This window comes from Streptomyces sp. NPDC085900 (assembly GCF_044540925.1).
Taxonomy (GTDB): Bacteria; Actinomycetota; Actinomycetes; order Streptomycetales; family Streptomycetaceae; genus Streptomyces; species Streptomyces gilvifuscus.
In genome coordinates this window covers 735,126-844,784 of sequence record NZ_JBITSP010000001.1, presented here as the reverse complement: position 1 = coordinate 844,784, position 109,659 = coordinate 735,126, and the positions used below count along the sequence as shown (strand labels likewise).

General features: G+C 71.5%; 107 protein-coding genes, 1 tRNA gene, 4 pseudogenes and 1 riboswitch (2 of these 113 running past the window's edge). Of the genes and pseudogenes, 59 read left to right on the top strand and 53 right to left on the bottom strand.

Going from position 1 to position 109,659, the window contains the following annotated elements; genetic code table 11:
• Both ACIGDI_RS03785 and ACIGDI_RS03780 read left to right on the top strand, forming a co-directional pair.
• Nucleotides 1-624, top strand: the 3' portion of a protein-coding gene (locus ACIGDI_RS03785) for an ABC transporter permease (RefSeq protein ID WP_399890487.1). The gene continues 93 nt to the left of window position 1, outside the view; 624 of the gene's 717 nt are visible here — the last part of the coding sequence; its start codon lies off the left edge, out of view; the stop codon is at nt 622-624.
• Between the two features lie 13 nt (nt 625-637).
• Nucleotides 638-1,909 carry a sensor histidine kinase gene (locus ACIGDI_RS03780; RefSeq protein WP_399889979.1) on the top strand — a complete coding sequence of 424 codons (1,272 nt, stop codon included), beginning with the start codon at nt 638-640 and terminating at the stop codon, nt 1,907-1,909.
• On the opposite strand, the gene ACIGDI_RS03775 is transcribed toward ACIGDI_RS03780, so the two are convergent.
• Complete coding sequence (locus ACIGDI_RS03775) at nt 1,887-3,428, bottom strand: alpha-L-arabinofuranosidase B (RefSeq protein WP_399889976.1); 1,542 nt, start codon at nt 3,426-3,428, stop codon at nt 1,887-1,889. The two genes, ACIGDI_RS03780 and ACIGDI_RS03775, sit on opposite strands and share 23 nt — an antisense overlap.
• A gap of 250 nt (nt 3,429-3,678) precedes the next feature.
• Here ACIGDI_RS03775 and ACIGDI_RS03770 point away from each other — a divergent pair, with 250 nt between their 5' ends.
• The gene (locus ACIGDI_RS03770; RefSeq protein WP_399890485.1) at nt 3,679-4,311 is read left to right on the top strand and encodes a response regulator; all 633 of its coding nucleotides are present in this window, start codon (nt 3,679-3,681) and stop codon (nt 4,309-4,311) included.
• 7 nt (nt 4,312-4,318) lie between these two features.
• Here the strand turns inward: ACIGDI_RS03770 and ACIGDI_RS03765 are convergent, their stop codons facing one another.
• The 4 genes and pseudogenes from ACIGDI_RS03765 to ACIGDI_RS03750 all read right to left on the bottom strand — a co-directional run bounded on the left by ACIGDI_RS03765 (nt 4,319) and on the right by ACIGDI_RS03750 (nt 8,478).
• Nucleotides 4,319-5,116: a hypothetical protein gene (locus tag ACIGDI_RS03765; protein WP_399889973.1), complete on the bottom strand. Its 798-nt coding sequence runs from the start codon at nt 5,114-5,116 to the stop codon at nt 4,319-4,321.
• Between the two features lie 29 nt (nt 5,117-5,145).
• Nucleotides 5,146-5,683, bottom strand: a pseudogene (locus tag ACIGDI_RS03760) (SigE family RNA polymerase sigma factor).
• 51 nt (nt 5,684-5,734) lie between these two features.
• Complete coding sequence (locus ACIGDI_RS03755; protein WP_399889970.1) at nt 5,735-7,186, bottom strand: MFS transporter; 1,452 nt, start codon at nt 7,184-7,186, stop codon at nt 5,735-5,737.
• Nucleotides 7,187-7,290: 104 nt separating this feature from the next.
• On the bottom strand, nt 7,291-8,478 hold the full coding sequence (locus tag ACIGDI_RS03750; RefSeq protein WP_399889967.1) for a lipid-transfer protein: 1,188 nt from the start codon (nt 8,476-8,478) through the stop codon (nt 7,291-7,293).
• 159 nt (nt 8,479-8,637) lie between these two features.
• Here ACIGDI_RS03750 and ACIGDI_RS03745 point away from each other — a divergent pair, with 159 nt between their 5' ends.
• The 5 genes from ACIGDI_RS03745 (at nt 8,638) to ACIGDI_RS03725 (ending at nt 14,181) form a co-directional block, all read left to right on the top strand.
• Entirely contained in the window at nt 8,638-10,371 is a 1,734-nt protein-coding gene (locus tag ACIGDI_RS03745; protein WP_399889964.1) for an MFS transporter, read from the top strand.
• 163 nt (nt 10,372-10,534) lie between these two features.
• Nucleotides 10,535-11,185 carry a class I SAM-dependent methyltransferase gene (locus ACIGDI_RS03740; protein ID WP_399889961.1) on the top strand — a complete coding sequence of 217 codons (651 nt, stop codon included), beginning with the start codon at nt 10,535-10,537 and terminating at the stop codon, nt 11,183-11,185.
• Nucleotides 11,186-11,207: 22 nt separating this feature from the next.
• Nucleotides 11,208-12,194 (top strand): N-acetylmuramoyl-L-alanine amidase, encoded by a 987-nt coding sequence (locus ACIGDI_RS03735; protein WP_399889958.1) that lies wholly within the window; start codon nt 11,208-11,210, stop codon nt 12,192-12,194.
• Nucleotides 12,195-12,277: 83 nt separating this feature from the next.
• Nucleotides 12,278-13,051, top strand: a complete 774-nt coding sequence (locus ACIGDI_RS03730) for a hypothetical protein (RefSeq protein ID WP_399889955.1) — start codon at nt 12,278-12,280, stop codon at nt 13,049-13,051.
• A 119-nt stretch (nt 13,052-13,170) separates the two neighbouring features.
• Nucleotides 13,171-14,181, top strand: coding sequence for an LLM class F420-dependent oxidoreductase (locus tag ACIGDI_RS03725; protein WP_399889952.1), 1,011 nt, complete (start codon nt 13,171-13,173; stop codon nt 14,179-14,181).
• 2 nt (nt 14,182-14,183) lie between these two features.
• Here the strand turns inward: ACIGDI_RS03725 and ACIGDI_RS03720 are convergent, their stop codons facing one another.
• The gene (locus ACIGDI_RS03720; RefSeq protein ID WP_399889949.1) at nt 14,184-14,597 is read right to left on the bottom strand and encodes a VOC family protein; all 414 of its coding nucleotides are present in this window, start codon (nt 14,595-14,597) and stop codon (nt 14,184-14,186) included.
• Nucleotides 14,598-14,643: 46 nt separating this feature from the next.
• On the opposite strand from ACIGDI_RS03720, the gene ACIGDI_RS03715 reads away from it, so the two are divergent.
• The gene (locus ACIGDI_RS03715; RefSeq protein WP_058925604.1) at nt 14,644-14,931 is read left to right on the top strand and encodes a hypothetical protein; all 288 of its coding nucleotides are present in this window, start codon (nt 14,644-14,646) and stop codon (nt 14,929-14,931) included.
• Between the two features lie 55 nt (nt 14,932-14,986).
• Here the strand turns inward: ACIGDI_RS03715 and ACIGDI_RS03710 are convergent, their stop codons facing one another.
• The 3 genes from ACIGDI_RS03710 to ACIGDI_RS03700 are packed head-to-tail and all read right to left on the bottom strand — an operon-like array spanning nt 14,987 to nt 18,182.
• Entirely contained in the window at nt 14,987-16,057 is a 1,071-nt protein-coding gene (locus ACIGDI_RS03710) for a prenyltransferase/squalene oxidase repeat-containing protein (RefSeq protein ID WP_399889946.1), read from the bottom strand.
• Nucleotides 16,054-16,788: a class I SAM-dependent methyltransferase gene (locus tag ACIGDI_RS03705; protein WP_399889943.1), complete on the bottom strand. Its 735-nt coding sequence runs from the start codon at nt 16,786-16,788 to the stop codon at nt 16,054-16,056. Before ACIGDI_RS03705 ends, ACIGDI_RS03710 begins: the two co-directional genes overlap by 4 nt.
• Entirely contained in the window at nt 16,782-18,182 is a 1,401-nt protein-coding gene (locus ACIGDI_RS03700; RefSeq protein WP_384820349.1) for a glycosyltransferase family 4 protein, read from the bottom strand. Before ACIGDI_RS03700 ends, ACIGDI_RS03705 begins: the two co-directional genes overlap by 7 nt.
• Before the next feature lie 210 nt (nt 18,183-18,392).
• On the opposite strand from ACIGDI_RS03700, the gene ACIGDI_RS03695 reads away from it, so the two are divergent.
• Both ACIGDI_RS03695 and ACIGDI_RS03690 read left to right on the top strand, forming a co-directional pair.
• A complete protein-coding gene (locus tag ACIGDI_RS03695; RefSeq protein ID WP_399889940.1) occupies nt 18,393-19,022 on the top strand; it encodes a TetR family transcriptional regulator in 630 nt (209 codons plus the stop codon).
• Nucleotides 19,023-19,161: 139 nt separating this feature from the next.
• Nucleotides 19,162-19,584 (top strand): hypothetical protein, encoded by a 423-nt coding sequence (locus tag ACIGDI_RS03690; RefSeq protein ID WP_399889937.1) that lies wholly within the window; start codon nt 19,162-19,164, stop codon nt 19,582-19,584.
• Here ACIGDI_RS03690 and ACIGDI_RS03685 read toward each other — a convergent pair.
• Nucleotides 19,563-20,318: a helix-turn-helix domain-containing protein gene (locus ACIGDI_RS03685; protein ID WP_399889934.1), complete on the bottom strand. Its 756-nt coding sequence runs from the start codon at nt 20,316-20,318 to the stop codon at nt 19,563-19,565. The genes ACIGDI_RS03690 and ACIGDI_RS03685 overlap by 22 nt on opposite strands.
• 86 nt (nt 20,319-20,404) lie before the next feature.
• Here ACIGDI_RS03685 and ACIGDI_RS03680 point away from each other — a divergent pair, with 86 nt between their 5' ends.
• Complete coding sequence (locus tag ACIGDI_RS03680; RefSeq protein WP_399889931.1) at nt 20,405-21,370, top strand: LLM class flavin-dependent oxidoreductase; 966 nt, start codon at nt 20,405-20,407, stop codon at nt 21,368-21,370.
• Nucleotides 21,371-21,409: 39 nt separating this feature from the next.
• On the opposite strand, the gene ACIGDI_RS03675 is transcribed toward ACIGDI_RS03680, so the two are convergent.
• The 4 genes and pseudogenes from ACIGDI_RS03675 to ACIGDI_RS03660 all read right to left on the bottom strand — a co-directional run.
• Nucleotides 21,410-22,273 (bottom strand): tetratricopeptide repeat protein, encoded by an 864-nt coding sequence (locus ACIGDI_RS03675; RefSeq protein WP_399889928.1) that lies wholly within the window; start codon nt 22,271-22,273, stop codon nt 21,410-21,412.
• A gap of 52 nt (nt 22,274-22,325) precedes the next feature.
• Nucleotides 22,326-22,559 (bottom strand): ferredoxin, encoded by a 234-nt coding sequence (locus ACIGDI_RS03670; protein ID WP_200698584.1) that lies wholly within the window; start codon nt 22,557-22,559, stop codon nt 22,326-22,328.
• Nucleotides 22,560-22,565: 6 nt separating this feature from the next.
• Entirely contained in the window at nt 22,566-24,023 is a 1,458-nt protein-coding gene (locus ACIGDI_RS03665; RefSeq protein WP_399889925.1) for an aldehyde dehydrogenase, read from the bottom strand.
• Nucleotides 24,024-24,277: 254 nt separating this feature from the next.
• Nucleotides 24,278-24,471: pseudogene (locus ACIGDI_RS03660) on the bottom strand (site-specific integrase); the annotation flags it as partial.
• A gap of 23 nt (nt 24,472-24,494) precedes the next feature.
• Between ACIGDI_RS03660 and ACIGDI_RS03655 the strand changes: the two are divergent.
• From ACIGDI_RS03655 to ACIGDI_RS03605, 11 genes and pseudogenes are all read left to right on the top strand, one after another.
• Entirely contained in the window at nt 24,495-24,881 is a 387-nt protein-coding gene (locus ACIGDI_RS03655; RefSeq protein WP_399889922.1) for a hypothetical protein, read from the top strand.
• Between the two features lie 1,406 nt (nt 24,882-26,287).
• A complete protein-coding gene (locus ACIGDI_RS03650; RefSeq protein ID WP_399889919.1) occupies nt 26,288-27,325 on the top strand; it encodes an MBL fold metallo-hydrolase in 1,038 nt (345 codons plus the stop codon).
• Nucleotides 27,326-27,370: 45 nt separating this feature from the next.
• Nucleotides 27,371-27,802, top strand: a pseudogene (locus ACIGDI_RS03645) (nuclear transport factor 2 family protein); the annotation flags it as partial.
• A complete protein-coding gene (locus ACIGDI_RS03640; RefSeq protein ID WP_399890481.1) occupies nt 27,800-28,177 on the top strand; it encodes a RidA family protein in 378 nt (125 codons plus the stop codon). The pseudogene ACIGDI_RS03645 and the gene ACIGDI_RS03640, both read left to right, overlap by 3 nt.
• 85 nt (nt 28,178-28,262) lie before the next feature.
• Nucleotides 28,263-28,404, top strand: a riboswitch (cobalamin riboswitch).
• A 111-nt stretch (nt 28,405-28,515) separates the two neighbouring features.
• Nucleotides 28,516-29,742 (top strand): prenyltransferase/squalene oxidase repeat-containing protein, encoded by a 1,227-nt coding sequence (locus tag ACIGDI_RS03635; RefSeq protein WP_399889916.1) that lies wholly within the window; start codon nt 28,516-28,518, stop codon nt 29,740-29,742.
• Entirely contained in the window at nt 29,739-30,362 is a 624-nt protein-coding gene (locus ACIGDI_RS03630) for an SCO2322 family protein (protein WP_399889913.1), read from the top strand. The genes ACIGDI_RS03635 and ACIGDI_RS03630 overlap by 4 nt, the downstream gene beginning before the upstream one ends.
• Complete coding sequence (locus tag ACIGDI_RS03625) at nt 30,355-31,509, top strand: energy-coupling factor transporter transmembrane component T (protein ID WP_399889911.1); 1,155 nt, start codon at nt 30,355-30,357, stop codon at nt 31,507-31,509. Before ACIGDI_RS03630 ends, ACIGDI_RS03625 begins: the two co-directional genes overlap by 8 nt.
• Nucleotides 31,506-33,503, top strand: a complete 1,998-nt coding sequence (locus ACIGDI_RS03620) for an ATP-binding cassette domain-containing protein (protein ID WP_399889908.1) — start codon at nt 31,506-31,508, stop codon at nt 33,501-33,503. The genes ACIGDI_RS03625 and ACIGDI_RS03620 overlap by 4 nt, the downstream gene beginning before the upstream one ends.
• Nucleotides 33,500-34,339, top strand: a complete 840-nt coding sequence (locus ACIGDI_RS03615) for an ECF transporter S component (protein ID WP_399889905.1) — start codon at nt 33,500-33,502, stop codon at nt 34,337-34,339. Before ACIGDI_RS03620 ends, ACIGDI_RS03615 begins: the two co-directional genes overlap by 4 nt.
• Nucleotides 34,340-34,644: 305 nt before the next feature.
• Nucleotides 34,645-35,064, top strand: coding sequence for a transglycosylase SLT domain-containing protein (locus tag ACIGDI_RS03610; protein WP_142151664.1), 420 nt, complete (start codon nt 34,645-34,647; stop codon nt 35,062-35,064).
• 168 nt (nt 35,065-35,232) lie between these two features.
• The gene (locus ACIGDI_RS03605; RefSeq protein WP_200698575.1) at nt 35,233-35,694 is read left to right on the top strand and encodes an iron chaperone; all 462 of its coding nucleotides are present in this window, start codon (nt 35,233-35,235) and stop codon (nt 35,692-35,694) included.
• Here ACIGDI_RS03605 and ACIGDI_RS03600 read toward each other — a convergent pair.
• On the bottom strand, nt 35,663-36,997 hold the full coding sequence (locus ACIGDI_RS03600) for an alpha/beta hydrolase (protein WP_399889902.1): 1,335 nt from the start codon (nt 36,995-36,997) through the stop codon (nt 35,663-35,665). The genes ACIGDI_RS03605 and ACIGDI_RS03600 overlap by 32 nt on opposite strands.
• A 103-nt stretch (nt 36,998-37,100) precedes the next feature.
• On the opposite strand from ACIGDI_RS03600, the gene ACIGDI_RS03595 reads away from it, so the two are divergent.
• Nucleotides 37,101-37,778, top strand: coding sequence for a YoaK family protein (locus tag ACIGDI_RS03595; protein WP_399889899.1), 678 nt, complete (start codon nt 37,101-37,103; stop codon nt 37,776-37,778).
• A 19-nt stretch (nt 37,779-37,797) separates the two neighbouring features.
• Here ACIGDI_RS03595 and ACIGDI_RS03590 read toward each other — a convergent pair whose 3' ends face one another.
• A complete protein-coding gene (locus ACIGDI_RS03590) occupies nt 37,798-38,037 on the bottom strand; it encodes a hypothetical protein (protein ID WP_399889896.1) in 240 nt (79 codons plus the stop codon).
• 43 nt (nt 38,038-38,080) lie between these two features.
• Nucleotides 38,081-39,250, bottom strand: a complete 1,170-nt coding sequence (locus ACIGDI_RS03585; protein WP_390626090.1) for a steroid 3-ketoacyl-CoA thiolase — start codon at nt 39,248-39,250, stop codon at nt 38,081-38,083.
• Nucleotides 39,251-39,483: 233 nt separating this feature from the next.
• Here ACIGDI_RS03585 and ACIGDI_RS03580 point away from each other — a divergent pair, with 233 nt between their 5' ends.
• Nucleotides 39,484-40,719: a cytochrome P450 gene (locus ACIGDI_RS03580; RefSeq protein ID WP_399889892.1), complete on the top strand. Its 1,236-nt coding sequence runs from the start codon at nt 39,484-39,486 to the stop codon at nt 40,717-40,719.
• Between the two features lie 84 nt (nt 40,720-40,803).
• Here ACIGDI_RS03580 and ACIGDI_RS03575 read toward each other — a convergent pair whose 3' ends face one another.
• Nucleotides 40,804-42,858, bottom strand: coding sequence for a bifunctional glycosyltransferase 87/phosphatase PAP2 family protein (locus ACIGDI_RS03575; RefSeq protein ID WP_399889890.1), 2,055 nt, complete (start codon nt 42,856-42,858; stop codon nt 40,804-40,806).
• 342 nt (nt 42,859-43,200) lie between these two features.
• Between ACIGDI_RS03575 and proP the strand changes: the two genes are divergently transcribed.
• Both proP and ACIGDI_RS03565 read left to right on the top strand, forming a co-directional pair.
• Nucleotides 43,201-44,562 carry a glycine betaine/L-proline transporter ProP gene (gene proP / locus ACIGDI_RS03570; protein WP_399889887.1) on the top strand — a complete coding sequence of 454 codons (1,362 nt, stop codon included), beginning with the start codon at nt 43,201-43,203 and terminating at the stop codon, nt 44,560-44,562.
• 50 nt (nt 44,563-44,612) lie between these two features.
• Entirely contained in the window at nt 44,613-45,278 is a 666-nt protein-coding gene (locus tag ACIGDI_RS03565) for an O-methyltransferase (protein ID WP_399889884.1), read from the top strand.
• An 18-nt stretch (nt 45,279-45,296) separates the two neighbouring features.
• Here the strand turns inward: ACIGDI_RS03565 and ACIGDI_RS03560 are convergent, their stop codons facing one another.
• Nucleotides 45,297-45,689: a hypothetical protein gene (locus tag ACIGDI_RS03560; RefSeq protein WP_399889881.1), complete on the bottom strand. Its 393-nt coding sequence runs from the start codon at nt 45,687-45,689 to the stop codon at nt 45,297-45,299.
• Between the two features lie 80 nt (nt 45,690-45,769).
• Here ACIGDI_RS03560 and ACIGDI_RS03555 point away from each other — a divergent pair, with 80 nt between their 5' ends.
• Nucleotides 45,770-46,198, top strand: a complete 429-nt coding sequence (locus tag ACIGDI_RS03555) for a DUF1992 domain-containing protein (protein ID WP_399889878.1) — start codon at nt 45,770-45,772, stop codon at nt 46,196-46,198.
• 25 nt (nt 46,199-46,223) lie between these two features.
• Here ACIGDI_RS03555 and ACIGDI_RS03550 read toward each other — a convergent pair whose 3' ends face one another.
• Together ACIGDI_RS03550 and ACIGDI_RS03545 are read right to left on the bottom strand one after the other, a co-directional pair.
• Nucleotides 46,224-47,045, bottom strand: coding sequence for a hypothetical protein (locus tag ACIGDI_RS03550; protein ID WP_399889875.1), 822 nt, complete (start codon nt 47,043-47,045; stop codon nt 46,224-46,226).
• A 5-nt stretch (nt 47,046-47,050) separates the two neighbouring features.
• Nucleotides 47,051-47,749, bottom strand: coding sequence for a hypothetical protein (locus ACIGDI_RS03545; RefSeq protein WP_399889872.1), 699 nt, complete (start codon nt 47,747-47,749; stop codon nt 47,051-47,053).
• A gap of 171 nt (nt 47,750-47,920) precedes the next feature.
• On the opposite strand from ACIGDI_RS03545, the gene ACIGDI_RS03540 reads away from it, so the two are divergent.
• Together ACIGDI_RS03540 and ACIGDI_RS03535 are read left to right on the top strand one after the other, a co-directional pair.
• Entirely contained in the window at nt 47,921-48,547 is a 627-nt protein-coding gene (locus ACIGDI_RS03540; protein WP_399889870.1) for a dihydrofolate reductase family protein, read from the top strand.
• Nucleotides 48,548-48,557: 10 nt separating this feature from the next.
• Complete coding sequence (locus ACIGDI_RS03535; protein ID WP_399889867.1) at nt 48,558-49,085, top strand: GNAT family N-acetyltransferase; 528 nt, start codon at nt 48,558-48,560, stop codon at nt 49,083-49,085.
• A 73-nt stretch (nt 49,086-49,158) separates the two neighbouring features.
• Here the strand turns inward: ACIGDI_RS03535 and ACIGDI_RS03530 are convergent, their stop codons facing one another.
• A complete protein-coding gene (locus tag ACIGDI_RS03530) occupies nt 49,159-51,204 on the bottom strand; it encodes a DHA2 family efflux MFS transporter permease subunit (protein WP_399889864.1) in 2,046 nt (681 codons plus the stop codon).
• Nucleotides 51,205-51,383: 179 nt separating this feature from the next.
• On the opposite strand from ACIGDI_RS03530, the gene ACIGDI_RS03525 reads away from it, so the two are divergent.
• Nucleotides 51,384-52,331, top strand: a complete 948-nt coding sequence (locus ACIGDI_RS03525; protein WP_399889861.1) for a peptidoglycan-binding domain-containing protein — start codon at nt 51,384-51,386, stop codon at nt 52,329-52,331.
• 221 nt (nt 52,332-52,552) lie between these two features.
• On the opposite strand, the gene ACIGDI_RS03520 is transcribed toward ACIGDI_RS03525, so the two are convergent.
• Both ACIGDI_RS03520 and ACIGDI_RS03515 read right to left on the bottom strand, forming a co-directional pair.
• On the bottom strand, nt 52,553-53,221 hold the full coding sequence (locus ACIGDI_RS03520) for an HAD-IA family hydrolase (protein ID WP_399889858.1): 669 nt from the start codon (nt 53,219-53,221) through the stop codon (nt 52,553-52,555).
• A gap of 170 nt (nt 53,222-53,391) precedes the next feature.
• On the bottom strand, nt 53,392-53,973 hold the full coding sequence (locus ACIGDI_RS03515; RefSeq protein WP_399889855.1) for a TMEM165/GDT1 family protein: 582 nt from the start codon (nt 53,971-53,973) through the stop codon (nt 53,392-53,394).
• A gap of 390 nt (nt 53,974-54,363) precedes the next feature.
• Here ACIGDI_RS03515 and ACIGDI_RS03510 point away from each other — a divergent pair, with 390 nt between their 5' ends.
• From ACIGDI_RS03510 to ACIGDI_RS03495, 4 genes are all read left to right on the top strand, one after another.
• Nucleotides 54,364-55,008, top strand: coding sequence for an HNH endonuclease family protein (locus ACIGDI_RS03510; RefSeq protein WP_399889852.1), 645 nt, complete (start codon nt 54,364-54,366; stop codon nt 55,006-55,008).
• Nucleotides 55,009-55,093: 85 nt separating this feature from the next.
• Nucleotides 55,094-56,722, top strand: a complete 1,629-nt coding sequence (locus ACIGDI_RS03505; RefSeq protein WP_399889849.1) for an alkaline phosphatase D family protein — start codon at nt 55,094-55,096, stop codon at nt 56,720-56,722.
• Nucleotides 56,723-56,963: 241 nt separating this feature from the next.
• The gene (locus tag ACIGDI_RS03500) at nt 56,964-57,416 is read left to right on the top strand and encodes a DoxX family protein (protein ID WP_399889846.1); all 453 of its coding nucleotides are present in this window, start codon (nt 56,964-56,966) and stop codon (nt 57,414-57,416) included.
• A gap of 175 nt (nt 57,417-57,591) precedes the next feature.
• A complete protein-coding gene (locus ACIGDI_RS03495; protein WP_399889843.1) occupies nt 57,592-58,212 on the top strand; it encodes a DedA family protein in 621 nt (206 codons plus the stop codon).
• 13 nt (nt 58,213-58,225) lie between these two features.
• Here ACIGDI_RS03495 and ACIGDI_RS03490 read toward each other — a convergent pair whose 3' ends face one another.
• Entirely contained in the window at nt 58,226-58,453 is a 228-nt protein-coding gene (locus tag ACIGDI_RS03490; RefSeq protein WP_399889840.1) for a DUF2277 domain-containing protein, read from the bottom strand.
• Nucleotides 58,454-58,547: 94 nt separating this feature from the next.
• Here ACIGDI_RS03490 and ACIGDI_RS03485 point away from each other — a divergent pair, with 94 nt between their 5' ends.
• On the top strand, nt 58,548-59,450 hold the full coding sequence (locus ACIGDI_RS03485; protein ID WP_399889838.1) for a ketopantoate reductase family protein: 903 nt from the start codon (nt 58,548-58,550) through the stop codon (nt 59,448-59,450).
• A 10-nt stretch (nt 59,451-59,460) separates the two neighbouring features.
• On the opposite strand, the gene ACIGDI_RS03480 is transcribed toward ACIGDI_RS03485, so the two are convergent.
• Nucleotides 59,461-59,934: a carboxymuconolactone decarboxylase family protein gene (locus ACIGDI_RS03480; RefSeq protein ID WP_399889835.1), complete on the bottom strand. Its 474-nt coding sequence runs from the start codon at nt 59,932-59,934 to the stop codon at nt 59,461-59,463.
• Nucleotides 59,935-60,019: 85 nt separating this feature from the next.
• Complete coding sequence (locus ACIGDI_RS03475) at nt 60,020-60,934, bottom strand: aminoglycoside phosphotransferase family protein (RefSeq protein ID WP_399889832.1); 915 nt, start codon at nt 60,932-60,934, stop codon at nt 60,020-60,022.
• 126 nt (nt 60,935-61,060) lie between these two features.
• Between ACIGDI_RS03475 and ACIGDI_RS03470 the strand changes: the two genes are divergently transcribed.
• On the top strand, nt 61,061-61,387 hold the full coding sequence (locus ACIGDI_RS03470; RefSeq protein ID WP_399889830.1) for a hypothetical protein: 327 nt from the start codon (nt 61,061-61,063) through the stop codon (nt 61,385-61,387).
• A gap of 42 nt (nt 61,388-61,429) precedes the next feature.
• Here the strand turns inward: ACIGDI_RS03470 and ACIGDI_RS03465 are convergent.
• Nucleotides 61,430-61,501: transfer RNA gene (locus ACIGDI_RS03465), tRNA-Val, on the bottom strand.
• A 176-nt stretch (nt 61,502-61,677) separates the two neighbouring features.
• Between ACIGDI_RS03465 and ACIGDI_RS03460 the strand changes: the two genes are divergently transcribed.
• On the top strand, nt 61,678-62,448 hold the full coding sequence (locus ACIGDI_RS03460) for a DUF4097 family beta strand repeat-containing protein (protein ID WP_399889827.1): 771 nt from the start codon (nt 61,678-61,680) through the stop codon (nt 62,446-62,448).
• Nucleotides 62,449-62,529: 81 nt separating this feature from the next.
• Nucleotides 62,530-63,909: a hypothetical protein gene (locus ACIGDI_RS03455; RefSeq protein ID WP_399889825.1), complete on the top strand. Its 1,380-nt coding sequence runs from the start codon at nt 62,530-62,532 to the stop codon at nt 63,907-63,909.
• A gap of 25 nt (nt 63,910-63,934) precedes the next feature.
• Here ACIGDI_RS03455 and ACIGDI_RS03450 read toward each other — a convergent pair whose 3' ends face one another.
• Genes ACIGDI_RS03450 through ACIGDI_RS03440 form a run of 3 tightly spaced genes read right to left on the bottom strand, consistent with a single transcriptional unit; the run spans nt 63,935 to nt 68,546 of the window.
• Entirely contained in the window at nt 63,935-65,095 is a 1,161-nt protein-coding gene (locus tag ACIGDI_RS03450) for an amidase domain-containing protein (protein WP_399889822.1), read from the bottom strand.
• Nucleotides 65,096-65,153: 58 nt separating this feature from the next.
• Nucleotides 65,154-66,446, bottom strand: a complete 1,293-nt coding sequence (locus ACIGDI_RS03445; RefSeq protein ID WP_399889820.1) for a hypothetical protein — start codon at nt 66,444-66,446, stop codon at nt 65,154-65,156.
• Between the two features lie 48 nt (nt 66,447-66,494).
• A complete protein-coding gene (locus tag ACIGDI_RS03440) occupies nt 66,495-68,546 on the bottom strand; it encodes a transglycosylase domain-containing protein (RefSeq protein ID WP_399889817.1) in 2,052 nt (683 codons plus the stop codon).
• A 140-nt stretch (nt 68,547-68,686) separates the two neighbouring features.
• Between ACIGDI_RS03440 and ACIGDI_RS03435 the strand changes: the two genes are divergently transcribed.
• Nucleotides 68,687-68,902: a zinc ribbon domain-containing protein gene (locus ACIGDI_RS03435; protein WP_399889814.1), complete on the top strand. Its 216-nt coding sequence runs from the start codon at nt 68,687-68,689 to the stop codon at nt 68,900-68,902.
• Nucleotides 68,903-68,944: 42 nt separating this feature from the next.
• On the opposite strand, the gene ACIGDI_RS03430 is transcribed toward ACIGDI_RS03435, so the two are convergent.
• The 3 genes from ACIGDI_RS03430 to ACIGDI_RS03420 are packed head-to-tail and all read right to left on the bottom strand — an operon-like array spanning nt 68,945 to nt 73,496.
• The gene (locus tag ACIGDI_RS03430; RefSeq protein ID WP_399889811.1) at nt 68,945-69,760 is read right to left on the bottom strand and encodes an HAD family hydrolase; all 816 of its coding nucleotides are present in this window, start codon (nt 69,758-69,760) and stop codon (nt 68,945-68,947) included.
• Complete coding sequence (locus ACIGDI_RS03425; protein WP_399889808.1) at nt 69,760-72,303, bottom strand: phosphoribosyltransferase; 2,544 nt, start codon at nt 72,301-72,303, stop codon at nt 69,760-69,762. The genes ACIGDI_RS03430 and ACIGDI_RS03425 overlap by 1 nt, the downstream gene beginning before the upstream one ends.
• Nucleotides 72,304-72,323: 20 nt before the next feature.
• The gene (locus ACIGDI_RS03420) at nt 72,324-73,496 is read right to left on the bottom strand and encodes an HpcH/HpaI aldolase/citrate lyase family protein (protein WP_399889805.1); all 1,173 of its coding nucleotides are present in this window, start codon (nt 73,494-73,496) and stop codon (nt 72,324-72,326) included.
• 210 nt (nt 73,497-73,706) lie between these two features.
• Here ACIGDI_RS03420 and ACIGDI_RS03415 point away from each other — a divergent pair, with 210 nt between their 5' ends.
• Nucleotides 73,707-74,513 (top strand): TerD family protein, encoded by an 807-nt coding sequence (locus tag ACIGDI_RS03415; protein ID WP_399889802.1) that lies wholly within the window; start codon nt 73,707-73,709, stop codon nt 74,511-74,513.
• A 20-nt stretch (nt 74,514-74,533) separates the two neighbouring features.
• Here ACIGDI_RS03415 and ACIGDI_RS03410 read toward each other — a convergent pair whose 3' ends face one another.
• The 6 genes from ACIGDI_RS03410 to ACIGDI_RS03385 form a co-directional block, all read right to left on the bottom strand.
• Nucleotides 74,534-75,271 carry a Tellurium resistance gene (locus tag ACIGDI_RS03410; protein ID WP_399889799.1) on the bottom strand — a complete coding sequence of 246 codons (738 nt, stop codon included), beginning with the start codon at nt 75,269-75,271 and terminating at the stop codon, nt 74,534-74,536.
• A 115-nt stretch (nt 75,272-75,386) separates the two neighbouring features.
• Nucleotides 75,387-76,535 carry a DUF475 domain-containing protein gene (locus tag ACIGDI_RS03405; protein WP_399889796.1) on the bottom strand — a complete coding sequence of 383 codons (1,149 nt, stop codon included), beginning with the start codon at nt 76,533-76,535 and terminating at the stop codon, nt 75,387-75,389.
• Between the two features lie 127 nt (nt 76,536-76,662).
• Nucleotides 76,663-77,238, bottom strand: a complete 576-nt coding sequence (locus ACIGDI_RS03400; protein WP_351584462.1) for a TerD family protein — start codon at nt 77,236-77,238, stop codon at nt 76,663-76,665.
• Between the two features lie 121 nt (nt 77,239-77,359).
• Complete coding sequence (locus tag ACIGDI_RS03395) at nt 77,360-77,935, bottom strand: TerD family protein (RefSeq protein ID WP_200704551.1); 576 nt, start codon at nt 77,933-77,935, stop codon at nt 77,360-77,362.
• Nucleotides 77,936-78,048: 113 nt separating this feature from the next.
• The gene (locus ACIGDI_RS03390; RefSeq protein WP_200704550.1) at nt 78,049-78,507 is read right to left on the bottom strand and encodes a peroxiredoxin; all 459 of its coding nucleotides are present in this window, start codon (nt 78,505-78,507) and stop codon (nt 78,049-78,051) included.
• A gap of 117 nt (nt 78,508-78,624) precedes the next feature.
• Nucleotides 78,625-79,056, bottom strand: coding sequence for a DUF3052 domain-containing protein (locus ACIGDI_RS03385; protein ID WP_058925542.1), 432 nt, complete (start codon nt 79,054-79,056; stop codon nt 78,625-78,627).
• Between the two features lie 371 nt (nt 79,057-79,427).
• On the opposite strand from ACIGDI_RS03385, the gene aceE reads away from it, so the two are divergent.
• Nucleotides 79,428-82,175 (top strand): pyruvate dehydrogenase (acetyl-transferring), homodimeric type, encoded by a 2,748-nt coding sequence (gene aceE, locus ACIGDI_RS03380; protein ID WP_399889791.1) that lies wholly within the window; start codon nt 79,428-79,430, stop codon nt 82,173-82,175.
• A 76-nt stretch (nt 82,176-82,251) separates the two neighbouring features.
• Nucleotides 82,252-82,989, top strand: a complete 738-nt coding sequence (locus ACIGDI_RS03375) for an ion channel (protein ID WP_399889788.1) — start codon at nt 82,252-82,254, stop codon at nt 82,987-82,989.
• Nucleotides 82,990-83,054: 65 nt separating this feature from the next.
• On the opposite strand, the pseudogene ACIGDI_RS03370 reads toward ACIGDI_RS03375, so the two are convergent.
• From ACIGDI_RS03370 to ACIGDI_RS03360, 3 genes and pseudogenes are all read right to left on the bottom strand, one after another.
• Nucleotides 83,055-83,371: pseudogene (locus ACIGDI_RS03370) on the bottom strand (small hydrophobic protein).
• 33 nt (nt 83,372-83,404) lie between these two features.
• Nucleotides 83,405-83,713: a small hydrophobic protein gene (locus ACIGDI_RS03365; RefSeq protein WP_399890479.1), complete on the bottom strand. Its 309-nt coding sequence runs from the start codon at nt 83,711-83,713 to the stop codon at nt 83,405-83,407.
• A gap of 250 nt (nt 83,714-83,963) precedes the next feature.
• Nucleotides 83,964-85,583 carry an MFS transporter gene (locus ACIGDI_RS03360; RefSeq protein WP_390626062.1) on the bottom strand — a complete coding sequence of 540 codons (1,620 nt, stop codon included), beginning with the start codon at nt 85,581-85,583 and terminating at the stop codon, nt 83,964-83,966.
• Nucleotides 85,584-85,649: 66 nt separating this feature from the next.
• Here ACIGDI_RS03360 and ACIGDI_RS03355 point away from each other — a divergent pair, with 66 nt between their 5' ends.
• From ACIGDI_RS03355 to ACIGDI_RS03345, 3 genes are all read left to right on the top strand, one after another.
• Entirely contained in the window at nt 85,650-86,276 is a 627-nt protein-coding gene (locus tag ACIGDI_RS03355; protein WP_399889785.1) for a TetR family transcriptional regulator, read from the top strand.
• Between the two features lie 91 nt (nt 86,277-86,367).
• On the top strand, nt 86,368-87,585 hold the full coding sequence (locus ACIGDI_RS03350; protein ID WP_399889782.1) for an alpha/beta hydrolase: 1,218 nt from the start codon (nt 86,368-86,370) through the stop codon (nt 87,583-87,585).
• 58 nt (nt 87,586-87,643) lie between these two features.
• Complete coding sequence (locus ACIGDI_RS03345) at nt 87,644-88,501, top strand: DUF4429 domain-containing protein (protein ID WP_399889779.1); 858 nt, start codon at nt 87,644-87,646, stop codon at nt 88,499-88,501.
• Between the two features lies 1 nt (nt 88,502).
• Here ACIGDI_RS03345 and ACIGDI_RS03340 read toward each other — a convergent pair whose 3' ends face one another.
• Entirely contained in the window at nt 88,503-89,519 is a 1,017-nt protein-coding gene (locus ACIGDI_RS03340; RefSeq protein ID WP_399889776.1) for an aldo/keto reductase, read from the bottom strand.
• A complete protein-coding gene (locus ACIGDI_RS03335; protein WP_200704542.1) occupies nt 89,516-89,986 on the bottom strand; it encodes a MerR family transcriptional regulator in 471 nt (156 codons plus the stop codon). Before ACIGDI_RS03335 ends, ACIGDI_RS03340 begins: the two co-directional genes overlap by 4 nt.
• Before the next feature lie 96 nt (nt 89,987-90,082).
• Between ACIGDI_RS03335 and ACIGDI_RS03330 the strand changes: the two genes are divergently transcribed.
• Nucleotides 90,083-90,553 carry a GNAT family N-acetyltransferase gene (locus ACIGDI_RS03330; protein ID WP_399889773.1) on the top strand — a complete coding sequence of 157 codons (471 nt, stop codon included), beginning with the start codon at nt 90,083-90,085 and terminating at the stop codon, nt 90,551-90,553.
• 19 nt (nt 90,554-90,572) lie between these two features.
• The gene (locus ACIGDI_RS03325) at nt 90,573-91,400 is read left to right on the top strand and encodes a serine hydrolase domain-containing protein (RefSeq protein WP_399889771.1); all 828 of its coding nucleotides are present in this window, start codon (nt 90,573-90,575) and stop codon (nt 91,398-91,400) included.
• Here the strand turns inward: ACIGDI_RS03325 and ACIGDI_RS03320 are convergent.
• Nucleotides 91,397-92,053 carry a pirin family protein gene (locus tag ACIGDI_RS03320; RefSeq protein WP_399890476.1) on the bottom strand — a complete coding sequence of 219 codons (657 nt, stop codon included), beginning with the start codon at nt 92,051-92,053 and terminating at the stop codon, nt 91,397-91,399. The two genes, ACIGDI_RS03325 and ACIGDI_RS03320, sit on opposite strands and share 4 nt — an antisense overlap.
• A gap of 96 nt (nt 92,054-92,149) precedes the next feature.
• On the opposite strand from ACIGDI_RS03320, the gene ACIGDI_RS03315 reads away from it, so the two are divergent.
• From ACIGDI_RS03315 to fabF, 5 genes are all read left to right on the top strand, one after another.
• Nucleotides 92,150-93,355, top strand: coding sequence for a PucR family transcriptional regulator (locus ACIGDI_RS03315; RefSeq protein WP_399889768.1), 1,206 nt, complete (start codon nt 92,150-92,152; stop codon nt 93,353-93,355).
• 89 nt (nt 93,356-93,444) lie between these two features.
• On the top strand, nt 93,445-94,362 hold the full coding sequence (locus ACIGDI_RS03310) for an ACP S-malonyltransferase (protein ID WP_200704538.1): 918 nt from the start codon (nt 93,445-93,447) through the stop codon (nt 94,360-94,362).
• 22 nt (nt 94,363-94,384) lie between these two features.
• Nucleotides 94,385-95,386, top strand: a complete 1,002-nt coding sequence (locus ACIGDI_RS03305) for a ketoacyl-ACP synthase III (RefSeq protein ID WP_272173808.1) — start codon at nt 94,385-94,387, stop codon at nt 95,384-95,386.
• A gap of 106 nt (nt 95,387-95,492) precedes the next feature.
• The gene (locus tag ACIGDI_RS03300) at nt 95,493-95,741 is read left to right on the top strand and encodes an acyl carrier protein (protein ID WP_015660680.1); all 249 of its coding nucleotides are present in this window, start codon (nt 95,493-95,495) and stop codon (nt 95,739-95,741) included.
• Nucleotides 95,742-95,824: 83 nt separating this feature from the next.
• Nucleotides 95,825-97,096, top strand: a complete 1,272-nt coding sequence (gene fabF / locus ACIGDI_RS03295; protein ID WP_399889763.1) for a beta-ketoacyl-ACP synthase II — start codon at nt 95,825-95,827, stop codon at nt 97,094-97,096.
• A 97-nt stretch (nt 97,097-97,193) separates the two neighbouring features.
• On the opposite strand, the gene ACIGDI_RS03290 is transcribed toward fabF, so the two are convergent.
• Nucleotides 97,194-97,688: a DUF3145 domain-containing protein gene (locus tag ACIGDI_RS03290; protein ID WP_142151720.1), complete on the bottom strand. Its 495-nt coding sequence runs from the start codon at nt 97,686-97,688 to the stop codon at nt 97,194-97,196.
• Between the two features lie 260 nt (nt 97,689-97,948).
• Between ACIGDI_RS03290 and ACIGDI_RS03285 the strand changes: the two genes are divergently transcribed.
• Together ACIGDI_RS03285 and ACIGDI_RS03280 are read left to right on the top strand one after the other, a co-directional pair.
• Nucleotides 97,949-98,824, top strand: a complete 876-nt coding sequence (locus tag ACIGDI_RS03285; RefSeq protein WP_399889760.1) for an SGNH/GDSL hydrolase family protein — start codon at nt 97,949-97,951, stop codon at nt 98,822-98,824.
• Nucleotides 98,825-98,850: 26 nt separating this feature from the next.
• Nucleotides 98,851-99,822, top strand: a complete 972-nt coding sequence (locus ACIGDI_RS03280) for an aldose epimerase family protein (protein ID WP_399889757.1) — start codon at nt 98,851-98,853, stop codon at nt 99,820-99,822.
• 78 nt (nt 99,823-99,900) lie between these two features.
• Here ACIGDI_RS03280 and ACIGDI_RS03275 read toward each other — a convergent pair whose 3' ends face one another.
• Complete coding sequence (locus ACIGDI_RS03275; protein ID WP_399889754.1) at nt 99,901-102,342, bottom strand: glycoside hydrolase family 3 protein; 2,442 nt, start codon at nt 102,340-102,342, stop codon at nt 99,901-99,903.
• Between the two features lie 105 nt (nt 102,343-102,447).
• Here ACIGDI_RS03275 and ACIGDI_RS03270 point away from each other — a divergent pair, with 105 nt between their 5' ends.
• Nucleotides 102,448-103,026: a TetR/AcrR family transcriptional regulator gene (locus ACIGDI_RS03270; protein ID WP_399889751.1), complete on the top strand. Its 579-nt coding sequence runs from the start codon at nt 102,448-102,450 to the stop codon at nt 103,024-103,026.
• Between the two features lie 9 nt (nt 103,027-103,035).
• Here the strand turns inward: ACIGDI_RS03270 and ACIGDI_RS03265 are convergent, their stop codons facing one another.
• Together ACIGDI_RS03265 and ACIGDI_RS03260 are read right to left on the bottom strand one after the other, a co-directional pair.
• A complete protein-coding gene (locus ACIGDI_RS03265) occupies nt 103,036-103,368 on the bottom strand; it encodes a YrdB family protein (RefSeq protein WP_399889748.1) in 333 nt (110 codons plus the stop codon).
• An 11-nt stretch (nt 103,369-103,379) separates the two neighbouring features.
• Nucleotides 103,380-103,769: a RidA family protein gene (locus ACIGDI_RS03260; protein WP_399889745.1), complete on the bottom strand. Its 390-nt coding sequence runs from the start codon at nt 103,767-103,769 to the stop codon at nt 103,380-103,382.
• A gap of 49 nt (nt 103,770-103,818) precedes the next feature.
• Between ACIGDI_RS03260 and ACIGDI_RS03255 the strand changes: the two genes are divergently transcribed.
• Both ACIGDI_RS03255 and ACIGDI_RS03250 read left to right on the top strand, forming a co-directional pair.
• Complete coding sequence (locus ACIGDI_RS03255) at nt 103,819-104,763, top strand: LysR family transcriptional regulator (RefSeq protein ID WP_399889742.1); 945 nt, start codon at nt 103,819-103,821, stop codon at nt 104,761-104,763.
• 95 nt (nt 104,764-104,858) lie between these two features.
• Complete coding sequence (locus ACIGDI_RS03250; RefSeq protein WP_399889739.1) at nt 104,859-106,112, top strand: pyroglutamyl peptidase; 1,254 nt, start codon at nt 104,859-104,861, stop codon at nt 106,110-106,112.
• On the opposite strand, the gene ACIGDI_RS03245 is transcribed toward ACIGDI_RS03250, so the two are convergent.
• Together ACIGDI_RS03245 and ACIGDI_RS03240 are read right to left on the bottom strand one after the other, a co-directional pair.
• Nucleotides 106,102-106,899 (bottom strand): EI24 domain-containing protein, encoded by a 798-nt coding sequence (locus ACIGDI_RS03245; RefSeq protein WP_399889736.1) that lies wholly within the window; start codon nt 106,897-106,899, stop codon nt 106,102-106,104. The two genes, ACIGDI_RS03250 and ACIGDI_RS03245, sit on opposite strands and share 11 nt — an antisense overlap.
• Nucleotides 106,900-106,963: 64 nt before the next feature.
• The gene (locus tag ACIGDI_RS03240; protein WP_399889733.1) at nt 106,964-107,827 is read right to left on the bottom strand and encodes a hypothetical protein; all 864 of its coding nucleotides are present in this window, start codon (nt 107,825-107,827) and stop codon (nt 106,964-106,966) included.
• A 263-nt stretch (nt 107,828-108,090) separates the two neighbouring features.
• Here ACIGDI_RS03240 and ACIGDI_RS03235 point away from each other — a divergent pair, with 263 nt between their 5' ends.
• Nucleotides 108,091-109,242 (top strand): serine hydrolase domain-containing protein, encoded by a 1,152-nt coding sequence (locus ACIGDI_RS03235; protein WP_399889730.1) that lies wholly within the window; start codon nt 108,091-108,093, stop codon nt 109,240-109,242.
• A 74-nt stretch (nt 109,243-109,316) separates the two neighbouring features.
• On the opposite strand, the gene ACIGDI_RS03230 is transcribed toward ACIGDI_RS03235, so the two are convergent.
• A protein-coding gene (locus ACIGDI_RS03230; RefSeq protein ID WP_399889727.1) for an organic hydroperoxide resistance protein crosses the window boundary here: on the bottom strand, nt 109,317-109,659 show its 3' portion. Its footprint extends 77 nt past the window's final position; 343 of the gene's 420 nt are visible here — the last part of the coding sequence; its start codon lies off the right edge, out of view; its stop codon occupies nt 109,317-109,319.

Below are 109,659 nucleotides of genomic sequence, written 5' to 3'. Positions count from 1 at the left end.
CTGTTCACCAACCTCGGTGCGGACGACGGGGGTTACAAGACGGCCGCGATGGTCGGGATGGCGGGGTACGGGGCCGTCGGGTCCGCGCTCAACACCGGTGGCGGGGTCGCCGAGGACCGGGCGATCGGGTGGCTGCGGCAGTTGCGGGTGACGCCGATGACACCGCGGCAGGTCGTGGTCGGGCGGGCGCTGACCGGCTCGGTGACCGTGCTGCCGGCGATCGTGGCGGTGCTCGCGGCGGGCGGTCTGGTCAACGGGGTGCGGCTGGCGGCCTGGCAGTGGGGCGCGATCGCGCTGCTGCTGTGGCTGGGCTCGCTGCCGTTCACGCTGCTGGGGCTGGGCAACGGCTACCGGCTGACCGGACAGACCACCGGCGTGGCGAACATGGCCTGCAACCTGGGCCTGGCCGTCCTCGGCGGCCTGTGGTTCCCCGTCACCCTCTTCCCGGGCTGGCTGCGCGCCGTGTCGGCGTACACGCCCACCTACCGGTTCGCCGAGCTGGGCACGTCGGTCGCGGACGGACGCGCTCCGGCGCTCGGCGCGGTCTGTGTCCTGGGGGCTTGGCTGCTGGCGTTCGGTTCGTACGCTGTGCTGTCGTACCGGCGGTCCGGACGGACCGCCTGAACGGGGGACGAGGATGCACTGGACACGTGGGATCGCCTGTCAGCTGCGGCAGTGGCGGGCTGCCCGGGAGCGGTGGCGGGCGGACATGCGGGCCTTCAAGGCCGCGCAGAAGGAGGCGCGCCGCACCGGCGCCGAGGTGCCCGAGCACCCGGGCCCGCCGCCGACGGCCTTCTCCCTGCTGCCGTGGCTGCTGATGGGGCTGGGGGCGTTCTCCAACCTCTTTCAGGGCAAGACCCCCAACCCGTGGATCGGCGGTCTGGGGCTGCTCGCCTTCAACTCCCTCTACATCTTCGTGGCGACGCGCGCCTTCGTGAAGGAGAAGCGGCAGTCCGTCTCCACGCGGGTGGCGCTGGGCGTGATGGCCGCGATCACCTGCGGTCTGGCCGGGAGCTACGGCGACAACTGGCTGCTGTTCTTCCCCCTGCTCGGGCTGGCCACGGGCGCGGCCCTGCGGGGCGAGTACCTGCGCTGGTCCGGCACCGGTGTCGCCCTGCTCGCCGGGGTGGTCTCCACCGCGCGCGACGGCTGGAACGGGCTGAACATCGCCTACGCCACCTTCATCTCGACCATGGTGACGGCGGCGATCCTCTCCCTGTCCGAGGCCGTACGGGAACTGCGCGCCGCCCGTGAGCAACTCGCCCACCAGGCCGTCGAGAAGGAGCGGCTGCGCTTCTCGCGCGATCTGCACGACCTGCTCGGCCACACCATGTCGGTGATCGTGGTGAAGTCGGAGGCCGCCCGGCGGCTGGCCCCGCGGGACCTGGACGCGGCGCTGGCCCAGATCACCGACATCGAGTCCGTGGGCCGGCAGGCCCTCACCGAGATCCGGGAGGCCGTCACCGGCTACCGCGAGGGCAGCCTCGGCACCGAACTCGACCGCGCCCGCTCGGTGTTGTCGGCGGCCGACGTCGAACCGGTGGTGCGGCGTTCGGGCACGCCCCTCGCGCCGCAGACCGAGGTCCTGCTGGGCTGGGTGGTGCGGGAGGCCGTCACGAATGTCGTGCGGCACGCGGGCGCGACCCGCTGCGAGATCACCGTGGACGGCGCCGCCGAGCAGGTCCGCCTGACGGTCGCCGACAACGGCGGCGGCGAACCGGCCTTCCCCTCCTCCCCCGGCGTCGGCGGCACGGGCCTGAAGGGTCTGACCGAGCGCCTCGCGGCGGCGGGCGGCTCCCTGCGGGCCGGCCCGTCGCCGCGAGGCGGCTTCACGGTCACCGCCGAGCTTCCCCTGGAGCCCGGCGACACACCGGCCCCCGTGGCCGCTACGGCGCCCAGGGCGCGCTGACCACCCAGCTCACGTCGTCCGTCCAGGACGTGGCGCTGTCCCAGGTGTTGGAGCCTCCGTCACTCGCGATGTAGACGTTGTAGTCGTAGTGGCGGATGAACTTCGTCGGGTAGTTGTACGACGCGAACGACGTCCCCGTGCCGCTCTTGCCGGTCGTCGGACAGAACGTGGCGTCCTGTCTGAACTGTGTGGTGCCGGTCATCGGCTGCCGCAGCAGCTGGTAGTTGTAGTGGCGCAGGAAGTCGCCGGGGTAGTTGCGCGACTCGAAGGAGACGCAGGAGGCGTCGGCGAGGCCGCGGCGGACGATCCAGGTGGCGTCGTTCTTGTCCAGGGCCGAGCTGCTCGAGGTGATCGCGGAGACGACGGCCGTGTTGTTCTGGTGGCGGATGTAGTCGCCGGTGCAGCAGGACGTGGTCGCCTTCAGGGAGATCTCCGAGCCGGGGGTGAGCGTCCCGGTGGAGCCGGTGGCGCCGCCGTAGCCGACGGAGACGATGTTGGCCTGGACGGAGTTGTCGGCGGCGTCCGTCGGGATGCCGGAGGTCATGACGCCCTCGAAGAACGAGCCGATGGAGCCGTTGCTGTTGTCGCCGCCGGTGCCGAGGACGATGGCGCCCTCCTGGTGCATGGGCGAGTAGCCACTGGCATTGGTGGGCTCACTGCCGGAATAGGTCGTGGTCAGCCCGCCGGATTGGGCGTTGCCCCATTTCAGTGCGAAATGGTCCTGGCCGTTGTTCTTCAATAGCGCGGTCACGAACGGCAGCGCGCCCGTACCGGTGTTGGAGGAGTTCGTGCTGTAGCCGAGGTTGGACTGGAACAGCCCGTTCTCCAGGTCCGCCTGCACCCACGGGCCCTGGCCGTAGCAGGGCGAGAACCAGCACTCGGTGCCGAAGTTGATCGCGTCCATGTGGCCGTTGCCGGTGTCCTTGTTGTTCGTCTCGGCGTTGCCGTAGTCGAAGCAGCAGCTGCCGTTGACGTGGGTGCCGGACGTGACCATGTACATCCCCTCGGCGCCGCCGTCGGTGGCGACGCCCGAGGTGGAGTTGTCGCGGTAGCCCATGCCCGCCGAGATCTCCAGGCCGTAGACCTGGTGGCCGCCGACGGTCACCGGCAGGGCGTCCGCGGGCGCGCCGACGTCGGCCGCCCCGGCGCCTCCCGCGCCCTCCACGGTCAGGTCGTTGTGGCGCGAGGACTGGTCGTAGATCTTGGTGATGATGCAGGTGGTGCCGGCGCAGAAGGAGTCCTGGGCGGCCGCGTTGGCGTAGCCGCCGGCGGCCAGCAGCCCGATGTCCTTGGTGGCGCTGTCGGAGGCCCGCTGCACCTGGTAGAGGGAGCCGTTGTACGAGGAGTACAGCGCCCTGGCCAGGCTGTGCGCGGCGACACAGGGGGTGCCCGCGGCGGCGTAGATGTCGCAGGGCAGTGAACCGGCCGCCTGCGCCTGCGGAATGCCGACGGCGAGCGCCAGCACCGTGACGAGCGCCGAGAGCGCTGCCAGGGCCGCGGTTCTGAGTCTGGGGAACACGGTGGAGCCTCCTTCACTGTCCGGTATACCGAACGACGTTCGAAGCTAATTCCGGATTTCTGACACCGATCGAAATGCCGAACAATTGCGGGTGGGAGTACGGAGACAGGAATTGCAAAGGCGAACTCTCAATGCAGAGGCGATTGTTGGGCCACCGTCAGAAGCCGTCAAGCCTTCAGGAACGGAACCATGCCGAGTCTTTAAGGGGACCGACCGGGCGCCCGCGCCCTACTCTTGGCCCGTGGACGAGATGCCCCGGGATCACCGGCCGACCAAGAGCGTGCGGGTTCTGCTCGCCGAGGACCAGGGAATGATGCGTGGCGCGCTCGCGCTGCTGCTGAACCTGGAGGCCGACCTGGAGGTCGTCGCCCAGGTCGGCACCGGCGACGCGATCGTGGACGCCGCGCTGACGCACCGCCCGGACGTGGCCCTGCTGGACATCGAACTGCCGGGCATGAGCGGCCTGGACGCGGCCGCCGAACTGCGCGAGCAGGTACCGGACTGCCGGGTGCTGATCCTGACCACCTTCGGCCGGCCCGGCTATCTGCGCCGCGCCATGGAGGCGGGAGCCGCCGGCTTCCTGGTGAAGGACGGCCCGGTGGAGGAGCTGGCCGCCGCGATCCGCCGGGTGCTGACCGGCGAGACCGTCATCGACCCCGCGCTCGCCGCGGCGGCGCTCAGCGCCGGGCCCAGTCCGCTCACCGCCCGTGAGTGCGACGTGCTCAAGGCCTCCGCGGACGGCGCGACCGTCTCCGACATCGCCGCCAAGCTGCACCTGTCGGAGTCGACGGTCCGCAACTACCTGTCCTCGGCGATCGGCAAGACGGGCACCCGCAACCGCATGGAGGCGATGCGGGAGGCCCGGCAGCAGGGGTGGCTCTGAGGGCCGGTCACTGGTCCGGCCCCGTCACCCGCGCGTTCTTGTAAGCCGTGCCCTTGGGCGCGAGGCAGACGAACCAGCGGTCCGCGGAGCCCTCGGCCGACCGGATGCCCTGCTTCAGCCTGCCGTCGGCCTCGGGGCCCGATACCCGGTGCAGGACCGTGCTCGTGCCGTCCTTCCAGTCGCAGGTCACCTCCAGGGCGGTCTTCGCGATCCGGCCGATCACCAGGCGCTGGGGCTTGTCCTGCGGCGACAGGCCCAGCGCGCCCGAGTCCATGTCCGTACTCACGTTGGCGTACCGCTCGGGCAGCGAGTTCTCGATCACCACCGATGTGTCGCCCTCGTAGCTGCGCTGCACGAAGTACGTGCGCTTGCCCACCAGGTCGGCGGCCGTCCGCACGGACGCCGGCCACTCGTCCTTGTACTCGGCCATCGCCGCCAACTGGGCCTCCGCCTGGGCCTTGTCGCGCGGCGCGTCCCAGACGTCGACGAACACCTCCCAGTCCTTGCCGTCCTCCGTACCGCTCGCCAGCTCCGTGCGGTGCGGCTTGTTCTGGAAGACGTCCGGCAGGGGCGCCGACGACCGGGTGACCGCCGGTTCCGCCTTCCCGCCGCCTCCGCCCGGCAGCCCCGCCAGCGCCACCGTCCCCGTCGTCCCGACGATCGCCAGCGCCGCCGCGGCGGCCACCGCCCACCGCCGGGCCCTGCGCCGGCGCCCGCCCCGGACGACCGCCTGGGTGGGGGCTGTGCCGACCTCGACGCCGTCCGCCGCGTCGGCCAGCAGGAGGGCGATGTCCCTGTGCGTCATGTCCTGGTCCGCTTCCCGGTCCGCGCTCATCACTTTCCGCCCCCGCTCGTCACCATCTCCGCCAGCCCCGGTATGGCGCGCAGTTTCGCGATCCCCTTGGCCGCGTTGCTCTTCACCGCGCCGACGGAGCAGCCCATGGCCTGCGCCACCTGGGTCTCCGTCAGGTCCTCCCAGTACCGGAGGACCACCGCCTCCCGCTGCCTCGGCGGCAGTTGCGCCAGCGCCTTGAGCAGGACTCCGCGGTCGTCGGCCTGGGCGATGCGGTCACCGGTGTCGGCGACCTCGCGGACCAGGCCGGAGTCGTCCTTCGGCGCCAGGAACTCCCGCAGCCTCCTGCGGTGCCTGCGCGCGTGCGCGTTGATCATCACGCGCCGTACGTACGCCTCCGGGTCGTCAGCCGAACCGACCCTGCGCCAGGCCACGTAGACCTGTTCGAGGGTCGCCTGGGCGAGGTCCTCGGCGGCGTGTCGCTCCCCCGTGAGGAGATGCCGTCCGCACCAGCCGCGGCCAGCGGCCGGTGACAAAGCTCCGGAACTCCTCGTCCCGAGCCTCCTTGCGATCCCCCATGGGCACCTCCTTGATGTCTGAAGGAGTCCATGAGCGGCCCGGACCGTTGCCTCACTCCGCGGAATTCCCCTCCCCGCGACCCGCCGCCTTCTGCCGCGGCAGCCACACCAGCATCAGCACCACCCCGGCGAGCAGCACCCCTGCCCCCGTCCGGAACACCAGCGCGTACCCCTCGGTCAGCGCGGCGGGCGTCCCGCGGTCGCCCGTGCGCGCCGCGGCGATCGTCGACATCACCGCGAGCCCCAGCGAACCGCCCATCGTCCGCGAGGTGTTGATCAGCCCCGACACCAACCCGGCCTCCTCGGGCGCCGCCCCCGAGGTGGCGAGCGCGGCCAGCGGGGTCGCCGTCAGCCCGGCCCCCAGCATCATCAGGATGCCGGGCAGCATGATCTCCGTGAGATACGCGCCCTGCGACGTCATCGCCGACTGCCACACATAGCCCGCCGCCGCGATCAGCGTCCCCAGCGCGGCCAGTCCGCGCGCGCCCAGCGCCGGCATGAAACGGGGGGCGAGCTTCGAGCCCAGGATGATCGACAGGGAGCTCGGCACCAGGGCAAGGCCCGCCTCCAGCGGGGTGTAGCCGAGCACGTTCTGCGCGTACAGGGTCATGAAGAACCACATGCAGAACATCGCGGAGCCGTTCAGGAACATCGCCGCGTTCGCCGACGACACCGCCCGCACCCGGAACAGCCCGAGGGGCATCAGCGGGACCGTCGTACGCGCCTCGACGGCCAGGAACCCCGCGATCAGGGTGAGCCCGGCGGCCAGCGGCACGAGGGTCGCGGCCGACGTCCAGCCTTCGGCCTCGGTCTGCGAGATGCCGTACGCGAGCGTGGCGAGTCCGGCCGTCACCAGGACGGCGCCCGGCAGGTCCAGCCGCCGCCCGCCGCCGTTCCGGCTCTCCGCCAGCCACTTCACCGAGCCGGCCAGCACCACCGCGCCGACGGGCACGTTGATCAGCAGCACCCACCGCCAGGACAGCCCGTCCACCAGCGCTCCGCCGACCAGACCGCCCGCGGCCCCGCCGCCCGCGCCCACCGCGCTCCAGGTGGCGATGGCCCGCATCCGGGCCGCGCCCTCGGGAACCGCCGAGGTCAGGATGGTCAGCGTCGAGGGCGCCAGCACCGCCGCGCCCAGCCCCTGCACGGCCCGCGCGACCAGGAGTTGCCCGCCCTCCTGCGCCAGCCCGCCGCCCAGCGACGCCAGCGTGAACAGGCCGAGTCCGACCAGGAACATCCGCTTGCGCCCGTACAGGTCGCCGGCCCGCCCGCCGAGCAGCATGAACCCGGCGAAGGCGATGGCGTAGGCGTTGACCACCCACTGCAGCCCCTGCGCGCTCAGCCCCAGGTCGGCTCGCATCGACGGCAAGGCCACATTGACGACCGACACGTCCAGCACGACCAGGAACTGACCCGCGCAGGCAAGGGCCACGACCAGCCAGGTGGGAGGGGCGGTGAGACGGGAGGTCCGGGCGACGTCAGCGGTTTCCAGCATGCCTGTCATGCTCTCAACCCGGTTGCGCCCCTTGCATCGGCATTTCGCCCCACGAGACCTTCGGTCGCCGGACCTAGGGCCACCGCGAGCCCGGGCCGAGACCTCCGGCCTTTCTAGACCGCCCTCAGCATCGTCACCACCGCCGCCCCGCCCAGGCCGATGTTGTGCGCGAGGCCCACCCGGGCCCCGGGAACCTGCCGCTCCCCCGCCGCGCCCCGCAACTGCCAGACCAGCTCGGCGGCCTGAGCGAGTCCGGTGGCCCCCAGCGGATGTCCCTTGGAGATCAGGCCGCCGGACGGGTTCACCACCCAGCGCCCGCCGTACGTGGTCGCCCCGGATTCGACGAGCTTGCCGGACTCGCCCTCCCCGCACATCCCGAGCGCCTCGTAGGTCAGCAGTTCGTTGACGGAGAAGCAGTCGTGCAGTTCCACGACGTCGACGTCCTCGATACCGAGCCCGGACCGCTCGTACACCTGCCGGGCGGCCTCCCGGGACATGGGCCGCCCGACGACGTCGATGCAGGAGCCGGACGCGAAGGACTCCTCGGTGTCGGTGGTCATCGCCTGGGCGACGATCTCCACGAGCCCGGTCAGGCCCCGCGCCTCGGCGAACCGTTCCGACACCACCACCGCCGCCGCGGCGCCGTCGGACGTCGGCGAGCACTGCAGTTTGGTCAGCGGCCGGTGGACCGTACGGGCGGCGAGGATGTCGGCCACCTCGTACACGTCCCGGAACTGCGCGTACGGGTTGTGCGCGGAGTGCCGGTGGTTCTTGGCGGCGACGGCGGCCAGCTGCGCCTCGGTGGTGCCGTACCTCTCCATGTGCTCGCGGGCCGCGTCGCCGAAGATCTGGGCGGTGGGCGGGGTCATCTCGAAGCCGTGCCGGGCGGCCATGATCCCGTAGTGCCGGGCGACCGGAGACGTCGCGAAGTCACCCCCGTCGGCCCCTCCCCCCAGCGCGCCCTTCTTCATCTTCTCGAAGCCCAGCGCCAGGACGCAGTCGGCCGAGCCGCCCTGCACCAGCTGCCGCGCCAGCATCAGCGCGGTCGAGCCGGTCGCGCAGTTGTTGTTGACGTTGTAGACCGGGACGCCGGTGAGACCCAGCTCATAGGCGGCGCGCTGGCCGGCGGTGGAGGGCTGGAAGCAGTAGCCGACGGGAACCTGTTCCACGTCCTGGTAGGTCACTCCGGCGTCCGCGAGCGCCGCGCTTCCCGCCTCCCGGACCATGTCCCAGTACTGCCAATCACGGGTCTCGGGCTTCTCGAATCGGGTCATCCCGACCCCGGCGACGTAGGCCTTCATGGCGCGCAGACTAGAACACGTTCCAGTTGCCCGCCAGGCCTGACGGCGCCTCAGATTCCCATGACCGGGTCAAGGATTGATTAGAGTCCCGAAGCAACGGAATAGTTGCCTGTGCATACGAGGTTTACCCAGCACTTATCCAACGGGAGGCCTCACGCCATGACGCACACGACGAACGACCAGCCCGCCCGGAGAGCGAGCGGGGCCGTGGTCCCGGTGCTCGCCTTCGCGGGAATCGTTGTCGCGGTGATGCAGACCCTGCTCGTCCCGGTCATCAAGGACCTGCCGCAACTGCTGGACACCGCGCCCAGCAACGCCACCTGGGTCCTGACCTCGACACTGCTCTCGGGCGCCGTCGCCACGCCGATCATGGGCCGCCTCGGCGACCTCTACGGCAAGCGGCGGATGCTGATCGTCAGCATCAGCCTGATGGTGGTCGGCGCCCTGGTCAGCGCCCTCACCAGCACGCTGCTCCCGATGATCGCCGGCCGTACCCTCCAGGGCTTCGCGATGGGCGCCATCCCGCTCGGCATCGGCCTGATGCGCGACATGCTGCCCCGCGAGAAGCTCGGCTCCGCGATGGCCCTGATGAGCTCCTCGATCGGCGTCGGCGGCGGACTCGCGCTGCCGCTCGCGGCCCTCGTCGCCCAGCACGCCGACTGGCACGCCCTCTTCTACGGCGCCGCCGGCCTCGGTGTCCTCTCCATCGCCCTCACCCTCCTCGTCGTACCGGAGTCCCCGATGCGCGCCGAGGGCTCCTTCGACGTCCTGGGCGCGATCGGCCTCTCGGCCGGCCTGGTCCTCTTCCTGCTGCCGATCACCAAGGGCAGCGACTGGGGCTGGACCTCCGGCACCACGCTCGGCATGTTCGGCGCCGCGGCCGTCGTCCTCCTCCTGTGGGGCCTGTTCGAGCTGCGCTCCGCCGCCCCCCTCGTCGACCTGCGCACCACCGCCCGCCCGGCGGTCCTCTTCACCAACCTGGCGTCGATCATGGTCGGTGTCTCGTTCTACGTCGTCTCCCTCGTCCTTCCCCAGCTGCTCCAGCTCCCGAAGGCGACGGGCTACGGCCTCGGCCAGTCGATGGTCGTCGCGGGCCTGCTGGTCGCCCCGCTGGGCCTGACGATGATGGTCACGGCGCCGGTGTACGCCCGCCTGTCCGCCAAGTACGGCCCCAAGGTCACCCTGATCCTCGGCATGCTGATCATCGCCATCGGCTACGGCGCGGGCCTCGGCCTGATGAGCGCCGCCTGGCAGAGCCTGGTCATCTCGGTCGTCCTCGGCGCGGGCATCGGCCTCGCGTACTCGTCCCTGCCCGCGCTGATCGTGGGCGCGGTCCCGGCCTCCGAGACGGGCGCCGCGAACGGCCTCAACACCCTGATGCGCTCCATCGGTACGTCCGTCTCCAGCGCCGTCATCGGAATGGTGCTGGCCAACACCGCGCAGAACGTCGGCGGGGTCGCGATCCCCACCATGCACGGCTTCCGGGTGTCCTTCCTCATCGCGACGGGCGCGGTGGCGATCGGCCTGCTGATGGCCCTGTTCCTGCCGAAGCCCGACCGGGCACCGCGACTGCGGGCCAGCAGCGAGGAGGAGGCCGCGATGGAGCGCGCCGAGCAGGTGCTGCGCGGGTTCCGCGGACGCGTCCTGGACGCCGAGGGCGCGCCGGTGGCCCGTGCCAAGGTCACGCTGATCGACCGACGGGGGCGGCAGGCGGGGGCGACGCTGTCCGAGCCGGACGGGTCGTATCTGCTGGCGGTGCCTTCCGAAGGCGCGTATGTGCTCGCCGCACGGGCTGTGGGGCATGGTCCGTTGGCCTCCGCGGCGACTCACTCCGGTGAGGAGCGGGCGGTGGATGTGGATCTTGCGTTGCCCGGGGAGAGCGTGAGCGCGTAGGGCTCGGGGGGGCTGTTGCGTCGGCGGCCGCGGGTTCGTTGTGGCTTGTCGCGCAGTTCCCCGCGCCCTTGAAAGGCATACTGCAGCCACCCTCGGTCCAAGTCGTGACCGGGGGTGCGGCAGCATGGGGGCGTTGATGTTCGTACGACCGGGAGGAACCCCCATGGCCGCGGCGCCCAAGCCGGAGATCCTGGCCGCTTTCGAGGCGGCGAAGGGGTTCATGCCCGTGCACGAGGGGCTGGCGCTGTACGCGGCCGCGGTCGAGGCGGGCGCGCTCGGTCTGCCGCTGCTGGAGGTCGGCACCTACTGCGGCCGTTCCACCGTCCTGCTCGCCGACGCGGCCCGGCAGGCCGGGGTGACGGCCCTGACCGTCGACCACCACCGCGGCAGCGAGGAGCAGCAGCCCGGCTGGGACTACCACGACCCGGAGACGGTCGACCCGGAGATCGGCCTGATGGACACGCTGCCGACGTTCCGGCGCACCCTGCACGGGGCGGGCCTGGAGGAGCACGTGGTCGCGCTGGTGGGCCGGTCCCCGCAGATCGCGAAGTTCTGGGGCACCCCCCTCGGCCTGGTCTTCATCGACGGCGGCCACACCGACGAGCACGCCGGCGCCGACTACGAGGGGTGGGCCCCGCACGTCGCCGAGGGCGGACTGCTCCTCATCCACGACGTCTTCCCGGACCCGAAGGACGAGTTCACCGGCCAGGCCCCGTACCGCGTCTACCTCCGGGCACTCCGGTCCGGTGCCTTCACCGAGGTCTCGGTGACCGACTCGCTGCGCGTCCTGCGGCGAACGGGAGCGGGGATCTGAAGGCGCCGTTAGAGTCGCAGACGTGTCGTACGTAGGCCCGGACTTCGATCCCCCGCAGCCCCGCCGTCCCCGCCGCGGCCCCCTCACCGTCGCCCTCGCCGCGCTCGTGCCCGGCGCGCTGCTCGGCTGGCTCGTCTACGACACCGTCGGCGGGTCCGGCGGCGGAGGCGGGTCGGACGGGGCGACGGTACGGGCGGCCACCAGCGCGGCGTCCAGCGGCGCGGCCACCCCCTCCTCCGCCGCTCCCAGTGACGACGCCAAGCAGCCGGGCTCGCCGAGTCCGACGCCGACGCTCGCCCGCCCGACCAGTTCCGCCCCTGCCGCCTCCGGCCCACTGCGGGGCAAGGTCGTCGTCATCGACCCGGGCCACAACCCCGGCAACTTCCAGCACACCGCCGAGATCAACCGCAAGGTGAACATCGGCACGAACTGGAAGGAGTGCGACACGACGGGCACCTCCACCAACGCGGGTTACACGGAAGCCCAGTTCACCCTCGACGTCTCGCACCGACTCAAGGCGCTGCTGGAGCGGCAGGGCGCGACGGTGAAGCTGACCCATGACAACGGCTCCCCGTCCTGGGGCCCTTGCGTCGACGGCCGGGCGCGGATCGGCAACGACGCCCACGCCGACGCCGCGATCTCGATCCACGCCGACGGCTCCGCGGCCGGCAACCGCGGCTTCCACGTCATCCTCCCGGGCGCGGTCCACTCGGGCGCCGCCGACACCCGCCCCATCGTCGCCTCCTCCGCCTCGCTGGGCGAGCGCGTAGCGGGCAACTTCGTCCGCGTGACGGGCGAACCCGCCTCCAACTACATCGGCGACGGCACCGGCCTCGTCACGCGTAAGGATCTCGGCGGTCTCAATCTGTCAACGGTTCCCAAGGTGTTCATCGAGTGCGGCAACATGCGCGATAGCAAGGACGCGGCACTGCTCACCAGCGGAGCCTGGCGACAGAAGGCGGCGCAGGGAATCTCTGAGGGAATCGTGAGTTTCCTGCGCTCTTCGTGATCGGTGGGCGGATCCCTGCGGACACCCTGGTCGGGCGGGCGATAAGGTCTACCGACGACGAGACGACTGACGAAGGACCTGCAGTGAATATCCGCTCCCTCAACCGAGGCGACGGCGTGGTGATCGGGGCAGCGGTGTTGCTGTTCATCGCGTCGTTCCTCCACCTCTACTCCGTCGACGGCCTGGGTAGCTACAACGCGACCGCGTGGGACAACCTCGGCCAAGGGCTCGGCCTCTACATGGGCGGAGTCATCGGAGCCGCGCTGATCGTCGTCAACCGATGCCTGCCGCAGCCCCGCAAGGTGGCCGGCCTGGACCTCGGCACGGTCGGCACCGCCTTCTCGGTCCTCGTCGTGTGGATCCTGTTCTGGTCGATGGTGGACGTCCCGGACCCGGCCAGCCCCGCCGCCGGCCTCATCCTCGGCTTCATCGCCGCCGCGGTCCTCGCCGGTGCCGCCATCGCCACCCCCCTCGTCCCCGCCCTGCAGGCCGCGCTCATCCCGGCGCCCAAGCCGCAGGCCCCGCAGCCGTACGGCGCGCAGCCTCCCGGTGGCTACGGCTACCCGGGGGCGCAGCAGCCGCAGTACGGCGGTCAGCCGCAGCCGGGGCAGCCGTACGGGGCCCAGCCGGCGCAGGGGCAGCCGCAGCCTGCCGGCGGGGAGTTCTCGCCGTTCTGGTTCGCCGTTCCGGTGCCGCGGCCGCTGTTCGCGGAGGACGGTTCGCCGACGCCGATCGCCGAACTCGCGCCGGGCACCTGGTACCTGGCCGTCGAGCAGCGCGGTCCGGGCCTGGTCGCCCAGACCCAGGACGGACGTCGTGGCGTGCTGCAGGACACCTCGGGGATCCAGCGCGGCTGACCTCCCCCTCCCGCTTCACGGCCGGCCCCTCGCCCTTCCGGGTGGGGGGCCGTTGCCGTACAGTCGCAGCCCGCAGTCCGGTAACTGACTGATCGTCAGATCTTCGAGGGAGGCGCGTCATGCGACTCGGGCTCGCGCTCGGCTACTGGGGCCGCGGTCCCGACGCCGACCATGTGCCGCTCGCGCAGGAGGCCGAGCGGCTCGGATACGACTCCGTGTGGACCGCCGAGTCCTGGGGGTCCGACGTCTTCACGCCGCTGACCTGGATCGCCGCACGGACGTCGAGGATCAAGCTCGGAACTGCGGTCGCGCAGATGGCGGCACGGTCGCCGACGACCACCGCGATGCACGCGCTCACCCTCGACCATCTCTCCGGCGGCCGCGTGCTGCTGGGGCTCGGGCTGTCGGGGCCGCAGGTGGTGGAGGGCTGGTACGGGCGGCCGTTCCCCAGGTCGCCGCTCACCGCCACCCGGGAGTACGTGGACGTCGTACGGCAGGTGCTGCGGCGGGAGGCGCCGGTCCGGATGGAGGGGCGGTTCCACTCCCATCCGTACCGGGGCGCCGACGGGACCGGCCTCGGGAAGGCACTGAAGCCGATCACCCATCCCCTCCGGGCCGATCTGCCGGTTCTGCTGGGCGCCGAGGGGCCGAAGAACGTCGAGCAGACGACCCGGATCGCCGACGGGTGGCTGCCGTTGTACTGGTCACCGAGCCGCCCCGACGCCTACGGCCCGGCGCTCGCCGAACTCCCGCCCGGGTTCCTCGTCGCCCCCATGGCCCAGGTCCGGGTCTGCGACGACGTACGCGAGGGCCTGCTGCCGGTGAAGACCATGCTCGGCTTCTACATCGGCGGGATGGGGCACGCGACCCGCAACTTCCACGCCGATCTGATGGCACGCATGGGGTACGAGGAGGAGGCGCGGCGGGTGCAGGAGCTGTTCCTGCAGGGGCGGCGCGAGGAGGCCGTGCTGGCCGTGCCGGACGCCTTCGCCGACGAGATCTCCCTCGTCGGCCCGCGTGAACGCATCGCCGAACGGCTGGAGTTGTGGCGCAAGGGCCCGGTGACGGATCTGCTGGCGCTGGCCCCCGACCACCGGACGCTTCGGGTGCTGGCGGAGCTGAACTCGTAGGCTCAGTAGGCCTGCAGCTCCACCAGCGTGCCGTCCGGTGTCCTCAGGTGGGCGCTGCGCAGGCCCGGCCCCCACTCGGGGCGGTCCCGCGGCTCGGCGACGACGGTGGCGCCGTGGCCGCTCAGCCGGCGGGTCGCGTCGTCGACGTCGGAGACCCGCAGGACGAGCATCGCGGCGTCCTGGGCGGGCGGTGCGGAGGGCAGGTCGTCGGTGCCGACGACCTCGGCGATGGACTTGCGGCCGTACAGCACCAGGACGGCCTGTCCGTCCAGGTCCCAGTTGGCGTAGCCGGCGGCGGGGAGCACCTTCACCGGCTCGATGCCGAGGAGGTCACGGAGGGCTTCGGTCCAGAAGTGGGCCGCGGTGCCGAAGTCCTCGACGAGCAGCCTTGGGTAGAGGGCGTCCACGGCGGTCATCGTACCGACCGGGTTTCATCCGGGAAGTCGCGGCAATCCGGAAAGCATGTCTCGATATAGCAGCGGCAATCGGGCCGGCGCGGTCGTGGCGATCGTCGCCGACATCATGGCCCTCATCCTGGGGCTGTGGATCCTTATGTACCTGTTGGACGCCAACCGGGCCAATGACCTGGTGCAGTTCGTCCACAATGCGGCCAACTGGCTGGCCGGCTGGTCGCGTGACCTCTTCACGTTCGACAAGGCGTGGGCCCGTGTGGTGGCGGGCTACGGACTGGCGGCGGTGGTCTACCTGTTCGTCGGTCACGCGATCGCCGGACGGCTGCAGCGCCACTGAGGCGCGGCAGCGGGCACCGAGGCCCCGGCAGGGACGCCGGGGCCTCGGTCGCGCCTCAGTCGCAGCAGTCGGGGTCCAGTCCCCTCGGCAGGTTCTCGCCGCCGAACACCGTGCAGGTGGCCTCGTGGCCGCCGAGGGCGGCGACCGCGAGGAGGAGCGAGCCGGCCGTCCAGGTGGTCAGTTCCTGCGGCCAGATCGCCTCGTCCTCGAAGACGTAACCCGTCCAGTACAGGCCGCTCTCGGCGTCCCGCAGGTGCTGGATCGACTTGAGGAGCGCCAGGGCCCGGTCCGACTCGCCCATCGCCCAGAGCGTGAGGGCGAGTTCGGCGGACTCGCCGCCCGTGACCCACGGGTTGGGGACGACGCAGCGCACTCCGAGGCCGGGTACGACGAAGCGGTCCCAGCCTTCCTCGATACGGGACTTGGCCTCCGCGCCGGTGACCGCGCCGCCCAGCACCGGGTAGTACCAGTCCATCGAGTAGCGGTCCTTGTCGAGGAACCGCTCCGGGTGCCTACGGATCGCGTGCCGCAGCGCGCCCACCGCCAACTCCCAGTCCGGCTGGGGTTCTTCACGCTGTGCGGCGATGGCGAGCGCGCAGCGCAGGGCGTGGTGGACGGAGGAGGAGCCGGTCAGCAGCGCGTCGGTCGTGAAACCGCCGTCGTCCTCCCCCTTCCAGCCGATCTGCCCGCCGGGCTGCTGCAGCCGCAGGACGTACTCGACGGCCGCGCAGACGGAGGGCCACATGCGGTCCAGGAAGGTGTCGTCGCCGGTGGAGAGGTAGTGGTGCCACACCCCCACCGCGATGTAGGCGACGAAGTTCGTCTCCCGCCCGCGGTCGGTGACGTCCGCGAAGTCGCCGTCGCGGTAGGCCGCGTACCAGGAGCCGTCCTCGTTCTGGTGCCGGGCGAGCCAGTCGTAGGCGCGCTCGGCGGCCTCGTGCTCGCCGGCGGTGTCCAGTGCCATGGCGGCCTCGGTGTGGTCCCAGGGGTCCAGGTGGTGGCCCCGGAACCACGGGATCGCACCGTCCTCCCGCTGTACGGCGAGGATGCCGGCGACGGTCGCGGCGGCCTGCCCGGCGGTCAGGACCCCGGGCAGGACGAGGTGTTCTGTCCGGGGGGTGGTCACTTGGCGTCCACCACCGGGAGGTGGGGCTTGGTCGCGTACGCCACGAAGCTCTTGCCGATCAGCGGGTTCAGCGCCTGCTCGGCGACCCGGGTGGCCAGCGGCTTCTTCATGATGTCCCAGACGAGCAGCTTGTGGTACGCCCGCACGGGCAGCGCCTTGTCGTTGTCGACGCCGAACGCGCACTTCAGCCACCAGTAGGGGCTGTGCAGGGCGTGGGCGTGGTGCGTGCCGTAGGGCTTGAGGCCGGCTTCCCTGATCTTGGCGATCAGCTCGTCGGCCTTGTAGATGCGGATGTGGCCGCCCTCGACCTCGTGGTAGGCGTCGGACAGCGCCCAGCAGACCTTCTCGGGGCCGTAGCGCGGGACGGTGATGGCGATGCGGCCGCCGGGCTTCAACACCCGCACCATCTCGGCGAGTACGCCCTTGTCGTCCGGGATGTGCTCCATCACCTCGGAGATGATGACGACGTCGAAGGACTCGTCCGGGAACGGCAGCGCGAGGGCGTCGCCCTCCATGGCGGTGGCGGTGGCGCCCTCGGGTGCCTCGCCGGCCTCCTTCATCGCCGCGAACCACTTCGCGACCTCGCGGATCTCCTCGCCGTTCTGGTCGAGCGCCACGACCTGGGCGCCGCGCCGGTAGCACTCGAACGCGTGCCGACCGGCACCGCATCCGAGGTCCAGGACGCGGTCGCCCGGGGCGAGCGGGAACCGGGAGAAGTCGACGGTCAGCACGTGGCCCTGCTTTCGGAGTAGACGCCGGTGTCGGGTGTGGGGGTCGCGGACTCGACGCCCTGCGGGGCCGCGGTGCGGCCCGGAAGCCTGCCGGAGGACCGGGCGATCGCCTCGCGGTACCTGGCCACCGTGCCCTCCGCGGCACGCGCCCAGGTGAAGTGCCGCAGCACCCGCTCGCGGCCCGCCCGGCCGAGTCGCGCCCGCAGCTCCGGGTCGCCCAGCAGCCGGCTCAGACCCGCCGCGAGGGCGCCCGCGTCGCCCGGGGGCACCGCCAGGCATGTCTCGCCGTCCCGGCCGGCGACCTCGGGGATGGCCCCGCCGGTCGTGGCGACGAGCGGCGTGCCGGTGGCCATGGCCTCGGCGGCCGGCAGGGAGAAGCCCTCGTAGAGCGACGGCACGCAGGCGACCTCGGCCGAGCGGACCAGGTCGACCAGTTCGGCGTCCGAGATGCCCTTGACGAAGTCGACGGCGCCTTCGAGGCCGTAGCGCTCGATCGCCTGCGCGACGGGCCCCTCGGTGGGCCGCTTGCCGACGACGACCAGGTGGGCGCCGGCGTGCTCGGTCCGCACTTTCGCCAGGGCCTCGACGAGGAAGACCAGGCCCTTGAGGGGGACGTCGGCGCTGGACGTCGTCACGATCCGGCCCGGGACGACGGGGACCGACGCGTCCGGCGAGAACAGGTCGGTGTCCGCGCCGATGTGGACCACGTGGATACGGTCCTCGCGGACCCCGAGGTGGTCGACGATCTCGGCGCGGGACGTGCCGGAGACGGTGAGCACGGAGGGCAGGCGGCGCGCGACGCGGCGCTGCATGCGGGTGAAGGCGTACCAGCGGCGCTTGGACAGCCGCTGCTGCCAGTTCTCGGCGGCGTCCAGCTCCAACTGGCGGTCGACGGTGATGGGGTGGTGGATGGTGGTGACGAGGGGCGCGCCCACGTCTCCCAACAGGCCGTATCCCAAGGTCTGGTTGTCGTGCACGACGTCGAACTCACCGCGCCGGGCGCGCAGATGGCGGCGGGCGCGGAGGGAGAAGGTGAGCGGCTCCGGGAAGCCGCCGGTCCACATGGTGGCGACTTCGAGGGCGTCGATCCAGTCGCGGTACTCGTCGCGCGCCGGGGTGCGGAAGGGGTCGGGCGAGCGGTAGAGGTCGAGGCTCGGCAGCTCGGTCAGGGTCAGTCCGTCGTAGCCCTCGTCGAGGACGGGGTACGGCTGGCTGCCGATGACCTCGACGCGGTGGCCGAGGCGGGCCAGCTCGCGGGAGAGGTGGCGGACGTAGACGCCCTGTCCGCCGCAGAACGGGTTCCCTTTATAGGTGAGGAGCGCGATGTGGAGCGGTCGCTCGCCGTCGGCAGCCAGGTCCTCCTGGGGACCGGCCTGACTGGCCTCAGCGGTCACTCTGGGCCCCCTTCTGCATGCATTGTCCCGCGAGATTACGCCGGGACGCTAATCTAGAACAAGTTTCAGACTTGATCGTCCAGGAGGCTCTGAATCTACCGGCAGGTAAGGGCACTGTGAGCAGTGGATCAGGTGATTCGCGCCACGGCAAAGCCCTTGCCGTGCTCGGTCCGATCACCAGCCCTCACCGAGTGTCACGGAACGGGACCCATGCCTGCGGAAGCCAAGCCAGACGCCACCGCGCGGACGTCCTCCTCGCCCCTCACGGAGCGGCAGGAGGCCCGTCGCCGGCGCATCCTGCACGCCAGTGCGCAGCTTGCCAGCCGGGGCGGTTTCGACGCGGTGCAGATGCGGGAGGTCGCCGAGTCCTCCCAGGTGGCCCTGGGCACGCTGTACCGCTACTTCCCGTCCAAGATCCATCTGCTGGTCGCCACGATGCAGGACCAGCTGGAGCACATGCACGGCACGCTGCGGAAGAAGCCGCCGCAGGGCGAGACGGCGGCCGAGCGGGTCGCCGAGACCCTGATGCGGGCCTTCCGCGCGCTGCAGCGCGAGCCGCACCTGGCCGACGCCATGGTCCGCGCGCTCACCTTCGCCGACCGCAGCGTCTCGCCGGAGGTCGACCAGGTCTCCCGTCAGACGACGGTGATCATCCTGGACGCGATGGGGCAGGCCGACCCGACGCCCGAACAGCTCTCGGCGGTCCGGGTCATCGAGCACACCTGGCACTCGGCCCTGATCACCTGGCTCTCGGGCCGGGCGTCGATCGCCCAGGTCAAGATCGACATCGAGACGGTGTGCCGCCTGATCGACCTGACCGATCCGCGGCGGGAGACGTAGGACCGGTCCCGCACCTCCAGCCCCTCCTCCTCCGCACCGTCAGCCTCGACGAACGGGCCATTCCCTGGCGGGAATTGTCGGTCTGTCGCGCTCGCCGCAGGATCGGCTGCGAAGTGAACCGGTCGGCGAGGAGAGGCACATGAGGGAGATCGATCCGCAGGATCTGGCCCGGCGCTACATCGCGCAGTGGAACGTGGCGGACGCCGCCGAACGGCGCGCGGCGATCGAGCGGCTCTGGGCGCGGGACGCCGTCCACATCCTCCGACCACCCGTGGAGATCCGGGAGGTGGCCGCGGGGCTGGGCTTCGATCACAGCACCCTGGAGGCCCACGGCCACGACGCCATAGAGAACCGGGTGGCCCGCAGCCACGAACGGTTCGTCGAGAAGGAGGGCTTCACCTTCCGGGCCCGGGCCGACGCCGTGCGGCTGCACGGCATGGTCAAGTTCGAATGGGAGGCGGTGTCCACCGCGACCGGGGACGTGACGGGCGGCGGCCTGGACATCCTCGTACTCGACGACGACGGCCGGATCCGGACCGACTACATGTTCCCCGGCGCCTGAGCGGCCGCCAGGCGCAGCGCGTCGGCCGTCGCCGGATCGGCCGGCAGGAACGCCTCCAGCTTCAGCTCGGCGAGCGTCACGTCGACGGCCGTGGCGAATGTCGTGACGGTCGTCATCAGGCGCAGTTCGCCGTACGTCGACGCCAGGCGCAACGGGACCGCGAAGCCGAGCTGACCCGCGGAGGGCTCCAACTCCGGTACATATTGCGTGAGTTCGTCGCGCAGCTCCGGCAGGTGGTCCAGCCGTACCAGGATGTGCCGTGCCCATTCGGCGAGGTTGCGGATGCGGGGGGCGAGTCCGTCGGGGTGCAGCGCGAGGCGGTAGGCGTTGGCGCCCGGGGCCACCAGCTCGGCGGCCGCTCCCTCGGTGATCACGCCGAACGCGCTGTTGGCCGCGACCAGATCACCGCGCCGGTCCACGACGACCGCCGGATACGGCTCGTGCCCGCGCAGGATGTGGTCGATCGCGGCGCGGGCGGGGGCCAGCACGGGGTCGTCCAGCGAGCTCTCCGCGTAGGCGGGCGCGTACCCGGCGGCGAGCAGCAGTTCGTTGCGCTCCCGCAGCGGCAGCTCCAGCGACTCGGCCAGCCGTACGACCATGTTCCGGCCGGGCACGGACCTGCCGGACTCGATGAAACTGAGGTGCCGCTGGGTGGTGCCCGCCTTCAGCGCCAGATCGAGCTGGCTGACCCGACGGCGGGTCCGGCGTTCGCGCAGTGCGCTGGGGAAGTCCACGGCCCCGTTGTACCCGCGGCCCGGGACACCCGGCCATTCCCCGCGGGGAATTGTCGCCGTGTCCCGCCGGCCGGAGCATCGGCGGCATGGACATCGGCGTACTGCTTCCGACCTCGACCGCGCAGTGGGGCGCGGACGGCGACCCCCGCGAGCTGATCGCCTTCGGCCGCCGGGCCGAGGACCTGGGGTTCTCCTCGCTCTTCGTCAACGACTCCCTGATCAGCCCCCGCATCGAGGCGCTGACCATGCTGGCCGCGCTCGCCCCGGCGACGCAGGCGGTGACCCTGGGGACGGCCGCGCTGCTGCCGTTCCTGCGCCGGCCGGTCCAGGTGGCGCAGTCCCTGGCCTCGGTCGACCTGCTGTCCGGCGGCCGGCTCGTCGTGACCGTCGGCGCGGGCTTCCCCGGCCGCTTCGGGCGCCCCCTCTACGCCCTGTCCGAGGTGCCCTGGCCCCACCGCTTCGCCCGCCTCGACGAGACCGTCGCGCTGTGGCGGGCCCTGTGGAACGGCGCCGACTCCTTCCACGGCGACCTGATCCGCCTCACCGGCATCCCACCCGCCACCGCTCCGTCACGCCCCGGCGGCCCGCCCGTCTGGCTCGGCGGCGCCACCCCCGCGGCGCTGGACCGCACCGGCCGCCTGTACGACGGGTGGCTGCCCTACCCGCCCGACCCGGCCGACTACGCGTCCGGCCTCCGCGCCGTCCACCGGGCCGCGGCCGACGCCGGCCGGACGGCCGGGGACATCACCCCCGCGCTCGTCGTCACGGTCCGCGTCGACGAGGACGTCCCCGGCGGCCGCCGCGCCCTGGACGACTATGCCCGGACCGTGTACGGGATGCCGCTGGAGGAGCTGGAGAAGATCCAGGCACTCGTCGCGGGCCCCGCCGACCACGTCCGCCACCAGCTGGAGCGGTACGTCGCCGCAGGCGCCCGCCACCTCGTCGTGCGCCTCGCCACCCTCGACCTGCACTCCCAGCGCGACCAGCTGGAACGAGTCGCCGAACTCATCCCCGCCGTGCGGGCGTCGGCGCCCCGCGGTGCACGGGCGTGAGGGCCCCGGCCGGGCGTACGGCACCCGCGGTCCGCGCCCTCACCCGAGCACCGCCAGCCCGCTCCAGCTCCGCCCGGCCGTCGCCCCCTCCGCCCACCGCGCGAGCAGCTGCCGCGCCTCCTCCTCGGGGGCCGCGAGCGACACCGTCTGGGCGCCCGCCGGCAGGCTCCGCTCCTGCTGATGCGTGCCCTCGCTGCAGCAGGCGCAGAGCAGGCGGACACTGCTCGCGGGTTCGGCGCCGTAACCGTGCTCACCGAACAGCTCCAGCAGGGCCCGCAGGTCGTCCGCCTCACCGGCCGCCACCGTGACCTCCAGCGTGGGCAGTTCGGAGGCCTCGAACAGCAGCAGCTCGTCGAAGACGGGGTAGTTCGTCCCGTCGACGATCCGCTCGCCCTTCGGCTCACCGTCGTGCACGACGATCTCGCCGTACCGCCGGCCGCCGGTGACGGGCACGTTGACCACCCGTCCCCGCGTCGGGCACAGCCGCTCGATCCACACGACCTCGCGCTCGCCGCCGGTGTCGAGCCGCACGCACGCGTGCCCGAAGGACCCCGTGATCTCGCCCTCCCCCTCCGGGAGTTCGATGCCGAAGCCGGCCCAGGCCTCGCGGGCTGTCGCCCAGTCGCGGTGGATCGTCGCCGCGATGCCGAGGTTCCAGTACGCCGGATCGCCCTCGCCGCGCGGGGAACGGGCGGCGGCCTCACGGCCGAGCTCGTACGCCTTCGCCCAGTTCCGCAGGAACTTGTGGGCGAGCGCGGCGTCGTACCACCAGACCGCGCTCGGTCCCTCGTCCGGGAAGTGGTCGAGCACCCGCTCGTAGAGGTCGGCGGCGCGCAGCCACTCCTCGGCCTCCCACGCCTCACGCGCCTGTCCGATCAGCTCTCTGGCCTCGCCCTTGTGCACGTACCCCGCCCGCTCGTTGATCGTTCCTACGACGACCGCAGGAGCGTAACCGTCACTCCTCGGGCGGGAACACCGGCTCCCCGCTTCCCGACAGCGTGACCACGATCGCCTCCACGGGACAGTTCTCGGCCGCCTCCAGCACCCGTTCGTTGGCGTCGGTCTCCGGCTCCACCGGATGGGACTGCATCGCGGAGTCGAGCCGGAAGGCGCCCTCGGCCCGGTGGACGCACTGGGCCGACCCGATGCACACGGAACGGTCGACCTCGACGTGCCAGCGGTCCCCCATGACCGGTCAGCCCTCCCAACCGGCCGGCAGGTGGATCATCTTGTGTTCCAGGTACTCCCCGTACCCCTCGGGCCCGAACTCCCGCCCCAGACCGGAGTTCTTGTAGCCGCCGAACGGGCCCAACATGTCCAGGCTGAAGGTGTTCACCGAGTACGTCCCGGTCCGCACCTGCCGGGCCACCTCGATGCCGTGGCCGACGTCCGCCGTCCACACGCTGCCGCTCAGCCCGTAGTCCGAGTCGTTGGCGATCTTCAGGGCCTCGGACTCGTCGCCGTAGGGCAGCAGGCAGATGACCGGGCCGAAGATCTCCTCCCGCGCGATCCGCATCGAGTTGTCGACGTCGCCGAAGAGCGTGGGCTCCACGTACCAGCCCCGGTCCAGGCCCGCCGGACGCCCGCCACCGGTGAGGATCTTGGCGCCCTCCTCCTGGCCGATGCGGATGTAGTCGAGGTTGCGGCGCTGCTGGCGCTGGGCGACGAGCGGGCCGACCTGGGTCGCCGGGTCGAGCGGGTCGCCGACCACGAGGGCGCCGGCCGCGGCGGCGAAGGCCTCGGCGAACTCGTCGTAGCGGGAGCGCGGCAGCAGGATGCGCGTCTGGGCCACGCACGCCTGGCCGTTGTTCATCCAGGCCGCCGGCACGACCCCCGCGACGGTCGTCGCCACGTCCGCGTCCGGCAGCACGACGGCCGCCGACTTGCCGCCCAACTCCAGTGTCACGCGGGTGAGGTTGCGCGCGGCGACCTCCATCACGCGTTTGCCGGCGGCGACCGAACCGGTGAAGGAGACCTTGTCGATCCCGGGATGCCCGACCAGGTACTCGCTGACCTCCCGGTCGGCGGGCAGCACGGACAGGACGCCCTCGGGGAGCCCGGCCTCCTTGGTGATGTCCGCGAGGATGTACGCGTCCAGCGGCGACTCGGGCGACGGCTTCAGGATCACCGAACAGCCCGTCAGAAGGGCGGGCGCGAGTTTGGCGGCGGCGACGAACTGGGGGACGTTCCAGGGCACTACGGCCGCCACGACCCCGACCGGCTCGCGCCGCACCAGGATCTTCCCGAGCACGCCGTCACGCCGCTCCTCGTACGTGAAGTTCCGGGCGACCGTGATCGCCGCGTCCCACACCATCATCGCGCCGAGGGCCTGCGCGAGGACACTCCAGGAGTACGGCGACCCGTTCTCGGACGAGATCACCCGCGCGATCTCCTCGTGCCGTACGGCGATCGCGTCCTTGATCCGGGTGACCACGTCGATCCGCTCGTCCAGCGACATCCGCGGCCAGGGCCCCTCGTCGAAGGCCCGCCGCGCCACGGCCACCGCCCGATCGACGTCCTCCCGGGAGGCATGCGGCACCCGCCCGATGACCTCCTCGGTATGCGGCGAGATCACCTCGATGACGTCCTTGCCCAGGGGGTCGGTCAGTTCCCCTCCGATGAACAGCTGTCCGTGTTCCAAGAGCTCGGCCATCACCACTGCCCTCGTTTCTGACGGTGTTTCAGAAACTGATACCAGTTCTACTTGAAGTAGTCCACGGACAGGACAAGAATGCCCCTGAGCAGGGGCTTTCCGATGATCAAGGGCGGGGGGGCGGGCGCGGTGGGCCGTCGGACCCTTGTGGGCCGTCCGGTACATCTCGTCGACGGCCTTGCGCGTACGCGTCTCGCTGCTCGGCATGAGGTGGGTGCGGGTGCGCTCGGCGAGCGCGAAGGCGACCGAGTCCGCAGCGGCACGTCACGGAGCTTGCCCTTCTTCGGCGGAGCGAAGACCAACTTCCGTTCCATGACCTTGACCTGTTGGGTGTCGTGCAGGACCTCGGACAGCGGATCCACTCGTCGACGGCGAACCCGAAGACCTCGCTTTGCCGAAGCCCGCATCCGGCCCCGACGTCGACCATGGCCCGAAACCGGTCCGGCAGCCCCCGCCATGGACGATGAACGCATGCGGTACTTCAACGGGACAGGCTGGCTCGCAATCTTCACCGGCACGGAGACGACGATCGGTCGGACAGCGCACGTGGACGACTGGGATGAGGAGACGGGCGTGGCACTTGTGGTCGATCCCAAACGCGGTACCCGCCGCCCCGTGACGGACTACCCAGATTTCTCCCACCTGGAGCAGGCCGACCAGGTGGTAGCCGCCGTACCAGGTGGCGGCTGGCGCGCGTACTGGGAGGACGAAGGGCCCAGCAACGGGCCATTGACCGAGCAGGTGCTTGCTTGGCTGGTCACAGCCCGAGGACGCGCCACCCCGATCACCGTCGACGCCCATGGACACGTGGACGACGCTGAGAGCGCCGATCGCCTTATCCCGCCTGGGGAGGAGTGAGGGAGGCCCCCAGCACAAGCGTTCAGTGGAGGTGCCGACCGCTGGCCTCAGAGGATGAGGGGGGTGGGGATCTACGGCCTGCAACATAGTCCCGAGGTGGCTCCCGGGGACCTTTATACCCACCCCCCTTGACCGCGGACCTCGAAGGTTCTCTGACCGGTCTCACTCCACCAGGCAAACTAGCAAGTGGCACTGACAACACTCCCGGCCCAGGAGGAGCGGCGGTGTCTCTCCGCCGTACAGCAACGAAGTGCAGTCACCCCAGAGCTTTCTGACATCCGCGGTTGACATCAACGACGCCATACGGGGGCGTGCATCAGCGACTCTGTCCGGCCACCGCACCGGCCGACGACACCAGCAGCAGGCTTGGATCGAACTCCTGAAGCGGTGATCAGAGAGGCTTCTCTACAGCAACCATCCCGCCCACCATCGACCGCCACCCGCCCCAGAACGACCGGCTGACATGGCTAACCACGCCCGCTTCACGGTGTGTGGGCCGACGGCGGACGGGATGGGAGCCGGGGTGAGTGGTGGGCTGAGGGGATCAAGAATGCCACCACGAGCGCAGCAGCCCGACCGGCACGACCGGTCCGGTGCCATCACTCATGCTTCTTGTGCTTGTGCAGGAGTCATCTCCCGCTGTTCCATGTGCCCCATGACACAGCGATCTTTCGTGAGCGAGATCAAGCGCCGCTTCAGCCCCCACCCTACTCAAATACCAAGAACGACCTGGCAGAAACTAAATCGAGCAAAAACAGACTCAGGCTGGCCGCTACTGACGCTCAATTTTTTCATTTTCGCCCTATTTGCTGCAATTTTCGTAAATTCGGCAACCTCTGTGCATGCATTCTCAGTCTTCTATTGGTGGTTGAGCGTCGGTTGCATCCTTGGTCTGTTGCGGACTGGACAGGTAATGGTGTGCGTCGCCAGGGGCGGGGCAGGGCAGCTCGCACCACAGGCGCCCGGGATCTTGCCAGCAAACAGCAGGTACCGAGGTAGGCACACCTAACAGTTCGCATCGAGGAGTCGGAGCACAGCCCACGGGCCGTGCCACTCTCGCGCCAGAACGGACGGGAGCTCACAGGGAATTGGCGTTCACGGGGGTGCGCTCCGGCCGCCTCGATCAGGCTGAGGAATGCACAGGTCACGCCTATGATCGCCCAACCTCGCTCCTAACGATCTGGCCGACCCCCAGGCCGTGCCCGCATCTTTTAAACGCCGGCACGGTGCTTGCACAGCCACAGGCCGCCTCTGGGCCGTACGGCAGTGCCCAACGTCGACAGGCGGCGACAGACACCGCACGCATCAACCCAGGTCAGTCCAACTTCCAGCTGCATTGGTCGACTTGGGCATCCACTGAAACCAGTTCTAGTTATAGTGGGCAATGGCCATGGAGCGGAGGGCAGATGGCGGAGACGTTCGATCATGGCGGGGGCATACGGTCCGTTCGGGTGCCCATTCCGGACAACCCGCTCGGGCACACGCTGGTGTACGTCGTCGACACCGACCGCGGGCCCGTCCTGATCGACACCGGCTGGGACGACCCGGGGGCCTGGTCCGTTCTGGCGGAGGGGCTGCGCGCCTGCGGTACCGACGTGTCCGGGACCCACGGCGTCGTGATCACCCATCACCATCCCGACCACCACGGCCTGTCGGGCAAGGTGCGTGAGGCCTCCGGTGCCTGGATCGCGATGCACGCGGCCGACACGGCGATCGTCCGGCGCACCCGTGAGACCCGGGCCGACCGCTGGTTCATTTACATGGCCGACAAGCTCACGGCCGCCGGCGCCCCGGAGGAGCACATCGCCCCCCTGCGGGACCCCGCCCCGCGCGCCGCCCTGCCCGGCTTCTCCCCCGCCCTGCCCGACCGCGAGATCGTCCCCGGCGAGCTGCTCGACCTGCCGGGGCGGCGGTTGCGCGCGATCTGGACGCCCGGGCACACCCCCGGCCACGTCTGCCTGCACCTGGAGGAGGAGCACCCCTCCCGACTCCCGGGCCACGGACGCCTGTTCTCCGGCGACCACCTGCTCCCCGAGATCACCCCGCACATCGGCCTCTACGAGGACCCGGACGACGCCACGGTCACCGACCCCCTCGGCGACTACCTCGACTCCCTCGAACGCGTCGGCCGACTCGCCCCCGCCGAGGTGCTCCCGGCCCACCAGCACGTCTTCACCGACGGCCCGTCCCGCGTCCGGGAGTTGCTCGCCCACCACGACGAACGCCTCGCCGGGCTCCTGGGCCTGCTCGCCGCACCCCTCACCCCCTGGCAGCTCGCCGAGCGCATGGAGTGGAACCGGCCCTGGGAGCAAATCCCCTACGGTTCGCGGAACATCGCCGTCTCAGAAGCGGAGGCGCATCTGCGACGGCTGGTGAAGCTGGGCCGGGCGGAGGCGGTGCCGGGGAGCGATCCGGTGACGTACGTGGCCGTCGACCGCGCATGAATTCGGTGACGTACACGGCCGTCGACCGCGTATGAATACGTGTTCATGGAGAACCTTCTCGCCGAGCGCGCCTGCGAACGCCTGATCCTCGACTTCGTCCACCGACTCGATCTCGGTGAACCCGCCACCGTGGCCGAGCTGTTCACCGAGGACGGCGTCTGGCAGTGGCCCGAGGGACAACGGCGGATCGAGGGACGGGACGCCCTGCGGACGTACTTCGGCGCCCGTCCCGCCCACCGGCTCTCGCGCCGCGTCATGTCCAACATCCGGGTCACCGTGACCGGCCCGGACACGGCCACGGCGACCTCGTACTTCACGACGTACCGCAGCGACGGCCACCCGGGCGGCATCCTGCCCGCCGGGCCGCCGTACCAGGTGGGCCACTACGAGGACGCCTTCCGCAGGGCCGCCGACGGTACCTGGCGGCTCGCCACCCGCACCCTCGTCCTGCCCTTCGGCGGCGACCCGCAGCGCGTGCACACCGACGCCGCGCCCTACGTCCGCTTCTCCGACGGCACCGAACCGCCGCTGTCACAGGGCGTGCGCACCGGCCCTTTCCTGTTCACCTCCGGCCAGGGGCCCCTGCATCCGGTCACCCACGAGATGCCGGCCGCCTTCGCCGACCAGGCGCGCCGGGTGCTGGCCAATGTCGAGGCCGTGGTCGGCGACCGCCGCTCGATCGTGCGCTGCACCTGCTATCTGGCCGACCGCGCCCACTTCGCCGAGTTCAACACCGTCTACCGGGAGTTCTTCGCCGACTGCGACCCGCTTCCGGCCCGGACGACCGTCGTGGCACGCCTGGTGCGGGAGGGGGTGCTGGTCGAGGTGGACGCGGTGGCCGTCGTGGGCTGACGGCGACAGAAAGACACCGGGACCGGGCAGTTCACGGCACCGGCACCAGTGACCTCCGTCACGCACAGCCACCTCTCAGGTCGCTCCTGACCCGCGGGTACAGTGTCGGGGTCGTCATCACCCGTACGGGGGAAAGCCGGTGCGAATCCGGCGCTGACCCGCAACCGTGACCCGGTCCGACCCGGACCGGCCAGCCGGAGTGCCCCGCACGGATCGTGACCGGCTCAGGTGTGTCGGCACCCCGCCGCCACACGGCACCGTCGAGGTATACGGAGCCGAGCCGCCCGGGGCTGTCCCGTGCTGCTGTCAGGCTCCCCAGGGAGAGGCAGCAGCCGATCATGAACGTCATCCGTCACAGCGCCGCGGCGCTGGCCGCCGCAGCCGTACTCGGCGGTGCGACCCCCGCTGTCGCCGCCTCGCCGTCTCCCTCGGCATCGCTCCCCGCCGGCCTCTACGGCACCTCCGACCCGACCTACGACGGCGTCTGGCGCCAGTCGCTCGCCCTGCTCGCGCAGCGCACCGCCGGTGTCGAGCCGGCCGACGCGGCCGTGGCCTGGCTGGCCCGGCAGCAGTGCGGCGACGGCTCCTTCGCCGCCTACCGCGCCACCGCCGGCGCGCCCTGCAAGGCCGACACCAACAGCACGGCGGCCGCGGTCCAGGCCCTGGCCGAGATCGGCGGTCACGACGGCCGGGTGCGAAAGGCCGTCACCTGGCTGAAGTCGGTGCAGAACAAGGACGGCGGCTGGGGGTTCACCGCCGGCGGCGCCAGTGACGCGAACTCGACGTCCGTCGTGATCGGCGCCCTGGCCCAGGGCGGCGTGACCGTGCCGAACCTCCGCAAGGACGGCAAGTCCCCCTTCGACGCCCTGCGCGGCCTCGCGCTGCCCTGCGACGGCCCCGACGCGGGCGCCTTCGCCTACCAGCCCGACAAGAAGGGCAAGCTCGCGGCGAACGCCGACGCCACCGCGGCGGCCGTGCTGGGCCTGTTCGGCGAGACGGTCGCGGGCAGCAGGCAGGACGACACCGACGCGCCCGCCGGCTGCACGGACCCCGACAGCGACTCCGACCACCTGCCCGCCGCGGACAACGGCGCCGCCTGGCTCGCCAAGACCCTCGCCAAGAGCGGCCACCTCACCACCGCGCTGCCCGGCGCCAAGCCCCAGCCCGACTACGGCAACACGGCCGACGCGGTCGTCGCCCTCTCGACCGCGGGCTTCAACTCCCAGGCCGCGAAGCCGCTGCACTGGCTGGAGTCCCACGCCGCCGACTGGGCCGCCCAGGCCGGTCCCGCCGCCTACGCCCAGCTGATCTTCGCCGCGTCCGCCGCCCAGGGCGGTGACGTCCACGACTTCGGCGGCCTGGACCTCGTCGCCAAGCTCAACGCGACCGGCCCTACCCCCGCGGGCGTCGACGACAACCCGACGGCCGGCCCGGACGACACCAAGGCCTCCGGCGGCAAGGACAAGGGCTCCATCGGCGTGGCCTGGACGGTCGGCGGCGGCCTGCTCGTCGGCGCCCTCATCGGCTTCGCGCTGATGCTCCGCGGCAGGAGGCGTCAGCGGTGACCCGCCGCGCGACCCTTCTCCTCACGACCCTGCTGCTCACCCTGGGCCTCGCCGCACCGGCCGGGGCCACCAGCTACCGGTACTGGTCCTTCTGGACCTACGACTCCGGCCACTGGGCGTACGCCACCCAGGGCCCCGCCACCGCCCGCCCCTCCGACGGCGACGTCCAGGGCTTCCGCTTCTCGGTGAGCGAGGACTCGGGGGACGCGGCGAAGCCACGCGGCGCGACGTCCTTCGCGGCGATCTGCGCGCGGACCCCGGAGGTCCGGGGCGAGAAGCGGATAGCCCTGCTCATCGACTTCGGCACGGCGAAGGACGCCCCGTCCGCCGAGCACCCGCCCGCCCGTCGCACGGCGTGCGCCCGGGTGCCCGCCGACGCGACGACGGCGGACGCCCTGGCCGCGGTGGCGAAGCCCCTGCGCTACGACACCAACGCCCTGCTGTGCGCGATCGCCGGGTATCCGGCGAAGGGGTGCGGCGAGCAGGTGGCGAACGCCGAGGACAAGCACACCGACGGCGGCGGAAGCGGTCCTTCGGTGGGCCTGTGGGTGGGTGCGGGGGCGGTCGCGCTGCTGGGCGCCGCGGCGGCATGGCAGGCCCGACGGCGCAGGCATGCCTGACATCCGCGATCCCGAGCGGTCCGAACAGGGCAGCGCCCCGCGGGTGTCGGCGGGGGGCTCCGTGCCGCGGTCGCGGCAGCGGCGTCCCCTCGTGCACCCCGGGGCCTGGTGGCTCTGGTCGCTCGCGCTCGGTACCGCGGCCACCCGGACCGGCAACCCCCTGCTCCTCGGCCTCCTGATCGCCGTCTCCGCCTACGTCGTCTCCACCTGCCGCCCCCGATCGCCCGACGCCCGCTCCTACACCGCCTTCCTCCGGCTCGCCCTCGCCGTCCTCCTCATCCGCCTCGTCTTCGCCGTCGCCCTCGGCTCCCCCGTCCCCGGCACGCACACCCTCCTCACGCTCCCCGAAGTGCCGCTCCCGCACTGGGCCCAGGGCATCCGCCTGGGCGGCGAGGTCACGGCCGAGTCGCTTCTCTTCGCCTTCTACGACGGCCTGAGGCTCGCCGCTCTTCTCGTCTGCGTGGGCGCGGCCAACGCCCTCGCCAACCCCGCCCGCCTGCTGAAGTCCCTGCCCGGCGCGCTGTACGAGACGGGCGTGGCGGTCGTCGTCGCGCTCACCTTCGCGCCGAACCTCATCGTCGACGTCCACCGTCTGCGCGCCGCCCGCCGGTTGCGCGGCCGCCCGGACAGCGGCATCCGAGGCCTGCTCCAGGTGGGCCTGCCCGTCCTGGAAGGCGCCCTGGAGCGCTCCGTCGCCCTCGCCGCGGCCATGGACGCGCGAGGATACGGCCGTACCGCCGAGGTCCCCGCCCCCGTGCGCCGTACGACCACCGCCCTCACGCTCGGCGGTCTGCTGGGCGTCTGCGCGGGAACGTACGGGCTGCTCACCGCCGAGGCCGGCACCTACGGTCTGCCCCTCCTCCTCGCCGGGGTCACCGCGTCCCTCGCCGGTCTCCGCCTGGGCGGCCGCCGCAGCCTGCGCACGCGCTACCGCCCCGACCGCTGGGATGCGCGCGCCTGGCTGGTGACGGCCTCCGGCGCCGTGCCCGCCGCGCTCCTCACCCTGGCCGCCGCGACCGACCCGGCCGCCCTGGCCCCCTCCGTCGTCCCGCTCACGGCACCCACGCTTCCGCTCTGGCCGGCGGCGGCCGTACTCGTCGCCCTGTTGCCCGCCTGCGTCGCCCCCACCCCCAAGGAGCCGTCGTGATCCGCTTCGAGGACGTCTCGGTGACCTACGAGGGGGCGGCCGAACCCACCCTCCGGGGCGTGGACTTCGAGGTCCCGGAGGGCGAACTGGTGCTGCTGGTGGGCCCGTCCGGCACCGGCAAGTCGACCCTCCTCAACACCGTCAGCGGCCTGGTCCCCCACTTCACGGGTGGCACTCTGCGCGGCCGCGTCACGGTGGCGGGCCGCGACACCCGTACCCACAAGCCCCGTGAACTGGCGGACGTGGTGGGCACGGTGGGCCAGGACCCCCTCTCCCACTTCGTGACGGACACGGTCGAGGACGAACTGGCCTACGGGATGGAGTCGTTGGGTCTGGCACCGGCGGTGATGCGCCGACGTGTCGAGGAGACCCTGGACCTGCTCGGTCTCTCCGACCTCCGCGACCGCTCCATCGCCACCCTGTCCGGCGGGCAGCGGCAGCGCGTGGCCATCGGCTCGGTCCTCACTCCGCACCCGCGGGTCCTGGTCCTCGACGAACCGACGTCGGCCCTGGACCCGGCCGCGGCCGAGGAGGTCCTCGCGGTCCTCCAGCGGCTGGTCCACGACCTGGGCACGACCGTCCTCATGGCGGAACACCGCCTGGAACGCGTCATCCAGTACGCCGACCGGGTCGCGGTCCTTCCGGCCCCGGGAGCGGCCCCCCTGCTGGGCACGCCCGCGGAGATGATGGCCGTGTCCCCGGTGGCTCCGCCGGTGGTGGAACTGGGGCGGCTGGCGGGCTGGTCCCCGCTGCCACTGACAGTCCGGGACGCGCGCCGCAGGGCGGCCGAACTGCGCGAGCGGCTTGCGGACCTCGCGCCGCCCGCGGCCGGTCGCGCCTCCATGGCGGCACACGCTCCTGAGACCGACGGCACCCTGCGGATGGAGACGAGGCTCACGCCGCCGGCCGGGATCGCACACGCTCCGAAGACGGACGCCACCCCGCCAACCAGGGCGAGCGCCGCACTGCCGGCCGAGATCGCACCCGCCCCCCGCACGGACGCCACCCCACCGACCAAGGCGAACGTCACGGCGCCGGCCGAGATCGCACCGGCCCCCCGCACGGACGCCACCCCACCGACCAAGGCGAGCGTCACGGCGCCAGCCAAGATCGCACACGCCCCGCGCACGGACGGCACCCCGTCGGCCGTGGCGGGCGGCACGCCGCCGGCCGCCCGCACCCGCAGGCGGCGCTGGCTCCCCTCTCGCCGCAAGGACACGACCCCGCCGGCTCCGGTGCCCGACCCCGCCGCCGAGGTCCGTACCCTGACCGTCCGCCGCCCGCATGCCGAGGTCCTCCACCAGGTCGGGCTCACCATCGCCGCCGGTGAGACCGTCGCCCTGATGGGGCGGAACGGCGCCGGGAAGTCCACGCTCCTCAACGCGCTCGTGGGTCTCGTCGAGCCCTCCGCGGGCACGGTCCGCGTCGCCGGCCTCACCCCGCACCGCACCTCGCCCCGGGAGCTCGTGCGCCAGGTGGGCCTGGTCCCCCAGGAACCCCGCGACCTCCTCTACGCGGACACGGTCGCCGCCGAGTGCGCGGCGGCCGACCGGGACGCCCAGGCACCCCCCGGCAGCTGCCGCGACCTCCTCTCCGGGCTGCTCCCCGGCGTCCCCGACGACACCCACCCCCGGGACCTCTCGGAGGGCCAGCGCCTCACCCTCGCACTGGCCGTCGTGCTGACCGCCCGCCCGCCCCTGCTCCTCCTCGATGAGCCGACCCGGGGGCTGGACTACGCCGCGAAGGCCCGTCTGGTCACCCTCCTGCGCTCCCTCGCGGCCGACGGTCACGCGATCGTCCTCGCGACGCACGACGTGGAGCTGGCCGCGGAGCTCGCCGACCGCGTGGTCCTCCTCGCGGAGGGAGAGGTGATCGCCGACGGCCCGACCGCGGACGTCGTGGTCTCCTCCCCCTCCTTCGCCCCGCAGGTCACGAAGATCCTCGCCCCGCGGCCGTGGCTCACGGTCGCCCAGGTGCGGGAGGCCCTCGGATGACCCCCGCCGTCAGGGCGGAGGGAGCCGCCCGGACCTCGCGGGCGGTCCGCCTCGGTCCCCGTTCCCTCGCCGCTCTCGCCCTCGTCAGCGCGGTCGGTGTCGTCGCCTTCGGCTGGCCCTTCCTCGCCCCGCCCGGCTCGGGCCTCGCCGCCCACGCCCAGGACGCCCCGTGGCTCTTCGCGGGTCTCCTCGTGCTGCTCGTCGCCGTGGTGGCCGCGACGATCTCCGAGTCGGGTCTCGGTCCTAAGGCCGTGGCCATGCTGGGCGTGCTCGCCGCGACCGGCGCCGCCCTGCGCCCGCTCGGGGCCGGGACCGCGGGCATCGAGCCGATGTTCTTCCTGATGGTGCTCAGCGGGCGGGTCCTGGGTCCCGGCTTCGGCTTCACCCTCGGCTCGCTCACGATGTTCGCGTCGGCGCTGCTGACGGGCGGGGTCGGTCCGTGGATGCCGTTCCAGATGCTGGCGATGGGCTGGTTCACGATGGGGGCCGGGCTGCTCCCCGGCCCCGGGCGGCTGCGGGGCCGCGGCGAGCTCGCCCTGCTCGCCGCCTACGGCTTTTTCGCCGCCTTCGCCTACGGCACGATCATGAACCTGGCCGGCTGGCCGTTCATGGGCACGCTGGCGTCGAACATCTCCTTCGACCCGCACGCCGCCGTCCCGGCCAATCTCGCCCGGTTCCTCGCGTACTGCACGGCCACCTCGTTGGGCTGGGACCTGGGCAGGGCCGTGGTCACCGTCGCACTGACGCTGACCCTGGGTCCGGCCGTGCTCAAGGCGCTACGCAGAGCCACACGGCAGGCGGCTTTCGAGACCGCCGTCACATTCGAGGGTCGTTGAGCGGTGAACCGCCCCACATGACCCACATCACCCACGATCTGACCTAGTAGTGCATTTCGGACGCCATGCCCACGACATAATGGCGTCTGACCTGCACTTTGAGAGCCAGGTCACAACCGTCGCCCACACCCCAGATGCGGCCACAACTAGTAAAAGGGGTCTTTGCGGACATCCCGTGAGCCTGTTTCTCTGGACAACGTCGTACGGCGCCGACGTGCCCCCCAGGGCCTCGGCGCCGATGCACGACCCGGGTCACCCGGCCCGGTCCGTGTCCGACATCCCTGTCCCCGAAGAAAAGGTTTCCCGTGCTCGTCTCCCGCATCGCCCGTCGCATCTCGTCCCCGAAGAAGGCTCTCGCCGGCGTCGCCGTGGCCGCCGCCACCACCGGCATGGTGCTGACCGCGGCCCCCGCGCACGCGGCGACCGCCAACTCGGCCACCGAGGCGAGGGCGATCGCGCACCAGATGATCCCGAACGCGGCCCAGTACGCCGCCTTCAGCAAGATCGTCGAGCACGAGAGTGGCTGGAACGTCACCGCGACCAACTCCTCCTCCGGCGCCTACGGCCTGGTCCAGGCGCTGCCGGGCTCGAAGATGGCCTCCGCCGGCTCGGACTGGAAGACCAACGCCAAGACCCAGATCAAGTGGGGTCTGGACTACATGAAGTCCCGCTACGGCAGCCCGACCGGCGCCTGGGCCTTCTGGCAGGCCAACGGCTGGTACTGAGCCGCCGCAGCAGCATCACAGGTGAGGGGCGCCTCCCGTGCCGATGGGCACGGGAGGCGCCCCTCCGCCGTACCCGGACCCATCGGTCAGTTTTCGAGAAGCCCTCGTCGGCGCCGCTTCCTAGCATGAGATGGCAGCGAGACGGCCCCACGACGGAGGAGATCTGCCATGGCCACGAAGGCGAAGACCGACGAGAAGTACGACGGCTTCACCGCCGAGGAGCGCGACGCGATGAAGGAGCGCGCCAAGGAGCTGAAGTCGACCGCACGCGGCGGCTCGCGCGCCTCGAAGGCGAAGGCGGACCCGGAGGCCGAGGTACTGGCGAAGATCGCCGAGATGCCGGAGGAGGACCGCCTCCTCGCCGAGGGCATCCATGCCCTGGTCAAGGCCGCCGCGCCCGAGCTCCAGCCGAAGACCTGGTACGGGATGCCCGCCTACGCCAGGAACGGCAAGATCGTCTGCTTCTTCCAGCCGTCCGGCAAGTTCAAGGCCCGCTACTCCACCCTCGGCTTCAACGACCCGGCCAACCTCGACGACGGCGACATGTGGCCGACCGCCTTCGCCGTGACCGCCCTCACCTCCGAGACCGAGGCCCGGATCACCGACCTCGTGCGCCGGGCGGCGAGCTGAGCGCGTCGAACCAACGCGTCACCTGCGGGGCCGACACGGCGAACGATCCGAAGTGGTCCACGTCCCCCTGGTCCAGCACCGGCACCGGCCTGCCGTGCCCGGCCAGCTGCGCGGCGCAGCTGTCCGCGTTGCCGATCGGCACGTCGGTGTCGGCCGCCCCCGCGTACAGCCGCACCGGCACGTCCGGCTTCCAGTCGCAGGTGTGGTCGGCGGCGCGCATCGCGGCCAGGAGCGGGCCGGTCGGGTGCCGCATCCGCTCGTAGAAGGCGGGCGTGAGCAGCTGCTTCACCGAGGGCGCCAGCCGGCGGACCACGTCGTCCTCCTCGTGCGTTCCGTCGAAGAGGTCGGCGACGCGGCCCGCGTACGGCGCGCGGAAGACCTGGGCCGGGTCCTTGTAGAGGGGGTGCAGCCGGTTCTGGGCCGTCAGCCAGTAGGAGATGTAGAGAACGCCGCTGGTGTCGTTGACCCGCCCGTCGTACAGGGCCGGCATCTCCTGCCCCTCCAGGTCGTAGGGGCCGCTGATCGGTGCGAGAGCCTTCAGCCGGAAGTGCTCGTCCGCCCCCGCCTGCAGCGCCTTTCCGAGCGCCATGGCGACCTGACCGCCCTGTGAGAACCCGGTGGCGTACACCGCACCCGTCAGCGGCCGCCCGAGCCGGCCGGCCGCCGTCCGGGCGGCCCGCAGCATGTCGACGGACGCGGTGACGGAGGAGCGGGTGTCCATGTAGGGGTGCGGCCCCGGCCCCTCCCCCAGCCCCAGATAGTCGGGGGCGGCGACCGCGCGCCCCGCGCCCGCGTTCAGATACGACGGCACCCGGCCGAAGTCCTCGCTCGCGGAGGGCGCGTAGCTGCGCTTGACCATGGTGCCGTGGGTGTCGGAGACGAGGTCGAGGCGACGGGCTCCGCCGGTGGGCAGCGTGAGCAGCCCGGTCGCGGTGGTGGGCTTCCCGTACGGGTCCACGGTCCGGTACGTCAGCCGGTACGCCCGTACGCCGTACCGCACGGGGTCGGCGGCGATGCCCCGCTCGTCGAGGAACCGCCTGACCTGCCCGGCGTCGTGGTGGGCGACGGGGGTGACGGAGAGAAGCCCACCACGCGCGGACGGCCCACCACGCACGGACGGCTCCCCGAGCCCGGGCCACTCGGCCTGCCCGATCCGGTCCCCCTGCCCGGCCCACCCCCCGTCCGCCGCCGCGACGGGTGCGGCCGCGAGGCCGGCGAGGAGGAGGGCGGCTGTCGCGGCGAGCCCGCGTCGGGTGCGCCAACCGGTGCGTTTTCCTGGTGATTTGCGCGTCTCATCACTCATGCCGCGAACGTTACGGACGCGCGGGTCGCGCCGACATCCGAGAGTCCCCCGCCCGCATGGTGGACTTGGGTGCACCCTGCCCGTCCGGACGACCGGAGACCCAGTGAGTGAGAGCGACGACGGACACGAGACCCGCGGACTGCGGCTGGTGCCCGTCCTGTTGGGGCTGACGGTGGTCAGCGGACTGATCGACGCGGTGAGTTATCTGGGCCTCGGGCACGTCTTCACCGCGAACATGACCGGCAACGTGGTCGTGCTGGGCTTCGCCGCGGCCGGCGCCCCCGGCTTCTCCATCCCGCACACGGCCACCTCCCTGGTCTGCTTCCTCGCGGGCGCGGTGGCGGGAGGCCGGGTCGCGCGACGGCGGGCGGAGGGCTCACGCCGCACCTGGGCGCGGCTGATCCTGGCGGCGGAGGCGGCCCTGGTGGGCGTGTCCGCGCTGACGGCCTTCCTCGCCCCGCAGGCGACGGCCACGGTCTACGCCCTGATCGCCCTCACGGCCTTCGCGATGGGCCTGCGCAACGCCACGGTCCGCCGGCTCGGCATCGCCGACCTGACGACCACGGTCCTCACCATGACCCTGACGGGCCTGGCCGCCGACTCCCGCGCCGGCGGCGGCCAGGGCACCCACTCCCCCCGCCGTACGGCCTCGGTGATCGCGATGGCGGCGGGCGCCTGCCTGGGCGCGTGGCTGGTCATCCACCACGGGCTGGGCATCCCGCTGCTGGTGGCGGCGACCGCGGCGGGCGTGCTGGCGGCGGTGGCTTCGGGGCGGGAGTAGGACCGTTCGCCCGCTCCAGTCACACCTGGGGACCGACACCCCCCGCCTCCGCCGCCCGACGGGATCTCCACTCCTTCCTGGCGAAGAAGAAGCGCAGGGTTCCGACCGCCAGGAACATCAGCCCTATGCCGCCCCGGGCCAGGCCTCCTACGGTGAAGAACCAGTAGAAGGCCAGGCCGGCGAAGAACGCGCAGATCGCGATGACCAGGGGCTCGCGGATGTAGAAGGGCAGGACGCGGAGGATCAGGTTGATCAGCATCGGGCAAGTCGACCAGCCCGGGCCTCACCTGTCCACAGGCTTTCTACAGCCTCTGGATGATCGTCCCGGTGGCCAGCCCGCCGCCCGCGCACATGGTGATGAGCGCGAACTCCTTGTCGGTGCGCTCCAGTTCGTGAAGTGCCGTGGTGATGAGCCGGGCCCCGGTGGCGCCCACGGGGTGCCCGAGCGCGATCGCGCCGCCGTTGACGTTCACCTTCTCCAGGTCCTGCTCGAAGACCTGCGCCCAGCTCAACACCACTGATGCGAAGGCCTCGTTGATCTCGACGAGGTCGATGTCCTTCAGCGACATGCCGGCCTTGCCCAGCACCGCGCGCGTCGCGTCGATGGGACCGTCGAGGTGGAAGTGCGGGTCGGCCCCGACCAGCGCCTGGGCCACGATCCGCGCCCTCGGCCGCAGCTTCAGCGCCCGCGCCATCCGCTTCGACGCCCACATGATGGCCGACGCGCCGTCGCTGATCTGTGAGGAGTTGCCGGCCGTGTGGACGGCCGTCGGCATGACCGGCTTCAGGCCGGCCAGCGCCTCCATGGACGTGTCGCGCAGGCCCTCGTCGCGGTCGACGAGCCGCCACATGCCCTGTCCGGCGCGCTGTTCGTCCTCGGTGGTCGGGACCTGGACGGCGAAGGTCTCCCGCTTGAAGCGCTCCTCCGACCACGCCACGGCCGCCCGCTCCTGCGAGATCAGCCCCAGCGAGTCGACGTTCTCGCGGGTCAGCCCCCGATGGCGGGCGATCCGCTCCGCCGCCTCGAACTGGTTGGGCAGGTCCACGTTCCACTCGTCCGGGAACGGCTTCCCGGGCCCGTGCTTGGACCCCGATCCCAGCGGGACACGGGACATCGCCTCGACACCGCAGCTGATGCCCACGTCGATGACGCCCGCCGCGATCATGTTGGCGGTCATGTGCGAGGCCTGCTGCGAGGAGCCGCACTGGCAGTCGACCGTCGTCGCCGCCGTCTCGTACGGCAGTCCCATGGCCAGCCAGGCCGTGCGGGCGGGGTTCATGGACTGTTCGCCGGCGTGGGTGACGGTGCCGCCCACGACCTGTTCGACCGCGTCGGCGGGGATGCCGGTGCGGCCGAGGAGTTCACGGTAGGTCTCGCCCAGGAGGTAGGCGGGGTGCAGGTTGGCGAGCGCTCCGCCGCGCCTGCCGATGGGGGTGCGTACGGCTTCGACGATCACGGGTTCCGCGGCCATGGGGGGATCCTCTCCTCCGGTACCCGCGCGGCGCGGGGGCGTCCCGGCCGGCCCCGCCACGCTGAACTAGTACGTGTTCTAGTTCTGCCAGCAGTCTGCTGACAGGGCGCGCACAACCGCAAGGGGCGTGCAAGCAATTGGGCCTGCCGTACCCCTTGCACCTTGTAGAACCCGTTACTACCTTCACGGCAAACCTGATGGACCGTCAGAACACCGGCTGGAGTGAGTCGCCCATGCCCTGTCCAGCTCTGCCCGACGGGTTCGACTTCACCGACCCCGACCTGCTGCAAGCCCGTGTGCCCCTGCCGGAGTTCGCCGAGCTGCGCCGGGCCGAACCCGTGCGCTGGGTTCCCCAGGCGGACAACATCGCCGGCTTCCGGGACGAGGGCTACTGGGCCGTGACCCGGCACGCTGACGTCAAGTACGTCTCCACGCACCCCGAGTTGTTCTCCTCGTACCTCAACACGGCGATCATCCGCTTCAACGAGCACATCGAGCGCGACGCGATCGACGCCCAGCGGCTGATCCTGCTGAACATGGATCCGCCCGAGCACACGCGCGTCCGCCAGATCGTGCAGCGCATCTTCACCCCGCGCGCGATCCGGGCGCTGGAGGACCGGCTGCGCGAACGCGCCCACAACATCGCCCGCTCCGCCCGCGGCCGCTCCGGCCCCTTCGACTTCGTCACCGAGGTCGCCTGCGAACTGCCGTTGCAGGCCATCGCGGAGCTCATCGGCATCCCGCAGGACGACCGGGCCAAGATCTTCGACTGGTCCAACAAGATGATCGCCTACGACGATCCCGAGTACGCCATCACCGAGGAGGTCGGCGCCGAGTCGGCGACCGAACTCATCGCCTACGCCATGAATATGGCCGCGGACCGCAAGGGGTGCCCGGCCAAGGACATCGTCACCACGCTGGTCGCCGCCGAGGACGAGGGCAACCTCAACTCCGACGAGTTCGGGTTCTTCGTGCTGATGCTGGCCGTGGCCGGCAACGAGACCACCCGCAACGCCATCACCCACGGCATGCACGCGTTCCTCACCCACCCCGACCAGTGGGAGCTGTACAAGCGGACGCGGCCGGAGACGGCGGCCGAGGAGATCGTCCGCTGGGCGACCCCGGTCAACGCCTTCCAGCGCACCGCCACCCAGGACCTCGAACTCGGCGGCAGCCGGATCAGGAAGGGCGACCGGGTCGGCATCTTCTACGCCGCCGCCAACCACGACCCGGAGGTCTTCACCGACCCCGACGCCTTCGACATCATGCGCGACCCCAACCCCCACCTCGGCTTCGGCGGCGGCGGTCCCCACTACTGCCTGGGCAAGTCCCTCGCGGTCCTGGAGATCGACCTCATCTTCAACGCCATCGCCGACGCCCTGCCCGGCCTCACCCTGGCCGGCGACCCCGACCGCCTGCGCTCCGCGTGGATCAACGGCGTCAAGCACCTGATGGTCGAGACCGGCTGACCGGCGTCTCGGTTGCTCGGGCCGGCGGCCTCCCGGAGCCGCCGGCCCGTCCCGCCGATCTCGAGGGAGGCAGGAGCATCCCCCCTACGCCCCGCTTCTGCCTCCCCCGAGGCCGGCGGCGACGGCCTCCTGGGGTGGATCGCCGGCGCCGACCGCCACGGCCGTGCGCGCCCGCGGTCCCTGGAGCAGGTACGCCAGTCCGAAGCCCACGCCCACGACCGCCGCGCCGCCCACCGCGTCCAGCACCCAGTGGTTGCCGGTGGCCACGATCGCCGAGACCGTGAAGAACGGGTGCAGCAGGCCCAGAGCCTTCATCCACCACTTGGGCGCGATCACCGCGATCACCACCCCGCACCACAGCGACCAGCCGAAGTGCAGCGAGGGCATCGCCGCGTACTGGTTCGTCAGCGCGGTCAGGGTGCCGTAGTCCGGCTTGGAGAAGTCCTGGACGCCGTGCACGGTGTCGATGACGCCCAGGCCGGGCAGCAGGCGCGGCGGGGCCAGCGGGTAGAGCCAGAAGCCGACCAGGGCCAGCAGTGTGGCGAAGCCGAGCGCCGAGCGCGCCCAGCGGTAGTCGACCGGGCGGCGCCAGTACAGCACGGCGAGCACGGTCAGCGGCACGACGAAGTGGAACGACTCGTAGTAGAAGTCGTAGAAGCCCCGCAGCCAGTCGATCTTCACGACCGCGTGGTTGACGGCGTACTCGATGTCGATGTGCAGGAACCGCTCGAGGTCGAGGATCTGGTGGCCGTGGTGCTCGGCCCGGGCCCGCCCCGCCTCGTTCGAACCGCCCGTCGCCGCGAGCCTGACCTTCTGGTACGCCGCGTACGTGACGCGGATCAGCAGCAGCTCCAGCAGCAGGTTGGGGCGGCTGAGGACGCGGCGCAGCTGGGGCACCAGCGGCACGTGCCGCAGCCGCGCCGGGACCGGCTCGGCGTACTCGGTCGGGACCGGCGCCTGGTAGTACGGCGAGGTGCGGGGCAGGAACGGCACGACCGTGGCCGCGGCCAGCGCGGCGAGCAGGACGACGTTGTCACGCAGGGGGTCCATCGCGGCCATGTTCGGCAGCATCATCTTCGCCGGCAGCGTCATCACCAGGACGACGGCGACCGGCCACACGTACCGATCGGAGGCGCGCTTGCCGACCCGTCCGACGACCCCGAGCAGCACCCACAGCAGCTGGTGCTGCCAGGTGGTCGGGGACACGGCGATCGCCGCGCAGCCGGTGATGGCGACGGCGAGGAGGAGCTGTCCGTCGCGGGCGTTGTGGACGGCCCGCCGGACGCCGACCATGGCGACGGCCGTGCCGAGCGCGAAGAACAGGCCGATCTCCAGCGGCCCGGTCAGCCCCAGGCGCAGCAGGGCGCCGTGCAGGGACTGGTTGGCCAGGTCGTCGGCCTTGCCGCCGAGCCCGGTGCCCGCCATGTGGTGGACCCAGTAGGTGTACGAGTCGTGCGGCATCGCCGCCCAGGCGAGCGCGGTCAGCGCGACGAACGTGGCACCGGTGGAGACGGCGGCCCGGCGCCGGCCGGTGAACCACAGCAGCGGCGCGAAGAGCAGCACGGTCGGCTGGAAGGCGGCGGCGATCCCGATCAGCACGCCGCTGGTGCGCTCCCCGCGGACGATGAAGCAGCCGACCAGCACGAGCAGCACCGGCAGGATGCTGATCTGGCCGAGCCAGAGCGCGTTGCGCACCGGCAGGGACAGCATCAGCAGACTGATCGCGACCGGCGCGGCGAGCAGCGAGGTGCGCCGGCTCACCGGCTGCGGCAGGGCGCGCGCGACGACCAGGCCGAGCGCGACGACCAGCAGCAGGGTGCCGAAGGTCCAGCCCCAGCCGAGGGCCTGCTCGGCCGCGCGGGTGAGCGGTTTGAGGACGAGCCCGCCGAAGGGCGTGCCGGTGAACCGGGTCGAGTCGTACAACGAGCCCTTCACATGCAGGACGCCGTTGGGACCCACCCAGGTCTCCAGGTCCGTCAGCCGCTCACCCCGGGGTGTACTGAGGACGACGGCCACCTGCCGGACGGCGAGGACGGCCGCGACCAGCCACAGGGCCAGGCGCGCAGCCCGCAGCCGGCCTCCGCCGGCCGTCGCCCCATAGGCTCCCGCCGGTCGCCCGCTGTGCTCCACGTTCGCCACGCCTCGTCGGCCTCCCGCCCCGATGTTCCTGTGAGCCCCCACAGAGAGACGCAGGCTACCCCGGCTTCACCTGACGTCCGTTCTCCTTTTGTCTGCATGACGATAGTGCGCCGGGGGGTCGGTTGCCTCGGTGGGACGCGAGATGGATCACAGCCGATCTCCGCCGGCAGTGCTTTCGGGCGGGCATACGGGCCTGGACACACCGCATTTACCTGCATTGTGCAACGACTTGTGTGCGACACGTAAGGGCGACAAGTGCCCCTATGGTCGATTTTCGGCCCCCGTCACCGTCGCCGGGCGGGCCGCGTCCCTGTCCCCGTCGAAAGGTAGGCGAGCGAAGTCTTGGCGACCGCCGCAGTCCCAGCTCCCCCGGTACGCACCTCCCGCACCTCCGATGCCACCGCCACCGATCCCGCCCTCGTCCGGCGTGCCGTGCAGGCCGCCGCGCTGGGCAACGCGATGGAGTGGTTCGACTTCGGTGTCTACAGCTACATCGCGGTGACGCTGGGCAAGGTCTTCTTCCCGTCCGGCAACCCCACCGCCCAGCTGCTGTCCACCTTCGGCGCCTTCGCGGCGGCCTTCCTGGTCCGCCCGCTCGGCGGCATGGTCTTCGGCCCGCTCGGCGACCGCGTCGGACGGCAGAAGGTCCTCGCCCTCACCATGATCATGATGGCGGCGGGCACCTTCGCCATCGGCCTGATCCCGTCCTACGCCACGATCGGCGTCGGCGCTCCGCTGCTGCTGCTCCTGGCCCGACTGGTGCAGGGCTTCTCCACCGGCGGCGAGTACGCGGGCGCGTCGACCTTCATCGCCGAGTACGCCCCCGACAAGCGGCGCGGCTTCCTCGGCAGCTGGCTGGAGTTCGGCACGCTCGCCGGCTACATCGGCGGCGCCGGCCTGGTCACCCTGATGACCGCCCTGCTGTCCTCCGACGACCTGCTGAGCTGGGGCTGGCGCATTCCGTTCCTGATCGCGGGCCCGATGGGCGTCATCGGCCTGTACCTGCGGATGCGCCTGGAGGAGACCCCGGCCTTCGCCGCGGAGGTCGCCAAGAGCGAGTCCACCCGTCCGAAGGTCCCGCTGCGCGAGATGATCACGGGTCAGTGGAAGGCCCTGCTGCTGTGCGTGGGTCTGGTCCTGGTCTTCAACGTCACCGACTACATGCTGCTGTCGTACATGCCGAGCTACCTCACCAGTGAGCTCCACTACGACGAGACGCACGGTCTGCTGGTCGTCCTCGGCGTCATGGCGCTGATGATGGTCGTCCAGCCCTTCGCGGGCGCCCTGACCGACCGGATCGGCCGCCGTCCGGTGATCGCCGCGGGCTGCGCGGGCTTCCTGTTCCTGTCCGTCCCCTCGATCCTCCTGATCCGCCAGGGCAGCCTGGCCGCCGTCGGCCTCGGCATGGCCGCGCTCGGCCTGCTGCTGGTCTGCTTCACGGCCGCGATGCCGTCCGCCCTGCCCGCCCTGTTCCCGACCCGGGTCCGCTACGGCTCCCTGTCGATCGGCTTCAACGTGTCGGTGTCCTTGTTCGGCGGCACGACCCCGCTGGTCGTCACGGCCCTCATCGGCGCGACCGGGAACATGATGATGCCCGCGTACTACATGATGGCGGCGGCCGTGATCGGCGGCGTCGCGGTGTGGTTCATGAGCGAGTCGGCGGGCAAACCGCTGCCGGGTTCGGCACCGGCGGTGGAAGAGTAGACACCGAGCACACCGCCGTTCCGGTCCGGCCGCACGAAAGGCACAGGTGAATGAGCGAGTCGCTGTGGCACGACGTGGACGACTACTTCACCACCCACCTCGCGCGGGACGACGAGGCCCTCCGGGCGGCCCTGCGTGACAGTGAGGCGGCCGGGCTCCCGCACATCGCCGTCACCGCGCCCCAGGGCAAGTTCCTGCGGCTCATCGCCGAGATCCAGGGTGCCCGCACCATCCTGGAGATCGGCACCCTGGGCGGCTACAGCACCATCTGGCTGGCCCGCGCCCTCCCGGAGGACGGCCGCCTGGTCTCCCTGGAGTACAGCGCCAGGAACGCCGAGATCGCCGTCCGCAACATCGCCCGGGCCGGCCTGGACCGGCTGGTCGAGGTGCGGGTCGGCCCGGCCCTGGAGTCGCTGCCCAAGCTGGCCGACGAGAACCCGGCCCCCTTCGACCTGGTCTTCATCGACGCCGACCGGGTCAACAACCCGCACTACGTGGAGTGGGCCATGCGCCTGACCCGCGCCGGCAGCCTGATCGTCGTCGACAACGTCGTACGGCGCGGCCGGGTCACCGACGCGGACGACACCGACCCGGAGATCCGGGGCACCCGTGCCGCCATCGAACTGATCGGCAGCCACCCGAGGCTGAGCGGCACGGCGATCCAGACGGTCAGCGGCAAGGGCCACGACGGCTTCGCCCTGGCCCGAGTGCTGTAGCCGCCGGGCCCACCCCGGCTAGAACTCGTGGTAGAAGCCGACGTTGACACTCCTGGGGGCGGTGCGGTCGCGGACGACGATCTCGCCGTTGCCGCCTCTGGGCAGCATCACCGTGCCGCCGTAGGCGAGGGCCTGGGCGTACTCGCCGACCACCAGCCGGACCTCGGAGGAGGGATCGGCCTGCGAGCCGCGCAGCCAGGTGACCTGCCAGGTCCCCTCCGGGCCGCACTGGAACTCCAGGTGCACCCGGGACACGAACAGCCAGTCGTCGGGCGTCACCAGTCGGCACAACGCCCTGTCCCGGCCCACCCGCAGCACGGCGCCGGGCTCGCTGGGCGCGTCGGCCATCTGCATGCCGGCCGTGGCCCCCTCTTCCGCCGCGGCGACGGTGGCCATGGTCAGTTCGAGCACGTGCGCTCCTCTTGAAGTGTCCTTACGCAGCGGCCGCATGATAAATCGCCCGGGTCTACGGCGTCCGGCACAATGAAGTCATGACCGAGCGAAAGCCACCCGGCGTCCCGTTCGAGTCCTGGGTGGACAAACAGATCCGTGACGCCGAGAGACGCGGTGAGTTCACCCGACTCCCGGGCGCGGGCAAGCCGTTGCCGCCCGGCACCGACACCACGTACGACGAACTGTGGTGGATCAGGCAGAAGATGGCCCGCGAGGGCCTGTCGGTGCTGCCTCCGACCCTGGCCCTGCGCAAGGAGGCCGAGGACACGCTCGCGGCGGCCTACGCGGCCCCTTCGGAGCGCATCGCGCGCAAACTGATCACGGACGTCAACGTCAAGATCCGCGACATGATGTTCAAGCCGCCGCCGGGGCCCCCGCTCGGGATGAAGCCGTACGACGTCGAAGAGGTCGTACGGCAGTGGCGGGAGCGCCGCACGGCGGCAGGAAAGGCCGAGGAGACCGCTTAGGTCCCCTCGGCCGGTGGCTGTCGGGTCAGCCGTGGAGCAGGCGTTCGGCCAGCTCGCGATAGTCCCTCAGGGCCAGCCTGAGCTGTTCGGTGTCCGTGCGCGCGGCCTCGTCCGCGCCGCCCGACTTGCCGTCCTGCCAGGACATGCGCAGGGTCCGGCGGCGCCGGGTCACCGCCTCGGCGAACCGCCCGGCGATCTCCTCCAGCACCCGGTCGGCCTCCTGCACGGCGTCCCGGGGCCCGTCGACGAACCCCGCGACGGCGTGCCGCAGCTGCGCCTCCAGCTTGTCGCACTCGTCGTGCGGAAGCAGCCGGGCCCCGGTGGCGGCGCCTCCGGCGTCCGTACCGCCGACGCGGGAGCCGTGGCCGCCGATACCGGTGTCCGTGGCACCGGCATGCGAGCCGGAACCGCCGATACCCGTGTACGCGCCACCGGTACCCGTACCAGAACCGGTATGCGTACCGGACCCGCCGACACCGGTGTCCGTGCCGAAGCTGTCCGTTCCGGGTGTCGTGCCCGCGGTGGAACGGCCGGTTCCGGAGGCGGGCGTACGGGTGCGCGCACCGGCGCCCGTGTCGCCGTGAGCGCTGCCCGCCTCGGCGTCGGTCGCCTCCGGCGGCGTGGGCGCCACGACCCGCCGCTCCCCGTCCTCGTCGCCTCGCCCGATGTCCTCGGGCGTCGATGTCGTCCGGCCGCCCAGTCGCTCGGTGTCTCCGGGCGTCGGCGTCGTCCGGCCGCCCTCCCGCTCGGTCTCTTCGGGCGTCGGGGTCACCGTGCGGCGGTTGGTCCTGTCATCGCCCTCAGAACCCCTGGCTCCGGCGCCCGGGCCGGTCACAGCGTCCGTCATGTCGCTCAACTACCCTTCGCGTGACGTCGATTCATGGCCCACGGCATATGGCCGCGGCTCTCGTGGTGTCCGTTGCCGCGCGTGTCGCCGTCGGCGGCGACCTCCTCGCCCCGCTCGGCCCTCTCGGCGTTCGCGCCGCGGCGGCGGGTGGAGGACATCAGGTCCTCGAAGAGCGCGCGGGCCTCGACCATGGCCTCCCGCATCTCCTCCGTGTCGGACCGGTCGCCGTCCTGCCCGCCCGCGCCTACGCGGGCGACCCGGTGGACGTTCCGGTAGCCGTGGACGTGATGGGCGTGGTGGACGGAGAGCGCGGCGAGCTGCTCCTCGTACTGGTTCCCGTCCGGGAAGCCGCGCTCGGCGGCAAGCTCTGCCAGCAGCCGGTCCGCCTCCGCGACCGCCTCCCGGGGTGCGTCGACGAACCGCTCCTGCGCGGCCGTCCAGCGGGCCTCGTACTGTTCCCGGCGGCCCGCGTCGAGCGGCCGCTCACGCAGCGAGCCGTGCCGCTCCACGCGCTCGGTGAGTTCGCGCTCGGCTGCCTTGGCGTCTCCGTCGTGCCGGGCAACCGTCCGGTCGTATTCGGGCCCGAAGCGCCGCTTCAGGTCCCGGCCACCGTGCGGGCCCTTCGCGCGCCGGGTCAGGACGGCCGCGACAACGACCACGGCCGCCACGATCACGATCAAAGCAATGATCATGCCTGTGGACATGGGTGCCTTCCGATGTTTCGGCCCGACGGGCCGGTTCACCGAACGGGTGACCCGGAACACCCCGCGTAAACGGGTATCAAAATCCCTCGCCCGACGTGTCGATCCCCCGCGCCCCCGATCGACGCATGAACAAAGGCACCGCGAAGGGTGCCCGTACCGAAGGAGATCGTCATGGGTGAGGTCATCGCACGGCTGGCCATGTCCCTGGACGGATACATCGCGGGCCCCGAGTCGGGCCGGGAGCACCCGCTGGGCATCGGCGGGGAGCGGCTGCACTCCTGGGTGTTCGGCCTGCGGACGTTCCGCCGGATGCAGGGGATGGAGGGTGGCCTGACCGGGCCGGACGACGACCTGATCGCCGAGCACGTCCGGCGGCCGGGTGCGGTGGTCATGGGTCACGGCATGTACGTCACCGGCGAGGACCCGTGGGGCGACGAGCCGCCGTTCCACGCGCCGGTGTACGTGGTCACCCACCATGCGCGCCCGTCGGTTCCCAAGAAGGGCGGCACCACGTTCCACTTCGTCACCGAGGGTCCCGAACGCGCCCTGGAACTGGCCCGGCGGGCGGCCGGCGAGAAGGACGTGTCGCTGGCGGGCGGAGCGGATCTGGTCCAGCAGTTCATCCGGGCGGGCCTGCTGGACGAACTGCTCCTGCACGTCGTCCCGGTCCTGGCCTGCGGCGGCCGCCGCCTCTTCGACAACCTGGGCGACCAGCACATCGAGTGGGAGAAGACCCAGGTGCTGGACTCGCCGGAGGTCACGCATATCCGGTTGCGGGCGCGCCGCACCGTCTCCTGAGATGGGGGCCATGACCTGGACCATCACTCCGGAGCCCTACGACTCCCCCGTGGCCGCAGCCCTCTGGCGGGCCTACTACACGGAAGTCAGCGACCGCTGGTACCTCCTGCACCACGGCCGCCGCACGGACCCCGCGGAACTGGAGCGCGAGATCGCCGCGCGGACCGGCGCGGAACTGGCCCCGCCCAAGGGCGAGCTGCTGGTCGCCCGCTGGGACGGGGAACCGGCGGGCTCGGCCGGCGTACGTCTGCTGGACGCGGAGACCGCGGAGCTGACCCGGGTGTTCGTGCACGAGGAGATGCGGGGCAGGGGCGGCGCGGCCCTGCTCGTCCGGGCCGCCGAGGAGGCCGCCCGCACCCTGGGCGCCCGCCACCTGATCCTGGACACTCGATCCGACCTGGTCGCGGCCCGCGCCCTCTACGCCCGCCTCGGCTACGAGGAGACGGCACGCCACAACGAGGACCCGTACGCCGAGCACTGGTTCCGCAAGGACCTGCGGCGAGAGCCCGCCGACGCGCCGGCCGCGACGGAGGCGTAGGGCCTGTCGTCCGGGTCGGCTCGGTGTCTCGGGCGGAGCCGAGCCGAACGACAGGCCCGAGGGGGGCCCGGTCTCAAGCGGCCCCCTCCACCGCCCCCTTGTGCGGCTCCTCCCGCTCCGACCCGCACAGTTCGCCGTTCAGCTCCCGCACCAACTGCACGAGGTCCGTGGGCCGCTCCGGCCCCCACCAGTCCCCCAGGAGCCGCGCCAGCGACTCCTCCCGGGCCTGGGCGAGCCGCTCGGCGACCTGTCGCCCGCTGTCCGTCAGCACCAGTTCCAGCCCCTCCCGCACGGCGAGGCGGCGCACCTCCACCTGCCGGGCGGCCTCGATGATGACGTTCAGCGGCACGGAACTGCGTTCGGCGAGCACGGCCGGCTCGGCCCAGCCGTACCGCCTGATCCGCAGCAGCAGCCAACTGGCCGCCGGCAGCAGGTCGTAGCCGGCCCGCTCGGTGATGTCCTCGTACACCTTGCGCCGCCCCTCGCGCGTGCCGAGCACGGACAGCGCCCGGCACACCTCGTCGTACGAGGACCGTTCGACGGGGTTGCTGGCGAGCGTCTCGGTGACGTCGGGCGCGGTCACGGAGCCGCGCAGCGGGTCCTCCTTGAGGAACCAGGCCAGGACGAAGCCCAGGAGGGCGACGGGGGCGGCGTACAGGAAGACGTCGGTGATGGCGGAGGCGTAGGCGTGCAGGGCCGGCGCGCGCAGTGCGGGCGGGAGTGAGGCGATGCCCCGCGGGTCGGACTCGAGGGCGTTCGCCGAGACGCCTCCCGGCAGCCGCTCACCCCTGAACGCCGCCGTCAGCTTGTCGCCGAGGCGGCTCGCGAAGACCGTGCCGAAGATCGCGACGCCGAAGGAGGCGCCGATGGAGCGGAAGAAGGTCGCGCCGGAGGTCGCGACTCCGAGGTCCTCGTAGGAGACGGCGTTCTGCACGATGAGCACCAGTACCTGCATGACCAGGCCGAGTCCGAGGCCGAAGACGAAGAAGTAGGCGCTCATCTCGAACGTGGAGCTGTTCTCGTCGAGGCGGTGCAGCAGGAGCAGCCCGAGGGTGGTGACGGCCGTGCCCGCCACCGGGAAGACCTTCCAGCGGCCCGTCCGGCTGACGATCTGCCCGGAGCCGGTGGACGACAGCAGCAGTCCGAACACCATGGGGAGCATGTGCACACCGGACATGGTGGGTGTGACGCCCTGCACGACCTGCAGGAAGGTCGGCAGGTAGGTCATCGCGCCGAACATGGCGAAGCCGACGATGAAGCTGATGACGGCGGACAGGGTGAACGTCCGGATGCGGAACAGCTTCAGCGGCAGCACCGGTTCGGCGGCCCGCCGCTCCACCGCCACGAACGCCACGGCGAGTACGACGCCCAGCACGGCCAGCCCGACGATCTGCGCCGAGCCCCACCCCCAGGTCGTGCCGCCCAGCGAGGCGACGAGCACCAGACAGGTGGCGACGGACGCGATCAGGAACGTGCCGAGGTAGTCGATGACGTGCGGGGTCTCCTTGCGCTGGATGCGCAGCACGGCCGCGATCACCACGAGGGCGATCACGCCGACGGGGAGGTTGATGTAGAACACCCAGCGCCAGCTGAGGTGTTCGGTGAACAGGCCGCCGAGCAGCGGTCCGAGGACGCTGGTCGCCCCGAACACGGCCCCGAACAGCCCTTGGTAGCGACCGCGCTCGCGCGGCGGCACGACGTCCCCGACGATCGCCATGGACAGCACCATCAGCCCGCCGCCGCCGAGCCCCTGCAGCGCGCGGAAGGCGATGAGCTGCGGCATGTTCTGCGCCATGCCGCACAGCGCGGAGCCGATGAGGAAGATCACGATCGCGGTCTGGAACAGCCTCTTGCGCCCGTACTGGTCGCCGAGCTTGCCCCACAGCGGGGTCGCGGCGGTCGAGGCGAGCAGGTACGCGGTCACCACCCACGACAGGTGCTCCAGCCCACCGAGGTCGCTGACGATGGTCGGCAGCGCGGTGGAGACGATGGTCTGGTCGAGCGCGGCGAGCAGCAGCCCGAGGAGCAGGGCGCCGATCGAGACGAGGACGTTCCCGGGTACGTGCGGGTCCCGTGCCTCCTGCCGGTGCCGGGTCACTGTGCTCGCATCCCCTGCCATAAGGCCTCCCAACGGTCGCCGTGCGTCCTCGACGCACCTCCCATCGTGGTCGGAGTGACCGGATATGGCCCGTCGAGTCCTCGGAAGCCGGGATTCCGGGGGCTTGTGGAAGACGGGGTGAGGGAGATCTGCATAATCTCTGGAGTTCGCGAGGGGAGCGCGAGGGGAGGGACGAACGCGTGACAGACCCCGAAGGTCACCTGTGCCCGGAGTGCGGTGCGCCCAGAGGCGGTGACAACACGCCGTCGTGCGGCTGCGCGCAGCGGGCGTCCGACGCCCTGCGCGAAGCCCGTACGGCGCAGGCGGCCGCGGCGGAGGACTTCGATCCGCTGCGGATCAGGCCGTACGTCGACCTGGAGGGGGCGACGGAGGGGACGATGCCGTTGCGGGCGGTCGGCCCGGACCTGCGCCCGTTCGAGACGGCCGACCCGCCCGGCCCGAGCGCCCCGGCCGACCCGCCGGCCACTGCGCCGGCCACTGCACCGGCCACTGCACCGACCTCCGCTCGGCACCCTGGCCGCCGACGCCCCCGTACGCGCACCGTCCTGCTCGCCGCGGGCGGCGCCGTCGTGGCGGTGGTGGCGGCGGCCGGACTGGCCAGCGGGCTGTTCTCGTACGAGCCGCCGTCGCGGGACACGGCACTGCCGGACGACGTGCGCGCGAGCGTCCCGGAGGCGCCGACGAGCAGGGCACCGAAGTCGCCGTCACCGTCGACCGTCCCGGCAGGGCGGCCGGCACCGACGGCGGCGGCGCCCACCGCGACGCCGTCCCCCTCGGTCTCAGCGTCTTCCACGAGCGCCTCGCCGTCGCCCTCCGTGGCCCCGACGCGCAGTCCGGCCACGCCGACCGCCACGTCCTCGGCGACCGGCACGATGACCGCGGGCAACGACCAGCGCACCCGCCCGCCGGTCCTGCGCCGCGGCGACAGCGGCCCCGAGGTGAAGGAACTGGAACTGCGCCTGACCCAGCTCGGCCTGTACACACGAAAGGCGACCGGCCACTACAACGAGGGCGTCGAGGACGCGGTCACCCGCTACCAGCAGGCCCGCGGAATCCAGCCACAGCAGTACGGCGTCTACGACCTCGAAACCCGCTCCCACCTGGAGTCGGAAACGTCGGAACCCTGAGCCACGAGCTCCCGGAAACGCCGGAGTCCTCAGTCACGCACTCCCGGAAACGCCGGAGTCCTCAGTCACGCACTCCCGGAAACGTCGGAGTCCCAAGTCACGGCCGACCGGGGTACGTCACCACACGCCGCCCGAGCCTCGAAACCGCCCTCGCACGCGCACCGCGACTACAGTCCGAGCCGCCCGAGCCCAGCCCGGCGCGACATGCCAGGCCCGGCGCCTCAGCGCACGCAGATCCGGATCGTGCCGTCCACCGTCGCCTCGACGCGTACCTGGGTGAGGTCGCGGACGACGACGTCGGGCTCGTGGAAGTCGGCTCGGGGACCCACTCCCACGACCCGCATCCCCGCGGCGCGGCCGGCGGCGATGCCCGCGGCGGAGTCCTCGAAGACGACGCAGTCGGCGGGGGCGATCCCCAGCTCGGCCGCGCCCTTGAGGAATCCCTCCGGGTCCGGCTTGCTCGCGCCGACGCTCTCCGCCGTGATGCGCACGCGCGGCAGCGGCAGCCCCGCCGCGGCCATGCGGGCCGCGGAGAGGGGAACGTCCGCAGAGGTCACCAGCGCGTGCGGCAGGCCGTTCAGGGACGCCAGGAACTCCGCCGCACCGGGGACCTCCACGACCCCGTCGGTGTCGGCGGTCTCCTCGGCCAGCATCCGCGCGTTGTCGGCGTGGTTCTGCTCCATGGGACGGTCCGGCAGCAGGACGGCCATCGAGGCGTGGCCCTGGCGCCCGTGGACCACCTTCATGACCTCGTCCGCGTCCAACCCGTGCCGCTCGGCCCAGCGCCGCCAGATGCGTTCGACGACGGCGTCGGAGTTCACGAGGGTGCCGTCCATGTCCAGCAGGAGGGCGCGGGCGGTCAGGACGGTGGGCACGGCGGTGACCGTCATCGGCAGCTCCAAGGCAGGGAGGGGGGAACAAGGCGGCCCCGCCCGCCGGTCAGGGGAAACGGGCGGGAGCCACTTTGTTTCTCTACGGTACAAAACATGCCCGCCATCCGCCACCGCCTCCCGGAAGAGTTCACCGGCCGTTCAGCTCCCCCGCCGCCCGGCCGGCGGCCTCACCCGGCCGCGGCCTCCCACAGGCTCCACACCCCGAGCCCCGCCATCAGCAGCGCGGCGATCTTCGTGATCAGCTTCAGCGGCACCCGCTTCATCAGCGCCTTTCCGCCGACGATGCCCAGTCCGGCCACCGCCCACAGCGCCAGCACGGCACCGAGCCCCACCGACAGCGGGTCGTCGTAGCGGGCCGCGAGGTTCGCCGTCATGATCTGCGTGAGGTCACCGAACTCGGCGACGAGGATGAGCATGAAACCGGTGCCCGCGACCTTCCAGAAGGACTGGTCCTCGGGCCTGCGGATCTCCTCCTCGCCGTCCCCCTTGCCGAACAGCAGCATCGCCGCGCCGCCCAGGAAGAGCAGGCCCGTGATCGCGTGCACGAGCCGCTGCGGCAGCAGGGTCAGCACACTGCCCGCCGCCACGGCGAGCACGACGTGCAGCAGGAACGCGGCCGCGACGCCCGCGAAGACGTACGAGGCGCGGTAGCGCGCCCCCAGTACGAGGCCGGCGAGCGCGGTCTTGTCCGGAAGCTCCGCGAGGAAGACGACGCCGAAGACGAGCGCCAGGACGGTGATGCTGATCAAGGTTCCTCAATCGGTCGGGGCTGCCCCGCCGAGAGTGCTGAGCCTTCGCACACGACACCTCGGCACGGCAGCGCACACATGTCACCCGTGCCGTACGGCACGGGCGTGCACTGCTCTGCCGAAGGTCTCGCTGGCGAGGTCCACGAGGGACCCGCCTCCGGGCGCCGGCTCAGACGAGCTGAGCAGTATGTCGACGGTCCGGCGAAGAGCTACTCCCCTTCTGCGCCGTCCATGGTACGCGACGAGCCGTCGGGCGAAAGTTCAGCCGTACACCTTGTCGTGTCATGTACGCGTCACTAGCTTCTTACCGAACGCACACCCGGACGCAACACGGCGCCGGGAGCATTCCCCTGCTCGCACCCAAGGCCCCCACACCACAAGGGAGTTCGCATGCCGAAGTTCTACGCGCGTCGACGGCTCAGCATACTCGCGGCTCTTACCGGACTCATAGCCTCCGTCGGGCTCCTCAACGGCCCGAGCGCCTCCGCCGCCCTCCCCACCCCCGTCAGCGCCGCCACCGCGCGCACCTACCTCGCCTCGCTCACCGTGGCGACGGAGAACCGCACCGGCTACAGCCGCGACCTCTTCCCGACCTGGATCACGATCAGCGGCACCTGCAACACCCGCGAGTACATCCTCAAGCGGGACGGCACGAACGTCGTGACCGACTCCGCGTGCGCCGCGACCAGCGGCAGCTGGTACTCCCCCTACGACGGCGCGACCTGGACCGCCGCCTCCGACCTGGACATCGACCACCTCGTGCCGCTCGCCGAGGCCTGGGACTCCGGCGCGAGCAAGTGGACCACCGCCCAGCGCCAGGCGTTCGCCAACGACATCACCCGCCCGCAGCTGCTGGCCGTCACCGACAACGTGAACCAGTCCAAGGGCGACCAGGACCCCGCCACCTGGGTGCCGTCCCGGTCCGCGTACCTGTGCACCTACGTGCGCGCCTGGGTCCAGGTGAAGTACTACTACGACCTCTCGGTCGACTCCGCCGAGAAGTCGGCGCTGACGAGCTACCTCTCCGGCTGCTGATCCGACGACTGATCGTTACGCGCGGAACCTCCCCCCTCACCTCCGTCGTTCCGTACCGTACGGGGCGACGGAGGAGCGTGAGTACGTGGCCGAACTGCGCCTGGGTCCACTGCTGAGGTATGCCGACGGTTCGTCCGCGACCGTATGGGTCGAGGCGAGCCGCCCCTGCACCGCCGAGGTGCGCTGCGCCGACGGCTCCGGCGGCGAGGCCCGCACCTTCCAGATCGCGGGCCACCACTACGCCCTGGTGCCGGTCACCGGCCTGACCGCGGGCACGACGACGTCGTACGACGTCCATCTGGACGGCGCCCGCGTGTGGCCGCCGCCCGACTCCGGGTTCCCGCCCTCGGTCATCCGCGCCCCGCGCGAGGACGACGAGGTCCGCGTCTGCTTCGGCTCCTGCCGCTGGGCCGCCCCGCCTGCCGACGAGCCGGACCCCGTCGGCCCGGACGCCCTCGACACGCTCGCCGTCCGGATGGCGGCCGACTCCGAGGGCGAACGCCCGGACGTGCTCCTGCTGCTGGGCGACCAGGTCTACGCCGACGAGACCTCCCCCGCCACGCAGCGCTGGCTCGCCGCCCGCCGCGACCTCGGCGACCCGCCGGGCAGCCAGGTGGCCGACTACGAGGAGTACACCCACCTCTACTACGAGTCCTGGCTCGACCCCGAGGTGCGCTGGCTGCTGTCCACCGTGCCCAGCTGCATGATCTTCGACGACCACGACGTCATCGACGACTGGAACACCTCCGCCGCCTGGGTGGAGGACATGCGGGCCACCCCGTGGTGGCGGGAGCGGCTGCTGAGCGGCCTGATGTCGTACTGGGTGCACCAGCACCTGGGGAACCTCTCGCCGGCCGAACTCGCCGCCGACCCGCTCTACGCGGCCGTGCGCGAACTGCCCGACGGGACGGACGAGTTGCGCGCCTTCGCCTCCCGCGCCGACGTCGATCCCGCCTCGGTGCGCTGGAGTTACCGGCGCGACTTCGGCCGCACCCGGCTGGTGATGGTGGACTCGCGGGCGGCCCGCGTCCTCGACGAGGAGAACCGGGCGATGCTCGACCCGGGCGAGGATCGGTGGCTGCGCGAGCAGGTGCTGGACGCCGGGGCGTACGACCACCTCCTGATCGGGACCTCGCTGCCCTGGCTGCTGCCGCACCTCGTGCACGACGCCGAGGCGTGGAGCGCCGCCCTGTGCCGGGGGGACCGGGGGGCGCGCTGGGCGCGGTTCGGCGAGGACCTGAGGCGGGGGGCTGATCTGGAGCACTGGGCGGCCTTCCCGGCCTCCTTCGCCGCACTTGCCGAGCTGATCGCGAAGGTCGGTTCGGGGGAGGGGGCGCCCGCGACGGTGCTCGTCCTGTCGGGCGACGTCCATCACGCGTACGTGGCGGAGGCCTCGTGGCCCTCGGGGTCCGGGCCGGACGCCCGGGTGCTGCAACTGACCTGCTCGCCCGTGCACAACGCCGTGCCACGGGCGATCCGCGTCGCCTTCCGGTTCGGCTGGAGTGCGGCGGCGCGGGTGCTGGGGCGGCGGTTCCTGCGACACGGCCGGTGCGCGCCGGCGCCGGTCAAGTGGCGCAGGACCGGCGGGCCCTGGTTCGGCAACCAGCTCATGACGCTGACGCTGAGGGGCCGTTCGGCGCGGCTGCGGCTCGAACAGGCCCGGGGAGAAGGGGTGTTGAGGACGGTGGTCGAGTCACAGCTCAGCTCCTCGTGAGCGGCGGGGCCCGAGGGGAGCGGATTCGGTCACACTTTCGGGCCCGCGAGGCCGCATGGGAGCGCTCCCACGTGCGTCGACACGGCGGACGGCACGGGGAGCAGCGCGGACCCGTTGGCCAATGTTGAACTTCCAACATCATCTCGGCTGACCTAACGTAAAAAGCTCGTTCGGTACCGCCGTCCCATCAACCTGTCATGTCCCCGACAGGTCGCGACAACACCGAAGGAGCACCCCCCACATGACCGCTCGCCTCAACTCCGCCCAGCCCTACGCCCTCGGCCTGTTCCGCATGGTCGTCGGCCTGCTCTTCGCCTGCCACGGCGCCGCCTCCCTCTTCGGCGTCCTCGGCGGCGCGTTCGGCACCGGCGCCACCGTCCGGGCCGGCGCCTGGCCGTCCTGGTACGCCGCCGTCATCGAACTCGTCGGCGGCGTCCTCGTCCTGCTCGGGCTCGCCACCCGCGCGGCGGCCTTCATCGCCTCCGGCTCCATGGCGTACGCCTACTTCAAGGTGCACCAGCCGCACGCCCTGTGGCCGATCCAGAACGGCGGCGAGCCCGCGGCCATGTTCTGCTGGGCCCTGCTCCTGCTGGTCTTCACCGGCTCCGGCGCGTTCGGCCTCGACCGCCTGCTGGCCAGGCGCTCCACGGCGCGGAGCGGACGGGCCGCGGAACAGACGCCGGTGGCCGCCTGACACTCCGACGCGGGTCGGCAGCCGGGTGAACGTCCGGTGCCGATCCCACGTGGCCCCCATGAAACTCCCGTCACACCACGGGCGTACGCTGTATGGCTGTTGATGGCCGCCCTGCCGCTCCCCTGCGACGTCGCGGCACGGTGTGGTCCACGGGGGAGTTCACGGGGAGTCTGCGGTGCTGGAGAGTGTGGGGTCGTTGACCGGGACCCCTTGGATCTACGCCATGGTGGCGCTGTCGGTGCTGCTGGACGTGTTCCTGCCGGTGCTGCCGAGCGGGGTGCTGGTCATCACGGCCGCCACCGCGGCGGCCGCGGGCTCGGCGACCGGCCGCGTGCCGCACGACGTCCCCGACATCCTCGCCCTCACACTCTGCGCCGCCACCGCCTCGGTCCTGGGTGACCTGGTCGCCTACCGGCTGGCCTGGCGGGGCGGCGAACGCCTGGACCGCGCCATCGCCCGCTCCCGCCGACTGACCGACGCGCAGGAACGTCTCGGCGTCGCTCTGGCCCGAGGCGGCGGCGCGCTGGTCATCCTCGCCCGCTTCGCCCCGGCCGGCCGCTCCGTCGTCTCCCTCGGCGCGGGCGCCGCCCACCGCCGCGCCCGCGACTTCCTGCCCTGGTCGGCGCTGGCCGGCCTGACGTGGGCCGCCTACAGCGTGGCCCTCGGCTACTACGGCGGCCAGTGGCTCGGCGCGACCTGGCTGGGGACCGGCGTCTCGGTCCTCGCGCTCTTCGGGGCGGGGGCCGGGGCGGCGTACGTGATGCGGCGGCCGGTCAAGGCGTCCGAGGTCGGCTGACCCCTACCGCCCCTCAGGCACTCGCCTTCTGCTGCCCCCGCACCTCCAGGCCGTCCAGCAGCTCCGCCGTGGCCTGCGCGATCACGTCGACGGCGTGGTCGAACACCTCCTGGTTGTGTGCGGCGGGCGCCCGGAAGCCGGACACCTTCCGTACGAACTGCAGGGCCGCGGCCCTGATCTCCTCCTGCGTCGCCTCTTCGGGCAACGCGGGCGGGCGAAGTGTCTTGATGCTCCGGCACATGGGAACAGTCTCGCCCAACTCGCCGCCGGCTGCGATGATCCGTTCCGAGGCGGCCACCGTCGTGGGGCCGACCGGCGAAGGGATCAGAAGCATCATGGCGAACGACGCACTCACCGTGGCGGTGCTGGGACCCGGCGGCATCGGCGGCCTGCTCGCCGGACTGCTGGCGCGCGCCGGCCACCGCGTGATCTGCCTGGCCGGCGAGGACACGGTCCAGGTGCTGCGCAGGGACGGCATACGGGTGCGCAGCGGGAGGTTCGGCGACTTCACGGCCCGCGTCGAGGCCGACACCGTGCTGCGCGAGCCGGTCGCCGCGTGCCTGGTCGCCGTCAAGCACACCGCCCTGGAGGCCGCCCTCGACCGCGTCCCGCCTTCGGCCCTCGGCGACGGCCTCCTCGTACCGTTCCTGAACGGCGTCGAGCACCCCGCCGCACTGCGCGCCCGGTACCGCCCCGATCTGGTCGCCCCCGCCGTCATCCGCGTCGAGTCCACCCGGGTCGCACCGGGCGTGATCGAACACGGCAGCCCCTTCGCCGAGATCGACCTGACCGGCGAGGGCGTGGACCGCAAGCGCCTCGACGCGCCGGCCCTGGCGCTGGAGGCCGCTGGGCCGGTCACGCGGGTGCTGGACGACGAGACGGGCGCGCTGTGGGCGAAGATGTCGTTCCTGGCGCCGTTCGCCCTGCTGACCACGCTGCACGCCCTGCCGCTGGGCGAGGTACGCACACGGCATCGGGAGGAGCTGACGGCACTCGTCGAGGAGACGGCCGCCGTCAGCCGGGCCTGCGGCGGTCCGACCGACCCGGCCCGGGCGATGGCCCGCTACGACGCCTTCCCGCCGCAGACCAAGTCGTCGATGCAGCGCGACGCCGAAGCGGGCCGGCCCCTCGAACTCGACGCCATCGGCGGCGCGTTGCTGCGGGCGGCGGACCGGCACGGGGTGAGCGTGCCGGTGACGGCGCGGGTGGTACGGGAGTTGGCGCGGCAGCACGCCTGACCCGAAGCCCTCAGCGGTACTGGCCGACCTGGTAGTCGCCCGCGGGCTGCCGCGTCATCACATTGCCGCGGTTGAAGGCGTTGATGATGGCGATCTGGGCGACCAGTGCCGCGAGTTGCTCCTCGTCGTAGTGCTTGGCAGCGCTCTCCCACACCTCGTCCGGGACGCCGCCGGCCGCGTCCGCGATGCGGGTGCCCTGCTCGGCCAGCTCCAGCGCGGCGCGCTCGGCCTCGCTGAAGACGGTGGCCTCCCGCCAGGCCGCGACCAGGTTGATGCGCACGGCGCTCTCCCCGGCATGCGCGAGCTCCTTGGTGTGCATGTCGACGCACCCGGCGCAGCCGTTGATCTGACTGGCCCGCAGATTGACGAACTCCCGCGTGGCGAAGGGCAACCCCGACTCCCCCAGCGCATGGCTCGCGGCGACGATCTGCTTGAACGCCTTGGCCGCGACCGGGCTCGCCATGAGATTCAACCGAGCTTCCACGATGCACTCCTTGTCCGTCTGTCACCGACACCCATGGGACGAGACACCTCCGGCCGCTGTGACACGGCCGGAAGTGACCTGGGTCTCATGCAGCCGTTGCGACGAGTCGCCGTAGCGCGGCGTGGGCGGGTGGCCCCCAGGAGGGCTTGCCGCCCGGGCGGCCGCGGACTCCGGCCTCTCCGATGAGGGCGCAGGAGAGGGCCTTGAGCAGCGCCCAGCCGCGGGCCCGGCGGCGGGTCGCCGTGTCGGCGGCGGGCCGGTAGGCGTCGTGGAAGCGGTCGACGGCGCCGTCCGGCAGCAGCAGCCAGGCGGCGGCGAGATCGCAGGCCGGGTCGCCCGCGCAGAGGTCACCGAAGTCGATCACGCCGCACAGGGTGCCGTCCTCGGTGAGGACGTTGGCCGGATGCAGATCGGCGTGCAGCCACAGCGCCGGCCCCTGCCGGCGGGGCGCGGCGAGGGCGTCCTCCCAGACCGCGCGGACGGCCTCCGGGTCCGGGAGCAGCCCCAGCTCGGTGGCCGACGCGAGCATCCCCGCGAATCCTTCGGCGCTGTCGGACAGCGGGCCACCGCGGTCGCGGCCGGACGGTGCCCCCTCGGGGGCGGGTCGGTGGAGAGCGGTCAGGAAGGCGGCCAGGGTTTCGGCCGCCTCCGCCCCACGCGTGACGGGGGCACGGTCGGCGGGGGTCCCCGGCACCCAGGTGGTCACGAGCCAAGGCCGCGGGAACCTCGCGGAGGGCTCGCCGACGCGCTGCGGGACGGGGACCGGCAGCGGAAGACACGGGGCGAGCTCGGGAAGCCAGGCGTGCTCCTTGCGCAGCAGCGCGTCGGCGGACCGCGTCGCCCAGGGCATCCGGACGGCGAGGTCGTCGCCGACGCGCCACAGCTGGTTGTCCCAGCCACGGGCGCCGAACTCCACGGGCAGACCCGCCAGGTCCGGATGCTGGTCGCGCAGCAGATCCCGCACCAGCTCCGCGGTGATCTCGATCTCGGTGTCGGTCATGCGGACCCACGCTAGCCGGACGGCGACACGCCGCCCGAACCCCAACTGCGGCGCACGCCAACCCCATTCGCATGAACCCCCCGAACACGCTCGCATCCCAAAATCGAACAGGCGTAGCATTGTGTCGTGGCAACGACCTATGACTTTCCGAGTGACCTCCTCGCCGGTCAGGAGGAGCTGCATCAGGTCCGGGCCGAGCTGTCGGCCCTGCTCAAGCGCCTCCCCTGGTCGGTCGAGCCCCTGGACGGATTCAGTGACAACGGCGGCTGGCGCAAGGTGGAGCGCCCCGCCTCCCCGGGCTGGACACCCGACGAACAGGCCGAGGTCGAGAAGCTGCGCCGCCGCGAACACGAACTCGCCGTCTTCGTCACGACCCACCGCTTCTGGTCGGAGGTCACGGCCGGGGACCGGGTGGAGGCCCGCACGAGCCTGAAGCACGCACACGAACGGTGAACGCAAAAAACCCCGGCCGAAACGGCCGGGGTCTTCCCACGGTGGGCGCGGACGGTTTCGAACCGCCGACATCCTGCTTGTAAGGCAGGCGCTCTACCCCTGAGCTACGCACCCGGGACGAGTCGACAGCCTACCTTGCCCAAGGCAGTGCCCGGCAAACCCGAATCGGCAGCGTGTTCGACACGGGGGTTATCCCCACCCCCGATCCGCCGGTGGCCCGGATCCCCTTGGGCTGCCGGGTTGCCTAGCGTCGGAGGGGCTTCGTAGGTCCGGATCAGGGGGAACTCGTCATGGTCAGTCGTAGTAATGCCGCCCGGGTGGCGCTCGGCGTCGTCGCTGTCGCGCTCGTCGGTGGGGTCACCGCCTGTGGGGCGTCCGCGGGGGACGACAAGGATCCGGATCACCGGACGTTCGCGCTGCAGGGGCGGACGCTGACCGTGGACTCCGACGACTCGGCGCTGGAGATCGTCGCCGCGGACGGGAACGCGACGGGGAAGGTGGCGGTGACCCGGTGGTTCCAGGGGAAGGTCGCCATCGGCCGGGACCCGGAGGTGACGTGGTCGATGCGCGGCGACCGGCTGGTGCTGCGGGTGAAGTGCTCGGGTGTCGTCGCCGACTGTTCGGCCAGGCACCGGATCGAGGTGCCGCGCGGGGTCGCGGTGAAGGTCCGGGACGGGGACGGGAGCGTGCGCGCGCACGGCCTCAGGGACGCGCTGAGCATCAGCACCGGCGACGGCTCCGTGCGGGTCGGCGACTGCACCGGTCCGCTGGAGGTGCACACAGGTGACGGGTCCGTGCGCGCCGAGGTCGACTCGCGCACGGTCCGGGCGGAGACCGGCGACGGGTCGGTGCACCTGGAGCTGGGTGCCGTACCGGACCTCGTGGACACCCGCAGCGGCGACGGGTCCGTGACGGTCGCGCTGCCGAGGTCCGCGTACCGGGTGGCGGCGCGGACGGGCGACGGTTCGGTGCATGTGTCCGTGCCCCGCGACGACTCCAGCTCGCATGTCGTCAGGGCCCGTTCCGACGACGGTGAAGTCACCCTGCGTACGGCGAACTGATCGGCCCGTGTGTTCGTCCTCTACGGGTGGGAGAATGAGATCGGGCACCCGCCAGGACGGATGACAGCACGGGAGAGGGATGTGACGGCGACACCTTCGCAGCCGTACTCGCCGTCGGTGCCGCGCGCACATCGCCACCGCCGCGCGCTCGCGGACACCCTCACTCTGCTCGCCCTGCCGGTCGTGGCCGCGCTCGCGCTGCCGGCCGCGTTCGCCGGCGGTGGCACCCGGCGCTGGTTCGGCGGGCGGGCCGAGTCGCAGCGGGCGGAGGCGCAGGCGGCCAAGGACGCCGCGGCGGCCGCGTTCTACGAGCTGGACACCGCCCAGCGGGATCTGCGGATCTCGATCGAGACGATCACGGCGGTGGACTCCACTCCGGCCGCGCGCCGGGCCGTGTCCGACTTCGAGGCGCTGGGCCGCCGTATCGACGAGGCGAGCCAGCGGTACATCAGCGCGGTCGACGCCCATGATCTGGACCGTGACGACCTGGAGGCGTCGGTCGCGGCGCAGGCGCGTACCGAGCTCACCCGGGCGAAGGACGAGCTGGAGAACGTCAAGCGGGAGCTGGACCGTTTCGCCGAGGGTCTCGGGCCGTTGCTGGGCAAGGCGGAGACGCAGCTGGCGCGGCTGGCCCCGGCGGTGGAGCGGGCGCGTCAGGGTCTGCTGGCCGCTTCCAACGCGCTTGACGCGGTGCGGGGTTCGGGGCTGAAGGCGGACGATCTGGCCGCCCGGCTCGCCGCCCTCGCCCCGGAGCTGACCAAGCTCAACCAGGGTGCGGGGCAGCACGGTCTGCCGCAGACGCTGGAGCGGGCGGAGCGGGTGGCGCGGGAGGCCGAGGCGATCCGGGTGGAGGCCGAGCGGCTGCCGGAGAAGGCGGCCGAGATCGACCACCGGCTGGTCTCCCTGCGTACCCGCGCGGAGGCGCTGACGACCCGGGCCGGCCAGGTGGAGCCGGTGCTGAGCGAGCTGCGGCGGCGTTTCTCGGCGGCCTGCTGGCAGGATCTGCAGCAGGTGCCCGAGCACGCGGTGGAGAACGTCCGGCAGGCGGAGACGAAGCTCAAGGAGGCGCAGGCGGCCCGGGACGCCCAGCGCTGGCCGGACGCGACGGCGCTGCTGTCGACGGTGCGGGCCCTGTTGAACACGACGGACGAGTCCGTGTCGGCGGCCCGGGAGCGCCTGCAGCGGCTGAACGCCGTGCAGAAGGATCCGCAGCAGGAGGTCGAGCGGACGCGGTTCGCGATCCGGGACGCGCAGCGGCTGGCGATGTCGGGGCGGTCGACGCCCGATCCGCGGCACGCCCGGCCGTTGGACGACTCGGTGGCGCGCCTGGACCGGGCGATCGCCTCGCTGCAGGGCCGGCACCCCGACTACTGGCACTTCCTCACGGAGACGGATGCGGTGCGCCGGACGGCGGCGAGGGTGGTCGCGCAGATCCGCGAGGAACGCGGCACCGCGCCCTAGCGGGACCTGCGCGACCGGCCCGGGCTCAGCTGCGGTAGGCGTAGTAGCCGGAGTTCGGGTAGGACGCGATCAGGCTGGACAGGGAGCGCCGGTAGGTGTCGGCGTCGTGGTACGTCACGTAGGGCACCCCGCTGCCGCTGCGGTACGTCGTCATCATCGAGTGGTCCTTCGAGCCGTCCTTGTCGAAGTCCATCTGCAGCACGTCACCGACGTCCATCTGGTACGCGTTCGCCAGCGGCGTGGTCCGCTTGGCGGTCTGGGTGAACCAGGACCATTCGTTGACGCCGATCCAGGTGTCGGAGTCGCTCGACGATCCGGAGTACCAGGTGTCGTAGTCCTCGGTGGAGGCGGTGACCTGTTTCCAGCCTCCCGCGTACAGGGACTGGCTGAGGAAGTTGGTGCAGTCGCCGCCCATGCCGTTGTAACGGCGGTAGGCGGTGTTGTAGTTCTTCCAGTACTTCTCCGCGTAGGCGGCCATCGCCGGGTAGTTGTACGGGGCCGAGGTGCCGAGGTTCTTCGGGGCCGCCGGTGCCGGGTAGGTGGTGGCCGAGCTGGGCGCGTCGATGACGGCGCCGGGGCGGGCGGTGGCCGTCGCGGCGGCGGGGGCGGGCGCGTTGACGGGGCGGGGGCCCTTGTCGGTGAGGCGTTCGCGGGTGAGCTGCCAGGTGCCGTCGGGGGCGGCGGTGAAGGTGAACCGGTGGTGGGCGGTGAAGCCGGTGGTGGCGGGTTCGTCGCCGCGTATCTTCGCGTAGGTCAGGGTGGTGGTCTCGGTGGCCCGGACGGTTGCCGTGCGGCCGTGCCGGCGGACGCTGTCGACCCTCACCCGGGTGTCGGCGTGGGTGTACGCCTCGCCGAGGGCGGCGAGGCGGGAGCGGGTGCCGTGCAGGGCGGTCAGGGCGGAGGTCTCGGACTTGGCCTGTGCGGCGGCCAGTCGGAGGCCCGTGGTGGTCTCGGCGGACGTGAGGGCCGTGCGGGAGGCGGGCCGGGTGCCCTGGACGAGGGCGTCCGTGCGGTCGGTGAGGACGGCGTCGGCGAGGCGGCCGAAGGCGTCGGTGGTGGCCGCGGTGACGGCGGGGGCGGGCGTCTGGGCCGCGTGGGCGGCGGTGACCGGGAGCAGGACGGTGGCCAGGGCCGTGGCCGTCACGGTGGTGCGACGGGCTCGGGCGCCTAACTCGTGGGGTCTCACTGGGAGTTCTCCTGGGGGGGGTGGGGGGTGGCTGCTCCAGCTGTTCGAGCCGGAACGGCTATTTCACGACCGTCGACCAGTCAGGCGACTGCGCGGGGTCCAGTCCGCGCAGGCGGGCGAGGGTCTCCGGCTTCTGCACGTCCAGCCAGTCGGCCAGTTCCTTGAAGGAGACGCACTTGACGCCCTTCTTCGTGCAGACGTTCTTGATGACCTGGTCGACGGCCTTCATGTATATGCCGCCGTTCCAGTCCTCGAAGTGGTTGCCGACGAACAGCGGGGCGCGGCTGCCGTAGTAGACGCGGTTGAAGCCGTCCATGTAGGAGGCGACGGTCTGCTGCTCCCACGCGGGGTAGTCGGCGGGGTCGCCGTCGGTCTCGCCGCCGGACTGGTTGTAGAGGAAGTTGAAGTCCATGGACAGGCCCTGGTAGTCGGCGCCCTGGTACGGCAGGAGCTGGAGGGGGAAGTCCCAGATGCCGCTCTTCTTCTCGGGCCATATCTGGAAGCCGCCGGGCGAGGAGGCGTCGTAGCGGTAGCCGTAGTCCTTGATGACCTTCAGGAGGTTCTTCTGGCCCTCCAGGCAGGGGGCTCGGCCGCCGACGACCTCCTTCTTGAAGTCGAAGGGCAGGGCGGGGATGTCCTTGAAGCCGGTGTTGGTCTTCCAGTGCTCCACGAGCGAGTAGAACTGGTCGATCTCCTGCTTCCACTCGTCGGTGGTCCAGTACTTGCCGCTGGTCTTGCTGTCGCAGAAGTGGCCGTTGAAGTGGGTGCCGATCTCGTTGCCCTCGTTGTAGGCGAGGCGGAGCTGCTCCAGGGTGGTGCGGACGTGTTCGTCCGTGGGGTAGTCGATGGCCGCGGAGCCGGGCGCGTGGAGCGGCGGGTCGTAGAGGGTCTTCTTCTCCTTGGGCAGCAGGTAGATGCCGGTGAGGAAGAAGGTCATGTGGGCGTCGTACTGCTTCGCCAGCTCGCGGTAGTGGGAGAAGAGGTGGTCGCTGCCCTCCAGGGCGCCGTCCCAGGAGAAGACGACGAACTGGGGCGGCTTCTCCCCGGGCTTGAGCGGAACGGGCTTCAGCCGGCCGCTCTGCGGGCCGGTGTAGGAGGTGGAGCCGTCGCCGAGGACCTTGGTCTTCCCGTCCCAGGAGGGTTCGGACTTCGGCTTGGCCTTCGCGGAGCGCTGTGAGGAGGCGGCGGGCTGGGGATGGTCCTGGCGGGTGAGGGCCAGGGCGCCCGCGACCAGGGAGGCCACGACGAGGAAGGCGGCGAGGGTGAGGACCTCGGGGCGGGTGGGGCGGCGGGGGGCGCGCTCTTTGCGTCGGCGGCCCTTGGCTTTTGCTCCTGGCACGGTGCGGCTCATGCGGTGCTCATTCTGCGAGGGAGTGGGGGGTGACAGGGGCTTCGGTGATCAGTCGAAGCCCATGGCGCCCGACCACACGGCGTAGGGGACGCTGTCGGTGGGTTTGCCGGCGATGCCCTTGAGCGGGAGCGGCTCCAGGGACTTGGTGAGGTCCATGCGGTAGACGACGACGGCGGTGGACAGGGTGTCGGTGTTGCCGGTGTACCAGGCGGCCTTGTCGTCGGAGGTGATTCCGGCCATTCCGCCCGCCCGCACCGCGGGGACGGTGGGGTGGGCGCGCAGCAGGTTGCTGGTCAGTGCCGAGGAGACGTCCTTGGCGACCTGGGCGTCGATGGCGCGGTGGGCGGTGGGTGTGGCCAGGGGGACCTTGGCGCCGTTCTTGGTGATGCGGCGTACCGAGTACGGCTCGGTGTGCAGGCCGTTGGCGGCGAAGGTGGCGTATCCGCTGGCCATCCGGATGGCGCTGGGTGTGGAGCTGCCGGTGGTCAGGGCGGGCACCTGGGCGCCGAGGCTGGAGGAGAGCAGTCCGGCCGCCACGGCGGTCTGGCGCACTTTGTCCAGGCCGGTGTCCATGCCGAGTTGCATGAACGGCGCGTTCACGCCCTGGGCGAGTGCGTTGCCGAGGGAGATCTGGCCGTAGGACTTGCCGTCGTCGTTGTGGGCGAGGACCCGTTTGCCGCTGCGGTCCCAGTACGGTCCCTCGGGCGTGGTGACGACGGTGCCGTCGTCGCCGTCGTAGACGGTGTCCGGGGTGACGGTGGTGGTGGGTCCGGTGCGGGTCTTGCGGATGCCGTGTTCCAGGCCGGCCGCGTAGACGAAGGGCACGAAGGCCGAGCCGGCGGGGACGGTGCTGGCGTTGGACTCGTTGTAGCCCTGCGTACGGTGGTCGGGGCCGCCGTAGACGGCGAGGATCCGTCCGTCGGTGGCGACGGAGGCGGCGCCGTAGTGGACGGTCTTCGCGGCCTTGGGGTCGTCCTTCTTCGCCTGCTTGCGGGCCTTGGCGACGGCGTCGGTGAGCCGGGTCTCCCGCTTGCGGTCGAAGGTGGTGTAGATCTGGTAGCCGCCGAGGTCGAACTGCTTGTCGGAGATGTTCGCGGACTTCTTGGCGTACTGCTGGGCGAGTTCGACCAGGTAGTCGCTCTGCTTGCCGGTGTCGTAGACGCGGGCGGTCTTGAGGGGTTCGGGGAACGTCTTGTACTGGGCGCGCTCGGCCGGGGTCAGCTTGCCGATCTTGACCATGCGGTCGAGGATCCACGACCAGCGCTCCACGGCCCGCTTGTGGTTGGCCGCGGAGAGGGTGGGGTCGTAGAGGCCCGCGCCCTTGAGCAGCGAGGCGAGGAACGCGCCCTGGCTGGCGTTGAGGTGGGAGACGTCCGTGCCGTAGTACGCCTGGGCGGCGCGCTGGATGCCGTAGGTGCCGCGGCCGAACCAGCTGGTGTTGAGGTAGCCCTCGAGGATCTGGTCCTTGCTCATGCGGTTGTCGAGCTTGAGGGCGATCATCGCCTCGGTGAACTTGCGGCTGACGGTCTGGTTCTGCGTCAGGTACACGTTCTTGACGTACTGCTGGGTGATGGTGGAGCCGCCCTCGGTGTCGCCCTGGCCGATCGTGCGGTAGAGCGCGCGGGTGATGCCCTTGAAGGAGATGCCGGGGTCGGAGTAGAAGCTCTCGTTCTCGGCGGCGAGCACGGCCCAGCGGACGTTCTCGGGTATCTCCTTGAGCGGCATCGCCTGCCGCTGCACCCAGCCGGTGCGGGCCATGGGGGTGCCGTCGGACCAGTAGAAGACGTTGTCCTGCTGGGTGGCGTAGGAGTTGAGGTTCTTGGGTATGTCCGTGGCGGCGTAGGCGACGACCAGGAACAGGCCGGTCAGGCCGATGGCTCCGAGGAAGCCGCCGAGCCACTGGCGGCCGGAGGGCAGCCAGCGCTGCCAGCCCATGCGGCCGGGGCGGGGGTAGGCGGGGCGCAGGCGGCGCAGGAAGGGGAGGGCCGGCTGGAGGCGCTCGCGCAGTACCGTCCAGGGGGTGGTTTTGGGCGCGGCGCGGCGGCGGCGCGGCCGACGGTGGTCACCCGGCCGGCCACTGCGCTGTGCTGTCCCGGTCACGGGCGAAAAATATCAATGATCTTCGCATCTTCTCCACATGCGATTGTGTTAAGAACGAGCACATATCGACCACAGGGGCACATGGTGGACTTGAGAGTTGAGTCACACCCGGGATATGGAACCATCGCTAACCTTCTCGCATGCCTCGCTATGAGTACCGCTGCCGCACCTGCGGAGACACCTTCGAAGTCAGCCGACCGATGGTCCGCTCCTCCGACCCCGCCGCCTGTCCCGCGGGCCACGAGGACACGGTGAAGCTCCTGTCGACCGTGGCCGTCGGCGGGACCGCGTCGGCACCGGCGCCCAGGGCCTCCGGCGGCGGGGGCGGCTGCTGCGGCGGAGGGTGCTGCGGCTAGGGCGGACACGCCCTCGGCCGTCCCGACGGCGCGGTGCCGCGCTCAGGACGTCGCACCGCGCGTCGCCCTCAGGAACTCCCGCAGGATGCGCTCCCCCGCCAGGACGCCGCGTTCCGGCAGCGCCACGATCTGCGGGGCCGACCAGGCGGCGTCCGCCAGTTCCCCGTGGCCCGGGCGCCAGCCCCGGTCCGCCGCCAGCAGCAGGTCGGCGTCCAGCAGCGAGTCGCCGGCGGCCAGCGTCAGCTCCGCGCCGGTCCGCCGGGCGACCTCGCGCATCGCCGCGCTCTTCGTCAGCGGCTTGGGGACGGCGTAGATCTTCCGCCCCTGCAGCGACACCGTCCAGCCACGGTTCTCCGCCCAGACCGCGAGCTCCTTGACCCACTCCTCCGGCAGCAGTTCGCGCTCGACGACCAGGTAGGCGAAGAGGTCCTCGGCGACGCGGTGCTTGCGCACCCAGAGCGGGTCGGCGTTGGCCAGCAGGTGCTCGCGCACCTCGTCCAGCGGCGCGCACTCGTCCGCCAGCCGGGCCGTCACCCGGGCGTGCCAGTCCAGGTCGGACACGCCGTCCACCATCAGGTGGCCGCCGTTGGCGCAGATCGCGTACTTCGGCGTCGGGCCCGGCAGGTTGATGCGCAGGTACTGCTTGCGGGTCCGGGTCGTCGTCGGCACGAACACCGCCGCGTCCCCGAGGTCGGTCAGCAGCGCGGCCGCGGTCTCCGTCATGAACGACAGCGGCCTGCTCTCGTGCACCTCGACGCAGAGCAGCCGGGGCGCCCGCGCGTCCGGCATGGTCAGCGCGAGGGCCGCCGGGGAGTAGATCAGCGTACGGTCGAGGTCGCTCGCCACCAGCACCGGCATCAGACGTTCACCGCCTTGCCGTCGGCGCCCGTCGCACCCCGGGTGTAGCGGGGGTGGATCAACCCCACGCAGGTGTACGGCAGTTCGCCGACCTCCTCGACGGGCACCCCTCTCTGCTCGGCCAGCAGCCGTACGTGGTCCAGGTCGGCGCCCGCCCCGGCCCGCGCCAGGATCTTCCAGGGCACCCGGCGCAGCAGCACCCGCGTGGTCTCGCCGACGCCGGGCTTGACGAGGTTCACGTCGTGGATGCCGTACTCCTCACTGATCCTCTCCACGGCCGCCCAGCCCTCCCAGGTCGGCGCGCGGTCGGCGGACAGCAGTTCCTTCGCCTGCGCGTCGACGGCCTCCGTGACCTCGGGGAAGCAGGCGGCGACGGCGTCGAGGAAGTCCACGGAGACGTCCGCCCCGGCGAGTTCGCGGTAGAACTTGGCGCCGTGGAAGTCGTGCGGACCGACCAGGTCGGCGCGCAGCACCGTGCGGGAGATCAGGCCGGAGACGGTCGAGTTGAGGCAGGCGGAGGGGATCAGGAAGTCCTCCCTGGTGCCGTACGTCCGTACGCACGAGCCCGGGTCGGCCAGCACCGCGATCTCCGGGTCGAAGCCGGTGATGCCGTCGGACGCCTCGAACTCCTCGATGGCGTCGGCGAGTTCGCGGGTGATGGCGCCCTTGCCGGTCCAGCCGTCGACGAACACGACGTCGGCGGGGTCGTGGTGGGCGGCCAGCCAGCGCAGGGCGTTGGCGTCGATGCCGCGGCCGCGGACGATGGACACGGCGTAGTGCGGCAGGTCCAGGCCGTGCCGGAACTGCGCCCAGCGGCGCATCAGCACGCCCACGGGGGTGCCCGCGCGGGCGAGCGAGACGAGGACCGGGCGAGGCGACCGCTCGGCGAGCACGAGCTCGGTGACGGCGCCGACGGCCTGCGCGATCCGGGTGGCCGTCGTCCCCAGCGCCGCGTGGAACAGCTCCTGGTACTGCTCGCTGGGCTGGTACTCGACCGGCAGCGACTCCGCGTAGTGCGCGCCGCCGCTCTGGATGGCCTCCTCCCGCTCCTCGGTCGGCGCCTCCAGCGTCACGTCCGAGAGGTCCTGCAGCAGCCAGCCGACCTCCTCGGGCGCGTACGAGGAGAAGGCGGGGCCGCGTAGGGGCTCGGGCAGCATGGATGGCCTTTCGGGGACGTACGAGGGCACGACCGCGAGCAGTACGTGCGGGGTGTGGACGGCGAGCTGGGCCAACAGTCCGTCGGGAGCGTGCAGTTCGGGGGTGTCGGCGGCCGAGTCGACCACGGCGACGACCGCGTCGAATCCGGCGCCGGCCACGTTGTAGGCGTAGCGCTCGCCGGGGCCGTCGGCGGGGTCGTCGTGGGCGGGGAAGGTGATCCGGCTGCGTATCGCGTAACCGGGGTCGTCGACGGCGAGGACGGGCGAGCGGGTGGTGGTCGAGTATCGCACCTCGGCCTCGACGACCTGCTCCAGCTCGCGGGCCAGGCGCAGGGGGGCGTACATCAGCTCCTCGAACCCGAGGACATGCACGCGCCGGGCCCCCTCGGGCAGTGCGTCGGCCAGGCGGGCGACCATGGCGGGCAGGGCGGCCTCGAGGCGGGTCCGATGCGCGGGGGTGAACCCGTGCCGGCCGCCGTCGGGGAGGTCGCGGGGCCAGATGAGGTCCACTCGCCTGACGGCCGGGTGCGGGTGGGAGGGGGCTGGTCGCGCAGTTCCCCGCGCCCCTTGAGGGGCGCTCCCGTGAACGCCGTGAAGGGGCGCGGGGAACTGCGCGACCGGCCCCGACGCGCCCGCAGCCGACGAACCACCCGGCGCGGCGCCCTCCGCCTCGTACCGCGCCACCAGTTCCCGCCCCTTCTCCAGCACCCCCTCCGGCAGCCGTACCGTCCCCGAGGCCGCTGCCACCAGGTCGACCCTGGCGCCTATCTCCCGCGCGAACTCCTCCAGCCGCCCCGCGTCGGCCGCCGAGCGCATGTCGACCAGGGCCACCACCACGTACCGGCGCCGCGGGTACCTCGCGTGGAGATCCCGCACGGTGTTGAGCACCGTGTTGCCCGTGGAGAACTCGTCGTCGACCAGGACCAGGGGGCCGTCCCCGGCCAGCAGCGTGGGGTTCTCCGGCAGCAGGAGGTGCGAGGTGGCGTGGGAGTGGGACTCCTCGAAGCCGCCCGCCGCCGTCACACCGGCGACCGGGCGGCGGGTGGAGTGCAGGTAGGGGGCGGAGCCGATGCCGTCCGCGACGGAGTGGCCCAGCCCGGTCGCCGTCTCCGCGTACCCGAGGACCACCGCCTCGCCGGCCTCCTCGGTGCCCAGCAGCTCCCGCACCCTGCGGCCCAGGGCGAACCCGTAGCCGTAGACCACCGAGGGCGACTGCGGTACGTGCTTGCCCAGCACGTTGGAGACGAGCAGATGCGCCCGCTTGGGGTTGCGGCGCAGCGCCAGCCCCAGCAGGTCGGTGAGCTCGTCGTCGCCCATGAGTTCGAGCCCGAGCCGCTGGGCGACCCAGGTCCCGGACCACACCCCGTCGTTCACTGCGTTGATCATGATTCCCTGGTCGTTGAGGTTCAGCCGGGTATGCCGGCGGCGAGCAGATCCACGAAACTGACGTCCTCGCGCGCGACGCCGAAGACCTCGGCCCGCAGCATGGTCCGCTCAGCCCAGGCGCGGTGCGGCTTCACCTCGTTCATCTTGTTCGTGTAGGACGACCTGAGCACTCCCCCGCCGCCCCGCTCGGGCCGCAGGATGTCCGCGGCGTCGCTGAACTCCTCGTGGCTGACCACGGACAGCGCGTGCACGGGCAGGACATGGGTGGGGTGGATGCAGGTCTTGCCCAGCAGGCCGTTGGCCTGGTCGAGCGAGATCTCCCGCAGCAGACCGTCCATGGCGTGCTCGATCAGTCTCTCGCGCAGTTCGACGGCCTGCCCCTCCAGGAACGGGCTGGTGCGCAGCAGCGGCTTGAACATGCGCTCCGGGACGCGGAAGTACTCCCACACCGGCCCGGTCACGGTGAACCCGGTGCCGTCGGCGCGGCCCAGCATGTTGACCACGTCGGCGATCACGGAGGCGATGATCTGGACGTCGTAGGCGGTCATGTCGGGGGCCCGGCGCAGGCCGTAGGAGGAGCAGAAGTCGGTCACGCCGAGGCGCAGCGCGAGCACGCGGTGGCGGTACTTCTCCACGGAGCGGGCGATGCCCTCCAGGGCGTCCACGCGCGTCTCGCGGTACATCAGCTCGGGCGTCTCCAGCACCGGCATCCCGAACAGCCGCCGCCCGCTCGTGGCCTCGGCGCCAGCGAGGGCCTCCAGGAAGGGGATGCCGCGCTCCTCGGTGAACTTCGGGAAGACGAAGCCGGACAGCAGCCGGACGGTCGCGCCGAGTCGTCGCACCAGGTCGGGGATCTGCTCGGGCGTGCGCACCCGGATGAACAGCAGCGGCACACCGGCGCCCGCGGCGGCCCGCGCGTCCAGCTCGGCGAACTGGCGTACGAGGTTCTCCTCGCCCGCCACCACGTCGGCGTCGTCGATGGAGTCCTCCAGGCACAGCACCATGGAGACCACGCCGAGGCCCGCCTGCTTGACGATGTCGTCGGCGAGCCGCGGCCGGGTGGCGGGGCTGTACAGCGTGGCACCGAGGGCCGCGGAGAGCGTGCGGGCCGGGGAGTCCGTGCCGAACTCGCAGGGCTGCTGGTGGAAGAGGCGCCCGCGCACCTCCGGGGCGATGTGCCCGAAATGACGCATGGAACTCCCCCGTGACGCAGGACAAGGATGTGGATTCGGCAAACGAGTGGCCGGTAATAGTACGTACAAACCCGTGTCAGGGGTTCCCGCAGGGCATGAATTTCTGGTAACCGGGCCATGTCGACGGCGATTCCACACATGACCGGCACGCCCCAGGGGACCCCACACCCCACGTTGTCGTGACCAGGACCGAGAGGGCAGGATGACCGCATGACGCACGCGATGCTGAAGGGGTCGAACGTCCCGCTCGAGACCACCACGGTGCGGGCGGTGCTGCGCTGGACGCCCGGGCAGGGGGTCCCGGATGTCGACGCCTCGGCGCTGCTCCTCGGTCCCGACGGTCGTGTGCGCTCCGACGAGGACTTCGTCTTCTACAACCAGCCCAGGCACCCCTCCGGGAAGATCTGGTGGCTCGGCAAGAAGCGCCTCGCCGATGGTCCCACCGACACGATCCAGACGGATCTGGCCGGAGTCGAGAGCGATGTCAGCCGGATTCTTCTGGTCGCGTCGGCGGAGGACGTCCCCTTCGGCCGCGTCCCGGGCCTGCGCATCCTGCTGTACGACGCCCGGACCGCCGACGGCGAGCCGCTGATCTCCTTCGACATCAAGCCCGAGACGGGCGGCGAGACGGCGCTGATCTGCGGCGAGCTCTACCGCCGCGACGACACGTGGAAGTTCCGTGCCCTCGGCGAGGGCTACACGGACGGCCTGAAGGGCCTGGCCACGGACTACGGCATCTCGGTCGACGAGTCGGAGCCGGAGCCCGCGCGGCCCCAGCCGGCGGCCACCTCCCCCGCCCAGCCGCTGCCTCCGGAACAGCCCACGGCCGTCCCCTCCCAGCCGGCCTACGGCTACCCGCAGCCGGCCCCCGCGACCCAGCCGGCGTACGGCTACCCGCAGCCCGCCCCGGCGACGGCGGGCGCCCAGACCGGCTACGGCTATCCGCCCCAGGTCACCACGCTCCCGAACCCGGACTTCCGGCTCCCGCCGCAGGGCCCGCAGTTCATCGGACGCTAGGGCGGGGCACCGGGGGGCGGTCAGCGCTCGGCTTTCGCTTTGTAGCCCCGCCCCCACTGCAGGCCCCACCCGTACAGGCGGTCCAGCTCGGCCTGGAACCCGTAGACGAACTTCACCTCGCGCCGGACGACGAGTTCGCCCTTCACGTTCTCGATCATCACCACCGCGCACGAGCGGGCCTGCGGATGGCGCTCGTCGAGGTGGATCTCGATGCGGGGCCCGTTGCTCGGGTACAGCGTCACGATCGCGTGCGTGCGGTCGAACGCCGGCGTCTGGTCGTAGATGTACACGAACACCAGCAGCCGCTTGATGGCGTCCCGGTGGTCGAGGTTGACGTACATCGTCTCTCCGGACGCCGACCCGAACCGGTCGTCGCCGCTGAGCTTGATGTACGGCGGCGCGTTGACGTCGCCGAGATAGCCGCCGAGGGGCTGGACGACCCCCTTGGTGCCGTCGGTCAGCTCGTACAGGCAGCCCAGGTCGAGGTCGACGTTGACCATGCTCTGGCTGTGCCCCATGACCTCCGGCGGCCTCAGCCCCTTGAAGGGGTGCCGCAGCAGGGACTCCCGCTGCGAGCCGCCTATGTCGGACGTGCGCATCCGCCAGCTCAGGTTGACCCGCAGATGCCCGGTCGCCGCTCCCTGTTTGGTGAGGGAGACCTGGTGGTGCCGTTTGGTCAGCTCGATGGAGTTCGTGGCCGCGCTGCCGGAGTCGAAGTCCGCCGTACGCGAGCCCAGCAGGCCGTCGAAGAAACCCATTCCCGCCCCCACGTCTCACCTGGAACGACCGGCCGCGAAAGGGCCGGTCGACATGACCGACGGGGCGGCCGGAGACCGGCCGCCCCGCTCAGAGCGTTCCTCACCCGAGGGCGCGTCACACCCCGGACGAGACCTCAGTCTTCTCGTCCGAGCCCTCGGCTTTTCCCTCCGCGGCCGCGAGTGCGCGGTTGCGGCGAACGGAGGACCAGAAGGACCAGGCGATCAGGATGACGCCGACCAGTCCGGTGACGACCTCGTTGATCTCGTACTGGATGGTGACCATGAGGATCACGGCCAGGGCGCCGATCGCGTAGTGGGCGCCGTGCTCCAGGTAGACGTAGTCGTCGAGGGTGCCCTGGCGCACCAGGTAGACCGTCAGCGAACGGACGTACATCGCGCCGATACCCAGACCCAGCGCCATCAGAACGATGTCGTTGGTGATGGCGAACGCGCCGATCACACCGTCGAAGGAGAAGGACGCGTCCAGGACCTCCAGGTAGAGGAACATGAAGAACGCGGCCTGGCCGGCCAGCACCACCGCCGACTTGGGCTTGCCCTCGCGCTCGGCGCGCTCCTCCTCCTCGTGCTCGCGCTCCTCCTCTTCCTCCAGCTTGTCCTCGAAGTAGCCGGACAGGCCGCCGACGATCATGTAGGTGATCAGGCCCGCGATGCCGGAGATCAGCACCGTCTGCGCCTTGTCGGCGTGCGCGCCGCCGTGCTGGTGGGCGTGGGTGGCGAAGGTGAAGGAGGTGATCAGCAGGACGATCAGGGCGATGCAGACCGACAGCATGTCGACCTTGCCGAGCTTGGCCAGCGGGCGCTCGATCCAGCGCAGCCACTGGATGTCGCGGTCCTCGAAGATGAAGTCGAGGAAGATCATCAGCAGGAACATGCCACCGAAGGCGGCGATGGCCGGGTGGGCGTCGGTGACCAGCTGCTGGTACTGGTCCTTGTCGGTCAGTGCCAGGTTGACGGCGTCGATCGGGTTCTTCTTGGCGGTGACCGCCACGATGACGACCGGGAAGACCAGCCGCATGCCGAAGACCGCGATGAGCACGCCGACCGTGAGGAAGATCTTCTGCCAGAAGGCGTTCATCTTCTTCAGGATCCCGGCGTTGACCACCGCGTTGTCGAAGGACAGCGAGATCTCCAGGACGGAGAGGATCGCCACGATGCCGAAGGCCTCCCACCCCCCGTAGAAGACCGCAGCGACCAGGCCGAGCGCGGTGACCGCGAACGACCAGCCGAAGGTTTTCAGAAGCACTGGCTACCCAATCCGTACGTGTACGGGTTTCCCCCGTGCCGCACTCGGCTTTACGAAACTTTGAAGCCGAAGTCTAGTCGGCACCCCTCCGTACCCCACCCTGCCCCGGTCTTTTGCTCATATCGCGTTATGAGACGTTGACCCCGAAGTCCAGGGCGATGCCCCGCAGTCCGGAGGCGTATCCCTGGCCGACCGCCCGGAACTTCCACTCGCCCTGGTAGCGGTAGACCTCGCCGAAGATCATGGCGGTTTCCGTGCTGGCGTCCTCGCTGAGGTCGTAGCGGGCGAGCTCCTGCCCGTCGGCCTGGTTGACGACCCGGATGAAGGCGTTGCTGACCTGGCCGAACGTCTGGCCCCGCTCGTCGGCCATGTGGATCGAGACCGGGAAGACGATCTTGTCGCACTGGGCGGGCACCTTGGAGAGGTCGATCAGGATCGACTCGTCGTCGCCCTCGCCCTCACCGGTGAGGTTGTCGCCGGTGTGCTCCACCGAGCCGTCGGGGCTCTTGAGCTGGTTGTAGAAGATGAACCACTCGTCGCCCAGCACCCGGCCGCCGCTGCACAGCAGGGCGCTGGCGTCGAGGTCGAAGTCGGCTCCGGTGGTGGAGCGAGCGTCCCAGCCGAGCCCGATCATCACCTGCGTGAGATTGGGTGCGGCCTTGGACAGGGAGACGTTGCCCCCCTTGGCGAGCGTGACGCCCATGATGCTGGTCCTCCCCGAGATGGTGCGTGTTTGGTTGTCGTGCGCTCCCCCGGAGGGGGCACCCGCCGGCGCCGCACGCGAACGGTGCGGCGCCGGCGGGTGAGAGCCGTCGAGGCGTCGCTCAGACGTTGACGCCGAAGTCCTGCGCGATGCCCCGCAGGCCCGAGGCGTAGCCCTGGCCGATGGCGCGGAACTTCCACTCCGCGCCGTTGCGGTACAGCTCGCCGAAGACCATGGCGGTCTCCGTGGAGGCGTCCTCGCTGAGGTCGTACCGGGCGATCTCCTGTCCGCCGGCCTGGTTGACGACGCGGATGAACGCGTTGCGGACCTGGCCGAAGGACTGCTGGCGGTTCTCGGCGTCGTAGATCGAGACCGGGAAGACGATCTTGTCGACGTCCGCGGGGACGCCCGCGAGGTTGACCTTGATCTGCTCGTCGTCGCCCTCGCCCTCACCGGTGAGGTTGTCACCGGTGTGCTCCACCGAGCCGTCGGGGCTCTTGAGGTTGTTGAAGAAGACGAAGTTCTGGTCGTTGCCGACCTTGCCGGAGTTGTTCAGCAGCAGTGCGCTGGCGTCGAGGTCGAAGTCCGTGCCGGTCGTGGTGCGGACGTCCCACCCCAGACCGACGATGACCGCGGTCAGGCCCGGGGCCTCCTTGGTCAGGGATACGTTGCCGCCCTTGCTGAGGCTGACTCCCACGAGTCCTCCATTGGTGTCCAGGGGCGGGGAGCCCCGCCGTGCGTTTGACATCGGATCAACGAATCGATCCTAGTGACGGGTTCCCGTCCCACGCAGGCCCTGGGACCTGACAATCACAGGGTGTCGAGCGCCTTCACGTACTCGCCGAGGTCGCGCGCGTCCGGCAGGGCGTTGACGACGGTCCAGCGCACGACGCCCTCCTTGTCGATGACGAAGGTGCCGCGCACCGCGCAGCCCTTGTCCTCGGCGAAGACGCCGTAGGCGCGGGAGACCTCGCCGTGCGGCCAGAAGTCGCTCAGCAGCGGGTACTCGAGGCCCTCCTGCTCGGCGAAGACGCGCAGGGTGTGGATGGAGTCGTTGGAGACGGCGAGCACCTGCGTGTCGCGGCCCTCGAACTTCGGCAGGTTGTCGCGCACCTCGCACAGCTCCCCGGTGCACACGCCGGTGAAGGCGAAGGGGTAGAAGAGCAGGACCACGTTCTTCTCGCCGCGGAAGTCGGAGAGCTTCACGGCGCGGCCGTGGTTGTCCTTGAGCTCGAAGTCGGGGGCCTTGTCGCCGACCTGGATCGCCATCGAAGTACGTCCCTTTCCGTGGGGCTGTTCGGGTGGTTCCACCCTACGCAGCGCACCCGGAGGGCCGACGGACGGGCCGAGGAGTCCCGGCCCGTCCCGACGGGGTTGCTTCTGGGGCTACTTCTTGGACTTGGCCGCCTTGGGCGTCACCAGCCGGCTGCCGCTCCAGTCCTTGCCCACGCTGACGCTCTTGGAGGCGGACAGCCCCGCCGTCGTCGCGGCTTCGGAGATGTCGCTCGGCTCCACGTAGCCGTCACGGCCGGTCTTCGGCGTGAGGAGCAGGATCGAGCCGCCTTCTTCGATGTACGTGGTGGCATCCACCAGCGCATCCGTCAGGTCGCCGTCCTCGTCGCGGAACCAGAGCACCACGGCATCTGCGACGTCGTCGTAGTCCTCGTCCACCAGGTCGCTGCCGATGACTTCCTCGATGGACTCGCGGAGTTCCTGGTCTACGTCGTCGTCGTAGCCGATCTCCTGGACCACCTGCTCGGGCTGGAACCCCAGCCTTACGGCAGGGCTCGTCTCCGCGTGGTCCGCGGTCGCGCTCACGGGTTGCCTCCTGATCATGTCTTGGAACGGGGGTCCCCCCTCGGGGGGAGTTCAGCCACGCGCGTGCGCGAAGCGTTGGCCGTAGTCCACACGGGCGGGACGGATCGCGCAAGTACCCGGCCGTTCAGACCGCCGAAACGGTGACGTTCCTGGCCGTGTCACCCCAACTCCGTGCACGCCGCCCACGTCCCGAGTGACCTACACCACACCTTTGTGCCCCCTTTGCGGCATTGGGAACCCGGGCACGCAGGCGGGCGCCCTGGTTACCCCCCAGTAGAGATGACGTTTGCTTTCCCGAGGTCCACGATGGGGAACGGTGCAGGCATACCGAAAAGCAGCTCAAAACAGCCCTCTGACAGGTAAGGAACAGCGTGGCTTCCGGATCCGATCGCAACCCGATCATCATTGGCGGCCTTCCGAGTCAGGTTCCTGACTTCGACCCCGAGGAAACCCAGGAGTGGCTCGACTCCCTCGACGCCGCCGTCGACGAGCGGGGCCGGGAGCGGGCCCGCTATCTGATGTTGCGGCTGATCGAGCGGGCCCGCGAGAAGCGCGTGGCCGTGCCGGAGATGCGCAGCACGGACTACGTGAACACCATCCCCACCAAGAGCGAGCCGTTCTTCCCGGGCAACGAGGAGATCGAGCGCAAGGTCCTCAACGCCACGCGCTGGAACGCCGCGGTGATGGTCTCCCGCGCCCAGCGTCCCGGCATCGGGGTCGGCGGCCACATCGCCACCTTCGCCTCCTCGGCGTCCCTCTACGACGTCGGCTTCAACCACTTCTTCCGCGGCAAGGACGACGGTCTCGGCGGCGACCAGGTCTTCTTCCAGGGGCACGCCTCTCCCGGCATCTACGCGCGCGCGTACCTGCTCGACCGGCTGACCGAGGAGCAGCTGGACGGCTTCCGCCAGGAGAAGTCGAGGTATCCGAACGGGCTGTCCAGCTACCCGCACCCGCGGTCGATGCCGGACTTCTGGGAGTTCCCGACCGTCTCGATGGGCCTCGGCCCGATCGGCGCGATCTACCAGGCGCGGATGAACCGCTACATGCACGCGCGCGGGATCGCCGACACCTCGAAGTCGCACGTGTGGGCGTTCCTCGGCGACGGCGAGATGGACGAGCCCGAGTCGCTGGGCCAGCTGTCCATCGCCGCCCGCGAGGGCCTGGACAACCTGACCTTCGTCGTCAACTGCAACCTGCAGCGCCTCGACGGCCCGGTCCGCGGCAACGGCAAGATCATCCAGGAGCTGGAGTCGGTCTTCCGGGGCGCCGGCTGGAACGTGATCAAGCTGATCTGGGACCGTACCTGGGACCCGCTGCTCGCCCAGGACCGCGACGGCATCCTCGTCAACAAGATGAACACCACGCCGGACGGGCAGTTCCAGACGTACGCGACCGAGTCCGGCGCCTACATCCGTGATCACTTCTTCGGCGACGACCAGCGGCTGCGCGCGATGGTCGAGAACATGACCGACGACCAGATCCTGCACCTGGGCCGCGGCGGTCACGACCACAAGAAGATCTACGCGGCGTTCAAGGCGGCCAAGGAGCACAAGGGCCAGCCCACGGTCATCCTGGCGAAGACCATCAAGGGCTGGACGCTGGGCCCGAACTTCGAGGGCCGCAACGCCACGCACCAGATGAAGAAGCTGACGGTCGACGACCTCAAGCGCTTCCGGGACCGGCTGCACCTGCCGATCTCCGACAAGGAGCTGGAGTCCGGCCTGCCGCCGTACTACCACCCGGGCCGGAACTCGGAAGAGATCCAGTACATGCACGACCAGCGCAAGCAGTGCGGCGGGTACGTCCCGACGCGTGTCGTGCGCTCCAAGCCGCTGCCGTTGCCGGACGACAAGACGTACGCGAGCGTGAAGAAGGGCTCCGGTCAGCAGTCGATCGCGACGACCATGGCCTTCGTCCGGCTGCTCAAGGACCTCATGCGGGACAAGGAGTTCGGCAAGCGGTTCGTGCTGATCGCGCCGGACGAGTACCGCACCTTCGGGATGGACTCGTTCTTCCCGAGTGCGAAGATCTACAACCCGCTGGGCCAGCAGTACGAGTCCGTGGACCGCGAGCTGCTCCTGGCCTACAAGGAGTCGCCGACCGGGCAGATGCTGCACGACGGCATCTCGGAGGCGGGCTGCACGGCCTCCCTCATCGCGGCGGGTTCGGCGTACGCGACGCACGGCGAACCGCTGATCCCGGTCTACGTCTTCTACTCGATGTTCGGCTTCCAGCGCACGGGTGACCAGTTCTGGCAGATGGCCGACCAGCTGGCGCGCGGTTTCGTACTGGGTGCGACCGCCGGACGTACGACGCTGACCGGTGAGGGTCTGCAGCACGCCGACGGCCACTCGCAGCTGCTCGCCTCGACCAACCCGGGGTGTGTCGCCTACGACCCGGCGTACTCGTACGAGATCGCGTACATCGTGCAGGACGGTCTGCGGCGGATGTACGGCGGCTCGGAGGAGCACCCGCACGGCGAGGACGTCTTCTACTACCTGACCGTCTACAACGAGCCCATCCAGCACCCGGCCGAGCCGGAGAACGTGGACGTCGAGGGCATCCTCAAGGGCGTCCACCGCCTCTCCGAGGGCCCCTCCGGGTCGATCCCCGCGCAGATCATGGCGTCCGGTGTGGCGGTGCCGTGGGCGGTGGAGGCGCAGAGGATCCTCGCCGAGGAGTGGAACGTCAAGGCGGACGTCTGGTCGGCGACCTCCTGGAACGAGCTGCGGCGCGAGGCCGTGGCGTGCGAGGAGCACAACCTGCTGCACCCCGAGGAGGAGCAGCGGGTGCCGTACGTGACGCGGAAGCTGTCGGGGGCGCAGGGGCCGTTCGTGGCGGTGTCCGACTGGATGCGGTCGGTTCCGGACCAGATCGCGCGGTGGGTGCCGGGGACGTACCAGTCGCTGGGTGCCGACGGCTTCGGCTTCGCGGACACGCGGGGTGCGGCGCGGCGGTTCTTCCACATCGACGCGCAGTCGATCGTAGTGGCGGTGCTGACGGAGCTGGCCAAGGAGGGCAAGGTCGACCGGTCGGTGCTGAAGCAGGCGATCGACCGGTACCAGCTGCTGGACGCGTCCGCGGCGGACCCGGGAGTCGCGGGCGGCGACGCGTAGCTCGCGCCGGTGTCGAACGGTGAGGGGCGGCGGGCTGTGGTCCCGCCGCCCCTCACCGTTTCCTTACGATGCGGGCATGGAGCGACAAACGGCGCAGGCGCGCTGGGAACAACGCACGCAGCGGCCCCTGCTGGCGCTGACCGTGCTGTTCGCCGTCGCGTACGCCGTGCCGATCGTGGATCACTCGGCGGGCCACGCGCTGACGCAGGTGTGCACCGTGATCGAGTGGGTGGTGTGGGGGGCCTTCGCCGCGGACTACCTGGCACGGCTGGTGCTCGCGCAGCAGCGCAAGGAGTTCGTGCGCCGGCACTGGCTGGACCTGTGCGCGGTCGTGCTGCCGATCCTGCAGCCGCTGCGGCTGCTGCGGATGGTCGCGACGCTGCTGCTGGTGGGGCGGCGGGCCCGGATGGCCAACCAGATCAGGCTGACGACGTACGTCGGCGGGGCGGTCGTCGGGCTGCTGATGTTCGGCTCGCTGGCCGTGCTCTCGGTCGAGCGCGACTCGCCGGACGGGAACATCCGGACGCTGGGTGACGCGCTGTGGTGGTCGTTCACGACCATGACGACCGTCGGATACGGCGACCACGCTCCGACCACCGGGCTGGGCCGCATGATCGCCGTCGGGCTGATGCTGTCCGGCATCGCGCTGCTCGGTGTGGTCACCGCGAACATCGCCGCCTGGTTCCTGGCCCGCTTCGAGAAGGACGACGCGGAGGAACAACGCCAGACGGAGGCCATCGAGGCTCTCACGCAGGAGGTCCGGGCCCTCAGAGCCGAGGTGGCGGCACTGAAAGAGGTCTCGGACAGGCTCTGAAGCCCCACGGCGTGGGTGGACCCCCGGCCCATCAAACCGGGGGTCCCTCCCTCACTCGCCCCGGGTCAGAACAGACCGTTGCCCGGGGTCGCCGCTCCTGCCAGCCATACGATGGCCAGGAGCGTGTCGATGGCGCCCAGCACGAAGGCGACCAGAGCCGGCACCGGGCGGCTGCCCGCCCAGCTGCGGCCCATGGCGAGCCAACCGCAGACGACCGCGACGGGACCGAGGATGATCCCCAGCACGAAGAACCCGGCGACCGCGCAGATACGACCTCTATGGGGGACACCCCCAGACCCCCGGCGATGATCCCGAGCGTCGCGCGATCCGGCCCTGTGCGGGACTGCGGAGCCGCCACGGCGTGGGTGGACCCCCGGCCCATCAAACCGGGGGTCCCTCCCTCACTCGCCCCGGGTCAGAACAGACCGTTGCCCGGGGTCGCCGCTCCTGCCAGCCATACGATGGCCAGGAGCGTGTCGATGGCGCCCAGCACGAAGGCGACCAGAGCCGGCACCGGGCGGCTGCCCGCCCAGCTGCGGCCCATGGCGAGCCAACCGCAGACGACCGCGACGGGACCGAGGATGATCCCCAGCACGAAGAACCCGGCGACCGCGCAGATGACTCCGATGATCCCGAGCGTCGCGCGATCCGGCCCGGTCCGTGACCACGTCCGGCCACGTGAGCGGGGGTACCTGCGCGTTCCATTTCCGAAGCCCGCCATCATCAACTCCCTGAACCCCGGGGTCTGTTCGGGGTTCAAACAAGCGGGTACCCCCGGTACGGCTCCTAATCACCGGCCGATTCATCGGTCTGTCGGCGCGCTGTCCCCCTCCGGCAGCGCGCCGCAGCACCGGTCACCCCCTGCGGAGGGCTTGACCCACTGTGACCTGCGGCGTGCGTCGAAGGGGAGGAATCTTTAGCGTCTTCACCCTGATAGGGGAAGTCCGTCGAAGTCGCGTCGGAGTTCCGGCTTCTCAGACGTGGCCGACGCCCGCGCCCGCCTCCGCGTTCTCGCCGCGCTTGGTGAGCAGGGCGACGAGGACGGCCACGGCCGCGACCCCGCAGGCCACCAGCGAGGCCAGGCTCATGCCGGAGATGAACGTGTCGTGCGCGACGCCCGTGATCTTCGCGACGATCGGCTCCGGAGTGCCCTTGGCGACCGGGGCGACTCCGACCTGGACCGCCTCAGAGGCCTGGTGCAGTTGGGCCGGGGTGAGCGGCGGCAGGCCGGCGTCCTTCCAGTTGGCCGCGAGGTCGTTGTCGACCTTGGAGGCCATGACCGCGCCCAGCACCGCCGTACCGAGGCTGCCGCCGATCTGCATCGCCGCCTGCTGCAGGCCGCCGGCGACGCCGGACAGCTCCATGGGGGCGTTGCCGACGATGACCTCGGTGGCGCCGACCATGACGGGCGCGAGGCCGAGGCCGAGCAGGCCGAACCAGATCGACATCACGGCGCTGCCGGTGTCGACCTCGAGCGTCGACATGCCGTACATGGCGACCGCGGTCGCGATCATGCCGCCGGCGAGCGGGACGCGCGGGCCGAGCTTGGTGATCGCGAAGCCCGCGAGCGGCGAGGCGACGATCATCATGCCGGTGAGCGGCAGCAGGTGCAGACCGGCGTCGATGGGACTCATCCCGTGCACGTTCTGCAGATAGAACGTCACGAAGAACAGGCCGCCCATGAACGCGATGGCCATCAGGACCATGAGGACCACGCCCGCGGACAGCGGGACGGAGCGGAACAGGCCGAGCGGGATCAGCGGCTCCTTGACCTTCGTCTCCCAGAAGGAGAAGAGGGCGAAGCCGAGGACCGACGCGGCTATGAAGGTCCACGTCCTGCCGTCGCCCCAGCCCCAGGTCGGCGCCTTGATCAGGGCCCAGACCAGGCAGAACATGGCGGCCGACAGCAGGGCGATGCCCAGGATGTCGAAGGAGCGCGGGGCGTTCTCGGCGCGGTGGTCGAGCAGGATCAGCAGACCCAGGACCAGGGCGATCGCGCCGACCGGCACGTTGATGAAGAACACCGACTGCCAGTTGACGTGCTCGACGAGGACACCGCCGAGGATCGGGCCGCCCGCGGTGGAGGCGCCGATGACCATGCCCCAGATGCCGATCGCCATGTTCAGCTTCTCGGCCGGGAAGGTCGCCCGCAGCAGCCCGAGCGCGGCCGGCATCAGCAGGGCGCCGAACAGGCCCTGGAAGACGCGGAAGGTGACGACCGCGGCGATGCTGTGCGACAGGCCGATGGCGCCCGAGGCGGCGGCGAAGCCGGTCACGCCGATCAGGAAGGTCTGGCGGTGGCCGAAGCGGTCGCCGAGCTTGCCCGCGGTGATCAGGGAGACCGCGAGGGCCAGGAAGTAGCCGTTGGTGATCCACTGGACGTCGGCGAAGCTCGCCTTGAGGTCCTTCTGGATGGCCGGGTTGGCGATGGCCACGATGGTGCCGTCCAGGGCCACCATCATGACGCCGACGGCCACGGTGATCAGGGTGAACCAGGGGTGGCCGCGGAGCCCCGAGGACCGCGGCGCCTCCTCCGACGGGGCTTGTGGCGCCTGGCCCCCCGACCCCGTCGTGCCGATGGTCTGACTAGTCATGCGTTCGAGGCTAGTGTCAGCCGCTGACAATTGACAAACCTGTTCACAAGTCGGTAACTGACGCGTATGGAGACACTCCGCGAGCGCAAGAAACAGCGCACCAGGGACGCGCTGCTGCGAGCCGCCGTCGAACTGTTCACCACGCGCGGCTACGAGCGGACGACCGTCGACGACATCGCCGAGGCCGTCGACGTCTCCCAGCGCACCTTCTTCCGCTACTACGCGGGCAAGGAGGAGGCCGCCCTCGCCCTGCAGGAGCTGGTGGTGGCCCGCTTCGTGGAGGCGGTGCGCGAGCGGCCGGCCGACGAGGCGCCGATGGAGGCGCTGAAGCAGGCGGTCCTGGAGGGCTGGCAGACCCTCAACGAGGTGATCGAGGCCGTCGTACCCGTCGAGCTGTACCTGCGCATGTACCGGGTGATCGAGTCGACGCCGGTCCTGCTCGCCGCCCATCTACGGCGCAACATGGAGATCGAGGAGGCCATGGCGCGGGTGCTGGCCGAGCGCGAGGGCCTGGACGTGGACGCCGATCCGCGGCCGCGGCTGGCGGTGGCGGTGTTCGGCGGGGTGATGCGGGTGACCGAGCGGCAGTGGAGCACGGGCGAGGACTTCAGCCTGGAGGCCATGCGCGCGTTGACGATCTCGTACCTCGAACAGGTGGGACCGGCACTCACGGAGAACTGGCGGACACGCTGAGACACACCGCGGCCACGTCGGGTTTATCGAAACGTGATACGCATCACTCGGCTCACGCGAGACCCTCTCGTTCTCCTAGTGTGTCCTCCCAGTGACTTCCTTCGACACCTCCCCGCAACTGAACGTCTGGCGCGCACTGCTCGCGCTGGCCGTCGTCTTCGTCATGCTGGCGACCACCGGCTGGACCGCCCTGCGCAGCCACGGCGCGAAGACCCCGCTCCAGGCCTCGCTGTCCTCGTGGGAGCACGGCCGGATACACGGCCACGGCCTGCCGGACCCGGACGCCTCCCCGACGCGCCTGGCCCGTTTCTTCGCCTCGCTCACCGCACAGGAACGCGCGCTGCTCGCCCGCCGCTACCCGCTCGCGGTCGGCAACATGAACGGCGCCCCCGTCGCCCTGCGCTACCGCGCCAACCGTCTCGCGCTGGACTCCCAGCGCAAGGTCGAGCTGGGACGCATGCACGACAACCGCCTCTCGCCCGCCGGGCAGCAGGAGGCGGGCCGCCGTATGCACCGCTACGAGTCGCTGCTGCGGCACGGCCGGCACATCCTCGCCTTCGATCCCGACGGCAACGGGCGGATCGCCGAGGTGTTCGGGAACCTGACGCGGGCCCGGCGGATCTCGGTGATCGTCCCCGGCGTCGACACCGACCTGCTCACCTTCCAGAAGACCTACCGCCCGTACTCCGCGCCGGTCGGCATGGCCAAGTCGCTGTACGCGGCCGAGCGGGACGCGAGCCCGACGACGCGTACGGCCGTGATCGCCTGGGCCGACTACACGGCACCGGCCGGGCTCGGCATCGACTCGGCGACGGGGACACGCGCGAGGGACGGCGCGGTACGGCTGAACGCCCTGCTGGGGGCGCTGCCCGGCAGGACGCGGGTCGCCCTGTTCTGCCACAGCTACGGCTCGGTCGTCTGCGGGGTCGCCGCGCACGCGCTGCCGCGCCGGGTGTCCGACATCGTCGCCGCCGCCAGCCCCGGCATGCGCGTCGAGAGGGCGGCGGGCCTGCACACCTCCGCCACGGTGTGGGCGATGCGGGACGCCACGGACTGGATCCAGGACGTGCCCTACCTTCAGCTCGGCGGGCTCGGCCACGGCGCCGATCCGGTGTCGGCCGGCTTCGGCGCGCGGGTGCTGTCGGCAGAGGGCGCCAAGGGCCACGCCGGGTACTTCGAGCCCGGTACGGCGAGTCTGCTGAACTTCGCGGAGATCGGCGTCGGCGCGTACCGCTCGGTGGTGTGCGCACGCGAAGACGGCGTGTGCAGCGCGGGTTTGTCCGGTACGACGACGGCCGGACGCGCGTAGAAGGCGCAGAAACCACGGTCTGCGCGGGATGGCGACGAAGGAGCGGACCACGCATACGATGAGCCGCATGGGTGACGTACTGGCCGGATTTCATGCCGCCTGGGAGTTCGAGTCCGACTCCGTGCTCATCCGTTACGAACGGGGGATTCGGACACCCAAGCTCTTCCAGGCGCTCGGGGAACGCCGTGTCCCGCTCGAGGCGATCACGGGCGTGACCCTGACCCCGGGCCGGCGCGGGACCGTGGTGGTGCGGGCCGAGCTGCGCGACGGCGCCGATCCGCTGCTGGACGCGGCGGCCGGGCAGCTGAAGGAGACGTGCGACCCGTACCGGCTGGTGCTGCCCGCCGAGAGGGAGACGCTGGCCGAGTACTACGTCGACGAACTGCGGCCCCTGCTGGGCGGCGGCGGACCGGCCGACCGTCATCTGGTGGCCGCGCCCGAGGCGCCGCGCCAGTTCAAGGCGTACGACGCGAAGGCGTCCTTCGACGGCAGGACGGTGAGCTTCCGCTGGTTCTGGACCGGGGCGTCGTCGGCGAAGTGGAAGGCCGGCGACCAGGTCTTCGCCGTCGACGAGCTCTGCGGGGTGGAGTGGCGCTCGCCGGAGGTGTTCGAGGGGCATCTGCGGCTGCTGCGGCGCCACGGGGCGGAAGTGCCCGCGCAGGCCGACCAGGATCCGGCGTCCGTGGTGTTCGGGCTCGGGTACGGCCCGGTCCACGAGTCGCTGCCGTTCGCGGCCGCCGTGCTGGCGGCCGTACGGGAACGCGGGGCCGCCGCGGTCGTTCCCGCGGCGGCCCCGCGCCGTGATCCCGCCGACATCGCCGAACGCATCCGTCACCTGGGCGAGTTGCATCAGGCCGGGCTGGTGACGGACGAGGAGTTCTCGACGAAGAAGGCCGAGCTGCTCGCGGAGCTCTGAGTCACTCCCGGCCGGCGGACGCGAACGTCATGTCCGCGTACCGGTCACCCGCGACCTGCCCGGCGATCGGCTCCAGGAGGGCCAGCTCGTCCTTCGTCAGTTCGATCGTGGCCGCCCTGGCGTTCTCCGCCACCCGCGTCGGCTTGCGGGTGCCCGGTATCGGGACGACCGGGAGGCCGTGCACCGACGCCTGCTGCTGCACCCAGGCCAGGGCGATCTGGCCCAGGGAGGCGCCGTGCGCCTCGGCGACCGTGCGGACGGGCTCCAGCAGGGCGACGTTCGCCGCCGCGTTCTCGCCGGTGAAGCGGGGCTGCTGGCGGCGGACGTCGTCGGCGGTGAGGTCCTTGTCGGCGTTGGTGAAGGAGCCGGTGAGGAAGCCCCGGCCGAGCGGGGAGTACGGGACCAGGGCGACGCCCAGCTCACGGGCGGCCGGCACGACGTTGGCCTCGATGTCCCGGCTGAACAGCGACCACTCCGACTGCACGGCGGCGATGGGGTGGACGGCCTGGGCCGCGCGCAGTTCGCCGGCCGTGACCTCGCTCAGCCCCAGGTGCTTGACCTTGCCCTCGCGGACCAGCTCGGCCATGGTGCCGACGGTCTCCTCGATCGGCACGTTCACATCGCGCCGGTGCATGTAGTAGAGGTCGATGACGTCGACGTCCAGGCGCTTCAGGCTCGCCTCGACGGCCTGCCGGATGTAGGGCGGGTCGTTGCGGATGATCCGGCGGGTGGGCTCGTCCGGCGGGATCGACAGGGCGAACTTGGTCGCGATGACGACGGCGTCCCGGTTGGCCTTGAAGAACGGGGACAGGAACTTCTCGTTCTCGCCCCGGCCGTACGCGTCCGCCGTGTCGAACAGGGTGACGCCCAGCTCCAGCGCCCGCTCCAGGGTGGCCCTCGACTCCTTCGCGTCGGCGGGGCCGTAGGCGAAGCTCATGCCCATGCAGCCCAGGCCCTGTACGCCGACCTCGGGGCCGGTCGCGCCCAGCCGCGCGGTCGCGATCCTGCCGCCCGTCATCGGACCTTCTCCGCCTCGTAGGCGCGGGCGCGGCCGGCGTCGGCGTAGAAGCTGATCTTCCGGTCGAGCACCGCGAGGGTGTCCTGCAGCTCCGCGATCCGGGCGAGCACGTCCCGGCGGGTCGCCTCCAGCAGTTCGAAGCGTTCGCCGAAGGTGTGGTCGCCCTCGCGCACCAGCTCCGCGTACCGCACCATGTCGGCGACCGGCATGCCGGTGAGCCGGAGCTTGCCGACGAGGTCGAGCCAGTCGAGGTCGCGGTTGCTGTAGCGGCGCTGACCGGTGTGGGAGCGGTCGACGTGCGGCATCAGACCGATGCGCTCGTACCAGCGCAGGGTGTGCGCCGTCAGCCCGGTGAAAGCGACGACCTCGCTGATCGTGTAGCTGTCCTGGCCTTCGGGGCGCCGGTGCGGGTGGGGCGGGGCTCCGCAGTAGTCGGTCCTGGTAGGGGTGGTCTCCATCACCGTCATGCCCTCAACGCTATGGCCTTCGAGTGCACTCCAAGCAAGCGGAACCGGTAAGAAATCGGCAGACGTTCGCACAGGGCGGCGGCTAGCGTGCCCCGCATGAGTCTCGTACGACGTGCCGTGCCCGCGGACGCCCGGGAGGTGCTGCGGCTGCGCCAGGTGATGATCGACGATCTGTCCGGTGGGGACGGCTCGGTGGAGTGGCACGAGGAGTCGCTGCCGGTCCTCGGAGTGCGGCTGGGCGAGGCGGACGGGGACTTCGCGGCGTTCGTCGTCGACCATCGGGAGCGGCCGGGAGCGTTGGCGGCGCTGGCCGCCGGGACGGTCGACTACCGGATCGGCAAGGCGGGCAACCCGCGCGGGCGGTCCGGCTACGTCTTCAGCGTGGCCACCGACCCGGGGGCGCGCCGTCGCGGCTACGCCCGCGCGTGCATGGAGGAGCTCCTGGAGTGGTTCCGCGAACGGGGCGCCGGGCAGGTCATGCTCACCGCCTCCGCCGAGGCCGAGCCGCTCTACGCGTCCCTGGGCTTCGCCCACAAGCCGGACCCCACGATGATGCTCCGGCTCTGAGCCGCTTAGGCTCGGCCTCATGTCCTTGCAGAGCCTTGCGTTGATCGAGAACTGGCCGGTTTCCACCGCGGCGGCGGGGGTCGTACGGGCCGACGGTACGGTCCTGGGCGTCCACGGGCCGGCCGACCGTCCCTTTCCGCTGGCCTCGGTCACCAAGCCGCTCGCGGCGTACGCCGCCCTCGTCGCGTACGAGGAGGGGGCGATCGAGCTCGACGAGCCGGCCGGGCCGGCGGGGTCGACGGTGCGGCATCTGCTGGCGCACACCTCCGGGCTGGCCTTCGACGAACATCGCGTGACGGCCCCGCCGGGTGAGCGCCGCCTGTACTCCAACGCCGGCTTCGAGCAGCTCGGCGACCACATCGTCAAGGCGACGGACATCCCGTTCGGCGAGTACCTGCGGCAGGCGGTGCTGGAGCCGCTGGGCATGACGTCGACGAGGCTCGACGGCTCCCCGGCGAAGGACGGCGTCTCGACCGTGGCCGACCTGCTGCGGTTCGCAGCGGAGGTGCAGGCACCGCGTCTGCTGGACCCGCGCACGGCCGCGCAGGCGATGACCGTCCAGTATCCGGGAACGAAGGGCGTCCTGCCGGGCTACGGCCACCAGAACCCCAACGACTGGGGCCTCGGCTTCGAGATCCGCGACTCCAAGTCCCCGCACTGGACGGGCGGTTCCTCCTCCCCCCGCACCTTCGGCCACTTCGGCCAGTCGGGCACGTTCCTGTGGATCGACCCCGACGCGGGGGTCGCGTGCGCCGCTCTGACGGACCGGGACTTCGGGCCGTGGGCCGTGGAGGTGTGGCCCGCGTTCACCGACGCGGTGCTGGCGGAGGTCCGCCGGGCCGGCTAGCCCGCCGTCATCTCCCACATCAGCAGCTCGGCGTCCGTCGTGCCGACCGCCTCCAGGTTCTTGGCGTCCGTCAGGCGTGCCGCGTCCCCCGGGGCCAGCTCCTCGCCGTCCAGGGTCACTTCGCCGCGCACCACGTGGACGTACACGAAGGGCCCGTCCGGGACCGCGGTGCGCTCCCCCGCCGCCAGGCGGCGTACGTGCAGCATCGCGGCCGCTTCCGGGACCGCGTAGGGGGTGGAGTCGGCGATGCCGCGGACGATCTCGTAGGACGGGGTGCCGCCGGGTTGCAGCGGGGCCAGCCACATCTGCACGAAGGTGAGGGGCTCGGTGGTGTCGTTGCGTTCGACGTGACGTACGCCGGCCGCCGAGCTGAGGCGCTGGACGTCGCCGGGGCGTACCCGCGTCTCGTGGCCCGCCGAGTCCCGGTGCGTCAGCTCGCCCTCGACCACCCACGTCACGATCTCCGTGTGGCTGTGGGGGTGTTCGTCGAAGCCGGCACCCGGCGCGAGGCGCTCCTCGTTGCAGGCGATGACCGCGCCGAAGCGGAGGTTGTCGGGGTCGTAGTGCGGGCCGAAGGAGAAGGCGTGCCACGACTCGATGCCGGCCGCCGCATCGCCCCCCGGGTAGCGCTCCGCAGCGCGCCGTACGTCCATCACCCGTCCCACGGTAGCGGCGCGGGCGGCGCCGCGTGGCGGCCGCCGGCAACCCTGCGGCGCACGCCGTCGTCCGGATAAGGCAGTCTTGTCCCCGTGCCCGAACCCGAAGCCACCAGGCCCGAAGCAGCCCATACCGCCGTACATGCCCACGCCGCGACCCTGAAGCGGCTGGAGAAGTCCTCCGGGAACCTCGCCGCGCAGGCCATCACGCGCATGGACGAGACGCTGCCGTGGTACCGGGCCATGCCCCCGGAGAACCGTTCCTGGATCGGGTTGGTCGCCCAGGCCGGTATCGCCGCCTTCACCGAGTGGTTCCGGCACCCGGACGCCCCGCAGGCCATCTCGACCGACGTCTTCGGGACGGCCCCGCGCGAGCTGACCCGGGCCATCACGCTGCGGCAGACCGTGGAGATGGTGCGCACGACCATCGAGGTCATGGAGTCGGCCATCGACGAGGTCGCGGCTCCCGGTGACGAGAGCGTGCTGCGCGAGGCGCTGCTGGTGTACGCCCGCGAGATCGCCTTCGCCACCGCCCAGGTGTACGCCCAGGCCGCCGAGGCACGCGGTGCCTGGGACGCGCGCCTGGAGTCGCTGGTGGTCAACGCGGTGCTCAGCGGGGAGGCCGACGAGGGGGCCGTGAGCAGGGCGGCCGCGCTCGGCTGGAACGCTCCGGAGCATGTGTGCGTCGTGCTGGGTACGGCCCCGGACGGGGACTCCGAGCTGACCGTCGAGGCGATCCGGCGGGCTGCCCGGCACGCCAAGCTGCAGGTGCTGACGGGGGTGCTCGGCGACCGGCTGGTGGTCATCGCCGGCGGCAGCGACAACCCGCTCGCGGTCGCGAAATCCCTGATCGGGCCCTATGCGGCGGGGCCCGTGGTCGCGGGGCCGGTGGTGCCGGACCTGCTGGCCGCGACCCGGTCCGCGCAGGCCGCCGCCGCCGGACTCAAGGCGTGTTCGGCGTGGCAGGACGCGCCGCGGCCGGTACTGGCGGACGATCTGCTTCCGGAGCGCGCCATCGCCGGCGACCCCGGTGCGCGCGAGCAGCTGGTGGAGGAGATCTACAGACCACTGGAGGAGGCGGGGTCGGCTCTTCTGGAGACGCTCTCCGTCTATCTCGAACAGGCGTCCAGCCTCGAAGGCGCGGCCCGGATGCTCTTCGTCCATCCGAACACCGTGCGCTACCGGCTTCGACGTGTGACAGACGTCACCGGCTGGTCGCCGTCTGATGTACGTTCGGCGTTCACGCTGCGGATCGCGCTGATCCTGGGGCGTCTGGCCGATGGAGATCTACCGGCCTAGGCTTTTGTCGGGGCTCCACAAAACCCCCTCCTGTTCTTCGTCCCTGTCCCCACGGGCGGCCGTGCCCGTCCACAAGAGAGAGTGTGAGAGTGCTCGTACTCGTCGCTCCCGGCCAGGGCGCCCAGACGCCCGGCTTCCTGACTCCCTGGCTCGAACTGCCCGGCGCCGCCGACCGCGTCGCCGCCTGGTCGGACGCCATCGGACTGGACCTCGCCCACTACGGCACGCAGGCCGACGCCGACGCCATCCGTGACACCGCGGTGGCGCAGCCGCTGCTGGTCGCGGCCGGGATCCTGTCCGCCGCGGCACTCGGTGACACTTCGCCGGGCGCGGTCGCGGGCCACTCCGTCGGTGAGATCACCGCCGCCGCCTTCGCCGGCGTCCTCGACGACACCGCCGCGCTGACCCTCGTACGCAAGCGGGGTCTGGCGATGGCCGACGCCGCCGCGATCACCGAGACCGGCATGTCGGCGCTGCTCGGCGGTGACCCCGAGGTCTCCGTCGCGCATCTCGAGCGGCTGGGGCTGACCCCGGCGAACGTCAACGGCGCGGGCCAGATCGTCGCCGCGGGCACGCTGGAGCAGCTCGCCGCGCTGAACGAGGACAAGCCCGAGGGCGTCCGCAAGGTCGTCCCGCTGAAGGTCGCGGGCGCCTTCCACACGCACCACATGGCCCCGGCCGTCGACGCGCTGGCCAAGGCCGCCGCGGACCTCGCCCCGGCCGACCCGAAGGTCACCTACGTCTCCAACAAGGACGGGCGGGCCGTCGCCACCGGCGCCGAGGTCGTCGAGCGGCTGGTCGGCCAGGTCGCCAACCCGGTCCGCTGGGACCTGTGCATGGAGACGTTCAAGGAACTCGGCGCGACCGCGATCGTCGAGGTCTGCCCCGGCGGCACACTGGTGGGGCTCGCCAAGCGCGCGCTGCCCGGCGTCCGGACCCTCGCGCTCAAGACCCCCGACGACCTCGACGCGGCCCGCGCGCTCATCGCCGAGCATGCCCAGGCCTGACGCCCTAAGGAGCCGTACGAACATGTCGAAGATCAAGCCCAGCAAGGGCGCCCCGTACGCGCGCATCCTCGGCGTGGGCGGCTACCGTCCGACGCGGGTCGTGCCGAACGAGGTGATCCTCGAGACGATCGACTCCTCCGACGAGTGGATCCGTTCGCGCTCCGGCATCGAGACCCGGCACTGGGCCTCCGACGAGGAGACCGTGGCCGCGATGTCCGTCGAGGCGTCCGGCAAGGCGATCGCCGACGCCGGGATCTCCGCCGAGCAGATCGGCGGCGTGATCGTCTCGACCGTCTCGCACTTCAAGCAGACCCCGGCCGTGGCGACCGAGATCGCCGACAAGCTGGGCACGAACAAGGCCGCCGCCTTCGACATCTCGGCCGGCTGCGCGGGCTTCGGCTACGGCCTCACGCTCGCCAAGGGCATGATCGTCGAGGGCAGCGCCGAGTACGTCCTCGTGATCGGTGTCGAGCGGCTGTCCGACCTCACCGACCTGCACGACCGCGCCACGGCCTTCCTGTTCGGCGACGGCGCGGGCGCGGTCGTGGTCGGCCCCTCCCAGGAGCCCGCGATCGGCCCCACCGTCTGGGGCTCCGAGGGCGACAAGTCGGAGACCATCAAGCAGACCGTGCCGTGGACGGACTACCGCGAGGGCACGGTCGAGAAGTTCCCTGCGATCACGCAGGAGGGCCAGGCGGTGTTCCGCTGGGCCGTGTTCGAGATGGCGAAGGTCGCCCAGCAGGCGCTGGACGCGGCCGGAATCACCGCGAACGACCTGGACGTCTTCATTCCCCACCAGGCCAACGAGCGGATCATCGACTCGATGGTGAAGACGCTGAAACTGCCGCAGCACGTCACGGTCGCGCGTGACGTACGCACCACCGGCAACACCTCGGCCGCCTCGATCCCGCTCGCGATGGAGCGGCTCCTGGCGACCGGCGAGGCGAAGAGCGGCGACACCGCGCTCGTCATCGGCTTCGGGGCGGGTCTCGTCTACGCCGCGACTGTCGTTACCCTCCCCTAGGCACTCCGTGCCGGATCACGAACGGTCCGGACACGAGAGCAGCAACAATCTGCCGCTGACGCGGCGGGTGCCTAACCCTCTGGATCACAAAGAAGGAGCGCCTGACATGGCCGCCACTCAGGAAGAGATCGTCGCCGGTCTCGCCGACATCGTGAACGAGATCGCCGGCATCCCGGTTGAGGACGTCCAGCTGGACAAGTCCTTCACCGACGACCTGGACGTCGACTCGCTGTCCATGGTCGAGGTCGTCGTCGCCGCCGAAGAGCGCTTCGACGTCAAGATCCCGGACGAGGACGTCAAGAACCTCAAGACGGTCGGCGACGCGACCGACTACATCCTCAAGCACCAGGCCTGAGCCCTGCTCGGGCCGGGCGTTGAACCGGCCCCGCCACCCGGCGGTGGCGCCGCTTAATCCTCGTAATTGGAGAAAGAATTCCCGTGAGCCCGACCAATCGCACCGTGGTCGTCACCGGTATCGGCGCAACCACACCGCTGGGTGGCGACGCAGCCTCTACCTGGGAGGGCCTGATCGCCGGCAAGTCCGGTGTGAAGCCCCTGGAGCAGGAGTGGGCCGCCGATCAGGCGGTCCGCATCGCCGCGCCCGTCGCGGTGGAACCGACCGAGGTCATCCCCCGGCCGCAGGCCCGACGCCTGGACCGCTCGGCGCAGTTCGCGCTGATCGCGGCCCAGGAGGCGTGGGCGGACGCCGGTTTCGAAGGGAAGGCCGGTGAGGACCCGAAGGTCGACCCGGACCGTCTCGGCGCGGTCATCGCCTCCGGCATCGGCGGCGTGACGACCCTCCTCGACCAGTACGACGTGCTCAAGGAGAAGGGCGTCCGACGCGTCTCCCCGCACACCGTCCCCATGCTGATGCCGAACGGCCCCTCGGCCAACGTGGGCCTGCTGGTGGGCGCCCGGGCGGGCGTGCACACGCCGGTCTCCGCGTGCGCCTCCGGCGCCGAGGCCATCGGCTACGCCATCGAGATGATCCGCACGGGCCGCGCCGACGTCGTCGTCGCCGGTGGCACCGAGGCGGCCATCCACCCGCTGCCCATCGCCGCGTTCGGCAACATGATGGCGATGTCCAAGAACAACGAGGACCCCCAGGGCGCGTCGCGTCCCTACGACGTGGCCCGTGACGGCTTCGTCCTGGGCGAGGGCGCGGGTGTCGTCGTCCTGGAGTCCGCGGAGCACGCCGCCCAGCGCGGTGCCCGGGTGTACGCCGAGGCCGTCGGTCAGGGCATCTCCGCCGACAGCCACGACATCGTGCAGCCCGAGCCGGAGGGCCGCGGCATCTCGCAGGCCCTGGAGCACCTGCTGGAGCGCACCGACCTGGACCCGGCGGAGATCGTGCACGTCAACGCGCACGCCACCTCGACGCCGGCCGGTGACATCGCCGAACTGAAGGCGCTGCGGAAGGTGTTCGGCGACGACGCCGACCACATGGCCGTCTCCGCGACCAAGTCGATGACCGGTCACCTGCTGGGTGGCGCGGGCGGCATCGAGACGGTCGCGACGGTGCTCGCCCTGTACCACCGGGTGGCCCCGCCGACCATCAACATCGACAACCTCGACCCGGAGGCGGAGGCCAACGCCGACGTCGTCCGCGGGGAGGCCCGCAAGCTGCCCGTGGAGGGCCGTATCGCCGCGCTGAACGACTCGTTCGGCTTCGGCGGGCACAACGTGGTCCTGGCGTTCCGGACGGTCTGAGAACCGCCTGTACGCAACGGAAAGGGCCCCCACCGGTCGGTGGGGGCCCTTTCCCGTGTACGGAAGGCCGGTGCGCGGAAAGCCCGCTTACGGAACCTCAGACCACCTGGTGCAGCCAGCGCACCGGTGCTCCCTCGCCCGCGTACCGGAACGGCTCCAGCTCGTCGTCCCACGGCTTGCCCAGCAGCTTGGCGATCTCCGCCTCCAGGTCCGTCTCGTCCCGCTGGGAGCGGACCAGGGCGGCCCGCAGCCGGTCCTCCGGGATCAGGATGTCGCCGTGGATGCCGGTGACGGCGTGGAAGATGCCGAGGTCGGGGGTGCAGCTGTAGCGCTCGCCCTCGGCCGTGGGGCAGGGCTCGGCCGTGACCTCGAAGCGCAGCAGGTGCCAGCCGCGCAGCGCGGAGGCGAGCTTGGAGGCGGTGCCCGCCTCGCCCTGCCAGGAGAACTCCGAGCGCCAGGTGCCCGGCGCGGCGGGCTGCCGGATCCAGTCGAGGTTGACGCGCGTGCCGAGCACCCCGGCGACGGCCCACTCGACGTGCGGGCACAGCGCGCGCGGCGCGGAGTGCACGTACAGAACTCCACGTGTCGTCACCGGGACCTCCGGGCAGAGCGGGACATCTTGCGAACTGGCGGACGGCCGTGGCCGGGGGAGCCACGTTGATGGCGAGGCTACCGTGCGGCGGCGCAAGGAGTGTGACGTACCGTCGGTCCCGATGCGCCGAAACCCCCGCCATTCACCCGGCAGGACGCTTGTACGGGTGCGAACCGTTGCGGGGTGCCGGGTTCGGGAACTCCCGCGCGTTGTCATGAGGGGAGACATCCCAGTAGGCCGACCGAGGGGAACAGCAGCGGATGCGGAAGCCCAGCCACCGTTCACGGGCCGTTCTCGCCGTCACGGCGGCGGCCGTCCTGGGCGTCGCCGGCTGCGACGCGGTCGGTGGCAACGAGGCCGCGCCCACGCACGGCGCGAAGCCGGCGCCCGCCTGGGACGTGAGTCCCGCGTCCGTCGCGGCGGTCGGTGACTCCATCACCCGCGGCTTCGACGCGTGCACGGTCCTGTCGGACTGTCCGGAGGTGTCGTGGGCGACCGGGTCGAGCACCGAGGTCGACAGTCTGGCCGTACGGCTGCTGGGCAGAACCCGGGCGGCGGAGCGGAGCTGGAACTACGCGGTGACGGGCGCGCGGATGGCCGATCTGCGGGGGCAGGTCGCGCAGGCCGTGGCCAGGCGGCCGCAGCTGGTGACGGTGATGGTGGGGGCCAACGACGCCTGCCGGGCCTCGACGGCGGCGATGACCTCCGTGGCCGACTTCCGCGCCGGCTTCGAGGACGCGCTCGCCACGCTGCGCAAGTCGCTGCCCAAGGCGCAGGTGTACGTGGCGAGCGTGCCGAACCTGAAGCGGCTGTGGTCTCAGGGGCGGACCAATGCGCTGGGCAAGCAGGTGTGGAAGCTGGGCATCTGTCCCTCCATGCTGGGCGACGCGGACGCGCTGGACTCGGCGGCGATGCTGCGGCGGGACACGGTGCAGAAGCGGGTGGAGGAGTACAACAAGGTGCTGCGGGAGGAGTGCGGGAAGGACCGGCGGTGCCGGTTCGACGGGGGCGCGGTGTACGCCTACCGCTTCGGGACCGCGCAGTTGAGCCACTGGGACTGGTTCCATCCGAGCGTGAACGGGCAGGCCCGGCTGGCGGAGATCGCCTACCGGACGGTGACCGCGAAGAAGTCCTGACAGGCACGTGACTTAGGGTTCCGCTCATGAGCGAACACTTCGGCACACTTCCCGACGGCACCCCGGTGGAGCGCTGGACCCTGGAGCGGGCCGGCGTGCGGGTGCGGATCCTGTCGTACGGCGGGGTCGTGCAGTCGGTGGAGGTCCCGGACCGGGACGGGCGTACCGGGAACGTGGTGCTGGGATTTCCGGGGCTGGACGGCTACGTCGACCACCCCGGGCCGTATCTCGGCGCCCTGGTCGGCCGGTACGCCAACCGCATCGGGGGCGCCCGCTTCGCGCTGGACGGCGTGACGTACACGCTGGAGCCCAACAACGCCCCCAACTCGCTGCACGGCGGCCCGCTGGGCTTCGACAAGCGGGTGTGGGAGGTCACTCCGGTCGAGCACGGGGTGCGGCTGGGCAGGGTCAGCCCGGCCGGCGAGGAGGGCTTCCCGGGGCGGCTGGAGGTGACGGCCACCTGCACGCTGGACGCCGACGGCTCGCTGCGGATCGCGTACGAGGCGGTGACGGACGCGCCGACGGTGGTGAACCTGACGAACCACTCGTACTGGAATCTCGCCGGCTCCGGCGACGCGGGCGGCCACGAACTGCGCCTCGCCGCCTCCCGGTACACGCCGGTCGACGCCGATCTGATCCCGACCGGTGTCCTGGCGGACGTCACGGGCACGCGCTTCGACTTCCGGCGGGGCAGGAAGGTCGGGTCGGGCTTCGACCACAACTTCGTGCTGGACGGCGGGGTGACCGAGGCTTCCCGTCAGGTCGCCGAACTGTACGACCCGGCGTCCGGCCGGGTGCTGACCGTGGCGACCACCGAGCCCGGCCTGCAGCTGTACACCGCGGACCATCTGCCCGAGCCGTTCGCGCCGGGCGACGGTGTCGCGCTGGAGACCCAGCACTTCCCCGACTCCCCGAACCGGCCGGACTTCCCGAGCACGGTGCTGCGGCCGGGCGAGGTGTTCCGCTCGGAGACGGTGTACGGCTTCGGGGTGCGCTGATCCGCGCGTTCACGGGCTTGCCCCGGTCCAGGGGTCAGGTCCCGGACCGGGGCTGCTCGTGGGGGAGGTCGTCCCGCATCAGACGTTAATCGTCGCGGTGAGGCGGCGGTCGGCGATCGAGCGGCTCACCTGAATCTCGTACGAACCCTTCACAAACGACCACGAGCCGACCACTTCGTCCCACACCTCGAAGGCGCGCCGGGGGATCTCGACGACCGCCTCGGCCGTCTCGCCGGGAGCCGCCTCGACGCCCGCGAAACCGGCGAGCAGGCGGGCGGGGCGGTCTGGGCCGGGCTCCGTGGGCGCCAGGTAGACCTGCACGACCTCACGGCCCACCCGCTCGCCGGTGTTGCGGACGCGGATCCTGGCGGTGGTGCCCTCGACCTCGACGGACTCGTAGGCCCAGTCGGTGTAGCCCAGGCCGTGGCCGAAGGGGTACGTGGGGATCCTGCCCTCCTTCTCCCAGGCGCGGTAGCCGATGAAGACGCCCTCCGTGTAAGGGAGTTCGCCGTCCTGCGGGGTCACCCGGGTGACCGGGGCGTCGGCCAGGGGGCCCCAGGTGGTGGGCAGCCGGCCGCCGGGCTCGTGGGCGCCGGTCAGCACGTCCGCGAGGGCGGCGCCGCCCTCCTGGCCGGGGAACCAGCTGAGCAGCACGGCGGCGACCTCCTCGCGCCACGGGAGCTCCACCGGGGAGCCGGAGTTGACGACCACGACGGTCTTCGGGTTGGCGGCGGCGACGGCACGGACCAGGTCGTCCTGGCGGCCGGGCAGGGCGAGGTCCTTGCGGTCGTAGCCCTCGGACTCGACGCGGTCGGTGGTGGCGACCACCACGACGGCCGTGTCGGCGGCCCGGGCCGCGGCGACGGCCTCGGCGATCAGCTCGTCGGCGTCGCGTGCCGGTTCCTGGTGGGCCAGGGCGAAGGCGACGACCTTGAAGGGGATCTCCTCGGGGAGGGCGAAGACGTAGGTCAGGGAGACCTCGACCGGTTCGCCCGCGGTCAGTTCGGGCTCGGCGCGGGCCACGGGGGCGCCGAAGAACGCCTCGAAGGGGTCGCTGTCGTCGGCGGGGAGCTGGACGTCGTCGAAGTACGTCGTCCCCGCGACGGTGAGGGTGAAGTGGCCGGTGCCCTTGATGCCGAAGGTGTGCCGGCCGGTGTCGCGGGGGGTGAAGGTGCCGGTCAGTTCGACGGTGTGCAGGGCGGCGTGGGTGACGCCCTCGGGGAGGTCGGAGCCCATCCACTGGATCTGGCCGTTGGGGGCGGAGCCGGTGCCGATGACGTTCCCGTCCGTGTCCCGGCACACGGCCTTCAGGGTGAAGCCCTTGTCGGCGACGGCGAGTTCGGTGTTCGGGTCGGCGCCGACGGCGTAGGTCAGGGTGCCCTCGGGGAGGGCGGCGGTGAGGCCGTCGAGCGGGGAGACGGTCCGGGACGGGAAGACGGTGGCGGAGCCGCCGCCGAGGACCCGGGCGTCGCGGGCGGCGGCACCGAGGAGGGCCACCGTGCCGGGCTTCAGCGGGAGGACCCGGCGTTCGTTCTTGACGAGGACGAAGGAGCGGCGGGCGATCTCGCGGGCCAGGGCCTCGCCGTCGACGGCCGCGGGCGGTTCGGCGACGGCGGGCTCGGCGCCGTCCAGGGCGCCGACGCGGGCGGCCAGCCGCAGGACGTTGCGGACGGCCTCGTCGACGACCGTCTCCTCGACGCGGCCGTTGCGCACGGCCTGGGCGAGGGGGGCGCCGTAGACGGTCTGCGGGCCGGGCATGGCGACGTCGAGGCCGCCGTGCACGGCCGCGACCGTGTCCCGGGCCGCCATCCAGTCGGAGACGTTGTAGCCGTCGAAGCCCCATTCGCCGCGCAGCACCTCGTTCACGAGGTGCCGGTGCTCGGTCATCGTCCTGCCGTTGACCGTGTTGTAGGCGGTCATGACGCCCCAGGGGCGGGCGCCGGCGACGATCATCTCGAAGGGGGCCAGGTACAGCTCGCGCAGGGCGCGCTCGCCCACCAGGTTGTTCACCGTGAAGCGGTCGGTCTCGGCGTCGTTGGCGACGAAGTGCTTGACGGTGGTGCCGACGCCTCCCTGCTGTACGCCGGTGACGTACCCGGTGCCGATGCGTCCCGTCAGGTAGGGGTCCTCGCTGTAGGCCTCGAAGTGGCGGCCGCCGAGCGGGGAGCGGTGGAGGTTGACCGTCGGGGCGAGCAGCACGTGCACGCCCTTGCGTCGGGCCTCCTGGGCGAGCAGCGTGCCGGCGCGGCGGGCGAGTTCGGGGTCCCAGGTGGCGGCGAGGGCGGTCGGCGAGGGCAGGGCGACGGAGGTGTCGTCGGCGGTCCAGCGCACCCCTCGGACGCCGATCGGGCCGTCGGACATGACGAGCGACTTCAGTCCGATCTCCGGCAGGGCGGGCAGGGACCACATGTCCTGGCCCGACAGCAGCCGGGCCTTGGCGTCCAGGTCCAGTTTGCCGAGGGCCGCCTCGACGGCCGCCTCGCGGGCCTGGTCGGTGGGGTTTCCCGGGGTTGCCGCCATCGCGGTGCCTCCTCGTCACGTCCTGTCGTCCTGGGCCTTATCGTGCATCCGTTCCCTGTAACGCGGTAGGTTTCGTTACCGTGCCGTGATATGCACCGTACGGGGATGTCGTACGGTGACGCCATGAACGCCAGGGTCAGGAGCGAGGAACGGCGCGCGGAGATCGTCCGGGCGGCGCTGGAGGTGATCGCCGAGCGCGGTTACCGGGGGGCGAGTCTGGCCGCGGTGGCGGAGAAGGTGGGGCTCACCCAGCAGGGGCTGCTGCATCACTTCCCGACCAAGGAGGCGCTGCTGGTGGCGGTGCTGGAGGAGCGGGACCAGTGGGACGCCGTGCCGGCCACGCAGTGGCGGGTCGACCTGCTGGCCTCCCTCGTCGAGTACAACGCCATGCGGCCCGGCATCATCCAGACCTTCTCGGCGCTGCTGGGCGAGAGCGTGACGGAGGGGCACCCCGCGCGCGGTTACTTCACACAGCGCTACCGGGAGGTGCGGGAGAGCATGGCGACGGTCCTGCGCGCCGAGTACGGGGACCGGCTGCCGAACGGGCTGACGCCGGAGCGGACCGCGCCGCTGCTGGTCGCCGTGATGGACGGGCTGCAGTACCAGTGGCTGCTGGACCCGGAGTCGGTGGACATGCCGGGGGCGTTCCGGGACTTCCTCGCGCTGCTGGGCGAGGACGCCTGAACGGGCCCGCTACTGGCGCCAGATGTGGGCCAGGGTCTTGCTCAGGACGCACAGGGCGGCGAAGGCGATCCCCCAGACGTGCGCGCCGGCCAGGTACCACAGCACCGCACCCGCCCCGAACCACAGCGTCTCGAAGGCGACCCGGGCCGCGCCCCGGACCTTGTACCTGGCCCGCGGGGAGCCGAACAGGCCCCACAGCCAGCCGAGGCCGACCGCCCCGGCGAGGCCGAGCAGCGGGCCCCAGTGGGACCCGCTCTTCCAGGCGCAGTACCAGACGCCCGCGAGGACGCCCAGTTCCAGCAGGAATATGACGCCCAGGTTCACGGCCTTCGCTGTCTTCACGCGCGGCAGTATCACCCGCCGGATGCCACCGCCGCCACGATTTCGATCTCGACCAGGGCCTCGGGGCGGAACAGCCGGGAGACCTCGAACGTCATGCTCGTGGGCGGGGTGCCGGTGAGGAACTCGCGGCGTACGGAGCCGTATTCCTCCAGTGCGGTGATGTCCGTCAGGTACGTGCGGATGTTGATGACGTCCGCCATCGTCGCGCCGTGGGCCTTCAGCAGGTCGGCGATCGTCTCGAAGGCCCCGCGCGTCTGCTCGGCGAGCGTCGCGCCCTCGGCGATCTGGCCGGAGAGGTACAACAGGGCGCTGCCGTCGGCGTGCTGGACCCGGGCGACCTGGGAGTAGTAGGGGCTCAGCGGCTGGGGTGCCGAGGCCGGGCTGTCCAGGGTGATCTGCATGCCGACGACGCTACGGAGGGCCACGGGATGCGACAAGCGAATGTCTAGCATGGCTGCCATGCCGTACACGCATCGCGAGCCGGAGCTGTCCACCGTGTGGCTGCGGGCGTTCGTGGAGGTGGCCCGGCACGGGTCGTTCACGGTGGCCGCGCGGGCGCTGGGGTGGACGCAGTCCGCGGTGTCCCGGCAGATCGCCTCGCTGGAGCAGTCCCTCGGCGGGGCGCCGCTGTTCGACCGGTTGCCGCGCGGGGTGCGGCTCACCGAGGCCGGGCGGGTGCTCGTGCCGTACGCGGAGAGTGTCGCCGAGGCGCTGCGCGGCGCCGCCCTCGACCTCGCGGCGCTGCGTGAAGTGGCGGGCGGGCGGCTGCGGTTCGGGGCGTTCCCGACGGCCGACGCGGCGCTGGTGCCGCAGGCCCTGGCCGCGTTCCGGACCCGTCACTCCGGTGTCCGGGTCGTCCGCGATGAGGGCCTGACGCCCCGCCTGCTGGACCGCTTGGCCGCGGGCCACCTGGACCTGGCGGTCGTGTCGACGACGGGCGGCGCCCCGCTGGAGTCGTACGAACTGCGCCATCTCCTCGACGAGTCCCTCTTCGTCGCGGTCCCCGCCGGCCATCCCCTGGCCGGCCACGAGGGCCCCGTCCGGCTGGGCCGGTTCGCGGACGACGACTGGATCTCCGGCGGTTCCCGCCCCGAGGGCACCCTGCTCGACGCGGCCCTGCGTCAGGGCTTCAGCCCTCGTGTGGCGCACGTGGTCGCCGAGTGGACGGCCAAGCAGGGTTACGTCGCCGCGGGCCTGGGCGTGGCCCTGGTGCCGGCGCTCGCGGCCGGGTCCGTACGCCCGGACGTCACGCTGCTGCGGGTGCTCGACGAGGGTGGGCCGGCCCGGGCGGTGTACGCGGCGACACCCCGGGGGCGGACGCCCGCACCGGCGGTGGAGGCGTTCGTCGGGGTGCTGCGGGAGGCCGCGGCCCGTGTCTGCCCGGCCGCCTCCTGAATCGCACCCCATGGCGTAGACCACTTCCGTCACGCGATACTGCGGCCGTCCGCACCACGCTCCCCCACGACGGCGACGGAAGGACCTGAACCCCCTTGAACTCCATACGTGTTCGGATGGTTTTCCTCGGACTGGCACTGACCGCGGGGCTCGCCTCCCCCACGACGGCGACGGCGGCCGGGGCCGCGTCCTCCCCCACCGTCGAGGAGCAACGGCTCGACAAGGCCGTACCGCGGGAGATCCTCCGCAGGTCGGGATTCGACGACGTGGCACCGCGGCTGGCCCGTGATCTGGGCGCGGCCGGCTCCTACGCCGAGGCGCGGCGGATCGTCGTGCGCGAGGGCCACGCGCTGTGGCGGCGGGCCGTCGACCGGGTGCAGGGGCGCGGGCCGGCCGGCGGCGACCTGAGCCGGGACGACGACCGGCCGCTGTACTGGGCGCGGCTGGGCATGACTCGCGAAGTGCGCATCTGGGAGCCGGAGTTCGGGCTGAGCGACCGACAGCGGGCGCAGCTCCTCGATGGGCTGGAGCGGACCTCGCGAGGGCAGACCGAGGTGCGCTATCCCGGTGCCAAGGCGAACGGCGGGGGCCTCAAGCGGATTCTCGTCACCGGGTTCGACCCGTTCACGCTGGACCGGGACATCCGGATCTCCAATCCCTCCGGGGCCACCGCGCTCGCCCTCGACGGCACGGTGATCCGGACGGCGGACGGTCCGGCGCGGGTGGAGACGGTCGTCTTCCCGGTGCGCTGGCAGGACTTCACCGCGGGCACGGTGGAGCGGACGCTGCGGCCGTATCTGAGGAAGGTGGACCTGTTCACCACCGTCAGCCAGGGGCGGGTCGGGCGGTTCGACGTGGAGCGCACCAACGGCGCCTGGCGGGGCGGCTTCCCGGACAACGACAACATCGGGCGCACCGAGACCGTCCCGGTGAGCGATCCCGCCTCGCAGCCGCAGTGGACGACGACGACCCTGCCGTACAAGGCGATCGTGGCCGCCGACACCGGGCGGTTCCCGGTCTACGACCACACCGAGGTGACCGAGATCCCGGCGGGAGGCACGACGGAGGTGGTCCGGCCGGACGGGCCGACGCAGGGGTCGACGGCCCGGGCGGGCGGTGGAGGGAACTACCTCTCCAACGAGATCGCCTACCGGGCGACGCTGTTGCGCGACCGGCTGGGGCTGCACGACTCGCTGCCGGGCGGCCATGTGCACACGCCGGTGCTGCAGTTCGGCAGCGGGAACACGACCGAGATCACGGATGCCGAGTTCGTGCGGAACCGGCTGGACATCGTGGCGCAGGTCCGGGCGATCATCACCGTGGCCGCCGACGCGACGTTCAGGAAGTGACCGGTTCCTCTTCCGTCTCGTCCTCCGGTCCGTCCCCGGCGTTCTCCTCGCCCAGCAGTTCCCGGGCCATGAGGGTGGCGCCCGCCACCGCGCCCGGCATCAGGAAGACGGCCACGAACGGCACCAGGAACGCCACGGCCAGCGGGGTGCCGAAGCCCCACACCAGGGTCCTGCGGGAGCGCAGGAGGGCCAGCCGGGCGCGGAGTTCGACGTCGCGGCGCTGGAGGGCGACGGCGGTCAACTCCTCCGTCAGGAAGAAGCCGGTGACGAAGAAGCCGATCACCGGGACGGCGGTCTGGCCGACGAACGGCAGGAAACCGCACGCGAACAACAGCACGCCCCACAGGGCCGCGCGGACCAGGATGCGCAGGCTGTCCCGGGCCGAGATCCACAGCTCGCGCCAGAGCGGGAGGCCGGACTCGGGGGCGGTGCCGTCCGGGGAGACGTCCCGGTCGACCTTCTCGGAGAGGTTCTCGTAGAAGGGCTGGCCGATCAGGAGGGTCACGGCGGTGAAGGTGAGCACGGCGAGGAGGAGGCCGAGCGCGAAGAACACCGCGGTGAGGAAGCCGCGGAAGAGGCCCTGCCAGGGGCTGGACCAGTGGTCGGCGAAGGGCGTCGACCAGGCGACCGCGTCCTCGCCCCACAGGGCGAGGACGACGAGCAGGCCGACGTAGAGGACCAGGGTTATCAGGCCCGGGAGCAGGCCGAAGCCGTAGTGCCTGCCGTGCCGGGCCACCCAGCGCTGGCCCTTGAGGAGGAAGCTGAAGCCGGCGGCAAGATCACGCATGGGGAGGACTTTACCCGGCGGAGGGTGGGGTGTTACCGCCGGATGCGGGCTGCGGGCCCGGGCCTCAGGCCGGTGCGACGGCCACCACGATCCCCCGGTCGCTCGTGGGCGACACCGCCGCGCTCACGCGTACCGCCGTCGCGCGGACGAAGCCGCCGGCCCGTGCGGCGGCTCCCAGCAGCAGGGGCTGCAGCTGTTCCAGGGCCGACACCAGCAGCTCCTCCCCCGCCACCAGCACCGGGCGCGCCGCCTTCGTGGTCGCCGCCGCTGCCTCCGTGAGGTCGGCCAGCGGCGGGAGGGAGGCCCGGACGGCGCCCGCGCCTGCCGCCGCGGCGCGTTCCGCCAGCACCACCTGCAGCGGCACCAGCGGGGCCAGGGCGTCGGTCAGGGCCTCGGCGATGCGGGTGAGTTCGGGGGACGAGTCGCGCAGGACGTCCGCGGCGGCCCGGAGCACCGGCGTCAGCGCGAGCAGCGCTCCGGCGGCCATGCCCGCCGCCGCGGGCAGCAGGGGCGAGGACGTCTCCACCAGGTCGCCCAGGGCGTCGGTGAACTCCTCGACGGCGGGTTCGACCGCGTCCAGTACGGGGAGCAGGCTGTCGCCGAGGGCGGTGAGCAGCGCGCGGACGGGCTCGCTCACGGGGTGGACGGCCAGCGGGGCGCCGCTGGTGCCCAGGCGGGTGAGGGTGTCGACGACGCGGTAGAACGCCTCCTGCGCCTGCGGGGACGCGCTCGCCTCCGCCAGCTCCGCGGTCGTCTTCCGCAGGACGCGCAGCACCTCGGCGCCGGAGCCGTCCCGCGGGTCGAAGGTGTTGATCGCGATCCTGGTCAGGTTGCCGGCCGTGTCCAGGAGTTGGCCGGTGATGTCGGTCGTACTGCGTGCCATGCGCAGCACGTCGTCCCTGCTGGGGAGCGGAGGGATCGTTGCCATGGAGACTCCTCGCCTCATGAGCGCCGCCGGCGGTCCGACCCCAGGATGCCCTGTCGGCACCACCCGGTCGGCGTCATCCAGGGGTTCGGTGACGCCAACTGCCTGCTGCTGCGGTTGAGTCGAACAGGTACACCCCGCCGTACCGATCTCAGGAAGCTCCGGAGGAGGTGGGCGTGAACATCACGGGAACCGTTCCGGAGAGTTCGCACCGGTGGGACGGGACTGTTCGCAGCGGCAGACATCGGTTCAGGTGAGGAGAACGGATGACGCAGGAGATCCACGGCACCGTCGCCGACGGCTTCGAGGCTGTGCGCGAGGAGTTCGCCACGTTCGTGGCGGGGGAACGACCGGACTACGAGGGCCAGTTGTGCGCGTACCTGCACGGCCGCAAGGTCGTCGACCTGTGGGCCGGTGACGGCACGGAGCCCGATTCCCTCTACGCCGGGTACTCGTCCTCCAAGGGCGCCGCCCATCTGGTGGTGGCCCTGCTGGTGCAGGACGGCACACTGGAACTCGACCGCAAAGTGACCTACTACTGGCCGGAGTTCGCGGCCGAGGGCAAGGGCTCGGTGACCCTGCGCGACCTGATCAGCCATCGCGCGGGGGTGGTCGGCACGGACGGCGGGTTCACGGCCGCGGAACTGGCCGACGACCGTGCGATGGCCGAACGGCTCGCGGACCAGAAGCCGTTCTGGCGTCCCGGCACGGCCTTCGGCTATCACGCGCTGGTGATCGGCGCGCTGACGGGCGAGGTCGTACGCCGGGCCACCGGCCGCTCGCTCCAGGACGTCTACGAGGAGCGGATCCGTGCCCCGTACGCCCTGGACTTCCATCTGGGCCTGCCCGCGGCCCTCGAACCCCGTTTCCGGGCGGCGCAGCCGATGATCCCGACCCCGGTGCAGCAGGCGGTGCTGGACGAGGCCCCGACGGGACCGCACACGCTCGGCTCCATCGCGATGAACGCGCACGCGCCGGACGCGGGCACGCTCGTGGACTACGCCAACTCCCGTGCCGTACGCGCCAAGGGGCCGGCCTCGGCGGGCGGGGTGGCGGCGGCGCGCGGGCTGGCCGGAATGTACGCGGCCGCGATCAGCGAGGTGGACGGGAAGGCGCCGCTGCTGAAGCCGGACACGATCGCCGAGGTCGGCCAGATCCACTCCATCGGCTACGACCTGGTGCTCCGCTCCCACCGAGCGTTCGGCCTCGGTTTCCAGGCCACGGCGGACTCGTGGCATCCCGTCCTGGGGGCCGGGGCCTTCGGCCACAGCGGTGCGGGCGGCTCGCAGGCCTTCGCCGATCCGCGCAGCGGTCTGGCCTACGGCTACACCCGCCGCCGCCTGGCGTACCCGGGCGGCGCGGCCCCGGAGAACGACCGTCTGGTCAGGGCCGTCCACCGTGCGGCACTGGCCGGCTGAGCGGGCTCCCGACCACGGCGGAGGCCGCACCCCACGTCCAGGGGTGCGGCCTCGCTCCTTCTCAACGACCGGTGTCAGACCAGCGTCACGCTGATGTTCCCGCGGGTCGCCTTGGAGTAGGGGCGGACCTGGTGGGCCTTGTCGACCAGGGCCCTGGCCGTCTCCGCGTCGACGTTCGGGATCCGCGCCGAGATCTCGACGATGATCCCGAAGCCGTCGTCGTTCCTGCCGATGCCCACCTCGGCGGTCACCGTCGAACCGGCGATGTCGGCCTTCGTCTCGCGGGCGACGACACCCAGGGCGCCCTGGAAGCAGGCGCTGTAACCGGCCGCGAAGAGCTGCTCGGGGTTGGTGCCCTCGCCGTTGCCGCCCATCTCCTTGGGCGGGTTGACGACCACGTCGAGCCTGCCGTCGTCG

What these genes read in the sequence shown, in the direction of transcription:
- ACIGDI_RS03780 (WP_399889979.1), top strand. Translation starts at nt 638, where the DNA reads ATGCACTGGACACGTGGGATCGCCTGTCAGCTGCGGCAGTGGCGGGCT.
- ACIGDI_RS03770 (WP_399890485.1), top strand. Translation starts at nt 3,679, where the DNA reads ATGCCCCGGGATCACCGGCCGACCAAGAGCGTGCGGGTTCTGCTCGCC.
- ACIGDI_RS03765 (WP_399889973.1), bottom strand. Translation starts at nt 5,116, where the DNA reads ATGACGCACAGGGACATCGCCCTCCTGCTGGCCGACGCGGCGGACGGC.
- ACIGDI_RS03755 (WP_399889970.1), bottom strand. Translation starts at nt 7,186, where the DNA reads ATGACAGGCATGCTGGAAACCGCTGACGTCGCCCGGACCTCCCGTCTC.
- ACIGDI_RS03750 (WP_399889967.1), bottom strand. Translation starts at nt 8,478, where the DNA reads ATGAAGGCCTACGTCGCCGGGGTCGGGATGACCCGATTCGAGAAGCCC.
- ACIGDI_RS03745 (WP_399889964.1), top strand. Translation starts at nt 8,638, where the DNA reads ATGACGCACACGACGAACGACCAGCCCGCCCGGAGAGCGAGCGGGGCC.
- ACIGDI_RS03740 (WP_399889961.1), top strand. Translation starts at nt 10,535, where the DNA reads ATGGCCGCGGCGCCCAAGCCGGAGATCCTGGCCGCTTTCGAGGCGGCG.
- ACIGDI_RS03725 (WP_399889952.1), top strand. Translation starts at nt 13,171, where the DNA reads ATGCGACTCGGGCTCGCGCTCGGCTACTGGGGCCGCGGTCCCGACGCC.
- ACIGDI_RS03720 (WP_399889949.1), bottom strand. Translation starts at nt 14,597, where the DNA reads ATGACCGCCGTGGACGCCCTCTACCCAAGGCTGCTCGTCGAGGACTTC.
- ACIGDI_RS03715 (WP_058925604.1), top strand. Translation starts at nt 14,644, where the DNA reads ATGTCTCGATATAGCAGCGGCAATCGGGCCGGCGCGGTCGTGGCGATC.
- ACIGDI_RS03695 (WP_399889940.1), top strand. Translation starts at nt 18,393, where the DNA reads ATGCCTGCGGAAGCCAAGCCAGACGCCACCGCGCGGACGTCCTCCTCG.
- ACIGDI_RS03690 (WP_399889937.1), top strand. Translation starts at nt 19,162, where the DNA reads ATGAGGGAGATCGATCCGCAGGATCTGGCCCGGCGCTACATCGCGCAG.
- ACIGDI_RS03680 (WP_399889931.1), top strand. Translation starts at nt 20,405, where the DNA reads ATGGACATCGGCGTACTGCTTCCGACCTCGACCGCGCAGTGGGGCGCG.
- ACIGDI_RS03670 (WP_200698584.1), bottom strand. Translation starts at nt 22,559, where the DNA reads ATGGGGGACCGCTGGCACGTCGAGGTCGACCGTTCCGTGTGCATCGGG.
- ACIGDI_RS03665 (WP_399889925.1), bottom strand. Translation starts at nt 24,023, where the DNA reads ATGGCCGAGCTCTTGGAACACGGACAGCTGTTCATCGGAGGGGAACTG.
- ACIGDI_RS03655 (WP_399889922.1), top strand. Translation starts at nt 24,495, where the DNA reads ATGCGGTACTTCAACGGGACAGGCTGGCTCGCAATCTTCACCGGCACG.
- ACIGDI_RS03650 (WP_399889919.1), top strand. Translation starts at nt 26,288, where the DNA reads ATGGCGGAGACGTTCGATCATGGCGGGGGCATACGGTCCGTTCGGGTG.
- ACIGDI_RS03635 (WP_399889916.1), top strand. Translation starts at nt 28,516, where the DNA reads ATGAACGTCATCCGTCACAGCGCCGCGGCGCTGGCCGCCGCAGCCGTA.
- ACIGDI_RS03625 (WP_399889911.1), top strand. Translation starts at nt 30,355, where the DNA reads ATGCCTGACATCCGCGATCCCGAGCGGTCCGAACAGGGCAGCGCCCCG.
- ACIGDI_RS03615 (WP_399889905.1), top strand. Translation starts at nt 33,500, where the DNA reads ATGACCCCCGCCGTCAGGGCGGAGGGAGCCGCCCGGACCTCGCGGGCG.
- ACIGDI_RS03605 (WP_200698575.1), top strand. Translation starts at nt 35,233, where the DNA reads ATGGCCACGAAGGCGAAGACCGACGAGAAGTACGACGGCTTCACCGCC.
- ACIGDI_RS03600 (WP_399889902.1), bottom strand. Translation starts at nt 36,997, where the DNA reads ATGAGTGATGAGACGCGCAAATCACCAGGAAAACGCACCGGTTGGCGC.
- ACIGDI_RS03590 (WP_399889896.1), bottom strand. Translation starts at nt 38,037, where the DNA reads ATGCTGATCAACCTGATCCTCCGCGTCCTGCCCTTCTACATCCGCGAG.
- ACIGDI_RS03585 (WP_390626090.1), bottom strand. Translation starts at nt 39,250, where the DNA reads ATGGCCGCGGAACCCGTGATCGTCGAAGCCGTACGCACCCCCATCGGC.
- ACIGDI_RS03580 (WP_399889892.1), top strand. Translation starts at nt 39,484, where the DNA reads ATGCCCTGTCCAGCTCTGCCCGACGGGTTCGACTTCACCGACCCCGAC.
- ACIGDI_RS03565 (WP_399889884.1), top strand. Translation starts at nt 44,613, where the DNA reads ATGAGCGAGTCGCTGTGGCACGACGTGGACGACTACTTCACCACCCAC.
- ACIGDI_RS03555 (WP_399889878.1), top strand. Translation starts at nt 45,770, where the DNA reads ATGACCGAGCGAAAGCCACCCGGCGTCCCGTTCGAGTCCTGGGTGGAC.
- ACIGDI_RS03550 (WP_399889875.1), bottom strand. Translation starts at nt 47,045, where the DNA reads ATGACGGACGCTGTGACCGGCCCGGGCGCCGGAGCCAGGGGTTCTGAG.
- ACIGDI_RS03545 (WP_399889872.1), bottom strand. Translation starts at nt 47,749, where the DNA reads ATGTCCACAGGCATGATCATTGCTTTGATCGTGATCGTGGCGGCCGTG.
- ACIGDI_RS03540 (WP_399889870.1), top strand. Translation starts at nt 47,921, where the DNA reads ATGGGTGAGGTCATCGCACGGCTGGCCATGTCCCTGGACGGATACATC.
- ACIGDI_RS03535 (WP_399889867.1), top strand. Translation starts at nt 48,558, where the DNA reads ATGACCTGGACCATCACTCCGGAGCCCTACGACTCCCCCGTGGCCGCA.
- ACIGDI_RS03530 (WP_399889864.1), bottom strand. Translation starts at nt 51,204, where the DNA reads ATGGCAGGGGATGCGAGCACAGTGACCCGGCACCGGCAGGAGGCACGG.
- ACIGDI_RS03520 (WP_399889858.1), bottom strand. Translation starts at nt 53,221, where the DNA reads ATGACGGTCACCGCCGTGCCCACCGTCCTGACCGCCCGCGCCCTCCTG.
- ACIGDI_RS03510 (WP_399889852.1), top strand. Translation starts at nt 54,364, where the DNA reads ATGCCGAAGTTCTACGCGCGTCGACGGCTCAGCATACTCGCGGCTCTT.
- ACIGDI_RS03500 (WP_399889846.1), top strand. Translation starts at nt 56,964, where the DNA reads ATGACCGCTCGCCTCAACTCCGCCCAGCCCTACGCCCTCGGCCTGTTC.
- ACIGDI_RS03490 (WP_399889840.1), bottom strand. Translation starts at nt 58,453, where the DNA reads ATGTGCCGGAGCATCAAGACACTTCGCCCGCCCGCGTTGCCCGAAGAG.
- ACIGDI_RS03485 (WP_399889838.1), top strand. Translation starts at nt 58,548, where the DNA reads ATGGCGAACGACGCACTCACCGTGGCGGTGCTGGGACCCGGCGGCATC.
- ACIGDI_RS03475 (WP_399889832.1), bottom strand. Translation starts at nt 60,934, where the DNA reads ATGACCGACACCGAGATCGAGATCACCGCGGAGCTGGTGCGGGATCTG.
- ACIGDI_RS03460 (WP_399889827.1), top strand. Translation starts at nt 61,678, where the DNA reads ATGGTCAGTCGTAGTAATGCCGCCCGGGTGGCGCTCGGCGTCGTCGCT.
- ACIGDI_RS03445 (WP_399889820.1), bottom strand. Translation starts at nt 66,446, where the DNA reads ATGAGCCGCACCGTGCCAGGAGCAAAAGCCAAGGGCCGCCGACGCAAA.
- ACIGDI_RS03435 (WP_399889814.1), top strand. Translation starts at nt 68,687, where the DNA reads ATGCCTCGCTATGAGTACCGCTGCCGCACCTGCGGAGACACCTTCGAA.
- ACIGDI_RS03430 (WP_399889811.1), bottom strand. Translation starts at nt 69,760, where the DNA reads ATGCCGGTGCTGGTGGCGAGCGACCTCGACCGTACGCTGATCTACTCC.
- ACIGDI_RS03425 (WP_399889808.1), bottom strand. Translation starts at nt 72,303, where the DNA reads ATGATCAACGCAGTGAACGACGGGGTGTGGTCCGGGACCTGGGTCGCC.
- ACIGDI_RS03420 (WP_399889805.1), bottom strand. Translation starts at nt 73,496, where the DNA reads ATGCGTCATTTCGGGCACATCGCCCCGGAGGTGCGCGGGCGCCTCTTC.
- ACIGDI_RS03415 (WP_399889802.1), top strand. Translation starts at nt 73,707, where the DNA reads ATGACGCACGCGATGCTGAAGGGGTCGAACGTCCCGCTCGAGACCACC.
- ACIGDI_RS03410 (WP_399889799.1), bottom strand. Translation starts at nt 75,271, where the DNA reads ATGGGTTTCTTCGACGGCCTGCTGGGCTCGCGTACGGCGGACTTCGAC.
- ACIGDI_RS03400 (WP_351584462.1), bottom strand. Translation starts at nt 77,238, where the DNA reads ATGGGCGTCACGCTCGCCAAGGGGGGCAACGTCTCCCTGTCCAAGGCC.
- ACIGDI_RS03390 (WP_200704550.1), bottom strand. Translation starts at nt 78,507, where the DNA reads ATGGCGATCCAGGTCGGCGACAAGGCCCCCGACTTCGAGCTCAAGGAC.
- ACIGDI_RS03375 (WP_399889788.1), top strand. Translation starts at nt 82,252, where the DNA reads ATGGAGCGACAAACGGCGCAGGCGCGCTGGGAACAACGCACGCAGCGG.
- ACIGDI_RS03365 (WP_399890479.1), bottom strand. Translation starts at nt 83,713, where the DNA reads ATGATGGCGGGCTTCGGAAATGGAACGCGCAGGTACCCCCGCTCACGT.
- ACIGDI_RS03360 (WP_390626062.1), bottom strand. Translation starts at nt 85,583, where the DNA reads ATGACTAGTCAGACCATCGGCACGACGGGGTCGGGGGGCCAGGCGCCA.
- ACIGDI_RS03355 (WP_399889785.1), top strand. Translation starts at nt 85,650, where the DNA reads ATGGAGACACTCCGCGAGCGCAAGAAACAGCGCACCAGGGACGCGCTG.
- ACIGDI_RS03345 (WP_399889779.1), top strand. Translation starts at nt 87,644, where the DNA reads ATGAGCCGCATGGGTGACGTACTGGCCGGATTTCATGCCGCCTGGGAG.
- ACIGDI_RS03340 (WP_399889776.1), bottom strand. Translation starts at nt 89,519, where the DNA reads ATGACGGGCGGCAGGATCGCGACCGCGCGGCTGGGCGCGACCGGCCCC.
- ACIGDI_RS03335 (WP_200704542.1), bottom strand. Translation starts at nt 89,986, where the DNA reads ATGACGGTGATGGAGACCACCCCTACCAGGACCGACTACTGCGGAGCC.
- ACIGDI_RS03330 (WP_399889773.1), top strand. Translation starts at nt 90,083, where the DNA reads ATGAGTCTCGTACGACGTGCCGTGCCCGCGGACGCCCGGGAGGTGCTG.
- ACIGDI_RS03325 (WP_399889771.1), top strand. Translation starts at nt 90,573, where the DNA reads ATGTCCTTGCAGAGCCTTGCGTTGATCGAGAACTGGCCGGTTTCCACC.
- ACIGDI_RS03320 (WP_399890476.1), bottom strand. Translation starts at nt 92,053, where the DNA reads ATGGACGTACGGCGCGCTGCGGAGCGCTACCCGGGGGGCGATGCGGCG.
- ACIGDI_RS03305 (WP_272173808.1), top strand. Translation starts at nt 94,385, where the DNA reads ATGTCGAAGATCAAGCCCAGCAAGGGCGCCCCGTACGCGCGCATCCTC.
- ACIGDI_RS03300 (WP_015660680.1), top strand. Translation starts at nt 95,493, where the DNA reads ATGGCCGCCACTCAGGAAGAGATCGTCGCCGGTCTCGCCGACATCGTG.
- ACIGDI_RS03285 (WP_399889760.1), top strand. Translation starts at nt 97,949, where the DNA reads ATGCGGAAGCCCAGCCACCGTTCACGGGCCGTTCTCGCCGTCACGGCG.
- ACIGDI_RS03280 (WP_399889757.1), top strand. Translation starts at nt 98,851, where the DNA reads ATGAGCGAACACTTCGGCACACTTCCCGACGGCACCCCGGTGGAGCGC.
- ACIGDI_RS03275 (WP_399889754.1), bottom strand. Translation starts at nt 102,342, where the DNA reads ATGGCGGCAACCCCGGGAAACCCCACCGACCAGGCCCGCGAGGCGGCC.
- ACIGDI_RS03270 (WP_399889751.1), top strand. Translation starts at nt 102,448, where the DNA reads ATGTCGTACGGTGACGCCATGAACGCCAGGGTCAGGAGCGAGGAACGG.
- ACIGDI_RS03260 (WP_399889745.1), bottom strand. Translation starts at nt 103,769, where the DNA reads ATGCAGATCACCCTGGACAGCCCGGCCTCGGCACCCCAGCCGCTGAGC.
- ACIGDI_RS03255 (WP_399889742.1), top strand. Translation starts at nt 103,819, where the DNA reads ATGGCTGCCATGCCGTACACGCATCGCGAGCCGGAGCTGTCCACCGTG.
- ACIGDI_RS03245 (WP_399889736.1), bottom strand. Translation starts at nt 106,899, where the DNA reads ATGCGTGATCTTGCCGCCGGCTTCAGCTTCCTCCTCAAGGGCCAGCGC.
- ACIGDI_RS03240 (WP_399889733.1), bottom strand. Translation starts at nt 107,827, where the DNA reads ATGGCAACGATCCCTCCGCTCCCCAGCAGGGACGACGTGCTGCGCATG.
- ACIGDI_RS03235 (WP_399889730.1), top strand. Translation starts at nt 108,091, where the DNA reads ATGACGCAGGAGATCCACGGCACCGTCGCCGACGGCTTCGAGGCTGTG.